This is a genomic window from bacterium (assembly GCA_016786595.1).
In the GTDB taxonomy this organism is placed as follows: Bacteria; Bdellovibrionota_C; UBA2361; order SZUA-149; family JAEUWB01; genus JAEUWB01.
Window position 1 is genome coordinate 1 of sequence record JAEUWB010000001.1, and the last position, 84318, is coordinate 84318.

General features: G+C 44.6%; 84 protein-coding genes and 4 tRNA genes. 35 read left to right on the forward strand and 53 right to left on the reverse strand.

The window, feature by feature from the left end; genetic code table 11:
- Together JNK13_00005 and JNK13_00010 are read left to right on the forward strand one after the other, a co-directional pair.
- Nucleotides 1-889 (forward strand): hypothetical protein (locus tag JNK13_00005; GenBank protein ID MBL7661112.1); only part of this gene is annotated, 889 nt, incomplete at its 5' end.
- A 374-nt stretch (nucleotides 890-1263) separates the two neighbouring features.
- A complete protein-coding gene (locus tag JNK13_00010; protein ID MBL7661113.1) occupies nucleotides 1264-2640 on the forward strand; it encodes a hypothetical protein in 1377 nt (458 codons plus the stop codon).
- A gap of 27 nt (nucleotides 2641-2667) precedes the next feature.
- Here the strand turns inward: JNK13_00010 and gcvH are convergent, their stop codons facing one another.
- The 3 genes from gcvH to folD are packed head-to-tail and all read right to left on the reverse strand — an operon-like array spanning nucleotide 2668 to nucleotide 5095.
- Nucleotides 2668-3042: a glycine cleavage system protein GcvH gene (gcvH, locus tag JNK13_00015; GenBank protein MBL7661114.1), complete on the reverse strand. Its 375-nt coding sequence runs from the start codon at nucleotides 3040-3042 to the stop codon at nucleotides 2668-2670.
- A gap of 22 nt (nucleotides 3043-3064) precedes the next feature.
- Nucleotides 3065-4201, reverse strand: coding sequence for a glycine cleavage system aminomethyltransferase GcvT (gene gcvT, locus JNK13_00020; protein MBL7661115.1), 1137 nt, complete (start codon nucleotides 4199-4201; stop codon nucleotides 3065-3067).
- A gap of 27 nt (nucleotides 4202-4228) precedes the next feature.
- Nucleotides 4229-5095: a bifunctional methylenetetrahydrofolate dehydrogenase/methenyltetrahydrofolate cyclohydrolase FolD gene (folD, locus tag JNK13_00025; protein ID MBL7661116.1), complete on the reverse strand. Its 867-nt coding sequence runs from the start codon at nucleotides 5093-5095 to the stop codon at nucleotides 4229-4231.
- A 151-nt stretch (nucleotides 5096-5246) separates the two neighbouring features.
- Between folD and ald the strand changes: the two genes are divergently transcribed.
- Nucleotides 5247-6359, forward strand: a complete 1113-nt coding sequence (ald, locus tag JNK13_00030) for an alanine dehydrogenase (protein ID MBL7661117.1) — start codon at nucleotides 5247-5249, stop codon at nucleotides 6357-6359.
- 487 nt (nucleotides 6360-6846) lie between these two features.
- On the opposite strand, the gene minE is transcribed toward ald, so the two are convergent.
- Genes minE through JNK13_00045 form a run of 3 tightly spaced genes read right to left on the reverse strand, consistent with a single transcriptional unit; the run spans nucleotide 6847 to nucleotide 8324 of the window.
- Entirely contained in the window at nucleotides 6847-7128 is a 282-nt protein-coding gene (gene minE / locus JNK13_00035) for a cell division topological specificity factor MinE (GenBank protein ID MBL7661118.1), read from the reverse strand.
- Between the two features lie 19 nt (nucleotides 7129-7147).
- A complete protein-coding gene (gene minD, locus JNK13_00040) occupies nucleotides 7148-7942 on the reverse strand; it encodes a septum site-determining protein MinD (GenBank protein MBL7661119.1) in 795 nt (264 codons plus the stop codon).
- Nucleotides 7943-7967: 25 nt separating this feature from the next.
- The gene (locus JNK13_00045; protein ID MBL7661120.1) at nucleotides 7968-8324 is read right to left on the reverse strand and encodes a septum site-determining protein MinC; all 357 of its coding nucleotides are present in this window, start codon (nucleotides 8322-8324) and stop codon (nucleotides 7968-7970) included.
- Between the two features lie 878 nt (nucleotides 8325-9202).
- Between JNK13_00045 and gltX the strand changes: the two genes are divergently transcribed.
- Nucleotides 9203-10621, forward strand: coding sequence for a glutamate--tRNA ligase (gene gltX / locus JNK13_00050; protein MBL7661121.1), 1419 nt, complete (start codon nucleotides 9203-9205; stop codon nucleotides 10619-10621).
- Between the two features lie 124 nt (nucleotides 10622-10745).
- Here gltX and JNK13_00055 read toward each other — a convergent pair whose 3' ends face one another.
- Complete coding sequence (locus JNK13_00055) at nucleotides 10746-11723, reverse strand: hypothetical protein (protein MBL7661122.1); 978 nt, start codon at nucleotides 11721-11723, stop codon at nucleotides 10746-10748.
- Nucleotides 11724-12033: 310 nt separating this feature from the next.
- Between JNK13_00055 and JNK13_00060 the strand changes: the two genes are divergently transcribed.
- Nucleotides 12034-12537, forward strand: a complete 504-nt coding sequence (locus JNK13_00060; protein ID MBL7661123.1) for a ferritin — start codon at nucleotides 12034-12036, stop codon at nucleotides 12535-12537.
- Between the two features lie 269 nt (nucleotides 12538-12806).
- On the opposite strand, the gene JNK13_00065 is transcribed toward JNK13_00060, so the two are convergent.
- Together JNK13_00065 and JNK13_00070 are read right to left on the reverse strand one after the other, a co-directional pair.
- Nucleotides 12807-13598, reverse strand: coding sequence for a ferredoxin--NADP reductase (locus tag JNK13_00065; GenBank protein MBL7661124.1), 792 nt, complete (start codon nucleotides 13596-13598; stop codon nucleotides 12807-12809).
- Between the two features lie 66 nt (nucleotides 13599-13664).
- Nucleotides 13665-13738, reverse strand: a tRNA-Gln gene (locus JNK13_00070).
- Nucleotides 13739-13898: 160 nt separating this feature from the next.
- Between JNK13_00070 and JNK13_00075 the strand changes: the two genes are divergently transcribed.
- Nucleotides 13899-13970, forward strand: a tRNA-Glu gene (locus tag JNK13_00075).
- A 362-nt stretch (nucleotides 13971-14332) separates the two neighbouring features.
- On the opposite strand, the gene JNK13_00080 is transcribed toward JNK13_00075, so the two are convergent.
- From JNK13_00080 to JNK13_00140, 13 genes are all read right to left on the reverse strand, one after another.
- A complete protein-coding gene (locus JNK13_00080) occupies nucleotides 14333-14980 on the reverse strand; it encodes a sigma-70 family RNA polymerase sigma factor (GenBank protein MBL7661125.1) in 648 nt (215 codons plus the stop codon).
- Between the two features lie 248 nt (nucleotides 14981-15228).
- Entirely contained in the window at nucleotides 15229-15840 is a 612-nt protein-coding gene (locus tag JNK13_00085; GenBank protein MBL7661126.1) for a YqhA family protein, read from the reverse strand.
- Nucleotides 15841-16027: 187 nt separating this feature from the next.
- Nucleotides 16028-16678, reverse strand: coding sequence for a guanylate kinase (gene gmk / locus JNK13_00090; GenBank protein ID MBL7661127.1), 651 nt, complete (start codon nucleotides 16676-16678; stop codon nucleotides 16028-16030).
- Between the two features lie 4 nt (nucleotides 16679-16682).
- Nucleotides 16683-17585, reverse strand: coding sequence for a YicC family protein (locus JNK13_00095; protein ID MBL7661128.1), 903 nt, complete (start codon nucleotides 17583-17585; stop codon nucleotides 16683-16685).
- Nucleotides 17585-18571 carry a D-glycero-beta-D-manno-heptose-7-phosphate kinase gene (gene rfaE1, locus JNK13_00100; protein MBL7661129.1) on the reverse strand — a complete coding sequence of 329 codons (987 nt, stop codon included), beginning with the start codon at nucleotides 18569-18571 and terminating at the stop codon, nucleotides 17585-17587. Before rfaE1 ends, JNK13_00095 begins: the two co-directional genes overlap by 1 nt.
- Before the next feature lie 7 nt (nucleotides 18572-18578).
- Complete coding sequence (locus tag JNK13_00105) at nucleotides 18579-19358, reverse strand: glycosyltransferase family 2 protein (protein ID MBL7661130.1); 780 nt, start codon at nucleotides 19356-19358, stop codon at nucleotides 18579-18581.
- Entirely contained in the window at nucleotides 19351-20385 is a 1035-nt protein-coding gene (locus tag JNK13_00110) for a glycosyltransferase family 9 protein (protein ID MBL7661131.1), read from the reverse strand. The genes JNK13_00105 and JNK13_00110 overlap by 8 nt, the downstream gene beginning before the upstream one ends.
- 19 nt (nucleotides 20386-20404) lie before the next feature.
- Nucleotides 20405-21124 (reverse strand): hypothetical protein, encoded by a 720-nt coding sequence (locus tag JNK13_00115; GenBank protein ID MBL7661132.1) that lies wholly within the window; start codon nucleotides 21122-21124, stop codon nucleotides 20405-20407.
- The gene (locus tag JNK13_00120) at nucleotides 21111-21842 is read right to left on the reverse strand and encodes a phosphotransferase (protein MBL7661133.1); all 732 of its coding nucleotides are present in this window, start codon (nucleotides 21840-21842) and stop codon (nucleotides 21111-21113) included. The genes JNK13_00115 and JNK13_00120 overlap by 14 nt, the downstream gene beginning before the upstream one ends.
- The gene (gene waaF / locus JNK13_00125; protein MBL7661134.1) at nucleotides 21839-22933 is read right to left on the reverse strand and encodes a lipopolysaccharide heptosyltransferase II; all 1095 of its coding nucleotides are present in this window, start codon (nucleotides 22931-22933) and stop codon (nucleotides 21839-21841) included. The genes JNK13_00120 and waaF overlap by 4 nt, the downstream gene beginning before the upstream one ends.
- Entirely contained in the window at nucleotides 22906-23862 is a 957-nt protein-coding gene (locus JNK13_00130) for a GDP-mannose 4,6-dehydratase (GenBank protein MBL7661135.1), read from the reverse strand. Before JNK13_00130 ends, waaF begins: the two co-directional genes overlap by 28 nt.
- 12 nt (nucleotides 23863-23874) lie before the next feature.
- On the reverse strand, nucleotides 23875-24444 hold the full coding sequence (locus JNK13_00135) for an HAD family hydrolase (GenBank protein ID MBL7661136.1): 570 nt from the start codon (nucleotides 24442-24444) through the stop codon (nucleotides 23875-23877).
- Between the two features lie 182 nt (nucleotides 24445-24626).
- A complete protein-coding gene (locus JNK13_00140) occupies nucleotides 24627-25640 on the reverse strand; it encodes a hypothetical protein (protein MBL7661137.1) in 1014 nt (337 codons plus the stop codon).
- 309 nt (nucleotides 25641-25949) lie between these two features.
- Here JNK13_00140 and JNK13_00145 point away from each other — a divergent pair, with 309 nt between their 5' ends.
- The 7 genes from JNK13_00145 (at nucleotide 25950) to JNK13_00175 (ending at nucleotide 31190) form a co-directional block, all read left to right on the forward strand.
- Nucleotides 25950-26099: a hypothetical protein gene (locus JNK13_00145; GenBank protein MBL7661138.1), complete on the forward strand. Its 150-nt coding sequence runs from the start codon at nucleotides 25950-25952 to the stop codon at nucleotides 26097-26099.
- Between the two features lie 84 nt (nucleotides 26100-26183).
- On the forward strand, nucleotides 26184-27266 hold the full coding sequence (locus JNK13_00150) for a M48 family metalloprotease (protein ID MBL7661139.1): 1083 nt from the start codon (nucleotides 26184-26186) through the stop codon (nucleotides 27264-27266).
- A 34-nt stretch (nucleotides 27267-27300) separates the two neighbouring features.
- On the forward strand, nucleotides 27301-28080 hold the full coding sequence (locus tag JNK13_00155; protein ID MBL7661140.1) for an aldolase: 780 nt from the start codon (nucleotides 27301-27303) through the stop codon (nucleotides 28078-28080).
- A complete protein-coding gene (locus JNK13_00160) occupies nucleotides 28065-29018 on the forward strand; it encodes an NAD(P)-dependent oxidoreductase (protein ID MBL7661141.1) in 954 nt (317 codons plus the stop codon). Before JNK13_00155 ends, JNK13_00160 begins: the two co-directional genes overlap by 16 nt.
- Entirely contained in the window at nucleotides 28991-29707 is a 717-nt protein-coding gene (locus tag JNK13_00165) for a glycosyltransferase (protein MBL7661142.1), read from the forward strand. The genes JNK13_00160 and JNK13_00165 overlap by 28 nt, the downstream gene beginning before the upstream one ends.
- Nucleotides 29708-29724: 17 nt before the next feature.
- Nucleotides 29725-30249 carry a hypothetical protein gene (locus JNK13_00170; GenBank protein ID MBL7661143.1) on the forward strand — a complete coding sequence of 175 codons (525 nt, stop codon included), beginning with the start codon at nucleotides 29725-29727 and terminating at the stop codon, nucleotides 30247-30249.
- Between the two features lie 269 nt (nucleotides 30250-30518).
- Nucleotides 30519-31190 (forward strand): hypothetical protein, encoded by a 672-nt coding sequence (locus JNK13_00175; GenBank protein MBL7661144.1) that lies wholly within the window; start codon nucleotides 30519-30521, stop codon nucleotides 31188-31190.
- A gap of 83 nt (nucleotides 31191-31273) precedes the next feature.
- Here the strand turns inward: JNK13_00175 and JNK13_00180 are convergent, their stop codons facing one another.
- Nucleotides 31274-31603: a hypothetical protein gene (locus JNK13_00180; GenBank protein MBL7661145.1), complete on the reverse strand. Its 330-nt coding sequence runs from the start codon at nucleotides 31601-31603 to the stop codon at nucleotides 31274-31276.
- A 224-nt stretch (nucleotides 31604-31827) separates the two neighbouring features.
- Complete coding sequence (gene argH, locus JNK13_00185; GenBank protein MBL7661146.1) at nucleotides 31828-33186, reverse strand: argininosuccinate lyase; 1359 nt, start codon at nucleotides 33184-33186, stop codon at nucleotides 31828-31830.
- Between the two features lie 230 nt (nucleotides 33187-33416).
- Here argH and JNK13_00190 point away from each other — a divergent pair, with 230 nt between their 5' ends.
- From JNK13_00190 to JNK13_00220, 7 genes are all read left to right on the forward strand, one after another.
- Nucleotides 33417-33860, forward strand: coding sequence for an arginine repressor (locus JNK13_00190; protein ID MBL7661147.1), 444 nt, complete (start codon nucleotides 33417-33419; stop codon nucleotides 33858-33860).
- Nucleotides 33861-33879: 19 nt separating this feature from the next.
- A complete protein-coding gene (locus JNK13_00195; protein ID MBL7661148.1) occupies nucleotides 33880-34935 on the forward strand; it encodes a hypothetical protein in 1056 nt (351 codons plus the stop codon).
- Nucleotides 34925-35989: an N-acetyl-gamma-glutamyl-phosphate reductase gene (locus tag JNK13_00200; GenBank protein ID MBL7661149.1), complete on the forward strand. Its 1065-nt coding sequence runs from the start codon at nucleotides 34925-34927 to the stop codon at nucleotides 35987-35989. Before JNK13_00195 ends, JNK13_00200 begins: the two co-directional genes overlap by 11 nt.
- A gap of 7 nt (nucleotides 35990-35996) precedes the next feature.
- Complete coding sequence (locus JNK13_00205; protein MBL7661150.1) at nucleotides 35997-36995, forward strand: N-acetylornithine carbamoyltransferase; 999 nt, start codon at nucleotides 35997-35999, stop codon at nucleotides 36993-36995.
- Nucleotides 36992-37885, forward strand: a complete 894-nt coding sequence (gene argB / locus JNK13_00210) for an acetylglutamate kinase (protein ID MBL7661151.1) — start codon at nucleotides 36992-36994, stop codon at nucleotides 37883-37885. The genes JNK13_00205 and argB overlap by 4 nt, the downstream gene beginning before the upstream one ends.
- Before the next feature lie 126 nt (nucleotides 37886-38011).
- Nucleotides 38012-39211, forward strand: a complete 1200-nt coding sequence (locus JNK13_00215) for an aspartate aminotransferase family protein (GenBank protein MBL7661152.1) — start codon at nucleotides 38012-38014, stop codon at nucleotides 39209-39211.
- An 85-nt stretch (nucleotides 39212-39296) separates the two neighbouring features.
- Complete coding sequence (locus JNK13_00220; protein ID MBL7661153.1) at nucleotides 39297-39671, forward strand: hypothetical protein; 375 nt, start codon at nucleotides 39297-39299, stop codon at nucleotides 39669-39671.
- 118 nt (nucleotides 39672-39789) lie between these two features.
- Here JNK13_00220 and JNK13_00225 read toward each other — a convergent pair whose 3' ends face one another.
- Nucleotides 39790-40335, reverse strand: coding sequence for a hypothetical protein (locus JNK13_00225; protein MBL7661154.1), 546 nt, complete (start codon nucleotides 40333-40335; stop codon nucleotides 39790-39792).
- A gap of 374 nt (nucleotides 40336-40709) precedes the next feature.
- On the opposite strand from JNK13_00225, the gene JNK13_00230 reads away from it, so the two are divergent.
- Nucleotides 40710-41798, forward strand: coding sequence for an ATP-binding protein (locus JNK13_00230; GenBank protein ID MBL7661155.1), 1089 nt, complete (start codon nucleotides 40710-40712; stop codon nucleotides 41796-41798).
- Nucleotides 41799-41868: 70 nt separating this feature from the next.
- Here the strand turns inward: JNK13_00230 and JNK13_00235 are convergent, their stop codons facing one another.
- The 3 genes from JNK13_00235 to JNK13_00245 all read right to left on the reverse strand — a co-directional run bounded on the left by JNK13_00235 (nucleotide 41869) and on the right by JNK13_00245 (nucleotide 45660).
- Nucleotides 41869-42672 (reverse strand): hypothetical protein, encoded by an 804-nt coding sequence (locus JNK13_00235; GenBank protein ID MBL7661156.1) that lies wholly within the window; start codon nucleotides 42670-42672, stop codon nucleotides 41869-41871.
- Nucleotides 42673-43130: 458 nt separating this feature from the next.
- Nucleotides 43131-43961, reverse strand: coding sequence for a hypothetical protein (locus tag JNK13_00240; GenBank protein MBL7661157.1), 831 nt, complete (start codon nucleotides 43959-43961; stop codon nucleotides 43131-43133).
- Between the two features lie 946 nt (nucleotides 43962-44907).
- Nucleotides 44908-45660, reverse strand: coding sequence for a hypothetical protein (locus tag JNK13_00245; GenBank protein MBL7661158.1), 753 nt, complete (start codon nucleotides 45658-45660; stop codon nucleotides 44908-44910).
- 213 nt (nucleotides 45661-45873) lie between these two features.
- Here JNK13_00245 and JNK13_00250 point away from each other — a divergent pair, with 213 nt between their 5' ends.
- Entirely contained in the window at nucleotides 45874-47088 is a 1215-nt protein-coding gene (locus tag JNK13_00250; protein MBL7661159.1) for an MFS transporter, read from the forward strand.
- Between the two features lie 89 nt (nucleotides 47089-47177).
- Complete coding sequence (locus JNK13_00255; protein ID MBL7661160.1) at nucleotides 47178-47705, forward strand: hypothetical protein; 528 nt, start codon at nucleotides 47178-47180, stop codon at nucleotides 47703-47705.
- 40 nt (nucleotides 47706-47745) lie between these two features.
- Here the strand turns inward: JNK13_00255 and JNK13_00260 are convergent, their stop codons facing one another.
- Nucleotides 47746-48156 (reverse strand): sulfite exporter TauE/SafE family protein, encoded by a 411-nt coding sequence (locus JNK13_00260; protein MBL7661161.1) that lies wholly within the window; start codon nucleotides 48154-48156, stop codon nucleotides 47746-47748.
- Nucleotides 48157-48185: 29 nt separating this feature from the next.
- Complete coding sequence (locus JNK13_00265) at nucleotides 48186-49274, reverse strand: ABC transporter substrate-binding protein (protein MBL7661162.1); 1089 nt, start codon at nucleotides 49272-49274, stop codon at nucleotides 48186-48188.
- Between the two features lie 476 nt (nucleotides 49275-49750).
- Here JNK13_00265 and JNK13_00270 point away from each other — a divergent pair, with 476 nt between their 5' ends.
- Nucleotides 49751-50491, forward strand: a complete 741-nt coding sequence (locus tag JNK13_00270) for a hypothetical protein (protein ID MBL7661163.1) — start codon at nucleotides 49751-49753, stop codon at nucleotides 50489-50491.
- 399 nt (nucleotides 50492-50890) lie between these two features.
- On the opposite strand, the gene JNK13_00275 is transcribed toward JNK13_00270, so the two are convergent.
- Nucleotides 50891-51073, reverse strand: a complete 183-nt coding sequence (locus JNK13_00275; GenBank protein ID MBL7661164.1) for a helix-turn-helix transcriptional regulator — start codon at nucleotides 51071-51073, stop codon at nucleotides 50891-50893.
- Between the two features lie 32 nt (nucleotides 51074-51105).
- Nucleotides 51106-51885 carry an exodeoxyribonuclease III gene (gene xth, locus JNK13_00280; GenBank protein ID MBL7661165.1) on the reverse strand — a complete coding sequence of 260 codons (780 nt, stop codon included), beginning with the start codon at nucleotides 51883-51885 and terminating at the stop codon, nucleotides 51106-51108.
- Between the two features lie 71 nt (nucleotides 51886-51956).
- On the opposite strand from xth, the gene JNK13_00285 reads away from it, so the two are divergent.
- The gene (locus JNK13_00285; protein ID MBL7661166.1) at nucleotides 51957-52358 is read left to right on the forward strand and encodes a hypothetical protein; all 402 of its coding nucleotides are present in this window, start codon (nucleotides 51957-51959) and stop codon (nucleotides 52356-52358) included.
- Nucleotides 52359-52551: 193 nt separating this feature from the next.
- Here the strand turns inward: JNK13_00285 and JNK13_00290 are convergent, their stop codons facing one another.
- The 3 genes from JNK13_00290 to JNK13_00300 form a co-directional block, all read right to left on the reverse strand.
- Entirely contained in the window at nucleotides 52552-52788 is a 237-nt protein-coding gene (locus tag JNK13_00290; GenBank protein MBL7661167.1) for a hypothetical protein, read from the reverse strand.
- Nucleotides 52761-52837 (reverse strand) — tRNA-Met (locus JNK13_00295). The genes JNK13_00290 and JNK13_00295 overlap by 28 nt, the downstream gene beginning before the upstream one ends.
- 52 nt (nucleotides 52838-52889) lie before the next feature.
- Complete coding sequence (locus tag JNK13_00300; GenBank protein MBL7661168.1) at nucleotides 52890-53642, reverse strand: rRNA pseudouridine synthase; 753 nt, start codon at nucleotides 53640-53642, stop codon at nucleotides 52890-52892.
- Between the two features lie 212 nt (nucleotides 53643-53854).
- Here JNK13_00300 and JNK13_00305 point away from each other — a divergent pair, with 212 nt between their 5' ends.
- Together JNK13_00305 and JNK13_00310 are read left to right on the forward strand one after the other, a co-directional pair.
- Nucleotides 53855-55855, forward strand: a complete 2001-nt coding sequence (locus JNK13_00305; GenBank protein ID MBL7661169.1) for a 1-deoxy-D-xylulose-5-phosphate synthase — start codon at nucleotides 53855-53857, stop codon at nucleotides 55853-55855.
- A gap of 297 nt (nucleotides 55856-56152) precedes the next feature.
- Nucleotides 56153-56785 carry a hypothetical protein gene (locus JNK13_00310; protein MBL7661170.1) on the forward strand — a complete coding sequence of 211 codons (633 nt, stop codon included), beginning with the start codon at nucleotides 56153-56155 and terminating at the stop codon, nucleotides 56783-56785.
- An 82-nt stretch (nucleotides 56786-56867) separates the two neighbouring features.
- On the opposite strand, the gene JNK13_00315 is transcribed toward JNK13_00310, so the two are convergent.
- From JNK13_00315 to JNK13_00330, 4 genes are all read right to left on the reverse strand, one after another.
- Nucleotides 56868-57374, reverse strand: coding sequence for a hypothetical protein (locus JNK13_00315; protein MBL7661171.1), 507 nt, complete (start codon nucleotides 57372-57374; stop codon nucleotides 56868-56870).
- Nucleotides 57375-57397: 23 nt separating this feature from the next.
- The gene (locus tag JNK13_00320) at nucleotides 57398-57826 is read right to left on the reverse strand and encodes a hypothetical protein (protein MBL7661172.1); all 429 of its coding nucleotides are present in this window, start codon (nucleotides 57824-57826) and stop codon (nucleotides 57398-57400) included.
- A 150-nt stretch (nucleotides 57827-57976) separates the two neighbouring features.
- The gene (locus JNK13_00325) at nucleotides 57977-59575 is read right to left on the reverse strand and encodes a glycosyltransferase family 39 protein (GenBank protein ID MBL7661173.1); all 1599 of its coding nucleotides are present in this window, start codon (nucleotides 59573-59575) and stop codon (nucleotides 57977-57979) included.
- A complete protein-coding gene (locus JNK13_00330) occupies nucleotides 59572-60258 on the reverse strand; it encodes an OmpA family protein (protein ID MBL7661174.1) in 687 nt (228 codons plus the stop codon). The genes JNK13_00325 and JNK13_00330 overlap by 4 nt, the downstream gene beginning before the upstream one ends.
- A 196-nt stretch (nucleotides 60259-60454) precedes the next feature.
- Between JNK13_00330 and JNK13_00335 the strand changes: the two genes are divergently transcribed.
- Nucleotides 60455-61006, forward strand: a complete 552-nt coding sequence (locus JNK13_00335) for a prepilin-type N-terminal cleavage/methylation domain-containing protein (GenBank protein MBL7661175.1) — start codon at nucleotides 60455-60457, stop codon at nucleotides 61004-61006.
- Between the two features lie 114 nt (nucleotides 61007-61120).
- On the opposite strand, the gene lnt is transcribed toward JNK13_00335, so the two are convergent.
- Complete coding sequence (gene lnt, locus JNK13_00340) at nucleotides 61121-62593, reverse strand: apolipoprotein N-acyltransferase (GenBank protein ID MBL7661176.1); 1473 nt, start codon at nucleotides 62591-62593, stop codon at nucleotides 61121-61123.
- A gap of 273 nt (nucleotides 62594-62866) precedes the next feature.
- Nucleotides 62867-64153: a phosphopyruvate hydratase gene (gene eno / locus JNK13_00345; GenBank protein ID MBL7661177.1), complete on the reverse strand. Its 1287-nt coding sequence runs from the start codon at nucleotides 64151-64153 to the stop codon at nucleotides 62867-62869.
- A gap of 141 nt (nucleotides 64154-64294) precedes the next feature.
- Between eno and JNK13_00350 the strand changes: the two genes are divergently transcribed.
- The 5 genes from JNK13_00350 to JNK13_00370 are packed head-to-tail and all read left to right on the forward strand — an operon-like array spanning nucleotide 64295 to nucleotide 69292.
- Entirely contained in the window at nucleotides 64295-64600 is a 306-nt protein-coding gene (locus JNK13_00350) for a septum formation initiator family protein (protein ID MBL7661178.1), read from the forward strand.
- 10 nt (nucleotides 64601-64610) lie between these two features.
- On the forward strand, nucleotides 64611-64958 hold the full coding sequence (locus JNK13_00355; GenBank protein ID MBL7661179.1) for a DUF721 domain-containing protein: 348 nt from the start codon (nucleotides 64611-64613) through the stop codon (nucleotides 64956-64958).
- A gap of 30 nt (nucleotides 64959-64988) precedes the next feature.
- Complete coding sequence (locus JNK13_00360; GenBank protein ID MBL7661180.1) at nucleotides 64989-66257, forward strand: tyrosine--tRNA ligase; 1269 nt, start codon at nucleotides 64989-64991, stop codon at nucleotides 66255-66257.
- Nucleotides 66258-66268: 11 nt separating this feature from the next.
- Entirely contained in the window at nucleotides 66269-68086 is a 1818-nt protein-coding gene (locus tag JNK13_00365; protein MBL7661181.1) for a lysophospholipid acyltransferase family protein, read from the forward strand.
- A 45-nt stretch (nucleotides 68087-68131) separates the two neighbouring features.
- On the forward strand, nucleotides 68132-69292 hold the full coding sequence (locus JNK13_00370; protein MBL7661182.1) for a patatin-like phospholipase family protein: 1161 nt from the start codon (nucleotides 68132-68134) through the stop codon (nucleotides 69290-69292).
- Between the two features lie 76 nt (nucleotides 69293-69368).
- Here the strand turns inward: JNK13_00370 and JNK13_00375 are convergent.
- The 12 genes from JNK13_00375 to JNK13_00430 form a co-directional block, all read right to left on the reverse strand.
- Nucleotides 69369-69442, reverse strand: a tRNA-Met gene (locus tag JNK13_00375).
- A gap of 25 nt (nucleotides 69443-69467) precedes the next feature.
- Complete coding sequence (locus JNK13_00380) at nucleotides 69468-70199, reverse strand: serine/threonine protein phosphatase (GenBank protein MBL7661183.1); 732 nt, start codon at nucleotides 70197-70199, stop codon at nucleotides 69468-69470.
- Nucleotides 70200-70230: 31 nt separating this feature from the next.
- Nucleotides 70231-70893: a lipoyl(octanoyl) transferase LipB gene (gene lipB / locus JNK13_00385; protein MBL7661184.1), complete on the reverse strand. Its 663-nt coding sequence runs from the start codon at nucleotides 70891-70893 to the stop codon at nucleotides 70231-70233.
- Nucleotides 70894-70916: 23 nt separating this feature from the next.
- The gene (gene lepB, locus JNK13_00390; GenBank protein ID MBL7661185.1) at nucleotides 70917-71519 is read right to left on the reverse strand and encodes a signal peptidase I; all 603 of its coding nucleotides are present in this window, start codon (nucleotides 71517-71519) and stop codon (nucleotides 70917-70919) included.
- Between the two features lie 126 nt (nucleotides 71520-71645).
- Nucleotides 71646-73454, reverse strand: coding sequence for an elongation factor 4 (gene lepA, locus JNK13_00395; GenBank protein ID MBL7661186.1), 1809 nt, complete (start codon nucleotides 73452-73454; stop codon nucleotides 71646-71648).
- A complete protein-coding gene (locus JNK13_00400; protein MBL7661187.1) occupies nucleotides 73441-74409 on the reverse strand; it encodes an SDR family NAD(P)-dependent oxidoreductase in 969 nt (322 codons plus the stop codon). The genes lepA and JNK13_00400 overlap by 14 nt, the downstream gene beginning before the upstream one ends.
- Nucleotides 74409-75353: an SDR family oxidoreductase gene (locus JNK13_00405; GenBank protein ID MBL7661188.1), complete on the reverse strand. Its 945-nt coding sequence runs from the start codon at nucleotides 75351-75353 to the stop codon at nucleotides 74409-74411. The genes JNK13_00400 and JNK13_00405 overlap by 1 nt, the downstream gene beginning before the upstream one ends.
- A 152-nt stretch (nucleotides 75354-75505) precedes the next feature.
- Nucleotides 75506-76831 carry a UDP-glucose/GDP-mannose dehydrogenase family protein gene (locus tag JNK13_00410; protein MBL7661189.1) on the reverse strand — a complete coding sequence of 442 codons (1326 nt, stop codon included), beginning with the start codon at nucleotides 76829-76831 and terminating at the stop codon, nucleotides 75506-75508.
- Nucleotides 76832-76961: 130 nt separating this feature from the next.
- Nucleotides 76962-78386 carry an undecaprenyl-phosphate glucose phosphotransferase gene (locus tag JNK13_00415; GenBank protein MBL7661190.1) on the reverse strand — a complete coding sequence of 475 codons (1425 nt, stop codon included), beginning with the start codon at nucleotides 78384-78386 and terminating at the stop codon, nucleotides 76962-76964.
- Nucleotides 78387-78400: 14 nt separating this feature from the next.
- Nucleotides 78401-79576, reverse strand: coding sequence for a glycosyltransferase (locus tag JNK13_00420; protein ID MBL7661191.1), 1176 nt, complete (start codon nucleotides 79574-79576; stop codon nucleotides 78401-78403).
- 1 nt (nucleotide 79577) lies between these two features.
- The gene (locus JNK13_00425; protein ID MBL7661192.1) at nucleotides 79578-80735 is read right to left on the reverse strand and encodes a glycosyltransferase family 4 protein; all 1158 of its coding nucleotides are present in this window, start codon (nucleotides 80733-80735) and stop codon (nucleotides 79578-79580) included.
- A 62-nt stretch (nucleotides 80736-80797) separates the two neighbouring features.
- Complete coding sequence (locus JNK13_00430; protein MBL7661193.1) at nucleotides 80798-81814, reverse strand: glycosyltransferase family 2 protein; 1017 nt, start codon at nucleotides 81812-81814, stop codon at nucleotides 80798-80800.
- Nucleotides 81815-82164: 350 nt separating this feature from the next.
- Here JNK13_00430 and JNK13_00435 point away from each other — a divergent pair, with 350 nt between their 5' ends.
- The gene (locus JNK13_00435) at nucleotides 82165-82701 is read left to right on the forward strand and encodes a hypothetical protein (protein MBL7661194.1); all 537 of its coding nucleotides are present in this window, start codon (nucleotides 82165-82167) and stop codon (nucleotides 82699-82701) included.
- A 532-nt stretch (nucleotides 82702-83233) separates the two neighbouring features.
- Nucleotides 83234-83854 (forward strand): hypothetical protein, encoded by a 621-nt coding sequence (locus JNK13_00440; protein ID MBL7661195.1) that lies wholly within the window; start codon nucleotides 83234-83236, stop codon nucleotides 83852-83854.
- Nucleotides 83855-84318 lie beyond the last annotated feature (464 nt).

Genomic DNA, 84318 nt, shown 5'->3' on the forward strand with positions numbered 1-84318 from the left:
TCCACGAGGAATTGAAGTTAGAAATGCAAATGACACAATCGACAGCACCGCAACAAATTTACTTGGTGCCTGCACAGGGTCAGTTTCACAAATTGGAAATTATGCTGTGAACAGTATCACAAACTATGCCAATGCATTTTATAATAATCGCGAGGACAAATACATTAAGATGCTAGAAGTTGACATGCGCTCCCTACTTGATTGCTTACATAATTCAAACTGGCTCACACAGGGCAAAGCACTCAATGACGATACTGAGGGTGGAATTGTTTTCTTTTTTACAGTTAAAGGTCCCGATGCAAGTAACACGGCAAATAAATATGGAGTCAGAATCTGGAATGCGCAAAATTTACAGGCAACTGTAGGCGGCGCACCCTTAGTCAAAGGTATGAGCATCGTGAGCGATCAAGCCGTATATCTACGTGGACATTATAACTCAACAAATAAAATTCCTGCCGCAGTAATGGCCGATTCAATCAATATTCTTTCAGGAAATTTAAATGACGACGCAACAGATGAAAGTAATTTAACAAACCGTACAGCGACTGACACAACAGTAAATGCCGCGTTTTTATCGGGGACTGACTCCACAGGTAATACCGAAGGCACGGGTGGTTGGAATGGCGCATATAATGGAGGAGTTGAAAATTTTCCACGCTTTCATGAAAACTGGAGTAACCGCACCTTCACCTATAAAGGATCAATTGTCAGCCTCAACAAGGCGCGACATGTTAATGGCGCTTGGCAGATTAATGGGCGCTTTTATAACGCACCGACTCGTGTCTGGTCATTTGATACAGATTTTAATGATGCGGCCAAACTCCCTCCACTCTCTCCACGCTTTGTTTATCTCAAGCAGGAGCTTTTTGTCAGAGATTTTGAGCAATAATTAGATTATTCAAAATTCAGTTAATTTGCAAATTGCAATTTCAGAATTGTTTTTTCAACTTCTACAATTTCAGCATTTGAAATAAAAAACAAAAACTGTAAGTGTCGTAAATCAACTAAAAAAGATTCGAAGAAATCATGCCTGATAGATCCTTTAATAAAAACGGGCAAATTAACCGCAAAATCTAAAACTGTTGTCCCACATAGAGAGCAAGCGCAGCATATAAACTCAAACGCAAGAGGATAAAAACAATAGTACCAACATATCAATTAGTTATCTGGGCAAAATATTATCGATCACATTAACAACTTATAACACATAAGTAAGTTTAAGACTGAACAAATCAGTCTCCAGTGTTTTGTTGGGTTTTACAGATGAAACTTCTAAATTTGCATCAACTACTCTATCTGCGAGTTATCTGCTTAGCGTTTTTTTTATTAATGATTACAAAGACTCCTGCTCAAGCTCAAGACAACAGCGTAACCGTCGAAGAGTGCGAAGATGCACTACGCCTTGGTGAGGCTGCTAATCCTGATTTGAGGCTCAAGCAGCTCAATTGCGAGTGGACAGACAAACGGACGCAAAGATATCAGGGTCCAGGTAGATTAGTCGTTGCCTGGGAAACGCCAGAAATTGTCGTGCCCGCCGATATCTATGGGAGCCCGATAACATATAACGGACAGTTAGGCCAAATGTTTGATGCACTTCGTGGTCACCCTAATGGACAGTATTTTTTCACAAATTTCTTACTGCAACCAAACTCGGGTCACTGTCGTTACGATCGACAACAAGACCCGGACCACTGGACAAATCTTGTCGATTGGCGTTGCCCAGAATCTGAATATCACGTTATCAGCCGAGATCAGCGTGGCACACCAACTTCTTATCGAGTGATTATCCGCCAAGTGACGGTATTCTCAACTGCTCGTCCAGGATGTGCGCGTAAGCTTGCATTACGTTATACGATCGAAGAATGTGCCGCTGATGCCATCGCCAAAAACGACACTGGCATCGATTACCCAGCTGAATGTTTAATGCCAGGTAGTGATTCAAACCGCTGCGCAAATCTATTACTACACAAAGCTAAAAGTCGAGCTTGTGAGTTAAATGAAACCTCAGATGGTCGCATTACTTGTCGTATCTATCGAAACATGTGTAGCCGCGGAGGTGGACGTCCTAAGTCTTGTAGCAATGAAATGCAGGCCTTGATCAATAATGCGCAAATTCTTGAAAACAGAGTTAAGGCACAATTTGATTCTTGCTTAACAAGAAAATCAACTGCGGATCCAAGGCTACGTGCAGATTTAGCACGCTATAATTACACAACCATCGCACATGACGTAGTAAAGAATCGTCAACTAATGCCTTGGGACTATGCGGGTGTTTTTCATAGACTCCTAAAAAAGCATACCAGATTTACTAAATGTAATTCAGGCACGATCAAGAAGGCTTGGGGAATATCAAATTATTGTGGAGGACCTGCCAGAGTTGTAATTGCAAACTATGGTCGTGCTCGCATGGGCGCAGGCCATGTTTGGGGATTTCACTGCAATTGCAATCCAGGGGCAAGATTTGATCCGAATAAAGTAGATTGCAAAGTTTTCCAAGGCAGTCTTGATAATTACAACATGACAGAAAAAAATCGGAAGTTGAGCTGGATCTTAAAGCAAAAGAAAAAACATAATGGCGTATGCTTAATACCTCGAGGAGAATTTAAAAGTCCCTTCGATGGTGATGCCTGCTTTCAGTAATTTTAGAATCAGCAACAGGTCAATCGACTACTTACTCACTTCGGCAATGTAAGCGTCGTATTTCGCACGATCCATTAGGCCTTCAAGCTCAGCATTGCTATCTATGGCGATCTTCACCAGCCAGCCATCAGTCTCAGCAGATTGGTTAATCAGTTCGGGCCTATCTGCAAGCGCTGTGTTGACTTCAGTAATAGTTCCGCTAGCTGGAGCATAAATATCACTGACTGCTTTAACCGATTCAACGTTAGCAAACGATTTACCTTTAGTGACTTTAGTGCCTACGCTTGGGAGATCAATAAAGACGACATCGCCAAGTTCTTTCTGCGCGTAATCTGTAATTCCGATAAAGCCTTGAGCTCCATCAACTTTAATCCATTCATGATCTTGAGTGAATTTTTGCATAACTATCTCCTACTCGTAAAACTTAGTTTTGTGGTCGCTTATAGAACGGCGTTTTCACAATTTTAATCTTTAATTGCTTACCTCGTACCAATGCTGAAAGTTCATTACCTAGGGTCGCTTCATCAGTTCGAATGATTGCTAGACCAATAGCTTTGTTGATTGTTGGAGTTTTTGTTCCACTTGTTGTGGTTCCAACTTCAACACCTTGCTTGTTATAGACAAGTGCGGCTTCGCGCACAATCCCTGGGTCGAGGACTTCAAAACCAACGAGTTTATGTTTTAAACCCTTTTCTTTGTATGGAAGCAATCGTTGCCGGCCAATAAAATCGCCCTTATCAAATTTCGTTACCCACCCTAGGCCCGACTCTAACGCTGGAATATTATCGGTGAGTTCATGACCATGCAGCGGAAAGCACGCTTCCAAACGCAGGGAGTTTCTTGCCCCTAGTCCTGCAGGCTTAATTCCAAATTCGGCACCATTTTCAAGTAAGCCGAACCAGAATTTCTCTGCATCTTTAGGATCAAGAAAAACTTCTACCCCATCCTCGCCAGTGTATCCCGTGCGGGCGACAATCATTGGGCTCGTGCAGTATCCAGCACGGTTAAATTCGAAAAAGCTAAAGCTTGGAAATTTCTCAAGCGCTAAATCTGCATGCGGAATTTCCAAAGTTCGGGCCAGGACTTCAGCCCACTTTGGCCCTTGAATTGCAATTTGCGCAAAGCGCTCAGAAACATTTTCTAACTTAACGTAACCACGTAATTTTTCCTTCAGCCAATGAAAATCCTTACTCGTATTCGAAGCATTCACACACAAAAGATAACGTTCGTGAGCAAGCATGTAGATAATTAAATCATCGACGACACCACCGCGGTCATTAGGGAAATAGGTATACTGCGCCTTGCCGGGCGCAAGCTTGGAAACATCATTTCCCGTAACCCAATTCAAATACGATTGTGACCCAGGGCCTGAAACAATAAATTCTCCCATGTGACTGACATCAAAGAGCGCCACAGTATTTCGCGTAGCAAGATGCTCTTCAATAATTCCCGAGTACTGCACGGGCATTGTCCAGCCACCGAAGGGGACAAATCTTGCGCCTAGGGATTTATGCGCTTCGAATAAGGGAGTTTTTTTAGTTGAATCTGTCGTTGCTTCCACTACTCTTCTACTCCTCGATAATTAACTTTACTTACCCGCTTCGCGCTGTTCGTGCGCGTCCACAGTATTTGCTAATAAACATGCAATTGTCATTGGACCGACTCCACCTGGAACTGGAGTAATCGCGCCTGCAATTTGCGAGACGCTATCGAAATCTACATCGCCACAAAGCCTACCTGAATCAAGCCGATTAATACCAACATCAATCACAATCGCGCCAGGTTTAACCATTTCTGCTGTAATCAAATTCGGTCTTCCTGCTGCGGCAATAAGAATGTCAGCAGCTTTTGTATACGCAGTAAGATTTTTCGTCTGCGAGTGGCAAATTGTCACTGTTACCTGCTTTTCCAGTAAAAGTAGGTACATCGGTTTGCCGACTAGAATCGATCGACCAATAACAGTCGCCGACAAACCTGCAAGTTCCCGTGGTTGCTTGAGCAAGTCACGTCCAGCTTGAATTAAATCGATCACTCCTTGCGGCGTGCACGGACGCGGTCCTGGTGCCCCGCGTAGCAGCAAGCCTTGATTATAAGGGTGTAGGCCGTCTACGTCTTTACGCGGGTCAATCGCGCACAAGCAAGTAAATTCATCAACCTGCTTAGGGAGTGGAAGTTGCAACAAGATTCCATCAACAGTCGGGTCAGCAGAAAGCTTTTGTAGTGTTGCCACAACCGATTGCGTGTCAGCGTTTGCGGCGATCTTCAAGTCCATGACTTTTAGGCCGATTTCGTGTGCGGCTTTGGATTTCGCGCTAACATAAACTTGGGAGGCAGGATTATCGCCAACAAGTACAACTGCCAAAGTAGCGGGAGCTGAAAACGTTGCAACACGTTCGCTCAGTGATTTCTTGAGTTCTGCAGCTACTCTTTTTCCATCTATGATTAATGCGGGCACTTAAATTTCACCTGATAAACAATCTAAATAGAGACCTGTGATATATACTTGGATTTAAAAAAACGCCATCACCGGCTTTTCTTTAGAAATATCCTAGACATTTTGTTGTTTTTTTTGCGATACTAAATGAATTATAATTTGGAGTTGAATCATGATTATTGGCATTCCCCGCGAAAGAAAAACTGACGAACGCCGCGTTGCACTAACCCCTGATGGCGCGCTTGAGCTCACACGTATGGGTCACTCGGTGATTATTGAGCAAGGTGCCGGTGTGCTCAGCGGGTTTACTGATGCTGCCTACACAGATTCGAATACTGAAGTTGTGCCATCGCTTGAGGAAGTTTGGTCGCGCTGCGATTTGCTTGTCAAAGTCAAGGAACCTGCGCCTGAAGAAGTCCAATATTTCCGCCGCGGTCTATCTGTATTTTCTTTTCTACATCTTGCTGTTGCTCCTGAGCTTACGCGCTCGATGGTTGAGTCTGGAGTAACTGGACTTGATTACGATCTAGTTATGCTTGATAACGGTCGTTTACCGATCTTAGAACCAATGAGCGTAATTGCTGGACAGCTTTCGATTCAATGTGGTGCTTATGCGCTGCAAGCTGGAACAGGGGGACGTGGAATTCTTTTAGGTGGCGCAATTGGTGTACGTCCTGGGCGAGTTGTTGTGATTGGCGCTGGCGCAGCTGGAAGTAACGCTGCCCGAGTAGCGCTCGGCATGGGCGCAGAAGTTACGATTATTGATATTAATGAGGCTAAATTAACGCCATTTTTCGATAGTCCACGTAAGGTGCGGACAATTTACTCGACTCCACTTTCAGTTGAGCGTGAAATCAAGGAGGCAGATATTGTGGTAGGTGCGGTGCTTTTACCGGGTGCACTTGCGCCAAAGCTGATTACTCGTCAGATGATTTCCTCAATGCAGAAAGGTGCGGCAATTGTTGATATTTGCATTGACCAAGGTGGTATTGCTGAAACTAGTAAGCCGACAACAATTACTCATCCGACATACATCGAAAACGGCGTTGTACATTATTGCGTGACAAATATGCCGGCGCTTGTCCCTAGAACTTCGACGATTGCACTGACCAATGCGACCTTGCCGTGGATTAAAATGATTGCTGAGAAGGGTGTGCAAGGTGCGTTGAGCACTTCTAAGCCACTACGTCGGGGGCTGACGAGCTATCAAGGTAAGCTGACAAATGGGCCAATTGCTGAAGCGGTGGGTATGAAGTTTACTCCGGCCGAAGAGATTGCGTTGTAGAGGGCAGTATGCATTTCTGCTTAGGCTTAAAAAATTGAGTATTACTGCTCTTAGAGCTTAGGCTTGAACTTATACTTCTCCTGCCCCTCCCTGAATACAAGTTATTCCGTCCTGAATAGAGTCCTCATCTAATTAGAAAAGGGAAGGATAAGGGTAAGCTTAAGTTCAAGTGCAAGCATACGCTTAAAGAATTAACGTCGCCCACACCCGTGAAGCGGGTTCGTTTTCTTTGCCCATAGATTTCTTTTCCGTACAGTAATGAAATGATTTGTGCGCTTTCAGCACAAGGATCAAAAAAAGCAAAAAGAAAGCCTACCGCTTTCTTTTTGCTTACATGACCTAGTCCTTTCATGGACTAGGTCTAATTAACACTTCTTTCTCGCGCCCTGTGACTGGTCGTCCTCTCGGACGACATACAAAATTACAAAAAGAAAGCCTGCCGCTTTCTTTTTGCTTACTTTTTCTTTCTCGCGAAAGAAAAAGTAAGCTAAGCGACTTTTTGGACTTGGCGCGGTTTACAGATTACTGGGGTATTGATCAGTAGGGCTGTAGAGTTATTTTCGCGTTGCCATTCGATTTCGACATTTTTGCGTTCGAGTACGAAGTATTTAGAGATTACGTCGAGTAGGTCTTTTTTGAAGAAGTCCATGTCTTGTGGGCTCAGGCCGCTGCGATCTTGAACGAGAACCATTTGCAAGCGGTTTTTTGCGGTAGTTTTGCTATTGCTATTCGCTTTTGAGAAAAACATTTCGGCAAGTCTGTTAAACATCTTTTTCTTGCTCCTTTTCTTATGCTGCTCGTAATTTTTTAGTTAATTTAGCAAAAAGGCTGACGCCGAGGTCGAGTTCTTCGGGTGGGATTTGAGCGCCGGTGAGACGTTCAGCGACGCGAGTGAAGGACTGTCCGGCTGCTGAGCGTGGGTTATAGACCACAGGGTCTCCGGTATTGGCGGAGACGACGATGTCGTTATCGCGGAAGACTAGGCCGATTTGTTCTACTCCCAGGATATCGACGACGTCTTGTGGGCTAAGCATATCACCGCGGCGGACCATATCGCGGTCGACACGATTAATGATTAATGAAGTTTCTAAGCCGCGGGCTGCAAGAAGTCCGATTACGCGGTCAGCGTCGCGGATGGCAGCAACTTCGGGCGTAGTTACGACGATCGCTTCATCGGCGCCAGCGCAGGCATTTTTAAAACCGTTTTCGATGCCAGCTGGTGAGTCAATTAAGATGTAGTGAAATTCTTGTTTTAAGCTAGCGACGACTTGCGCCATATCTTTTTCGGAGATCACGTCTTTATCGTCGGTTTGCGAGGCGGGAAGCAAATAAAGATTGTTTGATTTTTTAGATTTGATTACAGCTTGTTGAGCCTTGCAGACACCTTTAGCAACATCGACGAGATTGAAAACAATGCGATTTTCAAGTCCCATGATCACGTCGAGGTTTCTAAGTCCGATATCAGCGTCAATGACGAGCACGCGTTTACCTTTGAGGGCCAGTGCTGCGCCAAGATTAGCGGTAGTGGTAGTTTTACCGACTCCACCTTTCCCCGATGTAATTACAATTGCTTTACCTGTCATACGTCACAACTCCTAGTAAATTTGATTAACGTTTTTTGCGTGATAAACTTCGTGGATTATAAGTTTCAACAATGATGTGGCGGTCTTCGATGCGAGCTACTTCAGCCTTACCTCCATGTTCTCCGTTACCGCGAGAGATGACTGAGCCGATGCGTAGTTGCATTGGCTGCATTGAGAGGGCAACGATTAGTGCTTCGCGATTTTCATCATCATAGGCAGCGGCATGAGCCGTTCCGCGTAAGCTTCCAAAGACGATAATGTCGCCGCCGGCGATGAGATCTGCTCCGGGGTTAACGTCACCGATCACCACGAGGCTATGTGGGGTTTCGAGGCGTTGGCCAGAGCGCAATGTTCCGAAAAACAGTCGGGCGTTGCCTTCCATGTCGAGCAGCGGTTCTTCGCCGAGTAATTCATTGATACGCTTGAGCTGATTGCGGTCAAAATCTGACTCGACTAAGTCTGAAGCTAAGCGCGAAGTTGACTTTGATTGAGGGCCATTTTGTTGGGTATTTAGCTGCAATTCGCCTTGCTTTGGTAGATTAAAAAAGGCGGCGAGGCTTGTGCTTTTTTCGTGATCAACTTTTTTTAATTCGCCAGATAGAGTGCTACTGTTAGCAGTTACCTCGCTAGTATCAGTTTTAGTTGAGTTGGTATTACTTCCTGGATAGACAGAAAATTCTTGTTTTTGTTTGGAGCGGTTTTTGTTGCGGCGACTGATAATCTCGATTGAGAAATTTTCTTTTAGGAAACATTCGAGCTGGCTACTTTGTTCTTTTGTAGGAAGTCTGTCGAGCCATTCGATGGAAACGTGTCCACCTTCGAGAAACTTACGGCGGTCGCCCAAAAACTGTGTGAGCTCTTTAAGAATTACCGACCAATCTTGTCGGCCATCAATGCGCAGCACCAAACCTTCCTCTGTTCCACGTGCGGAGACGATCCGTGATGGATTTGTTGCATCGTCTGCGGGAAAAAGAATGCGATCGCGCTTACCTGCCTCGATGCTTGTTTCAGAGGTATCATCAAACATAACTGCTTCCAAACTTGTATTTAACTAACAATCACTAGCTACTAGGATAGACTTTATTTAAGTAACTTATACTTATATCAGTCCTAGTACAAGTCCGTCAATTATTACTTAATATTAATTAAAGTTACTGTAAGTCGACAATTCTCTACTCACGTTATACTAAATACTTAAACCCAGTACAAGTATTGGTAAAAATATTTTTCCCTAACAAATAGTTAAGTTTTGGAGATTTTGTGGTTAGAGTTCGTTTTGCTCCTAGTCCGACCGGTTACCTTCACCTTGGTGGAGCGCGTACGGCGCTTTTTAATTATCTCTTCGCTAAGAGTCATGGCGGCAAACATATTTTGCGCATTGAAGATACTGACCGTGAGCGTTCAACTCCGGAAGCTGTTGAAGCAATCATGCAGGGCATGGCCTGGTTGAATATTAAGTATGATGAAGGCCCCTTTTTTCAATCAGAGCGAAACAGTATTTATCAAGATTACGCGCGTAAACTTTTAGAGCTTGGTGTTGCTTATCGTTGCACCTGCACAGCTCAGCGACTTGATCAAGTCCGACAAGAGCAAACTGCGCGGTCTGAAAAGCCGCAGTATGACAAATTACACCGTCCAAAAGATCCAACTCCGCAACCGACAGAGCTACCAAGTGGTCAAGACGCTGAACCGTTTGTGATTCGTTTGCGCGTGCCTGATGTTGGCGAAGCTGTATTTAATGATTTAATCATTGGCGAGATTCGCACTGCGTATAAAGAAATTGATGATTTTATTATCATTCGCAGTGATGGCTCGCCGACCTACAATTTCACGGTTGTTGTTGATGATATTGAGATGCAAATTACGCATGTAATTCGCGGCATGGACCACATTTCTAACACTCCAAAACAAATGGTAATTTATCAAGCTTTTGGCGTGAAAATCCCAGATTTTGCCCATGTGCCGATGATTTTGGGGCCAGACAAGCAAAAGCTTTCTAAGCGTCACGGGGCGACTTCGGTAATTGAATATAAGAAAGACGGCTATCTTGCCGATGCCTTTGTGAATTACCTCGCCCGCTTAGGTTGGAGCCACGGCGACCAAGAGGTTTTTACGCGTGCGGAGCTGGAAAAATATTTCTCGCTAGATCACGTTGGAAAAAGTCCTGCAGTATTTGATCAGGTAAAATTACTTTGGGTTAATAGTGAGCACATTAAGAAGCTTGAACTGAGTCAATTAGTGAGTGAGTTAGTTGATTTTCTTCCAGAGCGTGGGCTGCGTAAACCCAATCAAGCTGAACTTCCAGCCTTTAGTGCATTAGTTGCAACACTCAGGGAGCGTGCCAAGTCCTTAATTGAGATGGCCGACCAATGTAAATTTTTTCTTGAAGACCAAGTTATTTATGACGAGCAGGCAGTTAAGAAGCATTTAACGCCTGAGGCAAAATCTTTACTCCAAGAGATCCAGGTGATTCTCACAAATCTTAAAGATTTTGATGACAAGACAATTGAAACCGCTTGTAAGGCCTTAGTCGAGCAAAAAGGCTTAAAGCTTGTACAAATTGCTCAGCCGCTACGCGTCGCCTTGACTGGCACAGCAGTTAGTCCTCCGATTTTTACGGTGATGAGTGTTTTAGAAAAGGAGCGGACGATCTCGCGGATTAAGTCTTGCGCGATTTAAAGCTTAGAGAGGAAAATTTAGAAAAGCGAATTCTGTTTCAACCTTGATACAAAATCTAGAGGGTGCTGAGTAGGCCGGCTTTGGAGAAGACTCCTCAGCCGGCTCACCAAGCAGATCTTGCAAGTTACGATGCCCGACGCTCTTCAGCATACTGCATCAGGCGTCGATAGTCTTCGCCCCATGCCGTGTTGTCGGGAGAGCGTAGCGCATCTGGCGTCACAACCTTAACCCAACCGACGACAGTTCCAGCTAGAAGGGTCATCCCTGGAACCCCTGCGATCGTCATCAGCTCAAGACCAGCGCTAATCAAGCCAGTTGCTAAGTTATGACGAAAGTCGCCTAACCTTTCGTCGACTTCAGGCCGCCGGAAGATTTCGACAAACGCATCAAACTCTAAACTAAGCCGCCGGATCAAATCTTCGTCACGCAATTTGATTGCAACGAAAAAGAGTTCCGTTCGGGCCTTCGCGTCCCTGGCAGTTGGTCCACTTTCGGAGATCTCCGTATTGACAAATTCGAGAAAAACTTCGCGTGCACTCGTGAAGTCCTCGAGTCGGCTATACGTGACGCCACGCTCGAAGGCCAGGCTCAAAAGCTGTTCGCTAAGCTGCATCCCATGAAGCAATTTTGCCACTTCCTGTTTAGTCACTGAGGCAGTTGTTACAAGGTCAATCCAGCTTTGATAGTCGTTTGCAGTTCCTCTTAGCCAACTCTCGTAGACTGTTAGCAAATGTAGCGCATAGCGATGCCAAGCGTCGAAATGACTGGCCTGATCAGTTATCTGAAAAGGCATGGAATAGGTAACTTGAAAAGTCCGATCCGGATGAAGTTCTTCAAGTGGCAATTCACCCAGCTCTTTCCAACGTTGACCGATAATCCTACATAGCTGCACTTTATAGGAAAAGGCGACAAGACGATCTGGCGTCCAATCGTTTCGGCGCGTAAATTCGGCGTTGATCAACTCTAGATTTCTCCAGATGTCGATCATAAGCTCACGAAACGTGAGTGATTTGTCGTTTCCGATCCTGAACACTTGCTCGCGCGCTGCACAAGCAAGTTCGGTCGTAGTCATGCCAGTCAATAATTCAACTGTTAGTTGCATTCTTTACCTCTACAAACACAATGGTTAAACCATTTCCGAGATTACTTATGCGTGGGAAGAAATCTAGGAAACAGTTCAACAACGCATCAGGAGGGCATCTGAGTTTGAAGGGAATGCGTTAAAAACCTAATAACAATAATTCGCTTTTCTAAAAGAATTCTAGAAAATAACGCCTCTACCCTAAGTCATTGGATTTTAAAGCCTGACTTAATAGCGCAATTAGAGTCATAAATAAACCTCGTGAATTTCCCCAAGGGTAGGTTATTATGCTAGTTTAGCAATAATATTACCGATTAAATCACGGGGACTTATGCTTTCAAAAGAAATGTGTACTCTATTAAACAAACAAATTGAGACCGAGGGGCAAGCTTCTCAAGTCTATTTAGCGATGGCTTCGTGGGCCGAGGTTCAGGGTTTTAGTGGTGTTGCCTCTTTCTTGTATCATCATTCCGAGGAAGAACGCATGCACATGTTAAAGCTGATTCATTATATCAACGAGCGTGGTGGGCATGCCCTCGTCCCAAACCTCAAAGCGGTGCCCACAACGTTTGAATCGGTCAATCAAGTTTTTAGTAGTGTCTTAGAGCACGAAGTAAAAGTATCGAATGAAATCAACGCCGTCGTCGATCACTGCTTAAAAGAGAAAGACTATGCAACGCATAACTTCATGCAGTGGTATGTAACAGAGCAGCTAGAAGAGGAGCACTTGGCTCGGACATTACTTGATAAGCTCAATTTGATCGGGACTGACAAGGGTGGTTTTTATCTATTTGACCGAGATTTAGAAACACTCTCCAAGGGCGAGACAAAGTAACGCCGATCGACAATCATGCAGAGTGATGTGAAGATAAGATTGAATCGCTTTTCAATTTGCATCTAACTCACTCTGTTAAAATAATTCACCTACTAGCATAATGCGCCTACTGATAAACCGCGCCGCGGTTTCGTTTCTTTTTGGAATTACGCTTGGAGTTGAGTCAAAGTCGAGGCGCGGAAATTTTTTCGATGCCGACTTTATTGCAATAAACGAGGCTGAGAAAAAATATTCCGCAACGAAGAATTTGCCCAACAACAAGCGTAATTCTACCAGTAGCGTTCGAGGTGGATATGTCCTGGATCTTTTTTAGAATGTTCTTTAAAGCCAAATGGGCCAAGTAGGCTCAGCACATCTTCAATCATTGCGGGATTGCCACAAAGAAAAAGTTGGGTTGTTGCTGGATTTAGTTCAATTCCGACTAAAGCAGAATAAATCTCTGGCTCGAGCACATTTTGCACGCGACCTTCGGTGATCTTTCTACTGGCGTGTTTGGCTGCTGGAGATGCGGCGGCCCAACCTGGTTCACGAGAGACGATTGGCAAATAGGTGAATCGACCGTCAGCATCATGTTCAAGATTTTCTAATTCTGCTTTGTATAAAAGCTCGTCCGACTTTCTCACGCCGTTAATGAGCACGGCATTTTTCCAGCGCCCGCCATTCACTCCGTACGCGCGAAGCATGGAAACAAAAGGTGCAATTCCTGTGCCCGTGGAAACAAACACCACGTTCTCCAATACTCCAGCATGGTCGAGGGAGAATTTTCCTTTGATTTTAGAATTAATCCAAAGTGTTTGCCCAAGATCGCAGCGATGCAGATTTGGAGTAACCTGGCCGCCTTCGACTCGGGTAATTGCAAATTCGTAGTACTGCTTTTCTGTTGGGCTTGAAGCGATTGAATATTGTCGCCGAATTATTTTGCCATTTTCTTCATCAAGGGCAAGTTCTGCATATTGTCCGGGAGTGAAAGCTTCGTTGATTTCGAAATCGGGTTTAATACGTACAACCCATAGCCCTGGGGTGTAGTCTTTGCGCCAAATGACTCGTGCGTTGTGTTCCATTTCTCTGCGAGGCCTTTTTACCCAATGTCCGACTGGCAACGAACTTAAACGGAATCATGTTCTTTTTGGCTCGCCCTCAAGGACTCGAACCTCGATCACCAGAGTCAGAATCTGGGATGCTACCATTGCACCAAGGGCGAACAAGTTGTGAAAATTTTAACTCGTCTGGCGATTAACGTCAATTTAGAGTGTACGCTTGTAAGATCTAGGACTCTTATCTATACTTCCACGAGCCATAGAGCTTAGTCTAAAAATCAATTTCGTTTATGACGAAATTGATTTTTGGCAAACCTACCTTGTGGCCCCTTCGTCTAGCGGTTAGGACAGTGGCCTCTCACGCCATAAACACGGGTTCGATTCCCGTAGGGGTCAGTTACTTTGCAACATCATCCTTAGACTTGAACTTAGACCTCCCCTTCTCCTCTCTCTTTACAATTAGGCTAGAGCAGATCACGAATCTGTGTATTGGATAGTGATCTGCTCTAGCGACTGCTTGAAAAGCAGTCGCGGGGACCAAAACACCGATTTGGTCCCCGTAATGTCATGTAAAGATTCATCTTTACATGACCAGTATAATTTTAGAGCGTTTCAATATAAAATTACTTGCTCGCCGTAAGCGAGTCGTTTGTATCTACACAAAAGCGTGAAACGCTCTAGTGTGTCAGGAGAAGTATAAGTTCAAGCCTAAGGATCAGTCCTATCTAGCAAATCAATCCTGCTCGAGTTTTCGCAATCTACGCAACAGCCTTTAAGACGCTACGACTTTCAACCGCACGGATTGAATCGTAGACTTTACGTAAGCGTTTACGTAGCATTAAGCGTGAACGATGCAAGCGAGATTTAACGGCCGGCACTGTAATCCCAAGCGCATCAGCTGTTTCTTCATTGGAAAGCCCGTCCATGTCACGCATTACAAACACAGTGCGGTATTCAACAGGTAGCTTTTCGATCGCACTCGAGAGTGAGCTTCGAATTTCGCTACCTAAGGTGCGTTCATCGGGACATACAGTGTAATCGCGATCGATCAGCTCATCTGAAGTTTCGATTTTTAAGCGACTATCATCGAGCGACATGGCCATACGAACTTTTCTGCGACGTAACAACATAAATGCGCAGTTAGCAGTAATGCGGTAGAGCCAGCTAGAAAATGCGGAGTTACCTTGGAAGCTGTCGAGTTTGCGGAAGATTGTCACAAATACTTCTTGCAATACTTCTTCGGCGTCTTCTTGGTTGCGCGTTAAGCGCATTGCAAGGTGAAATACTTTTGTTTGGTAGCGATTAACGAGTTCAGCAAAACTCTCGTGTGAACCTTTTAAGAATTGATCGATTAAAACCTGGTCACTTGGTGGATTCAGATTAGTGCGTGCAGTTGTAATACTCATCTCCCGTCCTCCCTTGTTCTAAGAGTGACTTTAGACTAGCTGCACTTGGTAGTTGTCACAGATTTGTAAATTGATTTCGGTACCTTTGTCACAAATTTCAAGAAGCAAACCGATACCAACAATTAAATACTAGAATGAATATTCGTTATGAAAAAGAAATGCTAAAGTTAGCAAATGTTATCTAGAGCAAAGATTTTTTCTTCTGATATCCGGTCGTTCTTTTTTGACAGAAAAACCGGAATCAAGCATCAGCCTGAGTGCGGGAGATAGGGTTCCTTTTCCCCTTGCGGCGGCGAATCACCCCCATCACGATGATGTTTCTCATCGCCGTCATCAGACATTTTCTCGAGCAAACCAAGGGCCAGTGCTGAGAAAACAAACAATCCGTGAATTGCCAAGCGCATCCAAACGTGGTTTGGCTGCAACTTGTCTAATTCAAAAAATGCCCTGAGCAATCCCACGCCAGAGATACCAATCAATGATTGAGCAAGTTTGGTTTTGAGCGTTGTTGGGCTGATGTGCGCAAGCCATTTCGGCTTATCGGGGTGACGATCTTTGATATCGAGGTGCGAAACCATTGTCGTGTAACCCCCGAGAGTAACCATGTAGGTGAGTTGCGCAACTAAGACCACATCGACCAAGCCGAGAACGGCAAGAATCAATTGTTCTCCATCAAAATGCAGGATCTCGCTAAAAATCTTCAGCAAATCCTTGACGAAGTAAGTCATCATGCCAACTTGCACAACACCAAGACCTACATAAAAGACGACGTGCAGCCAACGACTCCAGAACAGACCGTTCTCAAGCCAAAGCTCTATTTTGGAGTGCGGGTGGGCTCCTCCGTTCTTGGTTTTTTTCATTTTATTGCTCTGTGCGCCTTTAAAAACCTGATTGTCCTTAAAGACCGGATAGCAGAAGAAAAATGACTAAAATTACTTTTGTTAGATTAAGACTATCAACTACTCAAACATATTTCATTCAAAGAACAGCAAGAAAAAAGCCAAAGATAGCATAATTTCTTAGCTAAGAAAACAACTGGGGAAGAAATTATGAACGTTGTAACTGCTTAAAAAAATCTGCACCAATGTGGCGCACGGCAATGCGCTCAGCTTCAACGATGGCTAGGCCTCGGTCGATTGCATGATCGAGCGTGTTATTGACCAGAAAATAGTCACTAAATTTGGCATCGGACAAAACTTCAACTTCGTGATGCGCAGTATCAATACGTAGCTTCATTTCCTCTTCAGTCTCTGCGCCACGTCGATTCAGCCTGTCTTCTAATTCTTGAAAAGATGGTGGGAAAACAAATACTGTTACAACTTGACCAGGGTATAGATTTTTTAGTGCCGTAACGCCTTCAATCTCAATATTAAAAATCAAATCCACGTGATCTCGCAGCGCTTCTTCGATATTGCGCCTTTCTGTACCATATTGATTGCCACTATAGATCGCGTTTTCAATAAATTGATTTGCTCTGCGCCGCGCCTCAAACTCGGTCGTAGAAACAAAGTAATAATCACGGCCATCAACTTCACCAGGCCGGGGGCTACGCGTTGTTGTGGAAATTGATTTCCTGAGGTGTTTAGCGCGATTTAAAATCGACTCAGTAATTGTAGATTTACCGCTGGCAGTCGGTCCGCAAAAGCAGAATAATATCGGATAAACTGGTCGAACAATTGGTCGATTGGTGCCGGACATAACGCTACTCCACGTTTTGAACCTGTTCGCGGATTTTTTCAAGTAATGACTTGGCTTCGACAATCAATAAGGAAACTTCAGCCAGCTCTGACTTAGCGCCACAGGTAGTAAATTCACGATGCATTTCTTGGCAGAGAAAATCTAGCTTCTTACCGATATCATCACTTGCACCGAGAAGCTTCTCAAACTGAGTAAAATGACTTCTCAGGCGGTCTACTTCTTCTGTGTAATCAGTGCGGTCAGCAGCAAGAATGACTTCTTGGCTTAACCTGTCTGGGTCAATCGTATTGGCCGGAGCAAAATTCTTAAGCCGCTCTTCAAGTTTAGTTCGATAAAAATCGCGTGACTGCAAGGCTAGAGCCTCAATCTTTTGCGCAATGACCTTCAAATCACTAAGATTCTTTTTTAAGATTTCAGTTAATTTCTTGCCCTCCGCGGTGCGCATCTCAAGTAAGGATTGCAGCGCAAGCTCTAGCACCGTTTGGAGTTCTGCTAAGGGCAGAAGTTGAGTTTCAAGTGGGCTTGAATCCTTAGAAATTACATCATGGCGGCCCAGGACTTCAAAGACCGCCTGTTCACGCCAGCGCTCTGCACCACTTAAGACTTGCTGAAATGCTTGTTGATAAAGACTAAAGTATTGCTGGAAAAGATTTTGATCCAATTTCAGATTGACGCCCGAAGCAGTTTCTGATTTTTCTGCAATGACAACACGCAAATCAACTTTGCCACGTCGTAAAAGTTTTTTGACAATTTCATTACAGGGAATTTCATACGCAGAGTATTGCCCAGGCAATCTAACGCTCACATCTAAATAGCGATGATTAACAGACCTGATTTCAACCTCGACGTCATGCGTAGGAAAGGATTTAACAGCCTTACCGAAACCTGTCATGCTCGTAAGTGACATTAATGATGATCCTCATTGAGTTCAGTAATTAATTGACCCTTGGTAATTGGCACTGTACCAACTTCCCCAACTACGACACTTGCTGCGTGATTTGCAAGCTCTGCAGCTTGAGTCAGATTTGCCCCTGTCGCAAGCGCCAGGGTAAAAACTGCAGAGACAGTGTCGCCTGCACCTGAGACATCATAAACTTCTCGCGTTTTTGTCGGCACGTGAATAGTTTGCCCATCACGCGAAATCATTGCTACCCCTTGATCGCCAAGTGTAATTAAAACAGTCTGACAGGGCCAGATTTCTAGTAACTTTTTGCCTGCCCGATAGGCGTCTTCGATAGTTTTTATTTTCATCCCGGAGGCAAGTTGCGCCTCTGATCGATTCGGCTTGATGATCGTTGCATTTTTATAAATCGAAAAATTAGCCTGTTTAGGGTCAACGACAATCACCGGCTTTAGTGCGGCAAAGAGCTCAAATAATTTTGAAGTAATTACACCCTTAGCGTAGTCAGAGATAATAATTGCATCGACATGAGCTGAATGTGCGCGCACGAAATCAAGAATTTGTTTTTCAGTAGCCGCACCAATTTGATCGGTCGATTCTCGATCGACACGCACAATTTGCTGTGATTGTGCAATTACACGAGTCTTACGAATCGTTTCACGGCTAGGGTCTTTGATCACTCCCTGAGTATCAACGCCACGACTTGATAATTTTTGAATCAAATCAGCGCCGAAAGAGTCCGCGCCAATCACGCCACAAACGCTAACCTTAGCTCCGAGCTCAATCAAGTTCTGGACGACGTTACCAGCTCCCCCTGCCCTAAAATCTTCTGTGCGAACATGCACGACCAAGACTGGTGCTTCTGGAGAAACTCGGTCGGCTGCTCCCCAGATATAGTGATCGAGAATTAAATCCCCAATCACAAGCACACGCTTACCTTCCATCCGTGCAACAATCTCAAGCAACTCATTTCGTTTTGCTGCGCTAAGCATTGATTAGTTAAGACCTCTTTTTACGTTCATTGAACTCATGTTCCCAAACTTTGGCATACTTCATAAATGTGTAATAGGCCTCAGCTAAAGCTACAATAAACCCAGCCTTGCCCTCACTGAACCCTCGCTTTATTACATAAAATTTAAAAAATCTAACTAAAGGGTTAACAATCAAGGAAAATAAACTTGCTCTGCCTCCCAACTGATACTCTTCGCGCGCAGCATCCGTGGAATGCTTATTCAAGCGACTAAATTGATCTTCGATATTCTTATAAGTGTAGTGTTCAAGTTCGCCCCCCAAAGTCTCAGTTTGTCCTTCGACAATTGGCTTTTCGTGAGGATCTGTTCCGCCCCAAGTAGTTTTAGATTTACGTAAAAGCCGCAAGCGATATTCGGGATACCACCCTCCGCGCCTCCACCAACGGTCTAAAAAGAACACAACCCTGTTCATATAATAGCCGTTGATATTTTTCGACTTGGCTTGGCTCAATGCAGATAGAATATTTTCTTTGAGCTCTGGAGTAACGCGCTCATCAGCATCAATATTTAAAACCCATTCATTCTCACATTGTTCCAGTCCGAATGCTTTCTGCGCACGATACCCTGGCCAAGCTCTCGTAAAAACCTTAGCGCCAAGCTGCTTGGCGATTTCAACGGTGCGATCTTGGGAGAAAGAATCGATCACAATAATTTCATCGCAAAAAGAAACACTCTGGATACACGCCTCCAAATAGCGCTCTTCGTTGAAAGTTATAATAAATGCCGATATTTTTTCTCTTTTATCCATGTTTTACAATACGCGATACTTGCATGGATACAGCTTCAGGTAAAATTGATTTCATGCAAATTGTTCCAAGGCCAGGACATTGCTTTAAATAACATGGGCTACAATCAGCTTGACCTTGCATAATCCACTGTTCCGAACCCCAAGGCTGAGATCGCTCGGGACTAGTCGGGCCCCAAAGTGAGACGACTGGAATGCCGCTAGCAGCCGCAATATGCATTGGCCCCGAGTCCGATCCAACGGCAAGTAGCATTTCAGAAAAAACTGCCGGTAATAAACCAAGTGAAGTCTTTTCAACTAAATTAATCAGCTTAACTTTAGCTGTAGCAGTTAGCGCTGCCGCATAAACTCGTTCACTCTTGGCGCCAATTAACACCGGCACCAATTGGCACTCTACATGCATCCGCTGGATTAATTCCTGATAATACTCAACTGGCCAGAGTCTCGTTTCCCAGGTCGAGCCCAGCAGTAACCCAACCAAACGATCCCCTTCACTGCGCCCAGCAGAATTTAAGATTTCAAGTGCAGTTTGTCGCGCGAGTTTAGTCGGCTGTAATCCAAAATCAAGTGGTGTTGCTACAGCTAAACCTAGATAATCACCAAAAGCTTGATACTGTATGACCTTAGAAGAAAAATGTTCGGCTGCCGGAACTTGTTCCGTATTAAAAATCCAGTTGAATTCGCGTGAGTTTTTTCGATGGAAACAAACGCGGCGCGGCGCACGGCTTAATAGAGAAGTCACCCCGCTTTTAAAGTGCCTTTGCAAATCAAGAGTTAAATCAAAATTTTGGCTACGCATTTTTCTGAGAAATTCTAAATAGCCGCTAAAGCCACGAGGACGATCAAACACGAGAATTTTATCAATCGCTGGATGGTTTTCAACCAGACTCTTGGAAATCGGTTCAACGGCCCAGGTAATCTGCGCATTTGGCCAGGAACGCTTGAGTCGCGTTACCAGTGGCAAGGCTCTAGTAACGTCACCAATTGCGCCAAAAAGAATAACCAAAATCTTTTGTGGATAAGTATCCATCTATGAACCTTTCATAGCTTTACGTTAACTTTGTTCTTAGTTCCGTCTCAACGTCCTTGGCTTGTTGAAAAATCTGCTCGCTCACGTCGGGAATATGCCCATGTACTACTAAATTTCGATGTCTGCTTATTAAAATAAGCTGTTCATACAAATCGTCACTTATAACTTCTAATAAATGGAGAGTATCTACCATTTCTCTGAAAGAGACCTGCCCGTGTTCTTTTAGCCGTTCTCCATCAGTATGGTTACCCCATAATATACGCACACGCTGTTCTATTTTTATAAAAATTTCCACAAATTCACTTCTGCTGCTTCGAAAATCACCTAGCACGCTTGAATCAATTTCTTTAGCAAGTCGCTGAGCTGCTTTAGTATATTTTTTTGGATCTATAATTGTTGAGACAAAAAAACCTCCTCCGACAATTGAAGCTAAAATTAGTTCAACCGTGAATAATTGAATCGATTGAAACCACCACAAAGCATAACAAGTCGGGTACAAATACATTACCAAGAGACTCCCAATAATGCCAGATGCAGTAACAAGAATTAAAAGTGAAAGTTTTACATGGTAATCTTGTTTAAGAGATTCAAGTATTTCAAACAAAGTTTCATCTGCCCGTGCAGCACTTTCCATAAGACTATGCACTAACGTGTAACCAGCAATTAAAAACCCTATAAACGTTGCTATTGATTGAGAGGCAGAACTATATACCCAATAAATGTTATCAGAAACGTCCATGATTATTACCACTCATCCCCCGCTCAAAGCCTCTAACCAATCCTTCTGACAACTGATATTTATGACAATATCTGATCCAGCGTTTTAGTAAGTCCAAACGCCCAATTAGATTATTAGAAATTTTAAAAGCATTGTCGAAATCTATTAAATAAATATTTCCAGCTGCATCAACTATGACGTTGGCAGGATGAAGGTCTGGATGAAAAATTCCTAATTTAAGAACATCTAGCGCTTGTTCAGCTGCTTTCTCAGCAAAACGTTCAATCAGCACAAGCTCACAGTTTTTCTGGTTGAGTTCCGCCAAGTTTCTAGAACCTTCAATGACAGTCGTTGCGAGCATGCCCCGGTATAAAAAGCCTGATCTTTTGACACTTGCTGCCATCACTTCAGGCACTGAGACATTATTACAGGCTAAGTAATTTAAAATTTGCAGTTCGCGAAAAGGGCGATAGAGCAGCGGATCCTTAGAAAGACTGACAAATTTATCATGCGAGACAAAGCGCATCATCCCGCCACGTAGATACTGACGCACAATTAATCCCTTGGGTGAGCTTTTATAATAGAAACTTCCGCCGCGACCGCCTGTAATTTTTATTCGATCTTCCGCCTGCAAGGTAAAAAGATTGGGGACCTGCGCTCCGATTCGATGGATGTGCAAACTCAAGTCATTCTCTGATCTATCTAATGTAAAATTGCCGGGTGGAAAAATATTGCTCATTTTTGGAGACCTCGTCGTGAGCTCGGGTCGAAGGCAGGCTGACAAGAGGTCAGCAATTGCTGTACCGCGTTTACTACCATCTCAGGAGTGAGATTTTTGCGGCAAGCATGGGTCCCCGTCGGACAATATTGCCTGCCATGCCGCCCGCAAGGACGGCAGCTTAAGCCTTCCACACCGAGATTGAGATGCCTGTTTTGCCACGGGCCAAAACCAAATTCAGGCACTGTGGCGCAAAAAATTGCCGCAGTTGGAACTTTAAATGCAGATCCAATGTGTAGCGGTGCGCTGTCATTTGTAATCAACAACTCAGACTTTGCAATAACTGCTGCGGATTCAATCAAAGTAAGCTTGCCGACCAGATTAAGCACTTGGCTGCCAGTTGTTGTTTCAATCAGCTGCGCAGCTTCCCTGTCACTTGGCCCACCCACTAAACATACAGCGAAATCAGCTGCGTTTAATTGCCGAGCTACTTCAGCAAAATATTCTGGTAGCCAGCGTTTTGTGAGCCAAACGCTGCCTGGCGCAATTGTTACAATGCGCTTGTTGCCAAAAGTCTGCAAAACTTGCGCTGCTTTCTCGCGTGCCGCTTGAGGCAGGCAGAGCTTTAAATCCGCAGGGAGTGTCTGTGGGTCAACGCCAAAATTTCTCACAATCGCTAAATTTCTGAGCACAGCATGCTCGAGATCGCGTCCGGGACAAGTCTGGGTATACAAAAATCTCGCTGAAGCTTCCGCAAAGCCGACGCGACGAGGAATGCCTGCAAGAAAAAGTAGCACTGCTGTGCGCCAGGAGCGGTGCAAACTCACCGCAAGATCAAACTTTTCCCCTCTAAGTTGCTTGGCCAGTCTGAATAAGCCCTTCAAACCAGCATCAGATCTACGCTTATCAAAAGTAATCACTGCGTTTACATGCGGGTCTGAGCGCACGAGGTCGGCACTTTCCACTGTAGTTAACAGACTAATTTTTGCTGCTGGGAAAATTTCCTGCAAGGCAGAGATCACAGGAGTTGAGAGTACTAGGTCTCCCAGAAAACTTGTTTGTACAAGTAAAATGCGTTCGGCCGTTATACGAGCCCGCTCGTTTTGAGCCACGCTAATTCCTCGCTTAAACCTTGCTCAAGACTAACCTTGGGCTGATACCCAATTTCACGTTGTGCCAAGGAAATATCCGCCGCAGTATGTCGCGCATCCCCGGCTTGAGTCTCTTGAAAGCTTAAATTTAATTTTCTACCGATTAATTCTTCAAGCACACTGAGCACTTTCTTTACAGAAACGCGTGAGCCTCCGCCGATGTTAAACACGAGAGCTGAGCTCTGGGCTTGCGCGGCGCTCAAGTTTGCTTGAATCGCATCACTGATGAAGGTGAAATCACGGGTTTGCTCACCATCACCATAAATCGTCAGTGCTTGGTTTTGTAGACCTGCTTTAATAAACTTATGAAAGGCCATGTCTGGGCGTTGGCGCGGCCCGTAAACAGTGAAGTAACGTAGACTCGCAGTCGGCACGCCAAATTCTGTCGTATAGAGGCTCATTAAATGCTCAGCTGAAAGCTTGGTCACGCCATAGGGGCTGACTGGTTGTGGTTTCATCTTTTCAGTTGTGGGGTACGTTTCCGCATTCCCATAAACTGAAGAGCTTGAGGCGTAGACAATTTTCTTTAGCGAATTACGCACTGCACGATCTTTAGCTGCTTCAAGTAGGCGCTGCGTCGCTTGGATATTGCTCTCCAGGTAGAGATCAAAACTCTTACCCCAACTGGCGCGCACGCCAGCTTGCGCTGCTTGATGGAAAATCCAGCTTGCGCCTTCAAGTATTGGCAGTAAATCTAACTTCGCAAGATTTCCCTCGACAAAATTAAATGCGCGGTGATCCCGTGCTACTTGTAGATTTTTTTCTTTAATTGCGCGCGGATAGTAGTCGAGGAACGAATCGACTCCAACAACTTCGTGCCCATCATTTAATAAACGCTCTGTGAGATGTGACCCGATAAATCCGGCACATCCGGTAACAACACATTTCATCTAGATACTCTATTAATTACTCGTTATTAGCGCTTGTGCTTCGAGAATACTATTCACGTGCACAGGCACATCGTTTTCCTGACAAACCTTTGCAAGGTGCCGTACTCCATAACCTGTGTGAACTAAGATTGCTCGTGTTTTTGGCAATCCAATGTTCCACCCAAATTCAAGGTCTGAGAGTTTATCTCCAACCATATACGATTGTCCAAGGTCGATTGAAAAGCGCTGCGAAATCTCAGCAAACATTGCAGTTTTAGGCTTACGGCATTGGCAGTTATCCTCCGATAAATGTGGGCAATAAGCAATATAATCTAGCGTCGCGGCAGGATCCTCAGCGCTTAAAAGCTGCTGCATTCTTGCATGAATTTGCTCGATAGTTTCACTAGTTGCTTCACCTCGCCCAATCACTGACTGATTAGTGACGACAAAAACATGAAAGCCCGATCGCTTTAAATTTCCAATCGCCGCCGCAGCACCTTTGATTAAAACTAGATCCTCAGGTCGGTTGATATAACCTAGGTCGACATTGATCGTGCCGTCACGATCCAAAAATACAGCCTTTTGCTTACTTGGTTTCTGCACAAAAGTAATATGTCATTCCTATGTTCGAATAGCAATACTTTCTGAGGATCTAGTTCCAGGATTTAAGGGTTCGGTTGAGGAGAGGTCGCGGCGCAAATTTTTTTCGATGCTGACTTTATTGCAATAAACGAGGCGGAGAAAAAAATTTTGCAACGAAGAGATCGCCCAACCTAACCCTTAAATCAAGCGGCGAAGAGTTTAAGTTGAGCTGGACATGTCGGCGGCTTAATCGGGAGCAATAACTTTTCCGGAGCAACTTGCTTCAGCGCATTAAAGACATGCCGATAAGCGTGGGGTCTCAGCGTACGGAGATTTTTATCAGCAATCAATTTCTTCGAGACTGGAAGATTTCGCAATTGTTGATCCGTAAATGAAGTACCTACTGCTAAACAACCAAAGGTAATGTAATCGGCATGTTGATTTAAAATCTCTGCGAATTTCCATGCATCGCGGTGCACATCTCCGTATGGCAAAATTGGCGAAACGACGAGATTAATTTTAACGCCCTGGCAACGCAGCCCATCTACGGCCAATAAGCGCTCGGAAATACGGGGCTGTCCTGGGGTATAGCGTTGAACCACGTTTTCTAAGGGAGACTCTAAATGCATCGCCACGATGGCTTGTTCTCTGAGCATCTTTAAAGTTGGTAAAGCAGAAATTACCATCGGTGAACGAGTCTGGATCACCAGTAGTTGTGGCGCGTAGCGCTCCAACAAATCAAGCACACCCATGGTCACAGCAAATTTTCGATGCAGGGGAAGAAAAGGATCATTAATTAGTCCCAGGTAAATCACAGACTGATTTAACGTCCCCTGTTCTTTAAGGGTATGCAAGCGTCGTTCAAGTTCGATCAGAGCATCATCCTTGAGCATACTCATTCTGCCTGCAGGCAGAAACATCTCACGAGTTTCCGGCAAGCGTAAATGAAACTGGCTTGGAGTGAAAATGTGCTCGGCTGAAATTTCATCGGCTGCTTTTTCAGTTTCATGAATTGTATATGTCAGACCATTTGGATAACAGTTAATGGAAATTATATTTGTAGCGTAACTTGACCAAGTGCGAAGCAACTCGGGTAGATGGGGGTCGAATGTGCGCGAAGACAGATCAATCGGTCCCGCATCAATTGGCGTTGAGCTTGTTATTTTAACCGCCCGTAAATCTTCTGGACTATGGCTAGCCCTGGGCTTTGTAGACATATAAGTCTCTCCTTAATTAAACCACTAAAAACTGCTTAAAAACCAATAGTCAAAATACTGACTGCTCATGTGACTATATACTTAAACTAACATAAACTTATTCGACTATTCAAGTAAGTTAAACTTTGATTAGGACGCATGAAGATGCATAAGAATTGCAAATTTCTTTAATTATTGCAGTATTTTAATGCGACATAAGAGTATGTCTTAAGAATTTCTCGTAGATAGTCGATAATAAATCAGATAGAAACGGGTTATTGTTATCGTGATCTTAACGACTTAGAACCCACAGGAAAGTGAATGTGAAGTATGAAAAAGAGAAATAATGAAAAAGGTTCTGTAGAATTGATTGTGATTGGCTTGCTTGCAGCGCTCATTATTGTGCTGGCAATTCCGTTAATACGTGACATCGGTCAGAAAACTGAAGCCAATTTACAGAACGTAAACGCCAATTTGTAAGGCACACGCTAGTCATTACATCTGCTGGAAAGCACGCTTTCCTAGCAGAGGCCTTCGTAGTAAATTTTCGTCTAGCACATTCCTATGTCTAAGCTGAAGGCACATTTCTTCTTAATTTTTCTAATCAGTCTAAACGCCTGCACCACAGCACGCAGACCAGTTGTGCCTGGTGAAATTCCAACTCCACGGCCAGTTTCAGTTCAAGACGAGCAATACGGCCACCAAGTCCTTGAACAATTAAGCAAAGAATACGACCTCGACTATAACGATCCTAGGCTTTCAAAAATTGAACGCGTCGTCGACAAATTAACTAAAGCTGCAAACGTTGATAAAGCTCCCTGGCATGTTTATCTTTTCAAAGCACCAGAAGTAAAAAACGCGGCTGCAACGCGAGGAAATCATATTTTTGTCTGGTCTGGCCTGCTCGACTTCACGCAAACCGAGGAAGAACTGGCGACGGTCTTGTCGCATGAAATTGCCCATTTACTTGCGGGACATACTGACCCCGATCCTAATGAACAGGTTAAAAAAATCCTCATCGCAGTAGGCGCTGTCGCGGCAAGTACCGCTGTCTCTACTGTTTCGAACGGCGCGTATTCAAGCCTCGGCGACATTGCCTCATCACTGACTCAAGGCATTGGCAGTGGAATTTTTTTAAACCCCTACTCGCGCCAGCTTGAGCTTGAAGCGGATCATGTTGGCCTCTTTATGATGGCCGACGCAAAGTATGACCCCGCACGTGCAGTTGCTTTCTGGGCGCGGGTGCAAGATCATCCGGATTTTCAGACTGGACCACAGTTTTTTTCAACTCACCCCCCCGCTCAAGAGCGCTTGACTGCACTGCAAAATTATCTGCCCGAGGCAGAGCTGCGCTTCCAAGGAAAAGCAACAAAACAAAACTTTGCCAGCGCTAATAACATGAGCGTCACTTCTAGCCAGTGGCAGAGCAGTCCAAATAATCAACGAGATAGAATGCTCAACCTCAATCAAAGTCACGCACGAGTGATCAGTAACCGCGCAATTGTTTATGCATCACCATCAAGTCAATCACGCAAGCTCGGTGAGATCCGGCTTGGTGGATTTGTAAATATTCTGTCAGAGAAAAATGGCTGGACCCAAATCACTGCGCCAACAAATGGCTTTGTCAGAAGCGCAGATATCCAGTAGTAGTTAAAACTAAATACCCTTAGGACACCTACTTTTGGATCTATACTTCTTTACTGCAAATCCCGATCAGATTCGATCAACTAGCTCGGCACAAATTAGCGGCTACGTTGTAGATTGGGAGAAGTGCGACAAGGCAAAACGCCAAACCGGCGCAAATACGTCCATCTCCAACTACTCCGTAGCTGATTTAGAGCGCGCCAGGAATTTAACTACTAAGCACCTAATTTGCAGAATCAATAACCATCCCGCATTAATTGCCACAGAAATTGAACAATCAATTGCTGCAGGTGCAGATGAGATTCTGCTCCCGATGGTAAAAACTGCTGAAGAAGTAAGAGCTGCATTAGACCTAGTCGCTGGACGGGCTCCGCTTGGCATTTTAATTGAAACTAATGAAGCTGTAGCAATTGCCAGCAAACTCAACGACTTGCCACTTTCGCGAATATATATTGGGCTGAATGATTTATCGATTTCGCGCAATCAAGCGCATAATATTTTATTGCCGCTTGTCGATGGCACAATCGATGCACTACGAGGAAAAATCACTCGTCCATTTGGCATTGCTGGTGTGACAATTCCCGGGAAAGGTTCGCCGATTCCTGTTGAACTTTTACTCGCCGAGCTGCTGCGCCTGGAAGTAGCGTTTACCTTCCTGCGCCGATCTTTTATCAAAGATTCTAGTCCTGACAGTTACGCAACTGACATTGAAAATATCCATCGACTTATAGCAGCGGCTGCTGAGCTCAAAAATGGTTTGCGACTTCATCGTCGCGAGCAATTTATTCAAATGGTCCAAGCATGCTCGACAAATTAAGCGACAAATCAGTGCTAGTGACCGGCGCAACTGGATTTATTGGAACTAACCTAGTGCACGCGCTGGCCCCTAAAGGAATAGCATTGCATGCTCTAGTTCGCCCGACTAGTGATCCGAGCCGCATCAATGAGCTTAGCAGTTACGCCAAACTTCACTACGCTGACCTAAGAGATCAAACTACCCTAGAATCGATTGTTTCGGCGATTGATCCAAATTATATACTTCATTTAGCTGCTACTCCCGATCACTCCCAAACATTAAGCCAATGTCGCGAGGCGCTAGAGACCAGTATTCTCGGAACATTTAACCTCTTACAAGCTGCAAGCTCACTTAAGCATTTAAAAAAAGTTATTGTCGCAGGTAGCTTATTAACCGATAGCTACTCTCAAGTAGCATCTGCCGAACTAATCAGTTTTCGTTCGATTCCTAAGTCTTCGGAACGCATGCTCGCCACTTGGCTTGCACAAAATCTCAAACTACCAGTTCTAGTTTTACTGATTGCTCGGGCCTACGGGCCGTTTGAAAAAGTAACGCGTTTCGTTCCACAACTAATCAACGCTCATATACGAAATCAAGTCTTAGAACTTACAGCAGAACCATGTTTTCGTGATTTCATTCATACTGACGACCTCAGCCAGGCTTTTTTACAAGCAATGACTGTCGAGACTACGCCAGGTGCAATTTTCGAATTAGGTTCTGGGCAACTAACTTCAACGCACGCCGTTGTGCAGCAGTTTGAAAAACTCATTGGTTGTGAAGTAAAAAAACACCCCGGCAAATATCCCCAGCTTCAAGCTTTAATGCATACTCACGCGGCAAATATCACAGAGACGTGCCGAATCCTGAATTGGTCGCCACAAGTAGATTTATCCGCAGGGTTAAGTAAGACATTTGAGTGGTACAAAAATGAATGGCACAAAAACAATCCGACATTCTAATGCCCACGCTCGACACTAAGCTATCAGTCATCATCCCTGTCTATAAGAACTCCGCGACAATTAGCGAATTAACTCAGCGCCTCCAGCAAACTCTCGAGCATATGCTTACGAGCTACGAAATTATTTTCTGCGTTGATGCTTGCCCAGAAAATTACAGCGCGCTGATCAAAGTACTTGCGGCCAATAACACACAAATCAAACTACTCGCGCACCCGACGAATCTTGGGCAACAGCGTGCAATTTTTACAGGCCTCAGGGCCGCAAGCGGCAATATTTTCGCGGTCATGGACGCAGATCTCCAGGATCGACCCGAGGACCTGCCTACCCTACTCCTGGAACTTCAAACTGCTTCAGCCGTTTTTGCGGGAAGGCGTGGCCAATACGAATCGCGTTTTAGACTTTATACTGGGAAAATCTTTAAAACTTTTTTGTCCTGGATTACTGGGGTTCCTGCCGACGCTGGAGCATTTGTCGTCTTTGACAAAAGTATTTATGATTTTTTAATGATACATGCTGGTGAAAAACCATTTTTGACTGCCATGATTGGACTAAGTAAGCGTCCAGTTACGTCCATTCCGATTATTCGCAGCAAACGCGAGCATGGGGAATCTGCATATGGCGCATTTCGGCGTTTGCACCTAGCCACTAATGCAATTATCTATAGCCTTAAGTATAAACTGCTCAAATAACTTTTAAGCCAAAATTTATGGAAAATGCCTGGCAATTTCTTGGTAGTTCTGGAGAAAACCAAAGCTTCATGATTGGCGGCGTAAATGTCTGGTCACAGACTTGGGAGTCGCCAACTGGAGAAAAGGTTACAGTCAAAGACCCGCACCATGGGGAAAGTTATATTTTTAGCGTTTATGAAATTAGAGTCGATGGTAAAAGAGTTCAGTTTCTTGCTGGAGAGTTTTCTAACGGTATTTACGGATTCTATGTCCCAATTGATCAAACCAAGCTAACTTCATTCCGAAAGCATCTTTTCCTCGCGTTATTACCTTCGCTACTGATGTTTTTGCTTTATTTTACGCCAGTCAGCGTTTGTAGTTGTTTAAATAAGGGCATCATCGCCGCTACGATTGCCTTGGGCGCAGCATTATCGGGAATTTTTTTCGCTCTCAAAGCAATTGTTGAACAACGCAGGGAAAACCTTATAATCAGTAGAAATTTCGCCTTAATTGCCGCAATCTTAGCTCTACCAGCCCTGCTACTGCTTGGTCCATTGGGCTGATTAAATCCAAAGAATTTCAGCTAACTTCGGCAGTTAAAAGCTTAGCGTTTTTGGCAATACTTTTTAGATTGTGCTAAACTCATGATGGTTAATTTTCCTTAAATTTTTATCCGGGTAGAAGTAGATTATGTTTTGGCGCAATTAAAAGTTAAAACTTTTACCTGCGTCGAAGCGATAAGCACTAAGGTTATACTTCTATCAGACCCGCTAGGCCTGACTTAAGAGATTTTTTCACTTTTAAGTCAGGCCTAAGGAGGGCCTGAACAATCATGAAAAAACCCAAAACCCTGAACGCTGATCTGTGGAGAACGGCATGGGCCTTCTACGGAGCAGTTTTCGTGTTCTTAATCGTGGCGTTGACTGCATCTGCATGGGGAAGTCAACTGCATGTATTGCATCGCGGATCCAATACGACCGTCGAAACAGTCAGCCTTTCAAGAATCTCTCTTGGAGGAGTTAAGATCTCAGTCGAAACTCCAGTCGGCTGGCGTGCCAGATACGACACTGACCTCGACCTCGTTGAGTTCGTGCTCGAAGGTGGCAAACCGCTCCCCGAAAACCAAGCCCTTGAGCTCAGCCTCGGCGGCGCATACGATGCCCATGAGCAAGATGAGATTCTGGCTGCAATCAAGCGCGGCGGCATGAAGGCTCTTGTCCATGACTACTCCGCAAGGAAAATTGTGTCGGCCGCGAATCCTTCAGCGGTTCAGACTCTCGAGGCTACGTCCGACAAGGTCTCTTTCACCTACACGGTAAGTGGAGAAGAGGATGGTAAGGTCTGGCACAGACGCATCGTCTGCTGCTACTGGCTTGCCAAATCTGCCGACAAGGAAATTCTGGTCGCACTGAATGCCACAGTCGACTGGGACAAAGCTGAACCCGAAGGCTGGCTCAAATCGATCACAGCGATCCGAGACACGGTCTGCTCTGGGTCGAAATGAGATCGGTCGCTGCAACAAAAAATAGGGCGTCACCCTTTTTGGAATGACGCCCTAAAGATTTTTAGCTTATCGCCTCGACTTTTCTAACGTTCTATCGCCTTAGTAGTCTCTAAATCTGGATTGGGACAAGCAGAACGGCATTGTCTTTGTTGAGCAGCACCAGCAAGCTGCTTACAACATTCAATACATGTGCGGCGATTTGCACAGTTTCCGCAATACTGATAGCTCGGAATTTCAACAATATCACCATTGTCGTCTTTGCATGAGAATTTTGCAGCATTCAGCATATTCACTAAGCAATCTAGGCTAACAAAATTACTCTCTCTACATTCTTCTGCTCGCGCACTCAAATTATAGATAAACGGAATGGCTAGGAAATAAAAACAAACAAATAATCGAACTAACTTCTTCACAACTAATTTCTCCTTCTATTTTTCACACAATTATGATTTTTGCTCTCGCGATGAGAGCTAAGAACCTCAAACAACCTATTGAATAAAAAGAAGGACGGGTGCTTCATCATACAGCCAGCCAATCTAAGCAGGCATGCTGCACAGTGGGACATCCGTGCGTAGCAAGGAATGCTCATACGCAAAGCCTACATAAGCTTAAGATCATCGACTGTCAACTGCGCGTGCTAGGCAGAATGAAAAACTTCTTGTTCAACAAGAGAGATTTTCTCGTGCCACTTGATTAGATTGACGACAAGAGAATTAAGCTCTTCAATTCCTTGAATAATTTCCTGGTCAGCAGTTTGTTTGATAAAATCAAAATCAGATTCCAAGGCGTCTTTATCGATTTTTTTTGCCTCAACCTTCTGAGCCACCTGCTGATAGGCATCTCGAAAAGGCATGCCCGACTGAACTAAGCGAAAAGCTTCATATGTCGCATAAAGCTCAGATGTCATTGCAGCCTGGAGTCGCTCTTGATTCAAGGTGAAACCTTTAACTAATAGCTCTGTCATCGCAAAAATATCAGCTAGCTCTTGCGCGCCTGCAACTAATGGTTCCTTAGAGTATTGCAGGTCACGATGATAATTTGAGGGAAGTTTAGCAATTACCCATTCAAGCTCTGTGGCCTTTGATCTAACACGTGAGGCCTTGCCACGTAGCAACTCGGCCAAGTCAGGATTACGCTTTTGCGGCATAATCGAGGAACCTGTGGTGAGTTCTTTGGGTAATTTTATAAAACCGAATTCTTCAGAACAGTAAAGGACAAAATCCCAACCAAGTTTTTCATATAAACTGGCAATCCTGGCAGCAAATTGCAAGGCACGCAGCTCGTTGCGACCACGACTATTTTGTACATCAATCACACTGCGCTGAGCAGCGTCAAAACCTAAAAGCCTTGCAACCATTTCTCGGTCAAGCGGCAAAGAGCTACCAAAGCCGGCGCCGGCACCAAGTGGATTGCGATTAAGAATTAAAATTAAGCCTAAACCTTCGCGAGCTAAATCGAGCGTGCCTTCAGCAAAAGCATGCATCCACATCGCAACACTTGAAGGCATCGCGCGCTGGAGATGCGTGTACCCAGGCATGGCGATATGCCCAAAGTGCTGGGCGCGACTAAAAAAGAGTGTCGATAAATCAAGTAGGTGCTTTGTCCAGCTCATCACCAAATGCCGTGTGTAGAGTCTTGTCGCTAGTAAAATTTGGTCGTTTCTCGACCGCCCCGCATGAATGCGCTTACCAGTTTCTCCGTATTTTTCAGCAAGTTTACTTTCAATAACAGTATGAGCGTCTTCAAGTTCGACTGGGATCTGGAAATTCCCCTCTGCTGCAGTTTGCGCGATTTCCTTTAGCCCCGCTAAGAGCTTTACTAGTTCGTCTTTTTTGAGAATCCCGATTGATTCCAGCATTTTTGCGTGCGCGGCAGAGCCGATGCAATCAAAACGCGCGATTTGACAGTCAACTAGATAATCGGTGCCGACAGTTAGACGCAACATTAAGTCGTCAACTTGATAGCCTTTATTCCAGAGTGGGTTTGATTTGTTCATAGGTGGTTTATAATCCATACAATTCAGTCTTTTGCTTAGGCTCGAACTTATACTTCTTCTTATTTTCACCTTGAATTGAAAAAGATAAAGTATAAGGAGCAGTGCAAGCCTAAGCCCGAGATCCTAATATTTCGTCGTCGCGTAGTAATCGCTAGTTCAGTCTAGCTCAATAAAAAACTATAAAAACCAGCTTGCATAATTATGCGCATAAATGTATAAATTATGCAATTATGCTAGATGAACGCATTAAACGGCAGCGCGCTTTGGTTAAGATTCTTAAGTCAAAGCCTTATACTACGCAAGACGACGTAGCGTCTGCCCTTGAGTCTGAGGGTTTTGAAGTCACCCAGTCAAGTATAAGTCGGGACTTTCGTGAGCTTGGAGTCGTTAAAGTTGGCGGTAGATACACCTCAACTTTACGATTTACTGGTGATGCAAATAGCGCAGCGCTCCAGGGGCTCATAAAAAATATTGATCCAGCAGGTGGAAATCTGCTTGTCGTAAAAACAACTCCCGGCGCTGCAAATGTTGTCGCCGCAAGACTTGATGAGAAAGACCTAAACGAAGTGGTCGGTACAATTGCCGGTGATGATACAATTTTCGTAGCCACTAAAACCAAACGCGGCCAGGCGCATGTGATCCAAGCCTTAGAAAAGCTCGATCGCATTTTTTAATTACCTTCTAGGAAAAATCATGAGAATTATTGCTGATAAAATTGCTTCTGTTACTAAAAACGTTGCGTTGACACGTGAATTGCGGCTTGCCTCAGAAATCCTAGCAGTCGAAGGTCAAATCATCGCCGGACGCTTGCACGGACAGAAAAGCGTCTACAATCAAGTTGAAAACTGCCAAGGCCGGATGGTCACCCTACAAGAAGGAGATATTCTAGTTGGCGCACTTGGTCATCGCAATGCACTGCATGGATATTCAGGAGTCGTGCCCGACTCGGTCAAAGTAGGCGACAGACTGAATGTCTTAAACTTAGGCGGCGTGATCGGGCAATGCACTTCAATTAACCCAGAATACGGCAAGCCCTTTGAATTTGAAGTTTTAGGATCGGTTTTAATCTTCCCAGATTTCCAAAGCCGCCAAGGTATTCCTGCACAAACCAGCATGAATGCTCTACCCCAAGTCACAAGCCTGGCGAGTTATCCTAAAACACCTTTAGTTTTTGTCGCCGGAACTTGCATGCAGGCGGGAAAAACTTTTGCCACCTGTCAAATCATTCGTGCCCTTTCCAGTGCAGGACTAAAAGTCGGAGCCTGCAAAGTTACAGGCGTTTCATTGATGCGTGATACGCTCAACATGCTCGACTACGGCGCTGATGCGATTCAATCTTTTATGGACGCAGGCGTTGTCACAACCGACGAGAAGACTTCGCTTCCAGCAGCTCTGGCTGTAATCGGCTCGCTGTCTGAAAAAGGTCTAGACGCGATCGTGGTCGAGCTTGGCGATGGAATTTTAGGCCAGTACGGTGTGCAAGGAATTCTCGGTAGTCAAGAGCTGATTAACCGTGTTGCCGCCCTGATCATGTGCGCAAATGACCCCGTCGCTGCCTGGGGTGCGGCAGCAATTATGAACGATACTTACAAGCGCAAAATCGATCTCTTTAGCGGCCCGACAACGGATAATGCAGCCGGCACAGGCTATATCGAAAAGGAATTAGGTATCCCTGCCATTAACGCGCGCAATAACGGTAAGGAATTGGGAGAATTTATTTTGAATTTAGTTAAAAACCATGGCTGCTAATCATCAAGAAAAAATCGGCATAGCAATTTTAGGAGTTACTGGATTCGGTGGCGGTGAGTTTTTACGCCTAATCACTCAGCACCCTAACGCTCAAGTCGTTTCCGTCCACACCACTTCTAACCCAGGGAAAGCAATTGACGAGGTGCACCCCCATTTAAAGGGTTTTTATAACCTCAAGCTGGAAGAGGATTTTAACGCCGATAAATTAGCTAATTTTAAACATAAAATAATAATTTCAGCCTTGCCACATGGCCCTTCAGGCAAAGCTATCGAAGGGCTGCATCGACTAGTCGCAAAGCAGGGTATAAAAGTTATTGATCTCTCTGGCGATTTACGGCTCAAAGACGAGACGCTGCATCGACAATATTATCCACACTCTGAGGCCTTGACGACGCTTCGCAAAGAAGCAGTTTTCGGGCTGACTGAAATTCACTGTGAGCAAATTAAAGCGGCAACGCTTCTTTCCAATCCAGGCTGCCTTGCCACTGCAAGCATTTTAGCTTTAGCACCGCTAAGCAAAACTTTAGGGTCGGAGTTAATAGCTGTCGCAGTCGATGCAAAAACGGGATCATCTGGGGCCGGGAAAACTCTTTCTGAAACAACCCATCACCCGCAACGGCACGACAATTTTTCATACTATAAGGCTTTTGATCATCAGCACGAGCCAGAGATTGTAGAAAATATTAAGCTCTCAGTAGACACTTCGTTTAGTTTCCTCGCGCAAAGACTGCCAATTGCACGCGGCATTTTTGTCACTGCTCATGCTGAGTTAAAGCACGCCGTAGAAAAAACTAAAATCGTCAATGCTTTTCAAGAATTTTACGCTACTGCACCGTTTGTAAGAATCCGTAACTCTTCCCCGGAAATTCAAAACGTTGTCGGATCAAATTTTTGTGACCTTGCAATTGAAGTCCGCGGCAAACAGCTTTTAATCGCCGTAGCAATTGATAATTTAGTTAAAGGCATGGTCGGACAGGCAATTCAGAATATGAATTTGATGTGTGGACTAGATCAAACAACCGGGCTTTGGACTCCAGCCCTTAATTTAAGTTAAAGGCGCGATGCAAAACTGGATTAGCTTTAAAGATCACTCCGCTAACGCACTGCAAGCCTTAGTCGCACGTGCCATAGAAATCAAGGCGGGGTCAGAGGTTGATTCCCTGCGTGGAAAAATCTTAGGCATGATGTTTTTCAATAGTTCGCTGCGCACTCGCTCTTCCTTTGAAGCCTTGATGTTTCGCCATGGTGGCCACGCCATGACACTTACTCCTGGACAAGATACTTGGAACTTTGAGCATCGCGAAGGAATTCTCATGGACGCTGATAAAGCAGAGCATCTCAAAGAAGCAGTCCGAGTATTAAGCCGCTATGTTGATGCACTGGGTGTGAGGAGTTTCGCCAAATTAGAAAGCTTAGTTGATGACCTGAGTGAGCCTGTCATTTCAGCGTTCTGTATGTATAGCGAAAAGCCTATAGTTAATCTCGAGTCTGCAGCAGAACACCCCTGCCAAGCGCTTGCCGATATGCAAACCTTAGCGGAGAAATTTAAAAATACAGGTGGACCCAAGGGCAAGAAATTCGTCTTAAGATGGCTGCCACATTTACGTGGACTACCCATGGCTGTTCCCCACTCTGCCCTACTAGCTGCAGCAAATCATGGCATGGACATCACAATTGTCGCTCCGCAAGGTTATGAGCTGGCAGCTGACTATCTGGCTCTGGCTAACCAGCGTGTGGAGCAAACTGGAGGTTCGCTTTCGGTGAGTAATGATAAATCCCAAACTCTCCAAGCTGATGTTGTCTACGGAAAAAGCTGGGGGGCCTCAATTTTCTACGGCAAACCCGACGATCAGAAGCTCTCACTAGCAGAACACCGCTCCTGGAGGCTCGAGCTTGGAGATCTCAATCCGCAAACGCTTTTTATGCATTGCCTACCGCTTAGAAGAAATCTAAAAGTCACGGATGCGGTAATTGATTCGAAAAATTCAATTATTATTGATCAGGCAGAAAATCGCTATTGGGCGCAAACTGCTATTATGGAGGCAATTTTTAAGCAATGACGCCATTAATTAGAAAAGACTTAAGTGCATTATCAACAGCGATTCCTTACATCAAAGCATTTAAGGGCAAAACATTTGTTGTTAAAATGGGCGGCGACCTTTGTGAGTCAGAGCGCGCAATTCATGATATCATCGAGCAGATCACCTTGCTGCAGCAGCTTGGAATTAACGTCGTGCTTGTTCACGGCGGTGGCAAACATTCTACTAAGCTTGCAGAGTCGCTCGGTATCAAGACAGAATTTGTCAACGGGCGGCGGATTACTTCAAGTGTGGCACTAGAAGTCTTAAAAATGTCCTTCTTAGGGACGCTGAACACGAACATTCTTCTTACAGCACGTAAGATTGGCTTAAGTGCAGTAGGCTTAAGTGGGATTGATGCAGACTTAATTGTCGCGCATCGTCGCGGACCAGTTAGTGTCAAAACCGATCAAGGCACAGAAACTGTTGATTTCGGACATGTTGGCGAGATTGATAGCGTTAATACGACATTGCTTAAGAATTTAATTAGTGACGGTCTTGTTCCGGTGATTGCCTCCTTGGGAGCGACTCGAGAAGGCGAAGCATTAAATATTAACGCTGATACAATTGCTGCCTATATTGCTGTAGCACTTGGTGCAGAGAAGTTAATCTATACTACTACAGTCGATGGGGTTTTTGACGACATTAATAACCCGGCAACATTACATTCTGTCTTGACCCAAAAAGAAATTGAATCAATGCGCAGCAAGGGATTAATCAGCGAAGGTATGTTACCAAAGCTTGAGACGGCGCTCTGGGCGCTGGAGCGTGGCGTAAATCGTGTGCACATTGTCAGCGGGTTTTCGGAAGACAGTATTTTACACGAAGCTTTCACGAATGAAGGCGCAGGGACGATGATTACGAAGGAGTAACCTAGCAGTTATTAATTTAGGCTTCGGCATGAACTTCGACTTTACCTTTTCCTGATCCATGGCAGAAAAAGAATAAGGAAATGTTCAAGTTCAAGCCGAAGAATCAATGGGTCCGTAAATCACAATATGACAACAGAACAAATTATCCAACTCAACGACACTTATCATGTCAATAACGCCCGTCGTTCAAAAATAGTTTTTTCGCATGGTGAAGGTTCTTATTTATATGACCTAACTGGGAAGAAATATCTCGACCTTTTGGCGGGCATTGCCGTAAACACTCTGGGCTATGATCACCCTGAATACACAGCCCGCGTCACTGATCAATTCAAAAAACTAAGCCACATCTCCAATTTCTTTTATACTGAAGCGCTTGCGCTACTGGCTAAAAAACTCGCCAAAATCACAGGTCTCAATCGATCTTTTTTCTGTAACTCTGGTGCCGAGGCCAACGAAGCCGCATTTAAATTTGCCCGTAAATGGGGCAAAGAAACCAAGGGCGAAAACTGCTTTAGAATTGGAAGTTTTAAAAAAGGCTTTCATGGCAGGACCTTTGGCGCGCTTTCGGCAACACATAAAAAAGCCTATCAAGATGCTTTTGCTCCGCTTGTCCCTGGTTTTTTTGAACTTGACCCGCATGATAGTGCGAGGATGGACCAAGAACTAGATGCTAGTGTTTGTGCAGTAATTGTCGAGCCGGTGCAAGGTGAATCGGGCATTCATCCTCTCCCTGACCAATGCCTGCAAGGACTGCGTAAGCTTTGCACTGAAAGAAAGATTCTTTTGATCGTTGATGAAATTCAATCTGGGATTGGGCGCACTGGGAAGTGGTTTGGCTTTCAGCATTCAGGAATTAAACCTGATTTAATCACCATGGCAAAAGGTCTTGCTGGTGGAGTGCCAATCGGAGCCTGCACCATGAGCGAGGATGTCGCCGCGCATATTCAACCTGGTGACCATGGATCCACTTTCGGTGGTAACGCCTTGGCTTGTGCGGCTGGAGTTGCAACGCTTGAGATTATCGAAAAAAGTAACTTAATCGAGAACGCGCGAGTAACCGGTGATTACTTAGCTGCAGAGTTAGAAAAAATTCAGGCCGAGCTTAATATTTTTAGTGAAATCAGGCATCGCGGGTTAATGCTTGGGGCCGACATGAGGAAACCTAAAGCCAAAGAGATTTTCGCACAGGCGCTTGAAGCTGGAGTTGTTTTAAATGCTGCTAGTGAGCGTACTTTGCGTTTTGTGCCGCCTTTAATTTTAACTAAAGCTGGCGTTGATGAAGCAATTGCCAAATTAAGACCTTTGTTTGCAGGGCTTACAAATTAGCGATTGTAGTTTTTGTGTTACTTGACTATATTTCAGTCCGTTATATTTCTGGCTAGATCTTAAGGCTCGAATTGATAGGATGACCATGTCAACTAAGAACAAAATTACTTTTTTTATTTTATTGACATTATTCCCGCTACTTGCGGCAGCTGAAGACCAAATCCCTTGGGAGGCGTCTGTTGATAATTGGGGTAATTCTCCTTTTAATTACGAAAACTCCAAGTTTAATATCGCCAATTCACCTGATACTTTTGCAAACAGTAAAGATAATCCCAATCGCATAAATATTAAAAACTTGCTGGGTATTGTTACCGGCTATGCAGTGGCAAAACCAAACGGTTACGTTAATTATTTTGACAATGATGGCGACAGAATCGGCTATTCGCTTGATGGCGGAAAAACTGCCTATGACGATTCTGGTAAGCCTACGACTTTCAAGGTTAGTAAAAATTCAGAATAACTGTCTAGAGTTGGTCCTAGAGTTAATAGGGCTTGCTGCAATCATTGTGTAACCTTTGATTTGGCAAGCCCCGGGCGATTTTGTGCCTAGGCCACGGAGGGACTTACTATGCCGTGGCCTAGACTTCGTTCTTCAAATAGCCTCGAACCAGAGTAACCAGACGATAGACATCCGTTTTTTGTAAACTAGACTCAACCGGCCAAGTAACAGCCAGTCGCGCCACTACCCGTTCAGGGATGAGATGCAACGCCGGATCTTCAAGCTGAGTTTGAACAAAGTCCTTGATTTTCCCTGCAAGCCCCTCAACCCCGCCAGTTTCTTTGATCAACACTTGCAAACATCCTTGAATCTTTGGAGTGCTTCCCAATAGCAACAGCGCTAGGGTTAGAGCCGCAAGATCGTGTCGTTCCTTGCACTTAAGTCTACAGTGCCCAAATCGTTCAATGACGGTCTTTTCATCTGGATTAGGCCAGGGATATTTGACGAAAGTGCCTTTTGATTTTTTTGACCCATCATCAAACTCCACATGCGGATCCCAAAGCCCAACATGGAGACAGAACGGCAGAAGTTCAATCAGACCAGGATGTCCAGCCTTAATTGACTCGATAACTTTACCCATGCCGAAGAGTGGGTTTTGCGCGTGGAAATTGCTAGCAGCAACCATTCCGCAAGTGAGAATGCCATGATAGCGATCCGGGCACTCACGAAGAAGCCTAAGTTCAAAAAATACTTGATAATCAATGATTTAAAAGAACAAATGACAAATGTAGACAGAACAATCCAATGTCAGGCGGGCTAATCTATCACAGGCACACAGCTAAAACCAAGATCAGAGTAAAACTAAGTGCTGACTTAACAACCAATCAAGTTAAAGCAGATCAAACTTTCAACTATAGCAGTGAAATCTGCATAAAATATTCTACTAGACTATACTCCTAATTTATCGTATAATTCAGGAGTATGTTCGGCAGAGCTATTAAGATATTGAATTCTAACAGTTTTTTCCTATTTGGTGCTAGAGGAGTCGGCAAAACTACGTTGATTAATCGACGTTTTACAAAAGACGAGCTGCATACAATCGACCTACTCAGTGACAGGGAATTTTATCAATACGATACAAATCCAGATCTGCTCATCAACCGCGCTAACCAACTTCCAGGCAGTATCAAGTGGATATTAATTGACGAAATCCAACGCGTCCCGAGGTTGCTAAACGTCGTGCATAAGTTAATCGAAGAAAAACTAATTAACTTTGCTTTGACTGGATCAAGCTCTAGAAAACTCCGCCGTGGCGGGGCAAACCTTTTAGCTGGACGCGCATTCGTCTACAATTTATTCCCCTTAACCCACGTTGAACTTGGAGAGCAATTCAATCTCGATCGTGTACTATCGTTTGGCAGCTTACCGAAAGTTTTTAGCTTACAAACAATTGAGGAAAAATCTTTATTTCTTGAAAGCTATGTTCACACCTATCTGAAAGAAGAAATTGTTGCGGAGCAATTAGTGCGTAACCTTACACCCTTCAGGAAATTCCTCCAGATTGCCGCACAAATGAATAGTCAAATTATTAATTTTAGTTCAATTGCACGCGATGTTGGCGTAGACCCAAATACAGTAAAGACGTATTTTAGCATTCTTGAAGAAACGCATACAGGAATGCTGCTTGAAGCTTCAGAAAAATCTGTGAGGAAGCAGCAATCTCAAGCTCCCAAATTTTATCTATTTGATACTGGCGTTAAAAGAGCCTTAGACAATAACATCAACGCTGACGTTTCACCGCAAACATACGAGTATGGTCGCTTGTTTGAAACATTTTTAATTAACGAAATCCATCGTCTCAACTATTATTTTCGAAGAAATTACGTGCTTTCATATCTACGCACAAAAGATGACGCAGAAATTGATTTGATCTTGGAACGAAAAAACGAGCCGCCAATATTAATTGAGATTAAGTCTAAGGATCAGATCAATGCCATTGACACGCGTAGCCTAGATCGATTCAAAGATGTTTTTCCAAAAAGTCGTTTACTCCTTTTAAGCCTTGACTCCGCAGCAAAACGCTTTGGGAAAGTTGAAGCCTTGCCGTGGCAAATGGGGTTAAGTGAACTTGGATTAACTAAAAAATAAAGGTGGGGAGCTAAGGCAATTGCTAAACCTTGGAATTTTACAAACGCAGTCACTCCCCCAGCAAGTCAATTTACGCTGACAACTTCTGCGGATCACCTTCCAAATGATCGCTTGAATAGTTTGCCAGTCCGCCTTGAGCAATGACGCGAATTTCACGACCTTTCGGATCCGTTGTCAGGTGAATGAAATGGGCGCTTAAGTCCAGCACTTCACCAATTTGCCTGGCGAGGAGTTCACGTAACTCGTCAACTTCTTCTGGAAGCACCTTTCGCAGCTCCTCGGTTAATTGCAGGTTAACAAAGAGCGCATATTGCATTTCTGCGCTTGCTGCAGAGGTTTCGACCTTGCCAGTTAACGGCACTGCCAAGACTTCACCATGAATCTGCTTTCCGAGAGCGCTGCATTTAAACGAGTAACGCTTGGCCGTAAGGTTGCTGCCCACACGACTGCGTTTCAAAAACTCAAATGCCGATTCCGGGATTGAGATCTCCGCCACTTCGTAGCCATATCCTTCGCGGTAACGCAGGATTCTTATAGCTGCGGCATGTCGATTTGGCGCCCCACGTTTGTAATCCATGCGCAACATCACAAGCCCCAAGGCATCTCCTGCTAAAATGCCTTCCGTCCAAAGCGGCAAGTCTTTCACAAACCTGGACTGAGGATGGACCCTGGGGTCGAAAGTAAATTCGAGGCTATTGCCACTAAGTTTATAGGCAACACATGAATCAACCAGAGGTTGAGAGAGATAAGCAATCCCGACGTGCGATTCTTCTGCGCCCGTGCGCTGGGCAAAAGCCTGTAACGCAGAAGCAGTTAGAGGGAGTGATGACGAAAAGCCGACAAAGCATGTCGTTGTGAGTATTGGTCTTGTCATTTTTGTTCTGAGTTAGGCAGACGAATCCGCCGAATGTCCTCCGAGATTTCAGAGCAGTGCTCGGCCGAGCAAAGCTGTCTTAAAATGGTTGGCACCACCTCAAGACAACTTTGCTTCAAATTTCAAGCAAAACAATAACTCAGGGACTTACAACCTTAGATAAAACTTTATTGCCTTAGCTACCACTGATCACAGCGCATAAGGGCACTGTCGTGAGTGGCAATTAAGAATTCTTCTACCGATATTGAGATTTAGTTGAAAATAGATTTAAAGGTGGGGAGCTAAAGCAATCAAACCATCCGAAGCATTCCAAAAGGAAAGTGCTCCCCAAACCAAAAACATTGCTCTCGAGACTTAATCAGTCACGAAGAGGTATGAATGTATGAATCCAGGCCGACGCCCTCGATCACTGTTACCAGGCCGAGGGTCGTCAGCTGTTTGCGCTTGTCGAGCTGCTGTTAGGCGAGCTGAAGTTCGCGCGGGGTTTCGAGCTTGCCGTCCTGGACGAGGCTGTAAATCCAGCCAAGTCCGTAGCGGGCAACGAGCTCCGGAGCGACGTATCGCTTGTCTCCAGCGAGGATTAAGTTCTCCGGCTTGAGGCCGGTGGCTTCGGCCAGCTTGGGAGCGATCGCCTGAAGGACCTCGGATTGCTCGAGCTGAGCGGCCGTCATCGGGTGCTGAGCGTAGAACAAAGGCAGATAACCTGCCTCGCCTTCCTCGCCACGCACATCCGTGAGCTTCAGGAAGAACGCTGTCACCGGAACTTCGGCCGTCTCGCCATTGAGGTGAGCCGAGATCTGGAGCTGAACGCCTTTCATCGTTACCGAATCGCCCTTGCGACACTGGGTCGCCATGAGCATGTACTCTTGCTCCGTAAGAGCAACGGCTGGCGCGTCCTGGGTGCCAAACTTCGGATCATGGAGCTCGAAGACAAGCGCGTAGCTGACTTCTTTGCTCTGCACCGAAGTTCGCTCCGCAACGAGCAACACCTGACCGACCTTGCCGTCCTCATCGTTCAGCAAGTCGTAGACGAACTCGGGGAGTTCTCCGCCATCTTTCAGCTGCTTCGGCTGACCGTTGATGAAAAGCTCGGTCTTGCCGTTGCTCTTCTGCGCCGTGATGGCGCTGCTCGAAACGACCGGGATGTTTACCGGAATCATCTCGATGCTCATCGGATTCGAAGCACCGGGCTTGCCGAAGATCGGACGAAGCGCAGCGGCGGCGAGGATCGCGAACGACGAAAGGCCGAACTTGCCGGCTTGAGTGATAGCAGTTGCGTATCTGTTCATTGATGTGTGTTTGTGCGTGGGGTACTGAGAACTAGCCCCATTACGCTTCCTTTTTTTCAGCAGCAAGCCAACCTGGGGAAACCCCAAATTGATTCTCACAAAGCTGCCCAAAAAGAATAATTAATTCCCTCTAGGCAACTTTGCGTAGTCTTGCTGTGATTGCGAAGGAGACCAAATACATTTGGTCGACTGCGGCAATCTGTTCACTGAACTGATAAAAAGAATCAAAAAATGGTTAGGAGAGATTGCTTCGTCGGCTAACGCCTCCTCGCAATGACTCGATCATACCGTTTCCCATTTCCATACATGTGAATATACTTAAAAGCCCTTATTAGATTTGAGGTTGTGCCAAGTTCGACGAGCGGGAATTTTTACGATGCCGACTGTATTGTAATAAACGAGGCGGAGAAAAAATCTCCCGCGAGGAAGAAATTGGCCAAGATCGAACCTAATAAGGACTTTTAAAACCTTAAATTGCTTTAGCCACCACTAATCAGAATAGACTTCACAGAAGCCCGACCCAAAATAGCGGTAACTAATCCCCTTCTACCCGTATTCAATTGTTATTTGCTTCACACCCTAAAATCACACGCGCACATTCCAGACTTATTTGTTCTGGAAATTTTTTGAAGATCCGTTTCGATTTATTTTGTGTGCACAGAAGTTCACACAAAAATCGAAGTCTTGATGACAAAATCCGACGTACAGACGTGTCGTGAAGCAGCTCAACCAAGAATAAACTCTCTATTGAGCGAACGGCTGTGTATCAATTCTTGTCGACACAGACAAGTGGAATATGAGTGAAATATTAGATGTTTATTATTTGTTTTATAAATACTCTAATATAATCGTGTAGTTATATAAGCTATCTTTTTAGCGTGTTTTATTGCCGTGTATACATAATGTTTCACTGTTATAGGGCCATTCTTGCAGAACGGCTAGAATTTTATTGATAGCACCTTGCTTGCTGCCAAAGCATTTCAAAGTGCTCTCGAAAACCCTTAGCAACTGCCGCATTAAAAATCTGCACCACCATCACATCAGCCCCGTAGATCTCAATTGTCGTTAAATCTCCAGCAATGCGGGTAAAGCTTGGCGAAGAAAGACCGGTTTTCATTGTTTTTAAAATATTAAGCTGATCCTTTGCCAATTTCTCCTTGTGCACATCTGAAGTGGACTCAGGAGCGATTAAATATTTTCTAACCTTTAATTTAAGTCCAAGCTTGCGATAGTCTTCATAGCGACTGCCAATTGCCTCATAAAAGAGCACATCAGCAGCACCCCCAATAATGCGAACGATTTTATCAGTCTTACTTGCCGTGCGAAGCGTCAGCTCCAAATTGCGGAAAAACTCTTCGCGTCCATATAAAACTTTTACGTCGAGACGGTCCGGAGAGCTTGATTGCAATGCAGAAAGCTGCGGCAGCAGTTGGAGTAGTTCCCGGCCCTTAGCTTCGTGAAGCTCTTTTAGGGTTTCAGGATTAGCGGCTTGAAATAATTTTTTACCGCGCTTAATTACCCAGTGAACAAGCTTTCGCTGGTGCAATTTTTCCAAGGCTGCATAGACGAATTGGCGATGTAATCCCGTGCTGGCAATCACTGGGCCAGCATTTGTCGGGCCAAGCTTTAAAAGCTCCGTGTAAACCTGAGCTTCGTGCTTGGTGAGATCGAAATGCGACAAGGAATCAATAATACTCATGATTACCGGATAAAATTAACATTTTTTAACAGTATAGTCGGGTTTTTAAAAAATGTCATCAAGAAATATTGACATTTTTAACGTGCCTGATAGAATTCAGCTGGGCTTAATACATCGGGGCTTAGATTTGGAAAGCTTTTAAGAGAAAAGGTTAAGGTCAAGTTCAAGCCTAAAACTAAATCTCAAGGTCTGTAGCAAGTTTTGAGGAGTCGTATGCGTAAAGAGTTATTTTCAGCAGCAGTAGTTGTCGCCGCACTTGGATACTTTGTCGATGTATTCGACCTGCTACTTTTTAGCATTTTAAGAGTTCCGAGTTTAAAAGAGCTCGGACTAAACGACGCGCAAATTCTCGAACAAGGCATTCACATTCTCAATCTTCAACTCGGCGGATTAATTTTCGGTGGCATCATCTGGGGAATTCTCGGCGATAAGTTTGGCAGGCTTTCGATTTTATTTGGGTCAATCTTTCTTTACTCGATAGCTAATATCGCCTGCGCCTTTGTACAGAACGTCGAAACTTATGCCCTACTACGCTTTATCGCTGGGCTCGGTTTAGCTGGAGAGCTCGGCGCAGGCATTACTCTAGTCTCAGAATTACTTTCCAAAGAAGACCGTGGCTGGGGCACAACTCTCGTTACTGCAGTTGGTGTTGCCGGGGCAATTGTCGCTGGATTACTAGCGCAAGTTGTCTCCTGGAGAGTTTGCTATTTTATTGGCGGAGTGCTGGGCCTATTGCTTCTCGTTGCGCGCGTGAGCGTTTCAGAATCCGAGGCATTTAAAGCAATTAAATCAAAGTCTCAAGTCAAACGGGGTAGTATCCTGATGCTTTTTTCCACCTGGGACAGAGTCAAGCGTTATCTACTTTGCATTTTGCTTGGGTTCCCAATTATGTTCGTGGTTTATATTTTTGTAACTTTTTCGCCAGAAATTTCAAAAGGACTAAATATCACTGGGGCTGTCTCGGCAGGGACAGGAATAGTATTTTGCTATATTGGAATAACAATTGGCGATTTCCTTTTTGGCGCTCTAAGCCAAATTCTTAAAAGCCGCCGTCGCGCTTCGCTTTTATCGCTACTTGGCCTAACGGTTGGATTATTAATTCTATGGCTAGCACCGCCGCGCTCAACTGCTACAATCTATATCTATTGCACTTGTTTAGGCCTACTTTCTGCAAACTGGGCTGTATTATTAACTAGCGCAGCAGAGCAATTCGGCACGAACCTGCGCGCCACTGCAGCGACTTCGATTCCAAATATGGTGCGCGGGAGTGCAATTCTCTCCACGCTTTGCTTCAAAGATTTAAAATCCTATTTTTCGCCCTTTGATAGCGCTCTGATCGTTGGTTTTGCTTCGATTCTAATTGCCTTTATCGCTCTACAGTTTCTTGAAGAAACTTACGGTAAGGACTTGGATTTTATTGAAGAATAAATAGATTTTATACTCAACAAGTTTGGGCTATTGTAACTAGCAGTTTAGCGGTGCCACCGTATTAATTAACAAATTCGGAGTTGCAGTTTATGACAAGGAAAATTGTTATAGTTATTTTGTCTTTTATTGCCGTATTTTCACTCAGCAAACAAAGCTTTGCAGAATGGAAAGGCTGTGGATGCAAGGGGCCATCAGAAGTCGATTGCTGGACAGGGAAAGTCGATTTACAGTGTTTCGATCGTTGCTTTTACGGCGACATTCGACGCCCTCCAGGATTCAGGGAAAACGCCAATCAACGTTGCAAAAAACAATGTCAAAGTTGGGTCGACAAAAATGCCTGCTGCAACGGACGCACAGTTAATGGTCAGTTTAAAGAAGGCTGCTGCGATCAAATGATTGATTTATGTGCTGCAGCTTGTCCATACAAAGACAAATCTGCAACAACCGAAGCCCAAGCTCCAGGCACACCTTCAAAGTGCGAAGTCGTTGAAGTCGAACAAAGCATTGTCGATCGCTTGGCAAATGCGGCAGATATCAACGCTGAACTCGATGCTGTCTTAAGTGAATATTTAGGGTCAGGTTCAACGACGACAAATGGAACTCCTGCTAATTATTAAGTCGTTGATTAATACAGCAACCAGTAGCTGTGGATTTAAATCAGCTATTGGTTGTTCCGCGTTGTGAATCAACTGCTGCACTTGCAGCCTTGACCCCCTCTGTCCATCCGGCAAGCAAGTCAACGCCGATCAAAATTAGCATTACTCCAAAGGCTTTTTTCAGCACTGCAACTGATAGCTGATTACTAATAGTTGCACCAATCCATGCACCTACCACAGACCCAATCATGATATACACTGCAAGCTTAAGGTCGACATTATTATACTGAAATTGACGGATTACGCCTGACACGGCAGTGGGAATAATTACAGCCAGTGACGTGCCCATCGCTAAGTGTGGGTTGATTCCGAAAATCGCGATTAATGCTGGAATTAAAATCACCCCACCACCGAGGCCAAAAATTCCAGCAAAAGCACCAGTAACAAGTCCAAGTATTACGTAAGCAAACATAGTGTTCCTCTTGTAAGATGCCCAGGATACTAAGATTGGGCAGGAATAAATTTTTCCGCAAGCTTAAATTTAATGTGCGGTCCTTCCTCAGGTGTATCAACAAATCTAAACTCTGACGTGCTGATACCCGCAAAGTCTCTCTCGCTCCTAAAGAACTCAACTAAGGTCTGACCAGCAGCATTCGCTTGGGCTATAACGTTAGCAAACTCATAAGCGATAGCCGCGAAACCGATTTGACTAAGATTGCCGTATTGCTTTTGATAGCGCTCGATAAATTCTGGTTTAATTTCAATGCTTACAAAATGTGCCGCATCCATCGTTCCCTGCGCAACAAGTATTTCGCTCTGACTGTCAAAGTAGTTTGTGCCAAAAGTATCAAACGTTGCTTGCAGTTGTCGGCGCTGAATATAAAATTGACTAATCTGCCCATGCGCTAAAAACACACCAACGATATCAGCTTGTCGTTGTTGGATTTTTAGAATTAAGCTGCGAAAATCATTCTCTGCGGCAGAAACCCGCTCTACTGACACAACCATCTGAGTTCGTGCTGCAGCAACTCGACTTAAGGATTCAGAGAGTATTTCTAGATAAGGGTTATCGCTGAGGATCACTTGGATCTGACGAATCTTACGATCTTCAAGGGCTGCTATCTGAGTCTCCATGAAATCGCGTGAGGAATTCATAAAGCGCATAAAGTATTTTTTACCACGCGATGACTCCTCATCTACGCACTCCCCGACGGTATATATTTTTCGAGCTTCCGCAAGTGGTGCAATGGCCTTACAGAAGGCAACTCCCCAGGTAAAAATTAAGTCAACTTGGTCTCGCTCAACTAATTTATTAAAAGTCGTAATCGCCGCTGCCGGGCTTAGTTCGGCGTTTTCATAGATAAAATTAATTTGCGAGAATTTTTCTGGATTGTCCTTGCGTGCAAGCTCGACGGCATTGCGAATCGCAATGCCGTAATCGGCACCGGGGCCGCTCAGCGTGAGAATCATACCGACTTTGAATGGTCGGAGATTATTCGACGCTGATTGAGTCGGCTCTGCCCAAGTAGCTTGGCTGATCAAAATAGCGATTAATACTGTGAGTGCGAACTTAAAACTTCTAAGTCTCATATTAGTTCCTCTAAAATGCTAAAAGTTGTCATTTGGAGATCCATTCGACTACTTTCCTCGCCATCAATAGCTCGTCAATTGGCTCAGGATGACAGGTTTTCCTGTCATCACTGACCTGCTAGCGGTCTCAACAATAACCTTGTCATCTTGAGTGAGTTGCAAATGAATGAAATGAATTTGCAACGAATCGAAAGATCCCCAAATAAATACAACTGCTTCTTGGCTTGTCAGCCAGAGTAGGTTTTTGCCGCATAGGCTGGAGAGCTTTCGACTTCGGGTTTAACTCGCATCTGCTCGTTAAACCTTCCGCTCAAGATGACAAGTTTTGTTCTCCGCTACGCTTTTCAAGCAGGCCGAGGATCGCAGATTCCCTAAAAACTGTCATATTTGTCGACAGTTATGCTGAGTTATGCGATTAATATTCTATAACTACTGGGTAATAATGTTGTCGGAAAATTCGACACTTTTTGCTGAGAATGAACAAAAAACAGATTATCAAAAGCTTAAGCGAATTTGGCCTGCGCGAAGAGGAGGCTAAATTATATTTAGCAACTCTTACTCTGAATCGCGCCACAGTGTTACAACTTGCTCGTGAATCAGAGATTAAGCGCACAACAGTCTATTCATTATTAGAAGGTCTAATCCAAAAGGGATTAATCAGCCAAGAAGTTGGTGGTGCGCGTAAACGTTATACTGCTGAAGACCCCGACAAGTTAATTGAACTTTTAAAACATCGCCAGGAAAGTTTGCAAGAAATCCTGCCTGAGCTCTCAGCGCTGCAAAGTCTACATGGCGGTGAAAGTCTAATAAAATATTATCAAGGATTGGAATCGATCAAAGGTGTCTATGAAGGATTAATCAAAGATGTCCGTCCGGGGAATGATTATTTTGTAATCTCCGACCAAGCTCAATGGCTCAAGCATGACCCAAAGTTCTTTGAGGATTTTTCTAGACGACGCGGCCGACTAGATGTCAATATTCGGTTACTGTTAGTTAACAATGCTACTTCCTGCGCATACCAAAAACGGGAGCGAGAACTTAATGTAAAAATTAAGCTTCTGCCGAAAGGAACCACGTTAAGAACAAATCTTGTAGTGACGCCACAAAAAGTTGTGATTCATCAACTGATTCCCCCACTTTTTGCTTTAGTCATAGAAAACAAAAGTATTATTCAGATGCAAAGTGAATATTTTAAAATCCTTTGGGAGCGAATCTAGCTAAGCAGACGAAGCATAATCTTCAGTCCAATTTCCACTGAATCACAGATTAACTCTTCCGATAACCCTGTTTCTCCCCTTAATTGAGCGCGCTGCAGGTAGACATAATAGGCTTGTTTTCTGGCTTGTAAAATGACCGGTGGTGGAAGATCATGTTGCAAAGCAATTCCTACCAGTAATAGTCGATCAATCCTTCCATTACCCTCAGAGCATGGATGTATTTTCTCAAAATCGGATTAGGAACCGAAACGCAGCTTGATGACTCTTAGCTTCTAGCTGTTCGACTAATGTTTTTTTTGGGTAGAATCAGGTTATCAAAGATCACTGCTGCGGTGTCATTCTCGAATAACGTACTGCCCTCGATGCCGTTTGTATTATATGTCAGCATCAACTATCGCGTCAGCATCCAAAGTGATGCCGATACAACGCTTCGATTTTCTCTTTGGCTTTTTTACGTGGGACGCTACGTTCATTAATCCAACTATTAAGTGTTACAAAAGACACCTTCAATGCCTGGGCCAATTTTTCCTGAGTAAAGCCAGTTTCTTTGCTTAATTTTCGGAGTTTTAAGGCCTCATCCATAACTTTATAAAGTTTGTAAAGTTATATAAAGTTTAAGTTTTTATAGTTAATCCAATTGGGCAATGGTCTGAACCTTTAATCTTATCGTAAATCTTGGCATCTATAATCTTTTTACGTAGCCCTTCGGCTACTAGAAAATAGTCGATTCTCCAGCCTAAATTTTTAGGTCGAGCGTTTGCACGATAAGACCACCAAGTATAACTCTTGGGCCTGTCTCCATGCACTTCACGGTAGGTATCAATTAGACCTAAATCCAAAAAACTCGAAAACCACTCACGCTCTTCCGGTAAGAATCCTGTGAGCTTCTGCCGTGTCGCAGTTTCTGGATGATGAATATCAATTTCTCGATGACAAATATTAAAATCACCACAAATCACCAGACGCTTACGGTCATTGGGTTTTAATTTTTTAACGGCTTTCGTGAACTGCTCTAGGAATTCATATTTCAAACCCTGGCGCTCATCTCCCGACGTGCCTGATGGGATATAAACATTCCAGAGTAGATACGCGCCTAGGTCCGTCTCTACTAGACGCCCTTCCCCATCGGTAACTTTGTGTCCGAGTTTACGCGGCACAGCTGACTTCGATTCTACTCCATTAGTGTATGTGCCAACCCCCGAGTAGCCCTTTTTTGCAGCAAAGCTTTCGCCTACAGTGTAGTTTTTAAAACGTAATGCAGTAGTGATTTGGTGGGCTTGAATCTTTAACTCTTGTAAGCAGACGATTTGAGGTTTTTCTTTGACAACAAAGTTATTTAATCCCTTCCCCCAAGCGGCGCGAATGCCGTTGATATTCCACGAAATCAGTTTAATCGATCTGCTATTTCTTCTTGCCATTTAAGTTCTACTCTTAGATACTTCAGCAATCATCTAGGAGATTCCCGATGAATCAGCAACAGCAAAATCCACTACTAATCCAAAGAATTATCTGGGGCGCGTTATTTTTTTCGATATTTATTTATGCGCTGGCTTTGAATTTAGCTGCAACAGGCGGAGGCGGTAAGGATATTTCGGAATTAAGTTCAATTTTTCCAGCAATTGCTACGGTTTTAGCTGCATTGTCGCTAACAATTAAAAGTATTGTGTCCAAGCCATTTGCGGCTGCGGCTCAAGCAAATCCGAATTTTAATTCTAATCTCGTAACAATGATTATCAGATTGGCTTTGGCTGACAGTGTTGCAGTTCTGGGTTTTGTGTTGGGTTTTTTGGCAAAACAACCTGAGGTTGCATATCCTTATTTTACTGCTGCCGGGGTGTTAATGATTTTTGCCTGGCCGAAGGAGTAGTTTGAGCGGCTAAGCCAAAGAGAGTTGAAGAAACTTAGGCTTAGGCTTAGGCTTGAACTTTTCCTTAACCTCAGATTACAAGCAGGTGGGTGGAGTATTTACCTTAAATATTTCTTTCTCGCGCAGTGTTGTTGGTCGAGCTAAAGTTCGACGCAAAAAATAACCCCAAAGAAACCTTTCGTTTTCTTTGGCTTTACCTTTCTTTTCCGAACTGGGTGACTTGTCGTCCTAACGGACGACGCTCAAAGTCACAAAAAGAAAGCTTACCGCTTTCTTTTTGCCTTCTTTTTCTTTCTCGCGCAGTGTTGTTGGTCGAAGCTAAAGTTCGACGCAAAAAATAACCCCAAAGAAACCTTTCGTTTTCTTTGGCTTTACCTTTCTTTTCCGAAAAAGAAAGGTAAATGGATGCGGGGGTGGGATTTGAACCCACGACCTCCGGGTTATGAGCCCGACGAGCTACCAGGCTGCTCCACCCCGCGATATGGTGAGATCCTGAGAAGATGGGGGTTTTACGGGACAAAACGGCGGTTGTCAATTACTTCTCTCTAAATCGACGGAAATATCGATAATCTCGCCTACTGGCAAGTTACCCAGCGAGAATTTACCAAAAGAAATGCGGCTTAGGGCTTGCACGGGAAGTCCGACGGATTTGAGGATTTTTTTAACAAAATGCTTACTGCCTTCGGCTACAGTAATTTCTAAATAGCTTTCTGCGCTTGAACATTTTCCTAAGAGTTCAAGCGCGCGGGGGCTAGGCTGGAGATCGTGCACGGCTTTGGCACAAGCTTTGAAGTTGGATTTTTTTAGAGCAATATTTACTCCGTTGAGGAGTTGGCTACGTTTGTCGCGGTCGAGTTTGCCTGAGACTTTTGCCCAGTAGATGCGGTTAATTGAATAGCGTGGGTGCGCGAGTTGTTCAGCGAAGTCCCCGTTATTGGTCAGTAGTAATAAGCCTGAGACGTCGCGATCAAGGCGACCGACGGGAAAGAGTCGTGTTTTGAAATTTTTTACTAAATCGCCAACACATTTTGCGCCGCGAGGATCGGACATAGCGGTGATGATGCCGCGTGGTTTATGGAAGAGGTAGAGTTTTTTATTTTGAATTTCAAGAGTGCGCGGGGTAGATTTTTCGATGAGCTCAATTTTGTCGGTAGCGGGGTCGATGTTTAAGCCGAGCTTAGTAACAATTTCCCCGTTTACTTTGACTTTTCCGGCACTGATTAGTGTTTCGGCTTTACGCCGGGAAGTAACTCCTGCCTGGGCTAAAAAGCTCTGTAATCGCACGTTTTGTGAAGTCCTTGCTTAGTTTTTTGTGATGACAAGGCATAGCAAAAACAGGGCGAAAACCACAGCGATACTGGCCAGGTTGTAAATTTTAATAAAACCTAGTAAATTCAAGACCTTTAGCTACTGAACAGCGATACTAGACGGTGATACTAAGCAGTGAAGCTGAGATTCTCAGATGTCGTTTACTTATTGAGAGATGTAATTAGCAGATGAATTCAAATCTAGCAGAATTAGTGCAAGACAAGGCGGCTTTGCCATCAAAAACTCCAATTCTAGATCGGATTAAAGCGCCTGAAGATCTCCGGGTATTGAGTAAGGATGATTTAAAGCAGCTTTGCGACGAGTTGCGTTACGATCTTGTGCAAGCGGTAAGTGAGGTTGGTGGGCATTTTGCATCAAGTCTTGGTGTTGTAGAATTAACTGTCGCGCTACATACCGTTTTTAACACTCCACATGATCGCATTGTTTGGGATGTTGGTCATCAAGCCTATATTCATAAGATCTTAACTGAAAGGCGCGAGGCAATTCGTCGTGTGCGTCAGTTTGGTGGAATTTCGGGTTTTCCTAAGCGATCGGAAAGTGAGTATGATACTTTCGGTGTTGCGCACGCGGGAACAAGTATTTCAGCGGCAACAGGCATGCTCGAAGCATGTTTCCACGATTACCCGGGGTCAGAATCGCGTTTTGTTGTGGCAGTTATTGGCGATGGCGCTTTGACCGCAGGGATGGCTTTTGAAGCACTGAATCATGCCGGTCAGCTGCACAAAAAATTAATTGTAATTCTCAATGATAATGAAATGTCGATTGCGCCGAATGTCGGAGCGCTAAACTGGGCATTTTCTAAAGCAATCACCAGTGGCTTTACGAATACGGCCCGTAAACATTTCAAATCACTGCATGACAAGGGCTATATTCCCCACACTTTCTATCGCGTGATTGATAAAGCTGAAGAGGCGGCGCAGGGATTTTTCTCAACACCAGCTATGCTCTTTAGTTCATTTGGGTTTCGTTACATTGGCCCTGTGGATGGTCATAATCTCGAGCAAGTAATTGATGCTTTAGAGCGGGCTAAAACTCAAGACGGGCCTGTGCTGATTCATGCGATTACGGAAAAGGGCAAAGGGTATGCACCGGCTGAAGCGGATCCTGTGAAATATCACGGCGTAACTCCTTTTCGACCGGACAGTGGAAGTTTTGTTGCCAACGGTAAACCCAAGGCGCCGTCTTATACAGAAATTTTCGGTAAAACTTTAGTTGAGATTTGTAAGAGCGACCCTCGGGTGGTAGGCATTACGGCAGCCATGCCTGATGGCACAGGACTGACTTATTTACAAAACGAGCTGCCCGATCGCTATTATGACGTCGGGATTGCCGAGCAACATGCTGTAACTTTTGCTGCAGGACTTGCTTGTGAGGGAATGCGGCCGGTTTGTGCGATCTACTCGACATTTCTCCAGCGTGCTTACGACCAGGTCGTGCATGATGTTTGCATTCAGTCACTACCAGTGATTTTTGCGATGGACCGTGGCGGTTTAGTTGGCGCTGATGGGCCAACGCATCACGGTGTTTTTGATATTGGTTATTTGCGCTTGCTGCCAAATATGACGGTGATGGCGCCAAAGGATGAAGTTGAATTGCGCGACATGCTCTATACGGCTGTGCAGCATACGACTGGTCCAATTGCATTTAGATACCCACGCGCAAATGGGCTTGGACTTGATATTTCTCAGCCGCCAAAATTAATTGAAATCGGCAAAGGCCAAATTACTGTTCAGCCGCAAGGCAAAAAAAGTGAGCTCTTGTTAATCGGCTATGGGCTAACTGTAGGTCTTGCAGAAAAAGCTGCCGCAGAGCTTGCGGGGAAATATGATATTCCAGTCACTGTAATCAATGCCCGGTTTGTAAAACCGCTTGATCAGGAACTATTTCGCGAGGAGCTGAGCAAGCATTCTTTAGCAATCAGTATCGAGGATCATGCAGTTCAAGGTGGCTTTGGTAGCGCTCTTTTGGAATTTATGGCTGATGAAGGTCTGAGTTCAACTTGTCGCTTAGTGCGCTTAGGTATTGAAGACTTTTTCGTTGAGCACGGCTCACAGGCTGAACTTTATAAGCTCTGTAATTTCGATGCCGCAGCAATTCTCGATCGTGCGCTAAGCGAATTGAGAATTGAAAAACAGGCTTGCGAGAAGGCCTTGTCTGGAATACTTTAAACTATTCTTTTTCCGCTCTTTCTCATTTTCTTACGAGTAAGCTTTGATCAGCTGTTTCCTTTGCATTTGTAAAAATGCTCGGAGACAGCGGGGTATTTAGAAAGGTTTTTTATTTCCCAAAAAAGTAGTTCTTAGAGTTATCTGAGTGCTTAGGCTTGAACATGAACTTAACCTTTTCCTTCACCTTGAAGATTAAGGATTAGGATAAGTTCATGTTCAAGCCTAAGCAAAAAATTTACTAAGACAATTCCAAGAACCGCTTTCGCGGGAAATACGCCCATGGAGGGCACAATCAATATGGCAAAAAAACCTAGCAAGGAGTCCGACTTCGCTCAGAAACAAGGAAGTCTGCGAGGAATCGCAATCGTAGAGCATCGAGATTCAGCTAAGAAGCTGATTCAAGCCTTTGAAAATCCCGACAAGAGAACTTTTCATGTCGGGCTCGGCCTAATCCAAAAGATTGTCGAGTGCCTGCTAAACGCTCCAAGCGACGAAAGCAAGCATCACCCCTGGAAAAACCAGGTTCCTGAGGGGCATTGGTCTGAACCAGGGAAACGCGGCATTCATGGTGAACTCTGGCCGACGATCGATTGTGGTAATGGATGCACGGTCATCTTGAAACCAGCGGTCGTCGGAACCGAAAGATCGCCAACGCTCCGCGTGGAGATCGCATTCAGCGAAACCACAGCTTGGCGCGTCAAAAAAGACGCGTTGCTTTGGTTGCACTACTCTGGCTACGACAGTCAAGCGTTGTTCGTTATTTTTGGTGAGAACCCAGAGTGCACGCTAACGCTACCCATTCTCGCAAAGCAACTTGGGATTACGGAACTCCACGAACCCGGTCGCTATCCGCCAGGTGATCCGCCCGGAGAGGACCGTGCTCATACCCTTGGCTGGACAGGCGAAATTCGCGTCCCGGCCAATGCTTGAGACCTAAGGTCTGACGCTTGCCTCTTAAAGGAGAAACAATACCCCGCTTGTCTCTCCTTTAAATTTCAAAAAATTAATGTAATTACTGCTGACAATTAGCTGGCGCGCAACATTTCCAGGCCACACGGACAACGTAAACATACCCAGTCATATGCATACCATTCTCATTCACTTCACAATATGAAGTTTTGACATGCTGTTTAAATACAGCTGCATCTTTAACTGCTTGGCCGCTAGTGCAATAAGCTATCGCATTTGGATCTAATCTAGCAAAAACTTGCTGAGCATAAGATTCTATATAACTCAAATTACGTTGGATACTCTTCTTGCATGCCGCAGCATCACGAGTATCGACAGTAAAAACGCCTGAGATGATTTGATTTTGAAAATCATTATTATCCCGAGGAATGCCGACATAAACTTGATCATCAGAGATCGGAATCCACTTTGTGCCATCAAAATATACGTATAGGCCTTTTCCGCTACATACCTCCAGAGCAACCGCTGGCTTTGCAAAAGGCAAACAGCAACAAAAAATTACTAGGAGTTGTTGAATCAATCTGCGTGTATTAAAAATCGCGTAGAACATTTGAGTACCTCTAGATCAAGCTATTAATAGCTACCTGAATTTTGAGTTGAACATGCTTGAGGATTCGCTGTGCAGCAGTAGCAGGAAGTCTGGCTAATCTTCGCTGAATGCACGAGCAAGTTTTGGCAAAATTCCGAATCTTTGGTTGCTGATATTTTTTCAGGCAATTTAGTTTCAATACAACCCTCATAGCGGGGCGTAGCTGCTAACTTATGGTAGTCGTAATCGATTTTCAAATTTTGTCGGGCTTTATCAATCAGTATTGTAGGACGTTTAGCATACAGCGCGCAAACATCTCTATAACCAAAGCGTTCAACGTATCGGCCAGTTGCTTGCAAGACCTCAGCACGTGGTTTCTCAGTGCTGCTACATGGCGGACAACTCTCTTGAGCGAAGATTGCTGATGGAAATAAAATGAATGCGCTGATGAATATTTTTTTAAGGTTAAACACTGCCTTTACCTCTCTAACAGATATATCGTAGGGCACAATATGATCGGTTTACCAGAAAAAATCGCGTTAATCTAGCCTAGTTTTTGATTTATTATTCAATACGCGCCCTAGTACTTTTCTGAGCCATTCAATACCCCGCTTGTCTCTCCTTTAATACTTGCCAGCGATATTTAGTTTCACTCCATCAAAGCCTTTGCCACGAAAGAAGTAAAATTCACTGATCTTCGTATTTGAATAGTAGGAGCGGAAAGCAGGCTCTATTCTAGTTACCGCCCGGAAGTGTTTACTAATTTCCGGGGCAACGCTCGGACTTCGCAGCACGAGAAATAAATCCTTGCCCTTTAACTCTGCAAAACCACCCCAGATATCAAACTGGTTCATGCGCCGATCGTTAAAATTGCCTACGACGATCGGCAAATCAGTCTTCGTATAAAATGAAAGCGCCGAAGCCACATCGTAATTCTCTGTCAAAATCCCTGAAAGCTTTCCTTGCTCGGCACTATTTCGCAGCATCAACTTTACAGCTTGCTCTCCCAGCGAATTCCAACCAATAAGTTTTTTCATCGGCAATTTATCGCCTGAAATACCCAGGGTAAATCCACTTAGTAGGAAAATGACTCCAACCAGAATAATAAAATTCAAGCCAATTGCTGGCGCTAAATAGTTTTTAATCGGCCGAATCTCTTCCGGATTAGTGCGATGCAAATAAGCAAAAAGCATAACCCAAGTTAGATAAAATGGTGCTGGCCAATTGGCATAAATTGGCTTGGTAAAAGAAAGCGCCAAGCAAAGTCCACCAAGAATCAGACAGGGTGCTAAAAAATAAAGTACTACATAGTCGCCCGATCGCCAGCGTCGATAAGCTTTAACAATTGAGACTAGAATTAAGAAAAATAAAATTGGGCCAATCAAGCCAAGCTGACCGCCAATTAGTTCAGCAAAAAACTTCGGGCGAAATAATAAGCCCTTCTGCGAAACCAAGTGTCCTGAATTATGCAAAAACGTGACCCAACCGTGTTGAGAATTCCAATATAGAATTGGCGCAAGTATCAGAAAGATTATAGCCAAGCCTGCCAGGAAACTTTTTGACCGCAGCGCTCCGCGATAAGGCTTAGAAACAAACGCTAGTAAAAGTAGTGAAACGGGTAAAACTAGAATTGTAAATTTAAATAATGCTCCGATTCCACAAAAAACCCCAAATAATAGCCAGGCTGACTTTTTCCCCGTCAAGGCATCGAACCCAGAAGCTAACGCCAACATATAGCAAGCAAGCATCGCAGGGTCTGTTGTCATTAAGACTCCCAAAAAAGAGAAAAAAAGCATGCTACGGATACAGAGAAAGGACCCTAAGGCGAATGACGGGTTGGTTAGTCTGGCGATTGGAAAGAAAATTGCCAGTGATAAAAGTAAATTCGAAGCCCATGCACCAAAACGCACGCCAAACTCAGTGTCCCCAAAGAGTAGCGTCGTATAGTTAATTAAAATCGCAACGCCTGGTCCCTTACTGTAATAACTCAGGTCTGGGCGTTTCGACCAATCCCAGTAATGCGCTTCGTCCGGAGCTAAATTCCACGAGGTAAAATAAATAAAGGCTAACTGCGCTAAGCTATAGACAGTGAGCATTAAAAAAAACGCCCAATAGACGTAGCGATAGTTCTTGTAAGTATTTTGCTCTGTGGCAATTAAGTGCTGATTACTTGGTCCTGTTCCGATCGACTGCCCGTAATTACTGGAGTGTATCGCTTTCAATTGATAACAAAAACATCCACGCGGCGGTTCAACTGACGTCCTACGTCGGCTTCATTTGAAGCCAATGGACGCCGTGCCCCTTGAGACTCAACAAAAATACGATCTAAAGCCACGCCCTGTGCAGCCAGAAAAGCAGCGACTGAGCGCGCCCGTGCTTCAGCAATTTTATCATTTTCATCAACCGTGCTTGCGTTATCGCTGTGGCCAACAACCTGAATCTTACGAGCACGCGGGTTACGCTTGTAAAGATCAGCAAATTTCTGAAGATCGTCCGCAGACCCAGATCGTAGGGCAGCACTCTTATCATCAAAAAATACGCGCGCGCTATATTGTGGAATGCCTGCGCCCTTGACGCGGCCATCGAGAGAATCTTGAAGATTTTGTAATTGACGTTGGTTTTCTAAAACGCGAATGCGCATTTCGTCGAGTTCCGCTTGTTGATCGAGATCCGTCGATTCAGCAAGATCGAGCCCCGCTCCAGTAATCAAGCCATCTGCTGCGCCAAAGCCTGCGCCGATTGCAGCACCTGGTCCGGTTGCTCCAACTTGATGCCCAACAACAGCTCCTGCCCCTGCGCCCCAGCTTGCGCCAAGAATTGCCCCGGCAACACTCTTATCTGGTCCCGGAGTCGGATGACAACTAGCCACGATTAAACAAAAAAGGACGCAATATATTTTTCGCATAAATATCCCTTACAAATCTCTCGATAACCTATAAAACTACTTGATATAATGTAACAGCCTGCTCCACAAGCTAAAAATACCTGGGGGTTGTTTAGCTTGTTTTTTAGTATGAAATTCTCAAAATACGAGTTTCTAGTAGCCTTAAATCCAATAAACTCGAATTTAGTTTATTGATGGGACAGCCGATAGTTTTCTCATGAGTATTAAGCAGCAAAAAGGATTCACCCTAGTAGAATTGATGGTCTCGGTTGCCTCAATGGGCATACTTGCAGCTGTGTGCGTGCCGCATATCAATGACTATGTCGTAAAAGTTAGAAATGCTGAAGTGGTTTCCAATCTACGTAACGTCATTGTCTCTCAAGAAGCTTTTTGGTCAATGCAAAATCGCTATGGCACTGAAGCGGAATTGATAGAGAGTGCAGGTCTGACAAAAAATGATCATATTAATTTTGTTTTTCCACCGATACTAACTGAAGCCGAAGGGCCAGATGGGCCGCTCCCAGTTGATCCATTAGATGTTCAGCTAGCAAACTACACGATTAAAGCTGTCCACGGAAAAGCTACCTTTGATAATTATGGCACAGGACGTAATCAATATCACTGCTATGCTTATGGTTCTTGCCGTAACGAAATCATGAGCTTAAGTCCATTGACTTTCTACCCCTGCCCAGCAGGAACTCCTGCATCGTCTGAGGGCTCATGTCCTGATTTAGCAGAAGTAGTGGAACTTGGCGATATGCCGATGTGAATGTAATTTACGAAACGTTCCAGAGAAACTCTGATTAAGTCCGAGGTTCTCTAGGTTTTAATATCGAACAAATTCCGTAACCAGGGCACTGAAAAATCATCCTTAGCTAGCACCTCATTGGACCAATTTCACAGCAGTAACCAAATGTCCGCTACTAAGTGGCTGCAACAACTGCACTGTTCGCCCATGCGGGTCTACTACGGTCGTAAACCCCGTATTAGTTACGCGCAGCATAAATCGCCTGGTTTCAATCGCACGAAATTGCGCCAGTAACTGGTGCTGCAGCGAAGCAATGCTTGGGTCGTACCAAGCATCATTTGTAAAATTGACTAAGAGATTTGCCCCTGCCGCAACTGTTTTTCTACTATAGCTTGACACAATGTCTTCGTAACAAATCAGTGCGCCAATTTGTAATTCTTTGCCCTGTAAGACAATCCTAATTGGGCGGGAAGATTCGCCGCGATCAAAATTACCACTGAGCGGGCTGAGTTTTCTGACAGTTGGGTAGTAATCAGCAAACGGTAAATATTCCCCAAAAGGCATCAAGCCCTGCTTGTAATAATTGCCGACAACAACGCCCTGGGAATTACGCGCTAGAACAGCATTATAACTCGCAAACTTAATTTCCTTCTCCAGGTCAGCTGGAAAAGGAATCTGGGACATACTTTTTTTCTGCTCAATCTCTGCTGTCGTCCGTTCACGATAGGACAATGTTCCATAAATCAAAGGAACTTCTGCCTCGGGATAAACATCGAACTTAGTATTTTTGAGAATCAACTCGGAACTTGGCACAAAAGTTAAGTCGCTGGATTCTGGCCAAAACAATACTTCTGCTCCAGCCTGGACGGCCTCAGCTGACAAGCTCTGATAGCGTGCTAGATTTTCTTCACGTTTCGAGGCGTCATTCACGGTAAAAGCATCAATATTTGCTTGAACCAAGCCAACTTTAACTTCAGGAGCTTTGTCGATTAAAGCTTGAACCGCCTGCGAGCGCATCCCTCCAAGGGCAAGTAAGCCAAAGAAAAAGCCAAAGGTTAAGGCCAGTCCCCGACTACTTTCCGCTTCATTCCTGCGGAGCGAAACCAACCGTGAAGCAACAAAAATCATCACAGCACTTAAAAGTTCAAGTGGCACGAACTCAACGAGTGAAACAAAAGGAGTAAAAATTATTTGCGTGTGCGCAAATGTCCAGGGGAACATCCGCCATGAAGTTACTTCAGCAAGAAAATACGCAGCGCCAAGCAGTATGCCCCAAAATAGGGAGCTTCGCGCTAAAAGATAGCGATAAATAATTCCTGCGCCAAGATAAGGCAAAGCCGAAACCAGACAATAGAGAGTAAAAAGTAGCGCCCCGATTGCATCGGGAAATCCGCCAAAATTAACTAAGGTTCTAGTCAACCAGTGCATGCCCAGGGCATGCGTGCAAACACCAAAGAGAAAAAATCCCCAAAGCGATAAATTACTACGCACCGCAAAGCAAAAGGTAATCACGGCCGCCCAGCCCAGGAACATGCTGTAGGCTGTCTCAGGCATGTGGAACGCTGAAGCGGTTAATAGTGCGGCAAGGATGTAGGGAAAAAGTTTCATGTGAGCGTTAGGATATTAATACACTTTCATATAGACTCATCAGACGTTTTAATAAAACATGTCATCTTGAGCGAAAGCTTGAACGAACGCAGTACGTTCAAGCTGCAGTCGAAAGATCTCTAACTTATTTATTTGGAGATCTTTCGACTGCGTTTTGAATTCGTTACCACTCATTCAAAACTTCGCTCAAGATGACATGTTTTATCGTAACAGTAAGTATATTTCCGTGAAAATTCTTTTGTTGTAGGCATCTAGATTCGGCAACCGAGACACTTAAAATGGCGAAGTATAGCGTGCTCGCGATCCAAGCTTAGCTTCAATCCAAAGTAGGCGGTTATACTTTTCAACGCGTTCTCCGCGGCACATTGAACCTGTCTTGATTTGCCCTGCATTTGTGGCCACAGCTAAATCAGCTATTGTCGTATCTCCGGTCTCACCAGATCTGTGCGAAATCACAGAAGTAAAACCTGCCTCACTGGCCATGGCAATCGCATCAAGAGTCTCTGTCAGAGTCCCAATCTGGTTAAGCTTGATTAGAATTGAATTTGCCGCCTGCTCTTCAATCCCACGGCGCAGACGTTCTGTATTCGTAACAAATAAATCATCCCCAACGAGCTGCATTTTTGCTCCAAGATGCTTAGTCAAGGTTTTCCATCCATCCCAATCATTTTCTGAAACGCCGTCTTCGATACTGACAATTGGATATTTTGTCGCCCAAGTCGCATAAAGCTCAACTAAATCAGCAGCCGAGTAGCTTTTAGGGTCACCTGACTTTTCAAACTTATAAGTAAATCCTTGAGCGCTCTCCTTGACGAGCTCACTTGAAGCAACATCGAGAGCAAGTGAAATTTGTTGACCAGGCTGATAGCCCGCGCGTTCAATTGCACGCATTAAATATTCAAACGCCTGCTCTTGAGACTCAAGTCGTGGAGCATAACCACCCTCATCCCCTACTGCAGTCTCAAAACCATCATCCTTAAGTAGTGAGCCGAGTTTTTTAAAAACTTCAGCTGCCATGCGCATCGCCTCGGAGAAAGTCTTAGCTCCGTGAGGGACAATCATAAATTCTTGAATATCCAAGCTGTTATTTGCATGTGCCCCGCCGTTAATCACATTCACAAGCGGCACTGGCAAGGTCAAAGCACTAGATCCCCCGAGATGTTCATAAAGGTCCATTTTACGTGAAGCCGCCACCGCATGGGCAATTGCTAAACTTGTACCCAGAATTGCATTAGCGCCTAGGCGCTGCTTATTGGCCGTACCATCAAGAGCCAACATGGCCTTGTCAACTGCGCGTTGATCGCTCAGATCCGCACCAGAAAGAGTCTGGGCGATTTCCGTCACGACATTTCTTACAGCCTGCTGTACGCCCTTACCGCCAAAGGCTTTGTCCTTAGTGTCACGTAATTCAATTGCCTCAAATTGCCCGGTCGAAGCGCCAGAAGGAACGCTTGCCGACCCAACGGCACCATCGGTTAAAGTTGCGCGCACTGCGACGGTTGGGTTTCCACGCGAATCAATCACCTGCAAAGCTTCGAGTTTAGACAATTGAGATTTCATGTTGTTTATTAACTTCCCTGGCTGAGATTAATAAATTTGGCTATAGTCATGGGAGGTCTGCGGCTAAACGTAGTTTAGAACAGACCCATGAGGGCATAAACTATACTATGCTATATAAAAAATAACAAAACCCGTTGTTCCATGAGAAAGCTGCGTATTTATATCTTGATTCTGACAACCTGTGGGTTAATTTTCTTTACAGTCTTTGGCAAACGCGGCGTGCTTGAATACTTGAGTCTCAAGTCAGAATTAACTGCCCTAGAACATGAGTCCAGTCGCATTGATAAAGAAACTTTTCAAGCAAAAAAAAGCATCAACGATCTCAAGACCGACCAGCTGGCACTAGAGGCCGAAGCACGTAAACGCCTCGGCTTGGGCCGCCCCGATGAAATTATTTACGTGCTTCCTCGCAATCCAGTGCAACCGAAAGACTCCACTCAAAATTAAAAGATTCACAATGAAACGCAAAGCACCTCGCATCAATCGTACCAAGCCCGACGATCTATCGAAAATTTTAAGCCAAACACTCAAACGCAAAAATTTAGACCATAAATTAAAGCAGTATGCATTTTTCCAGGATTGGAGCGAGATTCTCGGGGAAAAATTAGGAAAAGTTACCAAACCAGAGAAAATACTGTATGGTCGCCTTTTAGTTGTGCAGGTAAGTAATACTGCATTACTTCAGGAGCTTGCCTTGAAAAAACAAGAAATTCTAGCGCTTGTTCGGGCGCATCGAGATGCTCCTGTCGTTGAAGATATACGCTTTGTACTGCGTGGGCCGCTCAGGGAGAAGAGTGGCAAATAAAGCGCAACGCCCAAGGGGATAAGGTTTGCAATGAGCATCGAAATTTTAAAAGATTTACAACAGCGCGGCCTGATTCAAGACATTGCCGCTGCAGAAGAATTAAGCAAGCTCTTTAGTTCAGGTTCTGTAACTTACTACTGTGGGTTCGATCCCACTGCAGATAGCTTGCATGTCGGTAGCTTATTGCCACTAGTAATGATGAAACGCCTGGCTCAAGCCGGCCACAAGCCGATTGGCATTATCGGCACCGCAACTGGTATGATTGGCGACCCTTCAGGCAAACAAGCCGAGCGGGTCTTAATGACTGCAGATGAAATCCAAAAAAATGCTGCAGGCATTGAAGCTCAAGTTAAAAGCATTGTCGGGCCGCAAGTTAATACCGTGTGTAACGGTGACTGGTGCTCCAAACTAAGCATGCTTGAGTTTTTACGTGATGTGGGCAAACATTTTTCTGTCAATATGATGCTCGGTAAAGATTCTGTGGCCAAACGGCTGGATGATCGTGAGCAAGGAATTTCATACACAGAATTCAGCTACATGTTACTGCAGGCATACGACTTCTACGTGCTGAACGAAAAATACAATTGCAGTCTGCAAATCGGTGGCTCTGATCAATGGGGAAATATCACTGCGGGCATGGACTTCATTCGTAGAAAGTCGGGCAAGCAAGCTTACGGCATGACATTTCCGCTCTTAACTACTGCCTCAGGTGCAAAATTTGGCAAGACCGAAGCAGGCAACGTCTGGCTCTCCAGTAAACGGACTTCGCCCTATAAATTCTACCAGTTTTGGCTGAACACTGCGGATCAAGACATCAAACGTTATTTAAATTTCTTCTCGCTAAAGTCCACTGCTGAAATTGAAAAACTCTGTAGCGGGCCTGTCGAAGCACGCCTAGCACAAAAAGCCTTGGCTGAAGAATTAACAATCCTTGTGCATGGGGCCAGCGCTTTAACTCGGGCGCAACATGCTTCGAGCATTCTCTTTGGTGAGCCGCTTGAGGGAGTCGACCCAGAGCTACTAGAGGAGATTTTCAGTGACGTGCCTTCGGCTTCAATTGCCAAATCAGCCATTCACGGAGATGGTATTGGGATTGTCGATCTAATGACACAGGCTGGCGCAACAAGTTCCAAAGGCGAAGCACGGCGCCTTGTCGAAGGCGGCGGAATTATGATCAACAACAATAAAGTATCGGGCATCGATCAAAAGATACAGTTTCAAGAATTTATCGGTGGGAAACTTGCCTTAATTCGCATCGGGAAAAAACGCTACCATCTCGTGCGCGTAGAAGAACGATAATAGGTCCAAACTTGAATCCTTTTGAGCTAAATTTCACGTTTCAAGGTAAAGTAAAAAATTGGATTTGGCAGCTTTTCAGGCCAAGCATTAAATCTGTACTTGGATTTAATCAGCTCAGTAAATTGTATGCTGCAGTCCCTGCAGGCCTGAGCGTTGATTCCTTTCTTGAAACAATCATCAAAGTTTTTAAGATCAAAATCGACATTTCCGAGGAAGACTTAGCACGCATCCCTAAGTCTGGCCCACTTGTCGTGATCTCCAATCACCCGTTTGGCGGCATTGAGGGGGCAATTCTTGGTCATGTACTGCGAAAAGTCAGGCCTGATACTAAATTTATGGCAACCTTCATTCTCGGTAAAATTCCTGAATTAAGGGACTTTTTTATCCTCGTTGATAATTTCGGCAGTCGCCAAGCACTGAAGAAAAACTTAAAGCCGTTGCGTGAGAGCATGGACCATCTAGCCCAAGGGGGCGTGCTCGGAGTGTTTCCTTCCGGAGAAGTTTCACATGCGACTTGGAGCAATTTTGAGGTCGTTGACCCTGTCTGGAGTAACACAATTGGGCGGATTGTGCGCAAAGCACACGTTCCGGTGTTACCGATTTTTGTGGTTGGTAAGAATCGTTTATTTTTCCAAATCGCAGGCTTAATTCATAAGCGCTTGCGGACGATCCTGCTGCCGCGGGAACTCCTGAACACCAGAAACAAAACGATTAAATTACTGATTGGCGGAATAATTCCGGTGCAAAAGCTAAATAGCTTCGAATCAGATCAAGCCGTCACTGATTATTTACGCTTGCGCTCCTATATCCTCAAAGGCAAGTTAAACCATGAGTTGAAGCACAAGCATACTGACACTAGAACTCTCAGTCCGGTTGTCGACGAAACTCCGCAACATTTACAAATTCATGATTTGGAAAATCTTCCCGAAGACCAGCTACTCCTAGCCAATGCAGATCATGACGTATACTTTGCCCGTGCCAAGCAAATCCCGAACATCCTTAGAGAGATTGGCAGATTGAGAGAAATTACCTTTCGCGAGGTGCATGAAGCTACTGGCAACAGTATCGATCTTTCTGTGCATGACGAATATTACTTACATATCTTCATCTGGAATCGCGCCGGTCAGGAAATAGTTGGTGCGTATCGGATGGGAAAAACTGATTCCATTCGCAGACATCTTGGCCATAAGGGGCTCTACACTAGTACTCTTTTTGCCTACAATGACCGTCTCTTAGATCAAATTGGACCTGCACTTGAAATGGGTCGGAGCTTTATTCAACAGAAGTACCAGCGTAGTTATTCGCCGCTGCTACTGCTTTGGCAAGGTATCGGACGCTATGTCGCGTTAAACCCGCGCTATAAGTGCCTCTTTGGTGTTGTCAGTATCAACAATGACTACGACACTCTTTCCCGCAAATTCATCGTAAATTTCTTGAAAGCCAGTAACTATTTGCCGGAGTATGCTAAGTTGTTAAAAGCACGAAACCCGATGAAAGTTGACAATCGTAAGGGTCTTGGGACAGCCTCGGTAGTAACAAGCATTGAAGATGTAGACTCAATTGTTGAAGAAATCGAGCATGATGGCAAACGCATCCCAGTTTTATTAAGGCAGTATTTAAAACTAGGCGGTAAGTTGCTGGGTTTTAATGTTGACCCTGAATTTGGTAATGCTTTAGATGGGTTAATCCTTGTAGATTTAACGAAGACCGACCGGAAATTGCTCGATCGTTATCTTGGCAAAGACGGTGCTCAGGCGTTTTTAAGTTACCATTTCCAGAATCACCCAACTGACAAAGTAGAAACCCCAAAAGAAGAGGAGATATTGTAAAGATTTAGCTCTATTTTGCCGACAATATCTTTAACTGTAAGCATTATGTCAGACCTCTCTGAATCAGCCCTGAAATGTCTCTCCGGACATGGTCCCTTGGGGATTGTTTTGTCTGGTGGGGGCTCAAGAGCTGCTTATCAAGTTGGAGTTTTAAAGGCTCTGGCACAAAATCTAGAAGAGTCTCGCGGCGATATTTCAGTAATTATCGGAGCAAGTATTGGCTCAGTAAATGGCGTACTTTTTGGTGGATTGCTGCAGACGATGAAACCTGCTGAAGCAGTGAAGGTTCTCGAGGCGGTGTGGATTGAAAGAACTTTCAGAAATACTTTTCGCGGCCGACCGAGTAATGCTTTTTTTCGCGCGATTAAAGTCGCTTTCTTGAAATATTCCTCTCCGACTCCAGACATGACGAGCGCTTTTATTTTCGATCCGGCCCCTTTAATGGAGCGCATTGATGGAATTCTCGATGAGCAGGGCGGGCTAACTTTAACAGATCGGCCGACTACTCTTCACGCTGTTGGCGTGATGACAACTGTCGAGGGTAGTAAGCGTAAGCCCTTGCTTATCGCTACCGCTAAGCAAGCATTGACGGCGAATGATTTGCAGGGCGCGATTTACGATATTCGTTACGTTCCAAAGCTTGGAGCAAAGCATGCTTTAGCCAGTGCGGCGTTACCGTCGGTGTTACCTCCGGTTGAGCTCGACATTGAAGAGAGCAATGTGCGCCTCGTCGATGGTGGTATTTCAGAGAACATTCCGGTTGATCCAGCAGTGCGCTTTGGTTGTGAGCGCATTATTTCAATTGATATTTCTGGGCGGACGTGGTGGCACGACCGCTATGGTCGCTCGCACGACACGCGTGAGGACTGGGAAGTTGATCCGATTAACGAAAGTTTTTGTTTACGTCCGCCGTTAACATTTACAGCAAGAAACGTTGAAGGGCTTGGAAAAACTCTGCGAGCTGCGGTAGCTGGCTCAGCGAGTGATTTTATTTCTGCGCTTGGGCCGACTTGGCCGATTTACCGTATTCTTAAATCCAAGCTGGGGGAAGAATTAGCATACGAAGTAATGTCATATGTTGCCTTGCACCCCGACTACACCAGGGCTTTAATTGAAAAGGGTTATAAAGACACGCTTTCTAGGATTGAAGAATTAAATCAATTTAGTCCCAAGCAAAAGCTAGAGACTAGTCCTGAGCTTGGTTAGTAATCCGTTTGGAAACTACCCAAAGAAAGTCTACCGTTTTCTTTGGTCCAACCTTTCTTTTTCGCAAAAGAAAGGTTGGCGATGGGTGGATTCGAACCACCGACATCGGAATTATGAGTTCCGCGCTCTAACCAACTGAGCTACATCGCCGTGAGATGTTAACGAAGATGCACGATTAGACTTTGATGGTGCTAATTGTGACTTGAGACGAGCTATTCTTGATTTGATACAATTTTCCGCTAGGAAGTTCAAGACATGACAACTTATTGCCAAAAACAAGGCCTGTATCGATGCCGATTTTATAAGGTTGGTGCAGTAAGACTTCGCGGTGGGGGGTATGGCCGAAGACGACCAGGGCTTTAAAGTTATGGATATTGGCGATGAATTCATCGCGGATCCAAAAGACGTCGCCATCATTTTGTAGATTAATTTCGCGGAAAGGGTTTAAGCCGGCATGGACGGTAATGTAGCCTGGGAAGGTGATGATGCTATCGAGGTTATATAAAAAATTGCGATGTTCCTCGGGTAGTTTGGCGGCCATTTCTTCGGCGTTGTCGAAGACTGAAATTCCGTAGCTTTGAATTGTTTCCAAGCCGCCGTTATGTAGGAAGGCCTGGCCTAAGCGTCCGCCGAAGCCGAAAAAATCGAGCATCATGTCTTCATGGTTACCTTTCAAGAAGCGCGTTGCGGGGTAGCGTTTTTTAAAATCGATCATTAAATCGATGACAGCTTTTGAATTGGGACCACGGTCGATATAGTCGCCGAGGAAAATTACTGCATCGTCTTGAGATAGTCCTTCTTGGTTTACGAGGTAGTTGAGCATGACGGCTGGTTCATCTGGGCAGCCGTGCAGGTCCCCGATGACGAAATAGCGCTTTGCAGTGATTTGTTCTAATTTAGAAGCCACAAAAAATATCCGGGTAGACTATACCTTACATCTATTTCCTTAAGAAGGCTTCAATTAACATCGGACTTAAAAGTTGCGCAATCTCAATACTGGAAATCGATTTTCCTGTTTCATTTAATACAGTTGAATTGGTGCCGGGTTCAAGGCCGCAGAGTGAAATATCTTGAAATGGCGACAAATCAGCTGTTAAATTAAGTGAAAAGCCGTGGTCACTAATGCCATTTTTGACTTTAATGCCGACGGCGCCAATTTTCTTTGAATTGAGCCAAAGCCCAGCGTGTTTCTGGGATAAATTAATTTCTGGGTTGATTTCGTAGTGTCTTAAGCACTCGGCGATTGAACTTAGGCCCAGAGTGACAAATTTTCGTACAGAAATCGACCGCCGCAGTAAAACACTCGGGTAAACAACAAGTTGTCCTGGTCCATGAAATGTTAATTCACCGCCACGCTGAGTATGATAAATTTTGTGTTGTGCATGATGGTTTGCACTAAGAGTAGAGCGTATGCCAGCGGTAATTAGATTGGGATGTTCGCAAAAAAGTATTGCGGCAGAGAGTCTTTGTTCGCGAACGGCTTGGCGGTGGCGGGCTTGAATTAAGCGTCCGGAGCTATATGCCAGTGCTGGACAAAAGAGGGTTTCGATATTTTTTATTTTAGTCTGCTGAAGTGGGCCTGAATTAGTTAGAGATTGCACAGTGGATTTCAGTTAATTGAATTTTAGTTAATTAATTTAGCAACTCGTTCCCAGCGAACAGAGCCGTAACGTGAGCCAGCGTTCCAGGACCAATAGATAATAAAAGCCTTACCTTCGATATCTTCTAGTGCGACTGGGCCAAAATAGCGACTATCTTTGCTATTCATGCGATTATCTCCGAGGACAAAGTATTGATTGTCCTGAAGCGTGACTGGCCCATAGTTACCGTGGTGCAGCTCCGAGATATTTGGATCGGTAGAGACGATGACCTGCTCGAGATCGCTAAAGACACCGTTAATGTATGCTTGAAAATTTTTTATTTCGATGGTTTCACCAGGGAGTCCGATGATTCGCTTAATAAAATGTTCATTTGCATTATTGCCTTGCACGAGTTCTTCGAAGCCTGGGCGCACATCAAAAACCACCACATCGTTTCGCTGCGGTTTACGACTAGGCGTTAATCCAACAAAAAATTTCGGCAAATTTGCGCCATAAAAAAATTTATCGACAAGGATGTAGTCGCCAACTTTTAGCGTTGGAAGCATTGATTCGGAGGGGATTTTAAACGATTGGAAAACAAAAATTCTGAAGAGCACGACAAGTGCGATAGTTAGGGCCAATAACATCAACCAGCCACTAAAACTTAAAAATGGCTCATGGCGTGCAGCATTTAGGTGGCGCTTCTGCAATTCTTCTAAGCTTAAGCGTTCTTGCGGGTGAATGCGTTTGAGGGTCATGACTCGTTTAGTGAATTACTTATCGATTTTAAGCACAGCCAAGAAAGCCTCCTGCGGGATACGCACCGAGCCGACTTGTTTCATGCGCTTCTTACCTTCTTTCTGTTTCTCTAAAAGTTTGCGTTTGCGGGTAATATCTCCCCCATAGCACTTAGCTAAGACGTTCTTACGCAGTGCTTTAACGTTACTACGGGCAATGACTTTATTGCCGATTGCTGCTTGAATTGGAATTTCAAACATTTGCCGTTCAATCAAATCTTTCATGCGTTCGACTAACTCACGTCCGCGATAAATCGAATTATCGCGATGTAAAATAATACTTAAGGCATCTACGTTCTCGCCATTAACTTTGAGATCCAGCTTCACTAGATCTGACTCTTCATAATCCGAAAACTCGTAATCAAATGAAGCATAGCCTTTAGTTGAGCTTTTGAGCTTATCATAAAAATCAAGCACAACTTCATTGAGGGGTAAATAATAGACAATCTTGGCTTGGCCCCCCGGGAGGAACTCCAGTGATTTTTGCCGCCCACGCTTATCTTCACAAAGCGTTAGGACTGCGCCAAGAAATTCTTGCTTAACGTGAACTGTTCCGAGGATAATTGGCTCAAAAATCTTGTCAATATTTGTCAAGTTGGGAAACTTCGCTGGATTATCAACCGTAATCGTCGAACCATCTGAGAGCTGAATGCGATAAACTACCGTAGGCGCAGTGGTGATAATATTTAAATTAAATTCGCGCTCGAGTCGCTCTTGCACAATTTCCATATGCAAGAGTCCAAGATAACCGACGCGAAAGCCAAATCCCAAAGCCGAAGAGGTTTCTGGTTCAAAGGCAATCGCTGAGTCATTGAGCTGAAGTTTTTCCAGTGAATCGCGCAGCACGTTAAAATCAGCGTCGTCTGTCGGATATAATCCAGAAAAAACAAAGGGCTTAACAACTTGAAATCCCGGGAGAGCCTGAGTTGTGGGGTTTGAGACCGCTGTAATTGTATCACCAATTTTTGCATCACGAATATTTTTAATACTCGCCACGACAAACCCTACCTCACCTGCAATTAATTCCGCTACTGCCTTTGGCCAAGGGGCGAAAACTCCAAGCTCATCGACTTCATACTGTGCACCGGTCTGCATAAATTTGATTTTACTACCGACCCTGATCGCTCCGTCAAAGACACGGACTTGGACAATTACACCACGGTAGTTATCAAACCAGGAATCAAAAAGTAAGGCCTTGAGTGGCGCGTTTACGTCGCCAACCGGAGGAGGAATAATCTTCACGATACTTTCCATTAAGGCTTCAATGCCCAGTCCCGTTTTCGCACTTACCGGAACGGCAATCTCAGCATCTAGACCTACAACTTCGCGAATTTGCAATTTAGTCAGCTCAATGTCTGCTTGCGGGAGATCGATTTTATTAATTACAGGAAGAATTTCAACGTCATTGGCAATCGCAGTATAGCAGTTAGCCATAGTCTGAGCCTGCACTCCTTGAGCTGCGTCCAAAACAAGCAAGGCGCCGTCACAGGCAGCAAGGCTGCGTGACACTTCGTAATGAAAGTCGACGTGACCAGGAGTGTCAATCAAGTTTAATTGATAGAGATTCCCATCTTGAGCTTTATAAGCGAGACTCACCGAACGTGATTTAATCGTAATGCCTCTTTCGCGTTCAATATCCATATCATCAAGGAGTTGTTCTTGCTTTTCACGAGCAGACACAGCTCCCGTAATATCGAGAATGCGATCAGCTAAGGTCGACTTACCATGGTCGATATGAGCAATAATTGAAAAATTACGGATAAAACGTTGATCAGAAACAAACATTATGAAAACTTCTTAGGGTTTCGAGTAGTCCACGGTCGAGTGTTACCGTTTGAGACCAACCGAGTTGAGATTTAATTCTTGAATGATCGATTACACTACGGCGTTGTTCACCTAGCATTGCAGGTCCGTGAAGGATTTCGGACTTAGGTTGCGTAGAAAAAATATCACTAAAAGCCTTAACTAAGCTGGCGGTAATTTGATTAACAGATGTTTCGATACCAGTGCCAACATTAAAGACAGCAAACTTTTCGCCCGTTTGCCGATGCAGGGCTAATAAATTAGCTTTGACTACATCTGCCACATAAACGAAATCTCGAGTCTGTTCACCGTCACCATTGACGATTAATTGCTTCTGCTCGAGTAATTTTCCACAAAAGATTGCAACGACTCCGGCCTCACCTTTTGCATTTTGGCGTGGGCCGTAGACGTTTGCATAACGTAACGCGGTAGCCTGAATATTACTTTGCCGTGTGTAGTATTCCAGGAAAAGTTCCCCGGCACGCTTACTTACACCGTAAGGACACTCTGCACGCGAGGGATGACTTTCAGAGGCTGGGAAAATTTCCTGCTCCCCATAGATCGCTCCACCCGTAGAAGCAAAAATGAAGTTACGCACCGCTGCTTGTTTTGCTGCTTCAAGTAGTCGCACCGTGCCTTCAACGTTAACAGAGACATCATATGCTGGATTTTCTACACTTAAACGCACGCTAGCTTGAGCGGCGTGGTGAAAAACTGCAGCAGGTTTGAAATTCAATATTGCTTGAAAAGCTTCGTCACTGCGGATGTCAGCTTTGACAAGTTCGACATTGCCTGTCGCTAAAGCAGTCGCTAGATTTTTCTCCGTGCCAGTCTGCAGCGTGTCAATTACAAGCACTTTCATTCCGGCTTGAGCCAGAGCATCAACTAGGTGCGAGCCAATAAAACCCGCGCCGCCAGTAACTAGAGCGCGCTCCATTATTGCTCACCCCGCTTAAGTCGAGCTTCGAAGTCTTTTATCGTGCGCATTAGTCCGTCCTCAAGCTTAACGCTCGGTTGCCAATTTAACCTTTCCTTGGCGCGCGTAATATCAGGCTTGCGACGCGTTGGATCATCTGTCGGAAGCGGCAAGTATTTAAAGCTGGATTTGGAAGCAGTAAGTTTAACCACTAACTCTGCGAGTTCCTTGACTGTCATTTCACGGGGATTGCCTAAGTTAATTGGACCGATTTCATTTTCAGAGTCCATCATCGCCACTAACCCACTTACCAGGTCATCAACATAGCAAAATGATCTAGTTTGACTGCCATCGCCGTATAAAGTGATCGGTTCACCGCGCAAAGCTTGAACGATGAAGTTCGAAACAACTCTCCCATCATTAAAGAGCATGCGTGGTCCGTATGTATTAAAAATGCGCACGATGTGGACTGGGATTTTATGCTGACGATGGTAATCCATGGTCAATGTTTCAGCAACGCGCTTACCTTCATCATAACAACTGCGTGGCCCAATTGGATTAACATTCCCCCAATATGATTCTTCTTGGGGATTAATTTGAGGATCGCCATAAACCTCAGACGTTGAGGCTAGTAAAAATCTAGCGTGAACTCGCTTAGCCAAACCAAGCATGTTGATTGTGCCGATCACATTGGTTTTTACGGTTTTCACCGGATTAGACTGATAGTGCACAGGCGAAGCAGGACAGGCAAGGTGGTAGACTTGATCAACCTCAATCAGAATTGGCTCCACAATGTCGTGGCGCACGAGTTCAAAATTTGAATTCTGGAGATGCTGTGCGATGTTTTCCTTACGGCCCGTGTGGAAATTATCTAGACAAATAACTTCGTCACCACGTGCCAAAAGTGTCTCAACTAAATGTGACCCAATAAAGCCCGCCCCACCAGTTATCAAAATCCGCGACATAATTAACCTCGCATTACGCTCTACCCGTTGTCAAAAGTTTTTACGGTTAACGAAACTTTCGTCAACAGGTATTCATTTATTTTGCCCAGTAAAATCAGTTTACTGGACGGTTAGACTGAGTGCCTAAACTACAGAATATTTCGGCACTCAGTCTAAATACCAACAGGGACGCGTCCCATCGAGTAGTATGTAAATCCAAGCTTTTGCATTTCTGCAGGCTCATAAATATTACGGCCGTCAAAAATCAACGGAGCTTTAAGTAAAGATTTAACTTTATCAAAATTCGGCCGACGAAATTCGTTCCATTCCGTGACAACCACTAGCGCATCAGCGCCCTCAAGCGCTGCGTAATTATCACTGGCAAAAGTTACAGTTAGCCCGATTGCGTCAAAAAGAGTTTTGGCTACTCCCATCGCCTCTGGATCATACACAGAAACTGTAGCGCCCATCTTGATCAGTTCTTGGGCAATCGTAATACTTGGTGCTTCGCGCATATCGTCTGTGCGCGGCTTAAAGGCTAAGCCCCAAAGTGCAAATTTCTTACCTTTTAGCGTTGCCCCACCGAAATGCGCCGCTACTTTTTGAGACATGCGGCTTTTCTGAGCTGTGTTAACTTGATCTACAGCATTCACTATCTCCATCTCGATTGCGTTTTCTTCGCCAACCTTAATCAAGGCTTTAACGTCCTTAGGAAAGCATGACCCGCCGTAGCCAACACCTGGGAATAAGAAGCTCGAACCAATCCGGCTGTCTGTGCCTACGCCTCGGCGCACAGCATCCACATCGGCACCAACTTTTTCACAGAGGTTAGCGATTTCATTCATGAAGGTAACACGGGTTGCCAGCATCGCGTTAGAAGCATATTTTGTTAATTCGGCACTGCGCACGTCCATCACTAGAATTGGCTTACCAGTGCGGACAAAAGGAGCATAGAGGTCTCTCATCCGCTCAGCTGCCTCGGGACGCGAGGCGCCAATCACCACGCGATCGGGCTTCATAAAATCTTCAATTGCAGCGCCCTCTTTTAAAAACTCAGGATTAGACACAACATCAAAGCTAAACTGCGTGTGTTTTTTGATCTCTTGGCTAACTTTATCGGCTGTGCCGACTGGGACTGTAGATTTATTAACAATGATTTTATAGCCGTTCATTGCCTTGCCAATACTTTCGGCAACGCCAAGCACATAACGCAGGTCGGCCGAGCCGTCTTGATCTTCGGGTGTTCCCACCGCGATAAAGATTATTTCTGAATTTTGTACCGACGTTTTTAGGTCTGTCGTAAAAGTTAAGCGTTTGTGTTCAATGTTATTTTCAACGATTTCCTTTAATCCAGGTTCATAGATCGGAATTTCGCCGCGATTGAGCATGTCAATCTTACGTTGATCAATATCAACGCAACAAACATCATTCCCATTTTCAGCAAAACACGCGCCAGCTACTAACCCAACATAGCCACTTCCAATGACTGCAATATTCATAGTTTCCTATATCCCTGTATACATTCCCTTGCGCTCACACTTTTCTTAACTCAACTATAGCCTTTGGCAGTATGAGCTGGTCGAATTGTTTTTTAATTTCTTAACGTCAACAAATCGTTGAAAACAATTCTTAATAAGCGTTTTTATCACGGAAGGAGCGAATTAGCGTAAGTAGCAGGATCTTTAAATCCAGCCAAAGTGACCAGTTTTCAATGTAGAACAAGTCATGCTCAATACGCTTATCAATCGAGGTATTTCCTCGCCATCCGTGCACCTGAGCCCAGCCAGTCATACCGGCTTGAACCTTGTGCCGCAACATATAGCGAGGAATTCTTTTACGAAATTCTTCAATAAACTCAGGTCGCTCTGGGCGTGGCCCAACTAAAGACATTTCACCACGAAAAACGTTAAGTAATTGCGGTAGTTCATCGAGATTAGATTTTCTGAGCATTCTGCCGATAAATGTTGTGCGAGGGTCGGATTTACTTGCAAATTGAGCTCCTGTCCTCTCAGCATCAATCCTCATTGAGCGGAATTTATAGATTTTAAATTCTTGACCATCCAGGCCCACTCTAGTTTGAGAGTAAAAAATTGGCCCTTTTGAGCTAAATTTAACCATTAAAGCAATCAATAAAAATAGAGGCGAGAAAAAGGCCATCAATCCAAGCGATAAAATCGTATCAAACATTCGTTTCGTAACTCGATTGATGCCACTTAAAGGGGTACTCGTCACACTCACCACGGGCAATCCATCAAACTCTTCTACTTCTGAACCAAGCTGCACAAATTGGTGAAAGTCTGGAACAATTTTAACATCTACAATGCTATCACCGAGCGAGCTTAAAATTGTTTCTGTCTCGGCATGATCTTCAAGTGGCAAAGCAACTAAAACAAGGTCGACCTTGCCTTGAGAAATAATTTTCGGCAGGTCGGCATAGGATCCAATCACGCGAAAGCCCCGCGCCGAACGCTTTTGTTCAGGATACTGACCTTCAATTTCCGCATTACGATCAAGGCACCCAAGAAGCTCAATCCCATACTCACGATGCATCAGCATACTACGCGCGACTTTCTGAGCTAGCGCTTCCGACCCAACAATCAAGGCATAGCGTAAATTATATCCTGAGGATCGCAACACTCTCAGAATTGTGCGAATTAACATCCGAGAAAAAATTGATAGCGTAATAGACAAGCCAATAAAAATTACAAAAACTGCGCGAGAAAAAGGCTCGCTCTTTTCGCGAAATAGGTAGGTAAATGCCAGGAGTAATAATACAGCGAAAAGATTCGCTCGGACGAGTTTGAAAATTTCAACAATTCTACGCTTTCCGCGCGTAGGCTGATAAAGCTTAAATTGCCTGTAAACATAAGCCCAAATCAACCACACGAAAATCAACATTTTAACGTAATCGACAAATGGCGGAATACCCTTGTCGATGGCGATCCAACCAGAAAGGAAGCGCAGCCAATAGGCAAAAATCCAGGCTAGCGAAACAACGAAGAGATCAGTTGCCACGAAAAGTGCTTCAAACAGTTGTGCATTTTTCTTTAGCATTTAAATTCCCTGCCCTAACGCATGCCTACAGCAGTCTGATAGTGCTGCTCTGGCTGCAACAATTCAGATAACTCCGATTGGATTTTCTGGTCAAATTGCTCAACGTTGAAACGTAACGCTGAAGCTAGTGAGCGATCTTCTGCAATCGAATTCAGGCCTTTATTTTTTTCACGGATTAATTCTTGGACAGCGCGCACGATTGCCTCAGGCGTGAGACAAGAAAATAATATCCCTGTGCCAGGCTGAACAATTTCAACAGCTCCCCCGGCGCCATAAGCAATAATCGGGCAGCCCGCAGCCTGAGCCTCAACTAAGACCATTCCGAAATCTTCTTCAGCGGCAAAAACGAAACCTTCGGCCATTTTAAATTCGTGTGCCAAATCTGAGCCCTTAAGCTTTTCTAAAAAAGTAATGTTTGGGCCCGAGATTCTCAACAGGCGTCTGATTTCGGGACCAGAGCCTACAATCTTAAGTGGCAATCCCAATTCATTAAACGCCTCGATAATAATATGCGTGTTCTTATATGGCACTAGTGCATTTACAACGAGAAAACCTTGGCGTTTCTCCGGCTTTGCTGGGTTTTGTTGATTTAACCAATCAGTCTCTACCGGTGGATAAGCCAGTCCGGAGTTACGTCCGTAGGCGGTTTGGATTCGACGTTGGATAAATTCACTAATCGCAACAAAACGATCAACTCCAGCGCTACCTGCAATATCCCAGCGACGTAAGTGTCGGAGGATCGGACGAATCAAGGGCTCGTAGCGTAAATGTCCAAAGTAACGATCATACTGATCGTAAGCGTAGCGCATCGGCGTCAGACAGTAGCATAAATGTTTTAAGCCTGATGGAATTTTAATATTTTTTGCCGCACAGTGACTGATACTGAGCACGGCATCAAAGGGCTGCTCTTCGTGGCGCTGCGCTAATTGCTTAGATAGATTTCGCATCCCGAAGGGATAGCAGGGAAAAAGAAAGCGATAAAACTTCCGCAGTGGGCCGACGGAATTTAAACTCGAAACATAATTGCGGGTCCTACGGATTGTAGGGCTCAGTGCTTCTGAGTGTTGAAAATCGCTACGGCGGAACAGACAAAAAACTTCACTCTCTGGATACAGCTCGAGCACCCTTTCCAGGCATTTCTCGCCACCGCGCATTTGAAAAATCCAATCGTGAATAATTGCTAATCGCATACTAGGCTGCCTGTGCTTGATCAGGTTCTAAATTAAAGAATAATTGCTGATTTAATACGCGCTCATAGACTTGCAGCGTCGCCTGTGCTTGAGCGCGTCGAGAAAATTTCTGACTTTGTAACAAGCCTTGATTAACTAGTTGCCGTTGATGCTCGTCTGTATCGGTTAAGGCTTTAAGGAGCGCTTGGGTTAGTGCTTGCTCCGAAAAATCACTGGCAAAATATGCCTGTTCCCCGCAAACCTCGCGCAGACTGGGCAATGGCGAACAGATCACTCTTGTTCCGGTTGCCAAGGCTTCAAGTGCAACAAGTCCAAAGCCTTCTGCTTTAGAGCTAATGCAAACCATGCCGAAAGCTGCAAGCGTTTGCAGCAATGCATTTCCGACAAGCTCGGATCTAAATTCAATTGTGGGAATTAATTGAAGCGCTTCAACTCTTGTTTTTCTTGAAAAACGCCCGCCGACAACGACTACGCGCGGCAGCCTGACTGCACTTGATTTAGCAAGTGATTGAGCTGCTTGCGCATAGGCATGTATAAATGTTTGAAAGCCTTTATGCGGCCGGTCGCTGCCGACAAAACCCAAAACATTTCGCTCTTGATTAATCTTACCGTAATAGCGCTCGCCGACTCCAAGTCCACAGCGTGTTGAATTATAAGTCAAATAAGTCTTGCCGATACTAGTTGGGAAGTGCTCTGCGAGTTGATTGCAGCTGTGCTGACTAACCGAGATCACGGCGCTTGCGCGTTTGATTGCCGAAGCAATCAAAAATTTTGCTGCAGGGGCGTGGTAAAAAGTATCCGGATGAGTGATGTGAATTAAATCATGCACAGTCACGACTGCTGGCAAGTCTAAATTATAGGGCAAAGTATAATGTGGGGAGTGGAAGAGTTCATGACGTTTGAAAATTTCACGGTTACGCCGGGCAAGTAAGCAGTATTCGGCAAGTGAATACTTGCCTTCGTTCGTTTCATAGACTTCGACGGCACCATGCCAACGTGCCGGAACCTGTGTGTGTTTACCAATTAAGATCGAGTAACGTAAATTTGTTTGCGCTTTGTCGCGCAGCGAGATCATCCCGTCGATCAGATTTTGAATGTAAGTGCCAATTCCGCCATCGCCAAGCTTCCTTGCATCTATCAGAATTCTCGGCTCAGACATCGCGCTTAAACCTCAACAACTACTTAAACTAGATCCACAAAGAGCCTGACGCAATTCCCAGCTTAAGCGAGATTAACGACTTTCCGCGAGTGCATTTCCTCAGGCGCTGTTCCGCCGCGCCCTGGGCGAATAATTTGACGCACAGCATAAATACTTTTGCCTTGAGATTCATGATAGGTGCGAATCAAAACTTCGGCCAGTAATCCGAAGCACAAAAACTGCATGCCGATTAAGACCAGCATCACGCCAAGCATTAAGATTGGTCGGTTCGCAAGTGGCACATGCATAAACAAGCGTTGCACAGTGAGCCAGGTCAGGATTAGCCCACCAGCTAGGCTGCTTAGCATTCCTAAAGCACCAAACATGTGCAGTGGGCGTTTAGCAAAAGAAAGGAAGAACTTAACTGTTAAGAGGTCTAAAATCACGCGAAAGGTGCGTGAAATTCCATACTTCGATGTGCCGGCAACGCGTGCACGGTGATTGACGGGCACTTCCGCGATTTTTACTCCATATTCAGCAGCGACGGCTGGAATAAAGCGATGCATTTCGCCGTAGAGCTGAATGTTTTTTGCAACATCAGCTGTCATCGCCTTGAGAGTGCAACCGTAGTCATGAAGTTGAACTTTAGTAATACGCGAAATCAGCTTGTTGGCGATGCGTGAAGGTAATTTACGGCTAAGGAATTTGTCTTGGCGATTTTTTCTCCAGCCGGCAACGAGGTCGTAGCCTTCATCAAGTTTTTTAATCATTGCTGGGATTTCGGATGGATCGTTTTGCAAGTCGCCATCGAGAGTAATCACTACATCTCCTTCGGCGTGGTCGAAGCCAGCTTGCATGGCTGCTGTTTGACCAAAGTTGCGGCGGAAGCAAACAAGTTTTAAGCGTGGGTCAGTGCCTGCGACTTCAAGGAGTTTCTCGATGGTGCGATCTTTTGAACCGTCATCAACTAAAACAAATTGGCAGTTGAGGTTATTTTTCTCTGCGACTTCGCGTAGTTCGAAGTATAAATTTTGAACGTTTTCTTCTTCGTTGTAGACAGGGATCACTAAAGAAATCAGCTTTTGCATATGAACTTCCATTAAAATCTTAATTTTAGAGACGGGCTTTTCTAACTGATTTACTCGAAATTGTCTATCTGGAGACTGCGGAATACGACTTAACATATTGAATCTATTGAAAATAAATAAATTAAATCGCTGACGATTATCAGCAAGAAAACTGCGCAAAGAACACATCAAAGCGCGCAGTTCTATCACAGCATCTGGCAGTCACTGAGAAATAGCTATTTTTTAGTAAATCAGCTACTCAAACAGTTTCTACTTTAAGCACTTTTTCTGCTTGCTCTTTTCACATTTTCATTTGGGTAGAGGAGGATGAACCGTTTAACAGGTTTTAATATCTCACCTAATTGAAGCTCAGGAGCAGAATTATGAAACTCAATCTAATTCCCGAATCAATGAAGTGGTCAGCGCCTCGGAAGGCTTATCAGTCATTAATAAAATGGTGGGGTCCACGTCTCCTTGACGCAACCTACAATTTCTTCCTCTTTTTCTTCATTGGCCTGTGCCTAATGTTTGCCAGTAAATGCCTGATGACATGGCTGACTTGGTCGCTGAACATGGCCTTTGGGTTAACTTTTTCGCTGCAAGGTTTATGGGTCCAGATCGTCTCTTCGATCATACTCGGAGCCTCAATCATCGTACTGACGGCTACGGTTTATGACCATGAGTTCTTCTCTGGACCTTTGGCGCTACTCGGAGGGGCATTTGCCGGATGGCTAGTCTATTCGCGCTTCTCTAAACCGCAAATCGAAAAGCTGATCGCAGAGAATCGGCTTGTCGATTCAATGCTTACGGCATCTTCGATGGCACTGATTTGTGGCTTGGTAATTTTCGCATTATCGAGACTGGCTGAGTTTATTGAAAATGGACAAAGCAATTATCGATTGCCGACAAGAAGATACTAATGTGCGACAAGCGTAGCTCCGACCGAGGAGGTTTTTGGAAACAGATCCTCCTCGCCCTTTCTCAACCAGACCCTAGAATTGGTATTTTTTGCCCAATGCTCAATGGTGCGCAGCGGTAGCGTTATGGATGCTGCTTTCGCGTCATTATCTGCGACTATTTTCTGTGCAATCATTGTTAGGCTTTTGTATCTTGCGGGTCCGATTTTCGAGAAATGGCAAGATCATATTTACTATCGCTGGAAACGCTGACGCGAGAGACAACGAGTGCCGAGCGAGTGCCTGCAGGAAAGAGGCGAGAGGTTTTTAATTACACCCTCTCGCCCTTTCCTCACAGGACGTCCTTGAAAACATTCACTCACAGTGATATAAGGCCTTATTTATTGCTCTTTCAAACATAAGATCCTTTGGATTATTTTGAGTAAAAGTTTATTAGTACTTCGATAACTTAAGATTAAGATATCGAGGTGCAAAGTGATCGCAAGGTTTTAATTCGATATCATCACTTAAGTCAGATGTTTTAAGCGATGGTATCGTGTGGGTAATTAATCATCGAGTCAGGGTCCAATCTTGGATCGATTGTCGCTCCCGAAAACGAAAAATGGAACAACAAATTGTAGTTTATGGAGGGCGTGGCTCTTCAGACGTGATCGCAGTTGATGTATCTTCAACATCCGGCCGCAATTTTACGGGCACTGTGAGCTTGGAAGCTGGTTATGGCGAATCTAGGAAAACTTTTCCACGAAGCACAATTATAGACGCCTGGAATAGTTGGGCAAAGAATCGCCTTACCGACGGCGCGCCGACCCTGGGCGTTATTGTGAGCGGTGTGGAGAATATCATTTATGCACTCGGAGAAGGTGCAAGTGCGCAGTTCTATTCTGAGCAAGTTGTAACTGTCAGTGGAGAAATCGCTTCACAGGCTGAGCATCTGAACGATGAAGAGGTGCTGGAAATTCTGATGTCGCTCTTTGCCCATCTGGGCATAGCAACGCAGCAGACAACGGTGCGCTTTCTCTATCATGGCAACGAAGGGACTCGGTGTTCATATCGCCTTCGTTTTCCAGACAAGTCACATCCTCTGGATAATCTGACAGGGTTTGCAAGCGTTGACACCATTGAGCCTGACAAAGGTGACGGGAGTACAAACGCCTAGGAAGCAAAAGAGATCGGGACGGATGATTCATTCGTCCCGATACATCACATTCTACAAAGGAATTTTCATCACTTTGCAAGCCTCATATTTTTGCCCAAGGGTGTCCAATGGTACGGGGTTACTTTTTAATGCGCACATCTGATTCCCTAAAATACAATTCCAACTACATTATCGTCCAGATTCATATAGTTGTTGCATGCCGCGCGAAATATTTTAGTTTTACTACTGTTTCAGATTATGAGTGTTTCCTTGGAGAATTAGCCGCTTACCCGCTGCCATTAATTTCAATAAGTTACAGAAGAGGATGACACCAGTTAGGGTGTGTTTACTTTCAGTGAAATCGACGATCTAAAGACTGCAATCGATCGTGTACCTGGCAGAAAAAGAAGTGTCACTTTCAAACCTTATGCATGGAAGCATGCCTTTAAAGATACTTCAGCAGCTTCCAACAATACTCTTAAAGA

Coding starts and splice junctions, on each gene's coding strand:
- JNK13_00420 (MBL7661191.1), bottom strand. CDS start 79,576: ATGCGATTAGCAATTATTCACGATTGGATTTTTCAAATGCGCGGTGGC.
- JNK13_00150 (MBL7661139.1), top strand. CDS start 26,184: ATGTCTAAGCTGAAGGCACATTTCTTCTTAATTTTTCTAATCAGTCTA.
- JNK13_00335 (MBL7661175.1), top strand. CDS start 60,455: ATGAGTATTAAGCAGCAAAAAGGATTCACCCTAGTAGAATTGATGGTC.
- argH (MBL7661146.1), bottom strand. CDS start 33,186: ATGAACAAATCAAACCCACTCTGGAATAAAGGCTATCAAGTTGACGAC.
- JNK13_00200 (MBL7661149.1), top strand. CDS start 34,925: ATGGCTGCTAATCATCAAGAAAAAATCGGCATAGCAATTTTAGGAGTT.
- lnt (MBL7661176.1), bottom strand. CDS start 62,593: ATGAAACTTTTTCCCTACATCCTTGCCGCACTATTAACCGCTTCAGCG.
- lepB (MBL7661185.1), bottom strand. CDS start 71,519: ATGTTATTGGCCCTAACTATCGCACTTGTCGTGCTCTTCAGAATTTTT.
- argB (MBL7661151.1), top strand. CDS start 36,992: ATGACGCCATTAATTAGAAAAGACTTAAGTGCATTATCAACAGCGATT.
- JNK13_00370 (MBL7661182.1), top strand. CDS start 68,132: ATGTCAGACCTCTCTGAATCAGCCCTGAAATGTCTCTCCGGACATGGT.
- JNK13_00240 (MBL7661157.1), bottom strand. CDS start 43,961: ATGAACAGATACGCAACTGCTATCACTCAAGCCGGCAAGTTCGGCCTT.
- lepA (MBL7661186.1), bottom strand. CDS start 73,454: ATGTTTGTTTCTGATCAACGTTTTATCCGTAATTTTTCAATTATTGCT.
- JNK13_00255 (MBL7661160.1), top strand. CDS start 47,178: ATGACAAGGAAAATTGTTATAGTTATTTTGTCTTTTATTGCCGTATTT.
- JNK13_00175 (MBL7661144.1), top strand. CDS start 30,519: ATGAAAAAACCCAAAACCCTGAACGCTGATCTGTGGAGAACGGCATGG.
- JNK13_00330 (MBL7661174.1), bottom strand. CDS start 60,258: ATGCGAAAAATATATTGCGTCCTTTTTTGTTTAATCGTGGCTAGTTGT.
- minE (MBL7661118.1), bottom strand. CDS start 7,128: ATGTTTAACAGACTTGCCGAAATGTTTTTCTCAAAAGCGAATAGCAAT.
- JNK13_00400 (MBL7661187.1), bottom strand. CDS start 74,409: ATGGAGCGCGCTCTAGTTACTGGCGGCGCGGGTTTTATTGGCTCGCAC.
- JNK13_00160 (MBL7661141.1), top strand. CDS start 28,065: ATGCTCGACAAATTAAGCGACAAATCAGTGCTAGTGACCGGCGCAACT.
- gmk (MBL7661127.1), bottom strand. CDS start 16,678: ATGTCCGGCACCAATCGACCAATTGTTCGACCAGTTTATCCGATATTA.
- JNK13_00305 (MBL7661169.1), top strand. CDS start 53,855: ATGAATTCAAATCTAGCAGAATTAGTGCAAGACAAGGCGGCTTTGCCA.
- JNK13_00170 (MBL7661143.1), top strand. CDS start 29,725: ATGGAAAATGCCTGGCAATTTCTTGGTAGTTCTGGAGAAAACCAAAGC.
- rfaE1 (MBL7661129.1), bottom strand. CDS start 18,571: ATGCTTAGCGCAGCAAAACGAAATGAGTTGCTTGAGATTGTTGCACGG.
- JNK13_00145 (MBL7661138.1), top strand. CDS start 25,950: ATGAAAAAGAGAAATAATGAAAAAGGTTCTGTAGAATTGATTGTGATT.
- JNK13_00265 (MBL7661162.1), bottom strand. CDS start 49,274: ATGAGACTTAGAAGTTTTAAGTTCGCACTCACAGTATTAATCGCTATT.
- JNK13_00350 (MBL7661178.1), top strand. CDS start 64,295: ATGAGAAAGCTGCGTATTTATATCTTGATTCTGACAACCTGTGGGTTA.
- JNK13_00130 (MBL7661135.1), bottom strand. CDS start 23,862: ATGAAATGTGTTGTTACCGGATGTGCCGGATTTATCGGGTCACATCTC.
- JNK13_00165 (MBL7661142.1), top strand. CDS start 28,991: ATGGCACAAAAACAATCCGACATTCTAATGCCCACGCTCGACACTAAG.
- JNK13_00270 (MBL7661163.1), top strand. CDS start 49,751: ATGAACAAAAAACAGATTATCAAAAGCTTAAGCGAATTTGGCCTGCGC.
- JNK13_00120 (MBL7661133.1), bottom strand. CDS start 21,842: ATGAGCAATATTTTTCCACCCGGCAATTTTACATTAGATAGATCAGAG.
- JNK13_00055 (MBL7661122.1), bottom strand. CDS start 11,723: ATGCAACTAACAGTTGAATTATTGACTGGCATGACTACGACCGAACTT.
- ald (MBL7661117.1), top strand. CDS start 5,247: ATGATTATTGGCATTCCCCGCGAAAGAAAAACTGACGAACGCCGCGTT.
- JNK13_00235 (MBL7661156.1), bottom strand. CDS start 42,672: ATGACAAGACCAATACTCACAACGACATGCTTTGTCGGCTTTTCGTCA.
- JNK13_00195 (MBL7661148.1), top strand. CDS start 33,880: ATGAGAATTATTGCTGATAAAATTGCTTCTGTTACTAAAAACGTTGCG.
- JNK13_00275 (MBL7661164.1), bottom strand. CDS start 51,073: ATGGATGAGGCCTTAAAACTCCGAAAATTAAGCAAAGAAACTGGCTTT.
- JNK13_00425 (MBL7661192.1), bottom strand. CDS start 80,735: ATGTCTGAGCCGAGAATTCTGATAGATGCAAGGAAGCTTGGCGATGGC.
- JNK13_00315 (MBL7661171.1), bottom strand. CDS start 57,374: ATGTTCTACGCGATTTTTAATACACGCAGATTGATTCAACAACTCCTA.
- JNK13_00430 (MBL7661193.1), bottom strand. CDS start 81,814: ATGGAAGTTCATATGCAAAAGCTGATTTCTTTAGTGATCCCTGTCTAC.
- JNK13_00310 (MBL7661170.1), top strand. CDS start 56,153: ATGGCAAAAAAACCTAGCAAGGAGTCCGACTTCGCTCAGAAACAAGGA.
- JNK13_00140 (MBL7661137.1), bottom strand. CDS start 25,640: ATGTCTACAAAGCCCAGGGCTAGCCATAGTCCAGAAGATTTACGGGCG.
- JNK13_00095 (MBL7661128.1), bottom strand. CDS start 17,585: ATGTCACTTACGAGCATGACAGGTTTCGGTAAGGCTGTTAAATCCTTT.
- JNK13_00225 (MBL7661154.1), bottom strand. CDS start 40,335: ATGGTTGCTGCTAGCAATTTCCACGCGCAAAACCCACTCTTCGGCATG.
- JNK13_00110 (MBL7661131.1), bottom strand. CDS start 20,385: ATGGATACTTATCCACAAAAGATTTTGGTTATTCTTTTTGGCGCAATT.
- JNK13_00010 (MBL7661113.1), top strand. CDS start 1,264: ATGAAACTTCTAAATTTGCATCAACTACTCTATCTGCGAGTTATCTGC.
- JNK13_00190 (MBL7661147.1), top strand. CDS start 33,417: ATGCTAGATGAACGCATTAAACGGCAGCGCGCTTTGGTTAAGATTCTT.
- JNK13_00080 (MBL7661125.1), bottom strand. CDS start 14,980: ATGAGTATTACAACTGCACGCACTAATCTGAATCCACCAAGTGACCAG.
- JNK13_00215 (MBL7661152.1), top strand. CDS start 38,012: ATGACAACAGAACAAATTATCCAACTCAACGACACTTATCATGTCAAT.
- JNK13_00250 (MBL7661159.1), top strand. CDS start 45,874: ATGCGTAAAGAGTTATTTTCAGCAGCAGTAGTTGTCGCCGCACTTGGA.
- JNK13_00435 (MBL7661194.1), top strand. CDS start 82,165: ATGAAACTCAATCTAATTCCCGAATCAATGAAGTGGTCAGCGCCTCGG.
- JNK13_00410 (MBL7661189.1), bottom strand. CDS start 76,831: ATGAATATTGCAGTCATTGGAAGTGGCTATGTTGGGTTAGTAGCTGGC.
- JNK13_00060 (MBL7661123.1), top strand. CDS start 12,034: ATGCTTTCAAAAGAAATGTGTACTCTATTAAACAAACAAATTGAGACC.
- minD (MBL7661119.1), bottom strand. CDS start 7,942: ATGACAGGTAAAGCAATTGTAATTACATCGGGGAAAGGTGGAGTCGGT.
- JNK13_00220 (MBL7661153.1), top strand. CDS start 39,297: ATGTCAACTAAGAACAAAATTACTTTTTTTATTTTATTGACATTATTC.
- JNK13_00205 (MBL7661150.1), top strand. CDS start 35,997: ATGCAAAACTGGATTAGCTTTAAAGATCACTCCGCTAACGCACTGCAA.
- JNK13_00105 (MBL7661130.1), bottom strand. CDS start 19,358: ATGGATAAAAGAGAAAAAATATCGGCATTTATTATAACTTTCAACGAA.
- JNK13_00355 (MBL7661179.1), top strand. CDS start 64,611: ATGAAACGCAAAGCACCTCGCATCAATCGTACCAAGCCCGACGATCTA.
- JNK13_00360 (MBL7661180.1), top strand. CDS start 64,989: ATGAGCATCGAAATTTTAAAAGATTTACAACAGCGCGGCCTGATTCAA.
- JNK13_00415 (MBL7661190.1), bottom strand. CDS start 78,386: ATGCTAAAGAAAAATGCACAACTGTTTGAAGCACTTTTCGTGGCAACT.
- gcvH (MBL7661114.1), bottom strand. CDS start 3,042: ATGCAAAAATTCACTCAAGATCATGAATGGATTAAAGTTGATGGAGCT.
- JNK13_00260 (MBL7661161.1), bottom strand. CDS start 48,156: ATGTTTGCTTACGTAATACTTGGACTTGTTACTGGTGCTTTTGCTGGA.
- JNK13_00405 (MBL7661188.1), bottom strand. CDS start 75,353: ATGTCGCGGATTTTGATAACTGGTGGGGCGGGCTTTATTGGGTCACAT.
- JNK13_00045 (MBL7661120.1), bottom strand. CDS start 8,324: ATGGAAGGCAACGCCCGACTGTTTTTCGGAACATTGCGCTCTGGCCAA.
- JNK13_00085 (MBL7661126.1), bottom strand. CDS start 15,840: ATGAAAAAAACCAAGAACGGAGGAGCCCACCCGCACTCCAAAATAGAG.
- JNK13_00285 (MBL7661166.1), top strand. CDS start 51,957: ATGAATCAGCAACAGCAAAATCCACTACTAATCCAAAGAATTATCTGG.
- eno (MBL7661177.1), bottom strand. CDS start 64,153: ATGAAATCTCAATTGTCTAAACTCGAAGCTTTGCAGGTGATTGATTCG.
- JNK13_00115 (MBL7661132.1), bottom strand. CDS start 21,124: ATGGACGTTTCTGATAACATTTATTGGGTATATAGTTCTGCCTCTCAA.
- JNK13_00065 (MBL7661124.1), bottom strand. CDS start 13,598: ATGGAACACAACGCACGAGTCATTTGGCGCAAAGACTACACCCCAGGG.
- JNK13_00245 (MBL7661158.1), bottom strand. CDS start 45,660: ATGAGTATTATTGATTCCTTGTCGCATTTCGATCTCACCAAGCACGAA.